Origin of the sequence: Myroides odoratimimus (assembly GCF_038039805.1) — a bacterium.
GTDB lineage: Bacteria > Bacteroidota > Bacteroidia > Flavobacteriales > Flavobacteriaceae > Flavobacterium > Flavobacterium odoratimimum_B.
The window spans coordinates 1-115,343 of record NZ_JBBPHK010000006.1 but is presented as its reverse complement, the minus strand read 5'-3'; the positions used below and the strand labels follow the sequence as shown (position 1 = coordinate 115,343).

95 protein-coding genes (1 of these 95 running past the window's edge) are annotated in these 115,343 nt (G+C 34.5%); 62 read left to right on the top strand and 33 right to left on the bottom strand.

Annotation, left to right across the window (positions count from 1 at the left end; all coding sequences use genetic code 11):
- The 6 genes from AABL85_RS07200 to dgt all read left to right on the top strand — a co-directional run.
- On the top strand, positions 1-918 hold the 3' portion of the coding sequence (locus tag AABL85_RS07200; RefSeq protein ID WP_286413441.1) for a ribonucleotide-diphosphate reductase subunit beta. 60 nt of this gene lie to the left of the window's left edge; 918 of the gene's 978 nt are visible here — the last part of the coding sequence; the start codon falls outside the window, past its left edge; the stop codon is at positions 916-918.
- 29 nt (positions 919-947) lie between these two features.
- Positions 948-3,341 (top strand): ribonucleoside-diphosphate reductase subunit alpha, encoded by a 2,394-nt coding sequence (locus tag AABL85_RS07195; RefSeq protein WP_341309638.1) that lies wholly within the window; start codon positions 948-950, stop codon positions 3,339-3,341.
- A gap of 128 nt (positions 3,342-3,469) precedes the next feature.
- Positions 3,470-3,694, top strand: a complete 225-nt coding sequence (locus AABL85_RS07190; protein ID WP_286413443.1) for a hypothetical protein — start codon at positions 3,470-3,472, stop codon at positions 3,692-3,694.
- 125 nt (positions 3,695-3,819) lie between these two features.
- A complete protein-coding gene (locus tag AABL85_RS07185) occupies positions 3,820-4,899 on the top strand; it encodes a hypothetical protein (protein WP_341309637.1) in 1,080 nt (359 codons plus the stop codon).
- Between the two features lie 138 nt (positions 4,900-5,037).
- The gene (locus AABL85_RS07180; RefSeq protein ID WP_286413445.1) at positions 5,038-5,754 is read left to right on the top strand and encodes an AAA family ATPase; all 717 of its coding nucleotides are present in this window, start codon (positions 5,038-5,040) and stop codon (positions 5,752-5,754) included.
- Positions 5,755-5,768: 14 nt separating this feature from the next.
- A complete protein-coding gene (gene dgt, locus AABL85_RS07175) occupies positions 5,769-7,115 on the top strand; it encodes a dGTP triphosphohydrolase (RefSeq protein WP_341309636.1) in 1,347 nt (448 codons plus the stop codon).
- A gap of 89 nt (positions 7,116-7,204) precedes the next feature.
- Here the strand turns inward: dgt and AABL85_RS07170 are convergent, their stop codons facing one another.
- The 3 genes from AABL85_RS07170 to rplU form a co-directional block, all read right to left on the bottom strand.
- A complete protein-coding gene (locus AABL85_RS07170; protein WP_341309635.1) occupies positions 7,205-8,227 on the bottom strand; it encodes a hypothetical protein in 1,023 nt (340 codons plus the stop codon).
- Positions 8,228-8,554: 327 nt separating this feature from the next.
- Entirely contained in the window at positions 8,555-8,815 is a 261-nt protein-coding gene (rpmA, locus tag AABL85_RS07165) for a 50S ribosomal protein L27 (protein WP_006257409.1), read from the bottom strand.
- 24 nt (positions 8,816-8,839) lie between these two features.
- Positions 8,840-9,202 carry a 50S ribosomal protein L21 gene (rplU, locus tag AABL85_RS07160; protein WP_006257408.1) on the bottom strand — a complete coding sequence of 121 codons (363 nt, stop codon included), beginning with the start codon at positions 9,200-9,202 and terminating at the stop codon, positions 8,840-8,842.
- 369 nt (positions 9,203-9,571) lie between these two features.
- Between rplU and AABL85_RS07155 the strand changes: the two genes are divergently transcribed.
- The 3 genes from AABL85_RS07155 to AABL85_RS07145 all read left to right on the top strand — a co-directional run bounded on the left by AABL85_RS07155 (position 9,572) and on the right by AABL85_RS07145 (position 13,420).
- Positions 9,572-10,891, top strand: a complete 1,320-nt coding sequence (locus AABL85_RS07155; RefSeq protein ID WP_286436773.1) for a M16 family metallopeptidase — start codon at positions 9,572-9,574, stop codon at positions 10,889-10,891.
- A gap of 19 nt (positions 10,892-10,910) precedes the next feature.
- The gene (locus tag AABL85_RS07150) at positions 10,911-12,962 is read left to right on the top strand and encodes a pitrilysin family protein (protein ID WP_341309634.1); all 2,052 of its coding nucleotides are present in this window, start codon (positions 10,911-10,913) and stop codon (positions 12,960-12,962) included.
- 95 nt (positions 12,963-13,057) lie between these two features.
- On the top strand, positions 13,058-13,420 hold the full coding sequence (locus AABL85_RS07145; protein WP_286413450.1) for a heavy-metal-associated domain-containing protein: 363 nt from the start codon (positions 13,058-13,060) through the stop codon (positions 13,418-13,420).
- Positions 13,421-13,706: 286 nt separating this feature from the next.
- Here the strand turns inward: AABL85_RS07145 and gldD are convergent, their stop codons facing one another.
- Genes gldD through mutY form a run of 3 tightly spaced genes read right to left on the bottom strand, consistent with a single transcriptional unit; the run spans position 13,707 to position 15,844 of the window.
- Positions 13,707-14,297, bottom strand: a complete 591-nt coding sequence (gldD, locus tag AABL85_RS07140) for a gliding motility lipoprotein GldD (RefSeq protein WP_341309633.1) — start codon at positions 14,295-14,297, stop codon at positions 13,707-13,709.
- 28 nt (positions 14,298-14,325) lie between these two features.
- Positions 14,326-14,769: a single-stranded DNA-binding protein gene (locus tag AABL85_RS07135; RefSeq protein WP_286413452.1), complete on the bottom strand. Its 444-nt coding sequence runs from the start codon at positions 14,767-14,769 to the stop codon at positions 14,326-14,328.
- Between the two features lie 4 nt (positions 14,770-14,773).
- Complete coding sequence (gene mutY, locus AABL85_RS07130; protein ID WP_341309632.1) at positions 14,774-15,844, bottom strand: A/G-specific adenine glycosylase; 1,071 nt, start codon at positions 15,842-15,844, stop codon at positions 14,774-14,776.
- A gap of 117 nt (positions 15,845-15,961) precedes the next feature.
- On the opposite strand from mutY, the gene AABL85_RS07125 reads away from it, so the two are divergent.
- The gene (locus tag AABL85_RS07125; protein ID WP_006257401.1) at positions 15,962-16,258 is read left to right on the top strand and encodes an HU family DNA-binding protein; all 297 of its coding nucleotides are present in this window, start codon (positions 15,962-15,964) and stop codon (positions 16,256-16,258) included.
- A gap of 288 nt (positions 16,259-16,546) precedes the next feature.
- A complete protein-coding gene (locus AABL85_RS07120; protein WP_286413454.1) occupies positions 16,547-18,103 on the top strand; it encodes a ribonuclease E/G in 1,557 nt (518 codons plus the stop codon).
- A 555-nt stretch (positions 18,104-18,658) separates the two neighbouring features.
- Here AABL85_RS07120 and pbpC read toward each other — a convergent pair.
- The 3 genes from pbpC to AABL85_RS07105 are packed head-to-tail and all read right to left on the bottom strand — an operon-like array spanning position 18,659 to position 27,089.
- Positions 18,659-21,037, bottom strand: coding sequence for a penicillin-binding protein 1C (gene pbpC, locus AABL85_RS07115; protein ID WP_341309631.1), 2,379 nt, complete (start codon positions 21,035-21,037; stop codon positions 18,659-18,661).
- A 59-nt stretch (positions 21,038-21,096) separates the two neighbouring features.
- Positions 21,097-26,628, bottom strand: coding sequence for an alpha-2-macroglobulin family protein (locus AABL85_RS07110; protein WP_341309630.1), 5,532 nt, complete (start codon positions 26,626-26,628; stop codon positions 21,097-21,099).
- A 17-nt stretch (positions 26,629-26,645) separates the two neighbouring features.
- Positions 26,646-27,089, bottom strand: coding sequence for a nucleoside deaminase (locus tag AABL85_RS07105; RefSeq protein WP_286413457.1), 444 nt, complete (start codon positions 27,087-27,089; stop codon positions 26,646-26,648).
- 72 nt (positions 27,090-27,161) lie between these two features.
- On the opposite strand from AABL85_RS07105, the gene AABL85_RS07100 reads away from it, so the two are divergent.
- From AABL85_RS07100 to AABL85_RS07090, 3 genes are read left to right on the top strand one after another with little or no spacing between them, the layout of a single operon-like run.
- Entirely contained in the window at positions 27,162-28,928 is a 1,767-nt protein-coding gene (locus AABL85_RS07100; protein ID WP_341309629.1) for a 1-deoxy-D-xylulose-5-phosphate synthase, read from the top strand.
- 3 nt (positions 28,929-28,931) lie between these two features.
- Positions 28,932-30,134, top strand: a complete 1,203-nt coding sequence (locus AABL85_RS07095) for a DUF3078 domain-containing protein (protein WP_286436766.1) — start codon at positions 28,932-28,934, stop codon at positions 30,132-30,134.
- A gap of 12 nt (positions 30,135-30,146) precedes the next feature.
- A complete protein-coding gene (locus tag AABL85_RS07090; RefSeq protein ID WP_341309628.1) occupies positions 30,147-30,854 on the top strand; it encodes a porin family protein in 708 nt (235 codons plus the stop codon).
- Here AABL85_RS07090 and AABL85_RS07085 read toward each other — a convergent pair.
- The 7 genes from AABL85_RS07085 to AABL85_RS07055 form a co-directional block, all read right to left on the bottom strand.
- Complete coding sequence (locus AABL85_RS07085; RefSeq protein ID WP_286436764.1) at positions 30,842-31,246, bottom strand: phosphatase PAP2 family protein; 405 nt, start codon at positions 31,244-31,246, stop codon at positions 30,842-30,844. The two genes, AABL85_RS07090 and AABL85_RS07085, sit on opposite strands and share 13 nt — an antisense overlap.
- A 223-nt stretch (positions 31,247-31,469) precedes the next feature.
- Positions 31,470-32,924 carry an RNA polymerase factor sigma-54 gene (gene rpoN / locus AABL85_RS07080; RefSeq protein WP_341309627.1) on the bottom strand — a complete coding sequence of 485 codons (1,455 nt, stop codon included), beginning with the start codon at positions 32,922-32,924 and terminating at the stop codon, positions 31,470-31,472.
- A gap of 114 nt (positions 32,925-33,038) precedes the next feature.
- Positions 33,039-34,472, bottom strand: a complete 1,434-nt coding sequence (gene asnS, locus AABL85_RS07075) for an asparagine--tRNA ligase (RefSeq protein ID WP_286413463.1) — start codon at positions 34,470-34,472, stop codon at positions 33,039-33,041.
- Positions 34,473-34,731: 259 nt separating this feature from the next.
- Positions 34,732-35,829 (bottom strand): Glu/Leu/Phe/Val dehydrogenase dimerization domain-containing protein, encoded by a 1,098-nt coding sequence (locus AABL85_RS07070; RefSeq protein ID WP_341309626.1) that lies wholly within the window; start codon positions 35,827-35,829, stop codon positions 34,732-34,734.
- A gap of 160 nt (positions 35,830-35,989) precedes the next feature.
- Complete coding sequence (frr, locus tag AABL85_RS07065; RefSeq protein WP_286413465.1) at positions 35,990-36,553, bottom strand: ribosome recycling factor; 564 nt, start codon at positions 36,551-36,553, stop codon at positions 35,990-35,992.
- A 9-nt stretch (positions 36,554-36,562) separates the two neighbouring features.
- Positions 36,563-37,282, bottom strand: coding sequence for a UMP kinase (pyrH, locus tag AABL85_RS07060; RefSeq protein ID WP_006262791.1), 720 nt, complete (start codon positions 37,280-37,282; stop codon positions 36,563-36,565).
- A 45-nt stretch (positions 37,283-37,327) separates the two neighbouring features.
- Positions 37,328-38,125 (bottom strand): patatin-like phospholipase family protein, encoded by a 798-nt coding sequence (locus tag AABL85_RS07055; protein WP_286413466.1) that lies wholly within the window; start codon positions 38,123-38,125, stop codon positions 37,328-37,330.
- Between the two features lie 193 nt (positions 38,126-38,318).
- Between AABL85_RS07055 and AABL85_RS07050 the strand changes: the two genes are divergently transcribed.
- The gene (locus tag AABL85_RS07050) at positions 38,319-38,918 is read left to right on the top strand and encodes a thioredoxin family protein (protein ID WP_286413467.1); all 600 of its coding nucleotides are present in this window, start codon (positions 38,319-38,321) and stop codon (positions 38,916-38,918) included.
- A 125-nt stretch (positions 38,919-39,043) separates the two neighbouring features.
- Here AABL85_RS07050 and AABL85_RS07045 read toward each other — a convergent pair whose 3' ends face one another.
- The gene (locus AABL85_RS07045; RefSeq protein ID WP_286413468.1) at positions 39,044-39,667 is read right to left on the bottom strand and encodes a YiiX/YebB-like N1pC/P60 family cysteine hydrolase; all 624 of its coding nucleotides are present in this window, start codon (positions 39,665-39,667) and stop codon (positions 39,044-39,046) included.
- A gap of 311 nt (positions 39,668-39,978) precedes the next feature.
- Between AABL85_RS07045 and AABL85_RS07040 the strand changes: the two genes are divergently transcribed.
- On the top strand, positions 39,979-40,347 hold the full coding sequence (locus tag AABL85_RS07040) for a hypothetical protein (RefSeq protein ID WP_341309625.1): 369 nt from the start codon (positions 39,979-39,981) through the stop codon (positions 40,345-40,347).
- Positions 40,348-40,423: 76 nt separating this feature from the next.
- Here the strand turns inward: AABL85_RS07040 and AABL85_RS07035 are convergent, their stop codons facing one another.
- The 5 genes from AABL85_RS07035 to AABL85_RS07015 form a co-directional block, all read right to left on the bottom strand.
- Complete coding sequence (locus AABL85_RS07035; RefSeq protein ID WP_341309624.1) at positions 40,424-41,449, bottom strand: DUF6266 family protein; 1,026 nt, start codon at positions 41,447-41,449, stop codon at positions 40,424-40,426.
- A gap of 794 nt (positions 41,450-42,243) precedes the next feature.
- On the bottom strand, positions 42,244-42,960 hold the full coding sequence (gene truB / locus AABL85_RS07030; protein ID WP_286413471.1) for a tRNA pseudouridine(55) synthase TruB: 717 nt from the start codon (positions 42,958-42,960) through the stop codon (positions 42,244-42,246).
- A 2-nt stretch (positions 42,961-42,962) separates the two neighbouring features.
- Positions 42,963-43,769, bottom strand: a complete 807-nt coding sequence (locus tag AABL85_RS07025) for an undecaprenyl-diphosphate phosphatase (RefSeq protein ID WP_286413472.1) — start codon at positions 43,767-43,769, stop codon at positions 42,963-42,965.
- A 14-nt stretch (positions 43,770-43,783) separates the two neighbouring features.
- Positions 43,784-44,026, bottom strand: a complete 243-nt coding sequence (locus AABL85_RS07020; protein WP_286413473.1) for a DUF3098 domain-containing protein — start codon at positions 44,024-44,026, stop codon at positions 43,784-43,786.
- A gap of 2 nt (positions 44,027-44,028) precedes the next feature.
- Positions 44,029-44,910, bottom strand: coding sequence for a cell division protein FtsX (locus AABL85_RS07015; RefSeq protein ID WP_341309623.1), 882 nt, complete (start codon positions 44,908-44,910; stop codon positions 44,029-44,031).
- Between the two features lie 244 nt (positions 44,911-45,154).
- Here AABL85_RS07015 and leuS point away from each other — a divergent pair, with 244 nt between their 5' ends.
- Positions 45,155-47,968: a leucine--tRNA ligase gene (gene leuS / locus AABL85_RS07010; protein WP_286413475.1), complete on the top strand. Its 2,814-nt coding sequence runs from the start codon at positions 45,155-45,157 to the stop codon at positions 47,966-47,968.
- Positions 47,969-48,135: 167 nt separating this feature from the next.
- On the opposite strand, the gene AABL85_RS07005 is transcribed toward leuS, so the two are convergent.
- Complete coding sequence (locus tag AABL85_RS07005; RefSeq protein ID WP_341309622.1) at positions 48,136-48,516, bottom strand: SPOR domain-containing protein; 381 nt, start codon at positions 48,514-48,516, stop codon at positions 48,136-48,138.
- Between the two features lie 217 nt (positions 48,517-48,733).
- On the opposite strand from AABL85_RS07005, the gene AABL85_RS07000 reads away from it, so the two are divergent.
- The 27 genes from AABL85_RS07000 (at position 48,734) to tsaB (ending at position 83,646) form a co-directional block, all read left to right on the top strand.
- Positions 48,734-50,008, top strand: coding sequence for a cytochrome c3 family protein (locus AABL85_RS07000; RefSeq protein WP_286413477.1), 1,275 nt, complete (start codon positions 48,734-48,736; stop codon positions 50,006-50,008).
- 34 nt (positions 50,009-50,042) lie between these two features.
- Positions 50,043-53,096 carry a TAT-variant-translocated molybdopterin oxidoreductase gene (locus AABL85_RS06995; RefSeq protein WP_341309621.1) on the top strand — a complete coding sequence of 1,018 codons (3,054 nt, stop codon included), beginning with the start codon at positions 50,043-50,045 and terminating at the stop codon, positions 53,094-53,096.
- A 38-nt stretch (positions 53,097-53,134) separates the two neighbouring features.
- Positions 53,135-54,544 (top strand): NrfD/PsrC family molybdoenzyme membrane anchor subunit, encoded by a 1,410-nt coding sequence (gene nrfD, locus AABL85_RS06990; RefSeq protein WP_006257363.1) that lies wholly within the window; start codon positions 53,135-53,137, stop codon positions 54,542-54,544.
- 6 nt (positions 54,545-54,550) lie between these two features.
- Positions 54,551-55,078 carry a DUF3341 domain-containing protein gene (locus AABL85_RS06985; RefSeq protein WP_006257362.1) on the top strand — a complete coding sequence of 176 codons (528 nt, stop codon included), beginning with the start codon at positions 54,551-54,553 and terminating at the stop codon, positions 55,076-55,078.
- Between the two features lies 1 nt (position 55,079).
- Positions 55,080-55,628, top strand: coding sequence for a c-type cytochrome (locus tag AABL85_RS06980; RefSeq protein WP_286413479.1), 549 nt, complete (start codon positions 55,080-55,082; stop codon positions 55,626-55,628).
- Between the two features lie 31 nt (positions 55,629-55,659).
- Positions 55,660-56,973 carry a hypothetical protein gene (locus AABL85_RS06975; RefSeq protein ID WP_006257360.1) on the top strand — a complete coding sequence of 438 codons (1,314 nt, stop codon included), beginning with the start codon at positions 55,660-55,662 and terminating at the stop codon, positions 56,971-56,973.
- A 17-nt stretch (positions 56,974-56,990) separates the two neighbouring features.
- A complete protein-coding gene (locus tag AABL85_RS06970) occupies positions 56,991-58,157 on the top strand; it encodes a cytochrome c oxidase subunit II (protein ID WP_041888878.1) in 1,167 nt (388 codons plus the stop codon).
- 29 nt (positions 58,158-58,186) lie between these two features.
- Positions 58,187-59,989, top strand: a complete 1,803-nt coding sequence (locus AABL85_RS06965; RefSeq protein WP_006257358.1) for a cytochrome c oxidase subunit I — start codon at positions 58,187-58,189, stop codon at positions 59,987-59,989.
- A 90-nt stretch (positions 59,990-60,079) separates the two neighbouring features.
- The gene (gene ruvB, locus AABL85_RS06960; RefSeq protein ID WP_341309620.1) at positions 60,080-61,108 is read left to right on the top strand and encodes a Holliday junction branch migration DNA helicase RuvB; all 1,029 of its coding nucleotides are present in this window, start codon (positions 60,080-60,082) and stop codon (positions 61,106-61,108) included.
- Positions 61,109-61,127: 19 nt separating this feature from the next.
- Positions 61,128-62,054 carry a tRNA epoxyqueuosine(34) reductase QueG gene (gene queG / locus AABL85_RS06955; protein WP_341309619.1) on the top strand — a complete coding sequence of 309 codons (927 nt, stop codon included), beginning with the start codon at positions 61,128-61,130 and terminating at the stop codon, positions 62,052-62,054.
- A 64-nt stretch (positions 62,055-62,118) separates the two neighbouring features.
- The gene (locus AABL85_RS06950; RefSeq protein ID WP_286436752.1) at positions 62,119-64,398 is read left to right on the top strand and encodes an NADP-dependent malic enzyme; all 2,280 of its coding nucleotides are present in this window, start codon (positions 62,119-62,121) and stop codon (positions 64,396-64,398) included.
- Between the two features lie 95 nt (positions 64,399-64,493).
- A complete protein-coding gene (ruvA, locus tag AABL85_RS06945; RefSeq protein WP_006257354.1) occupies positions 64,494-65,075 on the top strand; it encodes a Holliday junction branch migration protein RuvA in 582 nt (193 codons plus the stop codon).
- Positions 65,076-65,078: 3 nt separating this feature from the next.
- Positions 65,079-72,578, top strand: coding sequence for a cell surface protein SprA (sprA, locus tag AABL85_RS06940; protein WP_341309618.1), 7,500 nt, complete (start codon positions 65,079-65,081; stop codon positions 72,576-72,578).
- 57 nt (positions 72,579-72,635) lie between these two features.
- Complete coding sequence (gcvH, locus tag AABL85_RS06935; RefSeq protein ID WP_006257352.1) at positions 72,636-73,016, top strand: glycine cleavage system protein GcvH; 381 nt, start codon at positions 72,636-72,638, stop codon at positions 73,014-73,016.
- Entirely contained in the window at positions 73,006-73,386 is a 381-nt protein-coding gene (locus AABL85_RS06930; protein ID WP_286413489.1) for a VanZ family protein, read from the top strand. Before gcvH ends, AABL85_RS06930 begins: the two co-directional genes overlap by 11 nt.
- Positions 73,387-73,443: 57 nt before the next feature.
- Entirely contained in the window at positions 73,444-74,190 is a 747-nt protein-coding gene (gene deoC / locus AABL85_RS06925; protein WP_286413490.1) for a deoxyribose-phosphate aldolase, read from the top strand.
- 940 nt (positions 74,191-75,130) lie between these two features.
- Positions 75,131-76,045, top strand: coding sequence for a heme o synthase (cyoE, locus tag AABL85_RS06920; RefSeq protein ID WP_341309617.1), 915 nt, complete (start codon positions 75,131-75,133; stop codon positions 76,043-76,045).
- Between the two features lie 6 nt (positions 76,046-76,051).
- Positions 76,052-76,633 carry a cytochrome c oxidase subunit 3 gene (locus AABL85_RS06915; protein WP_341309616.1) on the top strand — a complete coding sequence of 194 codons (582 nt, stop codon included), beginning with the start codon at positions 76,052-76,054 and terminating at the stop codon, positions 76,631-76,633.
- 44 nt (positions 76,634-76,677) lie between these two features.
- On the top strand, positions 76,678-77,658 hold the full coding sequence (locus AABL85_RS06910) for a cytochrome c oxidase subunit 3 (protein ID WP_286413492.1): 981 nt from the start codon (positions 76,678-76,680) through the stop codon (positions 77,656-77,658).
- An 18-nt stretch (positions 77,659-77,676) separates the two neighbouring features.
- Entirely contained in the window at positions 77,677-78,033 is a 357-nt protein-coding gene (locus AABL85_RS06905; protein WP_341309615.1) for a cytochrome C oxidase subunit IV family protein, read from the top strand.
- 116 nt (positions 78,034-78,149) lie between these two features.
- Positions 78,150-78,770, top strand: coding sequence for a hypothetical protein (locus AABL85_RS06900; protein ID WP_286413561.1), 621 nt, complete (start codon positions 78,150-78,152; stop codon positions 78,768-78,770).
- A 1-nt stretch (position 78,771) separates the two neighbouring features.
- On the top strand, positions 78,772-79,395 hold the full coding sequence (locus AABL85_RS06895) for an SCO family protein (RefSeq protein ID WP_286413494.1): 624 nt from the start codon (positions 78,772-78,774) through the stop codon (positions 79,393-79,395).
- A gap of 10 nt (positions 79,396-79,405) precedes the next feature.
- Positions 79,406-79,945: a DUF420 domain-containing protein gene (locus AABL85_RS06890; RefSeq protein ID WP_341309614.1), complete on the top strand. Its 540-nt coding sequence runs from the start codon at positions 79,406-79,408 to the stop codon at positions 79,943-79,945.
- 12 nt (positions 79,946-79,957) lie between these two features.
- A complete protein-coding gene (locus AABL85_RS06885) occupies positions 79,958-80,191 on the top strand; it encodes a hypothetical protein (protein WP_286436749.1) in 234 nt (77 codons plus the stop codon).
- A gap of 86 nt (positions 80,192-80,277) precedes the next feature.
- Positions 80,278-81,717, top strand: coding sequence for a TolC family protein (locus AABL85_RS06880; RefSeq protein WP_341309652.1), 1,440 nt, complete (start codon positions 80,278-80,280; stop codon positions 81,715-81,717).
- A gap of 4 nt (positions 81,718-81,721) precedes the next feature.
- Positions 81,722-82,972: an efflux RND transporter periplasmic adaptor subunit gene (locus AABL85_RS06875; protein WP_341309613.1), complete on the top strand. Its 1,251-nt coding sequence runs from the start codon at positions 81,722-81,724 to the stop codon at positions 82,970-82,972.
- Positions 82,973-82,974: 2 nt separating this feature from the next.
- Positions 82,975-83,646 (top strand): tRNA (adenosine(37)-N6)-threonylcarbamoyltransferase complex dimerization subunit type 1 TsaB, encoded by a 672-nt coding sequence (tsaB, locus tag AABL85_RS06870; protein ID WP_286413499.1) that lies wholly within the window; start codon positions 82,975-82,977, stop codon positions 83,644-83,646.
- A gap of 64 nt (positions 83,647-83,710) precedes the next feature.
- Here the strand turns inward: tsaB and AABL85_RS06865 are convergent, their stop codons facing one another.
- Together AABL85_RS06865 and AABL85_RS06860 are read right to left on the bottom strand one after the other, a co-directional pair.
- Complete coding sequence (locus AABL85_RS06865) at positions 83,711-84,478, bottom strand: mechanosensitive ion channel family protein (RefSeq protein WP_041888905.1); 768 nt, start codon at positions 84,476-84,478, stop codon at positions 83,711-83,713.
- 3 nt (positions 84,479-84,481) lie between these two features.
- Positions 84,482-86,485: a thioredoxin domain-containing protein gene (locus AABL85_RS06860; RefSeq protein WP_341309612.1), complete on the bottom strand. Its 2,004-nt coding sequence runs from the start codon at positions 86,483-86,485 to the stop codon at positions 84,482-84,484.
- Between the two features lie 153 nt (positions 86,486-86,638).
- On the opposite strand from AABL85_RS06860, the gene AABL85_RS06855 reads away from it, so the two are divergent.
- A complete protein-coding gene (locus AABL85_RS06855; RefSeq protein ID WP_286413501.1) occupies positions 86,639-88,918 on the top strand; it encodes an inorganic phosphate transporter in 2,280 nt (759 codons plus the stop codon).
- Between the two features lie 175 nt (positions 88,919-89,093).
- On the opposite strand, the gene AABL85_RS06850 is transcribed toward AABL85_RS06855, so the two are convergent.
- Positions 89,094-89,993: a NifU family protein gene (locus AABL85_RS06850; protein ID WP_006257335.1), complete on the bottom strand. Its 900-nt coding sequence runs from the start codon at positions 89,991-89,993 to the stop codon at positions 89,094-89,096.
- Between the two features lie 114 nt (positions 89,994-90,107).
- Here AABL85_RS06850 and AABL85_RS06845 point away from each other — a divergent pair, with 114 nt between their 5' ends.
- From AABL85_RS06845 to AABL85_RS06835, 3 genes are read left to right on the top strand one after another with little or no spacing between them, the layout of a single operon-like run.
- Positions 90,108-92,732, top strand: coding sequence for a T9SS type B sorting domain-containing protein (locus tag AABL85_RS06845; protein WP_341309611.1), 2,625 nt, complete (start codon positions 90,108-90,110; stop codon positions 92,730-92,732).
- Positions 92,733-92,739: 7 nt separating this feature from the next.
- A complete protein-coding gene (locus AABL85_RS06840) occupies positions 92,740-93,744 on the top strand; it encodes a PorP/SprF family type IX secretion system membrane protein (protein ID WP_006257333.1) in 1,005 nt (334 codons plus the stop codon).
- Between the two features lie 49 nt (positions 93,745-93,793).
- A complete protein-coding gene (locus AABL85_RS06835; protein ID WP_006257332.1) occupies positions 93,794-94,303 on the top strand; it encodes a gamma carbonic anhydrase family protein in 510 nt (169 codons plus the stop codon).
- A 419-nt stretch (positions 94,304-94,722) separates the two neighbouring features.
- Here the strand turns inward: AABL85_RS06835 and AABL85_RS06830 are convergent, their stop codons facing one another.
- Positions 94,723-95,493 (bottom strand): alpha/beta fold hydrolase, encoded by a 771-nt coding sequence (locus AABL85_RS06830; protein ID WP_341309610.1) that lies wholly within the window; start codon positions 95,491-95,493, stop codon positions 94,723-94,725.
- Positions 95,493-96,206, bottom strand: coding sequence for a pyridoxine 5'-phosphate synthase (locus AABL85_RS06825; RefSeq protein ID WP_341309609.1), 714 nt, complete (start codon positions 96,204-96,206; stop codon positions 95,493-95,495). Before AABL85_RS06825 ends, AABL85_RS06830 begins: the two co-directional genes overlap by 1 nt.
- Before the next feature lie 94 nt (positions 96,207-96,300).
- On the opposite strand from AABL85_RS06825, the gene AABL85_RS06820 reads away from it, so the two are divergent.
- The 14 genes from AABL85_RS06820 (at position 96,301) to clpX (ending at position 111,850) form a co-directional block, all read left to right on the top strand.
- Positions 96,301-96,969 (top strand): CBS domain-containing protein, encoded by a 669-nt coding sequence (locus AABL85_RS06820; protein ID WP_041888918.1) that lies wholly within the window; start codon positions 96,301-96,303, stop codon positions 96,967-96,969.
- 1 nt (position 96,970) lies between these two features.
- Positions 96,971-97,858, top strand: coding sequence for an NAD kinase (locus AABL85_RS06815; protein WP_286413506.1), 888 nt, complete (start codon positions 96,971-96,973; stop codon positions 97,856-97,858).
- Positions 97,859-97,996: 138 nt separating this feature from the next.
- A complete protein-coding gene (locus tag AABL85_RS06810; RefSeq protein ID WP_286436739.1) occupies positions 97,997-98,710 on the top strand; it encodes a DUF6089 family protein in 714 nt (237 codons plus the stop codon).
- Positions 98,711-99,451, top strand: a complete 741-nt coding sequence (locus AABL85_RS06805) for an isoprenyl transferase (RefSeq protein ID WP_286413508.1) — start codon at positions 98,711-98,713, stop codon at positions 99,449-99,451.
- Positions 99,452-99,463: 12 nt separating this feature from the next.
- Positions 99,464-102,130, top strand: a complete 2,667-nt coding sequence (locus AABL85_RS06800; protein ID WP_286413509.1) for a BamA/OMP85 family outer membrane protein — start codon at positions 99,464-99,466, stop codon at positions 102,128-102,130.
- Between the two features lie 31 nt (positions 102,131-102,161).
- Positions 102,162-103,439, top strand: coding sequence for an OmpH family outer membrane protein (locus tag AABL85_RS06795; protein WP_341309608.1), 1,278 nt, complete (start codon positions 102,162-102,164; stop codon positions 103,437-103,439).
- A 17-nt stretch (positions 103,440-103,456) separates the two neighbouring features.
- Entirely contained in the window at positions 103,457-103,972 is a 516-nt protein-coding gene (locus AABL85_RS06790; protein WP_006257321.1) for an OmpH family outer membrane protein, read from the top strand.
- 69 nt (positions 103,973-104,041) lie between these two features.
- A complete protein-coding gene (gene murI, locus AABL85_RS06785; RefSeq protein WP_341309607.1) occupies positions 104,042-104,821 on the top strand; it encodes a glutamate racemase in 780 nt (259 codons plus the stop codon).
- Positions 104,822-105,142: 321 nt separating this feature from the next.
- Positions 105,143-106,396, top strand: a complete 1,254-nt coding sequence (locus tag AABL85_RS06780; protein WP_341309606.1) for an OmpP1/FadL family transporter — start codon at positions 105,143-105,145, stop codon at positions 106,394-106,396.
- 18 nt (positions 106,397-106,414) lie between these two features.
- Positions 106,415-108,043 carry a hypothetical protein gene (locus AABL85_RS06775; protein WP_341309605.1) on the top strand — a complete coding sequence of 543 codons (1,629 nt, stop codon included), beginning with the start codon at positions 106,415-106,417 and terminating at the stop codon, positions 108,041-108,043.
- Positions 108,044-108,075: 32 nt separating this feature from the next.
- Positions 108,076-108,432 carry a phage holin family protein gene (locus tag AABL85_RS06770; RefSeq protein ID WP_006257317.1) on the top strand — a complete coding sequence of 119 codons (357 nt, stop codon included), beginning with the start codon at positions 108,076-108,078 and terminating at the stop codon, positions 108,430-108,432.
- 97 nt (positions 108,433-108,529) lie between these two features.
- Positions 108,530-109,852: a trigger factor gene (tig, locus tag AABL85_RS06765; protein WP_341309604.1), complete on the top strand. Its 1,323-nt coding sequence runs from the start codon at positions 108,530-108,532 to the stop codon at positions 109,850-109,852.
- 93 nt (positions 109,853-109,945) lie between these two features.
- Positions 109,946-110,605 (top strand): ATP-dependent Clp endopeptidase proteolytic subunit ClpP, encoded by a 660-nt coding sequence (gene clpP / locus AABL85_RS06760; RefSeq protein WP_006257315.1) that lies wholly within the window; start codon positions 109,946-109,948, stop codon positions 110,603-110,605.
- 3 nt (positions 110,606-110,608) lie between these two features.
- The gene (clpX, locus tag AABL85_RS06755) at positions 110,609-111,850 is read left to right on the top strand and encodes an ATP-dependent Clp protease ATP-binding subunit ClpX (RefSeq protein ID WP_006257314.1); all 1,242 of its coding nucleotides are present in this window, start codon (positions 110,609-110,611) and stop codon (positions 111,848-111,850) included.
- Positions 111,851-111,881: 31 nt separating this feature from the next.
- Here clpX and AABL85_RS06750 read toward each other — a convergent pair whose 3' ends face one another.
- The 5 genes from AABL85_RS06750 to AABL85_RS06730 form a co-directional block, all read right to left on the bottom strand.
- Entirely contained in the window at positions 111,882-112,220 is a 339-nt protein-coding gene (locus AABL85_RS06750; RefSeq protein WP_286413515.1) for a hypothetical protein, read from the bottom strand.
- A gap of 144 nt (positions 112,221-112,364) precedes the next feature.
- Entirely contained in the window at positions 112,365-113,036 is a 672-nt protein-coding gene (locus AABL85_RS06745) for a response regulator (RefSeq protein WP_286413516.1), read from the bottom strand.
- A complete protein-coding gene (locus tag AABL85_RS06740) occupies positions 113,029-114,771 on the bottom strand; it encodes a histidine kinase (RefSeq protein ID WP_341309603.1) in 1,743 nt (580 codons plus the stop codon). The genes AABL85_RS06745 and AABL85_RS06740 overlap by 8 nt, the downstream gene beginning before the upstream one ends.
- Before the next feature lie 33 nt (positions 114,772-114,804).
- Positions 114,805-114,960: a hypothetical protein gene (locus tag AABL85_RS06735; RefSeq protein ID WP_286436731.1), complete on the bottom strand. Its 156-nt coding sequence runs from the start codon at positions 114,958-114,960 to the stop codon at positions 114,805-114,807.
- 119 nt (positions 114,961-115,079) lie between these two features.
- Positions 115,080-115,343, bottom strand: a 264-nt coding sequence (locus AABL85_RS06730; RefSeq protein ID WP_341309602.1) for a hypothetical protein, incomplete at its 5' end; no start/stop codon positions are given.

Here is a 115,343-nt window from a genome sequence, read left to right as displayed (position 1 = left end):
AAACATCATGATATTTGGGATTGGTATAAGAAGATGGAAGCTAGCTTTTGGACAGCAGAAGAGATTGATTTACATCAAGATTTATCTGATTGGAACAATAAGCTAAATGAAGATGAACGTTATTTTATCAAGCATATCCTTGCTTTTTTCGCTGCTTCTGATGGTATTGTAAACGAAAACCTAGCAGAGAATTTTGTAAATGAAGTGCAATACGCTGAGGCAAAGTTCTTCTATGGATTCCAGATAATGATGGAGAACATCCACAGTGAGACTTATTCTCTGCTTATCGATACGTATGTGAAGAATGAGGAAGAAAAAGATAAGTTGTTTAGAGCTATTGAGGTGTTCCCTGCTATTATGAAAAAGGCAGAATGGGCACTGAAGTGGATAGAGTCTGACTCATTTGCAGAGCGTTTAATCGCTTTTGCTGCTGTAGAAGGTATCTTCTTCTCAGGAGCGTTCTGTTCGATCTTCTGGTTAAAGAAAAGAGGGCTTATGCCTGGTCTTACTTTCTCAAATGAATTAATATCTAGAGATGAGGGAGTACACTGTGACTTCGCAGTACACTTACATAACCATCACTTGATTAATAAAGTTCCTAAAGAACGTATTAGAGAGATTTTAGTAGATGCTTTAAATATAGAGAGAGAATTCATTACAGAGTCTCTACCTGTTAGCTTGATCGGTATGAATGCTACTTTAATGACTCAATATTTAGAGTTCGTCACAGATAGATTGTTAGTAGAATTAGGATGTGAGAAAGAATATAATGTAGGAAACCCTTTTGACTTTATGGATATGATCTCTTTACAAGGGAAGACAAATTTCTTCGAAAAGCGTGTGTCTGAATACCAAAAGGCAGGAGTGATTTCTAAAGAAGAAGGAGGTAATAAGATTAGCTTCGACGCAGATTTTTAATTGTTAACTTAAAAAAGGAAAAAGAGTAGATGTACGTAATAAAAAGAGATGGAAGAAGAGAGCCTGTAAGTTTTGACAAGATTACAGACCGAATTAGAATATTGTGTTATGAGCTAAATGAGTTTGTAGATCCGGTAAAGGTAGCGATGAGAGTTATCGAAGGATTATATGATGGAGTAGCTACTTCTGAGTTAGATAATCTAGCAGCAGAGACAGCGGCTTCTATGACGGTTACACATCCAGACTATGCACTGTTAGCAGCTAGAATAGCTGTGTCTAACTTACATAAGAATACAAAAAAAGTCTTCTCGGAAACAGTAGAAGATTTATATAGATATGTCAATCCTCGTACTGGACAGGAAGCTCCACTTATAGCTGATGATGTGTATGAGGTGATAAAAAAGCACAGTGAGAGATTAGATTCTACTATTATCTATCAACGTGATTTTAACTATGATTATTTTGGTTTTAAGACTTTAGAGCGATCGTATTTATTGCGTTTGAACGGTAAGATTGTAGAGCGTCCTCAGCATATGCTGATGCGTGTGGCAGTGGGGATACACTTAGATGATATTGATTCTGTTATAGAGACATACGAACTGATGTCTAAGAAGTATTTTACACACGCTACACCGACGTTATTCAATTCTGGAACACCTAAACCTCAGATGTCTTCTTGTTTCTTATTGACGATGAAAGATGATAGTATTGAGGGAATATACGATACACTAAAGCAAACAGCTAAGATTTCTCAATCAGCTGGTGGTATAGGTCTTTCTATTCACAATGTACGTGCAACAGGATCTTATATCAGAGGGACGAATGGGACTTCTAATGGTATTGTGCCTATGCTGCGTGTATATAATGATACCGCTAGATATGTAGACCAAGGTGGAGGTAAGCGCAAAGGTAGCTTTGCTATTTACCTAGAGCCATGGCACGCAGATGTATTTGACTTTATCGAATTGAGAAAGAACCACGGTAAAGAAGAAATGCGTGCGCGTGATTTGTTCCTTGCTTTATGGATCAATGATTTATTCATGCAACGTGTAGAAGCTGATGATAAATGGACTCTAATGTGTCCTAATGAATGTCCAGGTCTATGTGATGTTTATGGAGAAGAGTTTGAGCAACTTTATCTGAAGTATGAGAATGAGGGTAAAGGACGCCGTACTATAAAAGCAAGAGAGTTATGGGAGGCTGTATTAGAAGCTCAAATAGAGACAGGTACACCTTATATGTTATATAAAGATGCTGCTAATGCAAAGTCAAATCAGAAGAACCTAGGTGTAATTAGATCATCTAATTTATGTACTGAGATTATGGAGTACACTTCTCTTGATGAAGTAGCAGTATGTAATCTAGCGTCTATCTCATTGCCAATGTTTGTAGAGGATGGTCAATTTAATCATCAGTTTTTATTTGATGTAACGAAGCGTATTACGCGTAACTTGAATCGTGTAATCGATAGAAACTACTATCCTGTAGAAGAGGCGTATAATTCTAATATGCGTCATAGACCTGTAGGGCTTGGAGTACAAGGATTAGCAGATGCATTTATCATGATGAGAATGCCATTTACTAGTCCAGAAGCAAAGCAATTGAATCAAGAGATATTCGAAACGATATACTTCGCTGCTTTAACTGCCTCTATGGAGATGGCTAAAGAAGAAGGAGCTTATTCTACATTTGAAGGCTCGCCTATTTCTAAAGGAGAGTTCCAGTACAATATGTGGGGTGTGAAAGATGAAGAATTAAGTGGAAGATGGGATTGGGCTTCTTTGAGAAAAGAAGTGATGGCTAATGGAGTGAGAAACTCTTTACTATTAGCTCCAATGCCTACAGCATCTACTTCTCAAATCTTAGGAAATAATGAGGCATTCGAACCTTATACATCGAATATTTATACTAGACGTGTGTTATCAGGTGAGTTTATTGTTGTTAATAAACATTTATTGAAAGACCTTGTAGAGTTAGGGCTTTGGAATGAAGATTTAAAACAAGAGATCATGCGTGCGAATGGTTCTATTCAGCATATTGATTTTATACCTGCTGATATTAGAGAATTGTATAAAACAGTATGGGAACTTAGTATGAAAGATATCATTGATATGTCTCGTCAACGCGGATATTTTATCGATCAGTCTCAATCTCTAAACTTGTTTATGGAAGGAGCAAACTATGCTAAGTTAACTTCTATGCACTTCTATGCTTGGAAGTCAGGCTTAAAGACAGGAATGTATTACTTGCGTACGAAGTCTGCTGTAGATGCGATTAAGTTTACTTTAAATAACGAGAAGAAAGTTAATCCAAATGCAATAGAAGAAGTAGAGCAGGTGTCTGTAGAAGACTATCAAGCGATGTTGAGAAGAGCAAAAGAAGCTTCTATGAATGATGAAGATTGTGAAATGTGTGGTTCTTAATTGAATATAAAGCACTATAAAATATAAAGGTAGCCTCATTATGGCTACCTTTTTTTGTTGTTCAATTCTCTTAAGTTGATAAATTGACAATTAGTATTGTATCTTTGCACCATTAACAATTATATACTATGTCTAAAGAAACTAAAAAAGGTATTTTTAAAGGAGAGATAGAGAAAGATGCTAAAGGGAATTATTTCTGTGGGCCTTATTTATTAGATTACCAATATACAGAAGCAAACTTCAAAGTAGGTGATGTGATCAGCATTAAGAAAGCTATTGCTAACCCTAGTAATATGAGTAGAGAAGACTACCCAATGAAGTCAATGAAGTTCTTCTTAGCAGGTGAAGAATAAGATTATAGAGACGGAGTTATACCAGAGCTATAGATAAGAATAGGTAAGGAGTGATGAATAGTCACTCCTTTTTTTGTTTATGTTCTGTAAGATAATCGTTATATTTACTGTTAAAGAAATAAGCTATGAGAAAGATATTCTCTATTGTAGGAGGATTGTTATTATTGGGTATTGGTGTTTTTGTGTATCAGAATTATTATCAGAAGAACAACTACCCTTCTAAACCTAAAGTTGTAAAAAATAGTAATCGTATCCGTACTATAATAGATGAAAAAGATATAGGATTAGATATATATTATCTAATCAAACAAGATAATGGAGAAGATATAAGAGTAGATCATGTATATTATTATGATGTCGTCGCTCCTGATTATTCTAGTGAGAATTATATTCGTTTTACAGATAAAAACAGAGAGTTAGTAGGTCTATATAATGATAAAGGACAAGTAGTTATAGAACCTGTATATTCAGGGTTAACCAAAGTGCATAACGGTATGCTATATGCTCTAAAAGGTGCTGTAAAAGATAATATAGGAAGGAATGGTGATAGACATAATGTACTTCTAGGAGGAGATACCTATCTTTTAAATACAAAAGGAGAGGTATTAATCGAAGATATGCTAGAACCTTATATTGATTTAGATATGTTTAGCTTAAAAATTACTGACGAACCTCTGGAAGATAGTTATTACGTTAGCTTAAAGGGGGTAAATGGTAAGTATTATAACTTCGTTCAATTAGAAAAGTATTTACAGCATTTCACAGAACAGGTATTCTTACCAAGTACAGAAGGAAGTAGATGGGAGAAATATTTATCAGATAACCTGAAAGTGAACTTAGAAATAGATAATGATAATATAGGAGATTATGTAATCATCGATAAAAAAGAGTTGTTAGAAGATAAGAAAGAACTAATAACTCAAGCATTTGACTTAATTAGAACGGGGGATAATTGTCGTTATCACATAGATTATTATATAGAAGATGGGGTGATAACTGATGATACAGAAATTACATCTGAGCAAGACAGAAAATTATATTTAGATGAAGAAGGCAAATGGAGAAGTGCTGAGTTTCCTGTGTTTAGTGTAAATATAAAGGAAGTTAAAGGTAAACAGACGAGATCTAATCACTTTGATTTCTATAGAAATAAAGAAGGCGGAATGACTCTTTATCAGATTACTATTCGCGCTCATTATTTCTAATCGAGGAAGAATGGTTTTATTTAGGGGGTTAGTTGTGAATATACTAAAATGTTCTTTTTTTCTCTTTTCTGGAGGAGTTAATCGAGGAATATAAGCAGTATATTTGTGGATTAACACACAACAAATTTATTGTTTAATATGAGTTCTTTATATTATATAGATCGCACTAAGATTTCTTTAGACGATGTCATGTTTAATGACAACGTAAAAGCTGAGATTACTCAATTTTTAAAAGAGTATAAATACCGTGATATACTGATGAAGTATAATCTTCCTGTTAGTAATAAGATATTGCTTTATGGTAAGACAGGATGTGGTAAGACAATGACAGCTAAGGCTATTGCTAAGCATTTAGATAAGAAACTTATCATTGTTAATCTTGCTACTATTGTTTCTTCTAAGTTGGGAGAGACGGCTAAGAATATTGAGAGTTTGTTTAAAGAAATTCAATACGAGAGTTCTGTGCTATTCTTTGATGAGTTTGATTCATTAGGTCAGATTAGAGATTATGACAATAAGGATAACAGTGAGATGAAACGTGTAGTGAATGCTATCTTACAGTTGATAGATAATTTACCGCAAAAGTCTATTCTTATGGCAGCTACGAATCAGATACACATGATTGATGAGGCTTTAGTAAGACGCTTTGAGTTACAGTTAGAATATACGGCTCCGAATAAAGAGGCTCTTGACTTCTATTACGATAAGTTACTTAACGAATATCCAGAAGAATATAGATCATTAACGAGGATATATGAGGTGTCTTATGCAGAGGCAAAAAATCATGTATTCAAAACAGTAAAAGATAATATTATAAACAGCCAATTATTGTTAGAGGCTGATCAAAATAACTAGTTGAACATTTGCTTATGATGAAATGGGAAAAGTTACTATCACTAAAGAAGTATGGTGACACTTTTGTTAGAAATAGATTAGATGAGCTAGAGACTCGTATAGGGTTTGAGGTGGACTATGATAGAATCATCTTTTCATCACCATTTAGAAGTTTACAAGATAAAACACAAGTAATCCCTCTGTCTAAGACGAACTTTGTTCACACTAGATTGACACATAGTTTAGAAGTATCTGTGGTAGGGCGTTCATTAGGACGAATAGTAGGTTCTAGTCTTTTAAATAAATATACTTATTTAGCAGAAGAATACGGATATACAGTAAATGACTTCGGTGCTATAGTAGCAGCTGCTTCATTGGCACACGACATCGGTAATCCTCCATTTGGACACTCAGGTGAACGTGCGATAGGTGATTTCTTTAAACGAGGACTAGGAGCTAAGTATAGAGATCAGGTAACAGATAAGGAATGGCAAGACTTGATTGACTTTGAAGGTAATGCAAATGGTTTTGCTATACTGACGAAGAGCCGCCCAGGTATGGCAGGTGGCTTGAGAATTTCTTACGCTACTCTAGGAGCCTTTATGAAGTATCCTAAAGAGAGTTTGCCTAAGAAATTAACTAGAGATATATCAGATAAGAAATATGGTTTCTTTCAAGAGGATAAAGAGGCATTTATTGATGTAGCGAACGAGTTAGGTCTTATATCTAAGAATGATCGTGCTGAAGCAGCATATTTTAGACACCCTTTGGCTTTCTTGGTTGAAGCAGCAGATGATATATGTTATACTATTACTGACTTTGAAGATGGTATTAATCTTGGATGGATACCAGAAGAGCACGCTCTAGAGTTTCTAATCAAGATTGTTCAGAATAGTATTAATTCACAGACTTATGCTCAGTTAACTTCTAAAGAGGATAGGGTAAGTTATTTAAGAGCATTAGCGATAGGGAGTTTGATACAGGATGTATGTAGAGTATTCTTAGAGAATGAAGAGAAAATACTAGCAGGTGAATATCCTTATGCCTTAACGGAGAAGTGTAGTTATATCGCTCAGATGAAAGATATTCTTTCTGTGAGTATTAATAAAGTATACCAGAGCCGTGAAGTGATAGAAAAGGAAATAGTAGGGTATAAGGTGATCAATGCTTTGCTAGAAGCGTTTACTTCTGCTGTAAATAATGTCTATTATGGAGAAGAGAGTCAGTATGATCTATTGATTATGTCTCTATTACCAGACAAGTATAGAATAGAGAGTGATAGTGTGTATATACGCTTAATGAATATATGTCACTTTATCTCTATGCTGACTGACGGTAAGGCTTTAGAGTTATATAATATGATAAAGGGAAACGATAGATAAGATTATATCATTTATAATAATATCAAAAAGAGGTAATAGTATTAGAACTATTACCTCTTTTTTTAGCTTAAAATTTCAGTGAAATTAAATTACTCTCTTGTAGTAGGTATCCAAAGATGTGCGTATTTTGACATTCCATCTTTAGGAATGAATACTTTGTTCGCTTCTGGAGCTTTAATTAATTTAGCTTCTTCTAAAGTTTTTCCTATAACATAACTTCCTTTTAAGTTAGCGAAGGCTGTATTGTTTGTTCCTTTATCTTTAGTATATGTTGTGAAATTAGCTTTTATTTCTTCTTGACTAGCAAATTCTTTTTCAGCTTGTTGTTTTGGTGTTAATCCATCCTTGTCAGCCTTATAAGTTGCACGTGCGATATCTACATTATCATCCTTAATATTTTTAAGCTGAATAACGTAGTAAAAATCTTTTACTTTTTCATCCTTACCTTGAAGTAAGATCTTATTCGTGTTCTTGTTATGAGAAATAACCGTCATATCATAATCTCCATTGAAGTTTACTACGTCATTTGAGAAATTATAATAGTAGGTGAATGTTCCTTGAGGAGTAGTAGCAGAGAATACATATTTACCATTTACAGGTAAGGCAATAGGTTCTACTACAGTACCTTTTGTCAAAGGTAACCATCCGAATTGACCCGCATCGTGATCTACTACAATATCTTTAGCAGGATAAGCAGCTTTTATTGCTTCGTTTTCATTCTTAGCAGTTAGATCCATGTTAAACATGAATTCACTATTATCATCTTTTATATCTCTAAAAAAGAATGCTTTATATTCGTTTTGTTTGTTTTTAGCAACTGTTTTTAGTACACCTTCTTTATTTTTGTATGTTGTTATAACATCAAATATATCATCGTCTTGACCACTACCAGCCATCCCTGACATTTTCATAGTAATCGTTTTTTTCTGAAATTCAAATGGAATAGGGTTGCCTGCATGATTGAAAGAATATTCTCCAATTACAGGAGATTCTTTACTTACTTCTACTTGATCTTTGACTTCTGGTCTGATGATTTCATTATCATCACTAGAACAACTCGTCAACAAAAATGCAGTAATTGCAAATAACGAAAGTACTTTTTTAATCTTCATTTTTAATAAGTTAGATTGTTTAATTATTTAGAACAAATGTAAATAAAATATCTAAACCCACAATAACTATTTTTATTTTGTCTAAATAATTAATAGTAAATACTGATTTGTAGGTATTTGTGTTGTTTCTGTGAGTTAATGTTTATTGTAGTTAATCTAAATAAAGTAGATGGACTAAGGAGCTTTATTTAGCTTTTTTTGAAGAACAAAGAAAGTAAGGGATATGATACTAGACTAAAGTGCACAAAAAAAGGCGCTATAATTAATTATAGCGCCTTCTCTATGTTTTCTATTTATTTGTATTAAACAAATAAATAAGTTTGATTCTTAAGCTTCAAATGGTAAAATAGAAACGTAAGACTTGTTGTCTTTTTTCTTTTGGAATTTAACAACACCGTCAACTTTTGCATGTAAAGTATGATCTTTCCCCATGTAAACGTTTTCACCAGCATTGTGCTTAGAACCTCTTTGTCTAACGATGATATTTCCAGCGATAGCTGCTTGACCACCATAAATCTTAACGCCTAAACGTTTCGATTCTGATTCTCTACCATTCTTAGAACTACCTACACCTTTTTTGTGTGCCATGACGTTTTAAATTTAGTTTGTTAATTACTCAGCTGCTTCAGCAGTTTCTTTTTTAGTTGCTTTCTTTTTAGCTCCTCCTGCATTGATTCCCTCAATAACAATTTGAGTTAAAGCTTGTCTGTGTCCGTTTTTCTTTTTGTAACCTTTTCTTCTTTTCTTTTTGAAAACGATTACTTTGTCACCTTGTAGGTGTTGTAAAACTTTAGCTTCCACAGAAGCACCTTCTATAGCTGGGGCGCCTAGAGTGATGTTGTTGTTATCATCAACTAAAAGAACTTTGTCAAAAGTAACTTTTGATCCTTCTTCAGTTGCTAAACGGTGTACATACACTTTTTGGTCTTTGCTAACTTTGAATTGTTGCCCTGCTATCTCTACGATTGCGTACATAACAAAAAATTAAAATGTTTATTAAGGGTGCAAATATACATTTAATTTCTTATTTACAAAAGTTTTACAGCTCCCATTTATAATATTTTTTATTTCTATTTTGGTGTAAATGAGTTAGTTCTGATATACTTTATTATCTTATAAAGTTTGTTTAAGGCGGATTGTGATAGATCATTAGTAGTGGATATCAACTTTTGATAACGATATTGCGGGGTGTATAGGTCTTGCTTATAACTGACGTAGATTGTCATTTTTATATATTACCTGAGTGTTTATTTAATAAAGTTTGAAAATTTTTTAGAAATAGTGTAACATAATTTAAAAAGTTGCTACTTATTAGTTTATAACCTAATTTCAAAATATTGTAGAATGAAAAAATCTTTATTGGTTCTAGGCTCTTTATTCTTCGGAATATCTGCCTTAGCTCAAAAAGTGGAATTCGAGCAGTACACTTTAGATAACGGATTACACGTGATCTTACATCAAGACAAATCAGCTCCTGTAGTAGTGACATCAGTGATGTACCACGTAGGGGCTAAAGATGAAAATCCGGATAGAACAGGATTTGCTCACTTCTTTGAACACTTACTATTTGAAGGGACGAAGAATATTGAGCGCGGTGAGTGGTTTAAGATAGTAACTGCTAATGGTGGTAATAATAATGCTAACACTTCTGATGACCGTACTTACTATTATGAAGTATTCCCTTCTAATAATCTGGAGCTAGGGCTTTGGATGGAATCAGAGCGTCTAATGCACCCTATCATTAATCAGATAGGAGTAACTACTCAGAATGAAGTGGTAAAAGAAGAAAAAAGGCTTCGTGTAGATAATCAACCTTATGGACAATTATTCTCAGAAGTGAAAAAAAATCTATTTGTTAAGCATCCTTATCGTTGGGCACCTATCGGTTCTATGGAACATCTAGATGCGGCTACTCTTGAGGAGTTCTTAGCTTTTAATAAGAAGTTTTACTTGCCTAATAATGCTGTTTTAGTTGTGGCAGGTGATTTTGAGAAAGATCAAGCGAAAACATGGATTAAACAATATTTCGGACCTATACCTAAGGGTACTCCTGTGGTTAAAAACAAGTTTGAAGAAGATCCTATTACAAAAGAAATTCATGCTGAGTTTCAGGATCCGAATATTCAACTTCCAATGTTAGTAGAAGCATATCGTACGCCATCTATGAAGACTCGTGATGCACGTGTATTAGATATGATTTCGTCTATTTTATCTGGTGGAAAAAGTTCTAGATTGTATAAAAAAGTAGTTGATCAAAAGAAAATGGCTTTAGAAATGGCCTCTTTTAGCTTTAGTCAAGAAGACTACGGTATCTATTTTATTTACGGTATTCCGATGCAAGGTTTTACTTCTGCTGATTTAATTAAAGAGATTGATGAAGAAATAGAGAAATTACAGACTGAGTTAATTTCAGAGCGTGACTTCCAAAAACTTCAAAATGTTTTCGAAAAACAATATGTTGATTCTAACTCTAATGTAGAAGGATTAGCTGAGAATCTAGCTTCTTACTACCTATTGTATGGTGATGTTAATCTAATTAATACTAATATAGATATTTATAGAAGTATCACTAGAGAGGAGATTCGCGATGTAGCTAAAAAATACCTGAATAAAAATCAAAGGTTAATTTTGGATTATATCCCTACAAAGAAAGCTAATAACTAATTTTAACTGTAGACTAGAAATGAAAAAAATATATATTTATGCTGCAAGTGTAGTGTTTGCTTTAGCAGCTTTAGAAGTACAAGCTCAAGATAGAAAACAGCCTGTACCAGGACCAGCTCCTGTAGTACATGTAGGACAGCCGACCTCTTTTGTACTAAAGAACGGTATGAAGGTAATGGTTGTTCAGAATACGAAATTACCTAGAGTATCTTATACATTGAGTATTGATAATCCACTAGTCTATGATGGAGATAAAGCGGGAGTAGCTACTATCTTATCAGAGATGTTAGGGAATGAGACTAAGAAGATGAATAAAGATCAGTTCTTAGAAGAAATTGACTTCTTAGGGGCTAGAATTAATTTTCATACAGGAGGTGCTTCAGCGAATGGATTGTCTAAACACAATGAGACTATTCTAAATTTATTAGCAGATGGAGTAATCAACTCTGTATTGACACAAGAAGAATTTGACAAGGCTAAGGCAAAAGCTATTGAAGGAGTAAAGTCAGGTGAGAACAGTGTGACTAATATCGCATATAGGGTAGAAGACGCATTATTATACGGAAAGAATACTCCAGTGGGAGAATTCGAAACAGAGAAGACATTAAACAATGTAACTTTTGCTGATGTACAAGCGTACTTTAAGAAGTATTACTCACCTGAGAATGCTTACTTAGTTGTGGTAGGAGATATTGATTATAAAAAGACAGAGAAATCTATCAAAGGACTTTTTGAGGCTTGGAATAAGTCGAATACACAGTATAAAGATGTTGTCTATAAAGGAAACGTTAGTGCTACAGAGATTAACTTCGTAGATATGCCTAATGCTGTTCAATCAGAAATAGCATTAGTGAACGAGGTGGAATTAAAGATGACTGACAAGGATTATTTTGCTGTTATTCTGGCTAACCAAATTCTTGGAGGTGGAGGAGAAGGCCGTCTTTTCTTAAACTTGCGTGAAGCTCATGGATGGACATATGGAGCGTATTCTTCTATAAGTACAGCTCGTAAATACCCAGGTAAATTCAGAGCTACAGCTGCAGTGCGTAACGTTGTTACAGATAGTGCAGTAACAGAGTTTATAAAAGAGATAGATCTTATCCGTACGACTCCTGTAAAAGAAGATGAACTGAAGTTAGCCAAAGCTAAATATGTAGGGAACTTCGTGATGGAAATCCAGAAACCTGCTACTGTAGCTAGATATGCTCTTAATAAGGAATTGTTTAAACTACCAGCAGACTTTTATGAGAACTACATTAAGAATATCAATGCTGTAACAATAGCAGATGTACAGAAGGCAGCTCAGAAGTATTTTCTTAAGGATAATATGCGCATCGTTATCGTAGGTAAAGGTAGTGACGTATTACCAGGGTTAGAGAAATTAGGTTACCCGATTAAGTACTATACTAAAGAGGCTGATGAAGCTAGTAAGCCAGCTGACAAAAAAGAATTGTCTAAAGATGTTACAGTTGCTAGTGTTGTAGATAAGTACATTAACGCTATCGGTGGAGCGAAGAAATTATCTGAGGTAAAATCTCTTGTAATCATTAGTGAAGCTGAAGTACAAGGTATGAAGCTAGAGTCAGTTACTAAACTAAAAGAGGGATACTTATTATCTGAACAAAAGATGATGGGGAATACTGTTTCTAAACAAGTAGTGAATCCTCAAGGTGCATACATCGTAGCTCAAGGACAAAAAATGGAGATGAAAGGTGAAGAGTTAAAAGCATTACAGTCAGAGGCAACACCTTTCCCAGAGTTGAAATTAAAGAGTAATAACGATGCTTCTATCGCTGGAGTAGAAGTAGTGAATGGTAAACAAGCTGTAGGTATCAAATCTGGAAAAGTAGTAACATACTATGATCTAGAGACAGGACTGAAGGTATCATCTGTGGCTACGCAAGAGCAAGGTGGGCAAGTGATGAATATCGTAACTACATACGAAGATTATAAAGAGGTAAAAGGAATTAAAATACCTTTTAAGAATGTAATGAATGTAGGTATAGAGATCATAAACAAGATCTCTGATGTTAAAATCAATGAAGGAGTTACTGATGAAGATTTTAAATAATTGATTATCTAAATAATAGAATTGAAAAAGCAACTGATTTGTCAGTTGCTTTTTTTATTTTTGTATCATTAAGAATGTAATTTTTAAAAATCACTATGATGAAAATAGTAAAGTCAATAGGCTTCATGATGTTAGGAGCTATATTATTAGTATCGTGTAAGAATGAAGAGAAGACAGCTGATGTGTCTGTATCTACTGCATCTACAGAAGTAGCTGGTAATGTGGAGCACACTACATTTAAGATCGATGGGATGACATGTGAGATAGGATGTGCGAAGCTTATAGAGAGTAAGTTAGCAGGGCTAGATGGTGTGAAGGTAGCTAAGGTAGACTTTGATACTAAGACTGCAGAGATAGACTATGATGAATCTAAGCAGAGTGTAGAATCATTAGTAGGTACTGTAGAGAAGATCGCTAATGGGATCTATAAAGTAGAGAGTGTTAGTGCTACTAAATAATAAATACAATATAAAAGTAGAGGTACTGTCCATCTGTTTAAATATTTGATATAAAGCGAGTGTGTTGATACATACTCGCTTTTTGTATTAGTTTCGTTTGATTTAAGTCCGTTGTGAGTCCGTTATGAGTCTGTACCGACTCCGTTATTTTAAGTGTTTTAACGGAGTAGTGATGTACCTGTGATGTAGGTACTCAATTGCCATAACGAAGAAGAATCCTATAAAAGCAAAATGGAACTAATCTATAAAGATTAGCTCCATCGGAATATAAAAATCGAGATGTATTCTATTTAATAGTAGGTTTATTTGCTTCCTGTTTACCAGTCCACTTAAGCGTCTCCAGTAGTGTTCTCATATCTTTCTTTACATATTCTGTAGCGGGTAAGATAGAGTCATAATTTGGTTTAGCATAGAAGTATAGAGAGGCTACTATAAAGTTTCTTACACTGTCTGTAGCGTAGAATTGTACATTCGTAGCAGCATTTCCTTGTACATCATAGAGCATTCCATATACCCTGTCATCAGAGTTGATATAAGGTTGTTCTATAATTTCGTCTGCCTTTACGAAGTGCTCATAAGTAAGCTTCTGAGCGTCTTTTAGCAGCAGATTTAAGTTGTTTTCTATAGGTTTATAGTTGATAAAGATGGTAGCCTTCATCTGTGGGTAATGTATCTCTAGCGAGTTCTTTTTAGTCTCTTTAATCGTAGACCATTGATTCTGACTAAACTCAAAACCATTTTCGTTTTGATAAGTCTTGTATTCCTGATTTGGATAGTCTAGAGCTAAGAAAGCATTTGGCTTAGGAGTAGTATCCTCTTTGCATGCAGCGAAGAAGACTACAGATAATAGTAAAGTGCTTATATATTGTAATTTCATCTTTCTTATTTCGATTAAGGTAACCTACTTAAAACGGCAAATTGTCATTATTAGTCTCTTTAGGGATATTAAAATTATCTACAGCCTCTTTTTTTTCATCTTCAAAAGATGTTTTTTGTCTGTAGTCATTTTCTTTTTTGGTATCTAAGAACATGAACTCTGTTACCATTATCTCTACTGTCTGTCTGTTCACACCGTCTTCCCCTTGCCATTGGCGAGTACGTATTCTTCCTTCTACATAGATGCGATCTCCTTTAGATAGATATTTCTCACATACTTCAGCAGCTTTGTTTTTGACTACTAGATTATGCCATTCTGTAGAAGTGTATTTTTCTCCAGAGGTTTTATTGACATAAACTTCGTTAGTAGCAATCGGAAAACGACCTATACAATTACCATTTTCGAAGTAATGCATCTTGACATTATCACCTAGGTGGCCTATTAATGTAACTTTGTTAAGGGTACCGTTCATAATGTTAGGATATTAGTGTTTTTAAATCTAAGGATGTAATAAAGTTATGAATTACAATCGGAAAACCAAATTTATTTAAATCCTTCCAACGTGTTTGTACAGAGGGTGTTGCTTCTATCTGTACACACCAGAACTTGATGTGTAACTTCTGATGTGATAGCTGGTGTGTGATAATGTCCGTCGTTAGTTCTTTTATCTCCTTTATATATAAGGTGTCATATCGCTCTCTCAGTGCAGAGTTTATGTCTTCTACGTGATGAGTGAAGCTGTCAAATACTGGAAATTGGTATAGCTGTTGCCAGATGTCCTTAGCAGTACGTTGTTCTATATGGGTATTGCCATCTTTATCTATAAGAATGATAAAGTCTAAATACCGTTTTTTTACCTTTACCTTACTTAGTTTGATAGGCAGTACAGCCACCTGATTAGTCTGATAGGCTACACACTCTTTAATAAAAGGACATGATGGACAGTCTGGACTCTTCGGAGTGCATTGTATAGCGCCGAAGTCCATTATCGCTTGATTAAAGGTTGCAGGGTCATGCTGAGGAATAAGAGTAGCCGCTAGTGCTTGAAATTCTTTTTTAGTAGTATTGGTAGAGATATCCGAGGTGATACCGTATACACGTGATAATACTCTAAATACATTGCCGTCTACTACAGGTACTACTTCATCATAAGCGATAGATGCTATGGCTGCTGCAGTATATTCTCCTACTCCTTTTAGTGTAAGTAGTTCTTTATAGTTGGTCGGAAACACTCCATTTAGCTCATAGGCTACTTTTTTTGCTGTTGCATGAAGGTTTCTAGCTCTGCTGTAATACCCCAGTCCTTGCCATAAGCGCATTACATCATCTTCGGGTGCATCAGCTAAATCTTTTACAGTAGGATAGCTGGTTAAAAAGGCATCAAAATAAGGCAATCCTTGCGCTACTCGCGTTTGTTGCAGTATTATTTCTGATAACCAAATGGCGTAAGGGTTTTTAGTTTCTCTCCAAGGTAAAAAGCGTTTGTTTTCTAAGTACCAAGTAATGAGTTTATTAGAAAAAATCATTGTAAAAAGTATTGAACGCAAACTTAAAACTTTATATATTTAAATTTTAATCAATTAAGGTTGAATTATTGGGATATAAATTAATATATTTGCACACTCTAAAAATATCAGACAACAACAAAATAATTTATATCTAAAATGACGAAAGCAGACATTGTAGCTAAAATTTCAGAAAAATTAGGGCTTGAGAAAGGTGAAGTACAGGCAACAGTAGAATCTTTTATGGAAGAAGTAAAAGGATCTTTAGAAGCTGGTGAAAATGTTTATTTAAGAGGTTTCGGTAGTTTTATTATTAAAACTAGAGCTGAGAAAACAGGAAGAAACATCTCTAAAAACACGACTATCAGAATCCCTGCACACAATATCCCAGCATTCAAACCAGCTAAGGTGTTTGTAGAAGGCGTAAAGTCAAACACAGAAGTAAAAGTAAAATAATTTATTAATCTCTAAATTACACACATTATGCCAAGTGGTAAAAAAAGAAAAAGACATAAGGTAGCGACGCACAAACGTAAAAAAAGAGCGAGAGCTAACCGTCACAAAAAGAAAAAGTAGTTTAAAACTACTTTTTTCTTTTAGTAGAAAAAAGATACTGAAAAAACTTGCCTTGCAAAAGGTAAGTTTTCCAGATAGAAATATCTGTATTAATGTTTAATCCATCTATACAAACTCATTTGGTCTATTAGACATCGTAATGGATGAGTATGGATAAAAATGTACAGTGTGAATAAAGAGCTAATTATTAGGTCGAATTCTGATACAGTAGATTTTGCCTTATTAAAAGATGGAAAACTAATTGAACTACACAGAGAGAGAGAAGAGAGTGAGGATGATGGTTTTCAAGTGGGTGATATTTTTATCGCTAAAATTAGAAAACCTGTAGCAGGACTTAATGCTGCATTCGTTCACGTAGGATTTGAGAAGGATGCTTTCTTGCATTATCACGATCTAGGTCCTAATCTTCGAACTTTGCTGAAGTTCACTAAACTTGTAAGCGGAGGTAAATTAAAAGATTACTCCTTAAAAAACTTTCCTTTTGAGGAAGAAATTGATAAAGATGGCGTGGTTAGTGATGTATTAAGTGCTAATCAGTCTTTATTAGTTCAGATTGTTAAAGAACCAATTTCTACTAAAGGACCTCGTATTAGTTCTGAACTTTCTATAGCAGGACGTTATGTAGTCTTAGTTCCTTTCTCTAATAGAATCTCTATTTCTCAAAAGATAGAATCTAAAGAAGAAAAAGAGCGTTTAAAGAAACTTCTTCAAACAATCAAACCAAAGGGGTTTGGAGTAATAGTACGTACGGTAGCAGAGGGAATGAAGGTGGCAGAGATCGAAAAAGATCTACAGAACCTAATGACTCGCTGGAACAATATGTGCAAAAAATTAAGCGTAGCTCATCATCCTTCTAAAGTATTAGGAGAGGTTAATAAAGCGTCGTCTATTCTTAGAGATGTGTTTAATGATACTTTCACGGGTATCATGACTGATGATGAAGATATGTATTACCAAACGAAAGACTATTTGCAAGAGATAGCTCCTTCGAAAGTTTCTATTGTGAAGCACTATCAATCATTAGAAGTTCCGATTTTCGAAAAATATAATATCGAACGTCAGATTAAGACTTCTTTTGGTAGAACAGTTTCTATGAGTAAGGGAGCTTATTTAATCATAGAGCATACTGAGGCGTTGCACGTCATAGATGTAAACAGTGGAAACCGCTCAAACAAAGCTCAGTCTCAAGAAGATACTGCCCTTGAAGTTAATCTTATCGCTGCTGCTGAGATAGCTAGACAGCTTAGATTAAGAGATATGGGAGGGATTATCGTAGTAGATTTTATTGACATGGGGAATCCAGAGAATAGAAAGACACTATACGATTTCTTAAAAGAAGAAATGAGTGATGATAAAGCAAAGCATAAGATCTTGCCTCCTAGTAAATTTGGATTAATTCAAATCACTAGACAACGTGTTAGACCTGAAGTTAATATTGAAACGAGAGAAGAAGATCCTAATGAGCATGGTGAAATCGAAGCTCCTATTCTTGTTATTGACAAAATAAAGGCTGACCTAGAAAATATTATTTCGAAAGATAAATCGAAAAAAATTATCTTAAATACGCACCCATTTGTGGCTGCTTATTTGACTAAAGGAATTCCATCTATTAGAGCTAAGTGGTACTTAGAGTTTAAAAAATGGGTTAAAGTAATTCCACGTGACGCTTACACGTATCTAGAATACCATTTCTTAGATGATAAAGGAAATGAACTTTCAGAATAACAAAAAAACCACTAGTCAGAGATTAGTGGTTTTTTTGTTTCTTACCTTTTGATAGCATTCTTGCCTTTTAATAATCAAATAATCCTTTCTTAAAAAGTTGATTTAAAACTACATAAAGCGAGTCTTTGTCTTTTTTAGCACGGTGTTATACTCTTAGGGTATTATTTTTTTAAATAATGAACTTTGGGAATGTGTATAGCGATATGATAACTTTAGGGCTATTATATTTATCCTTAGTGGTTTATTTGTGGTGTTTTCTATCTTATTATTTGCTTTTTATAATTTATTCAATACTCAAAAAAGTAATTTAGCAAGTGTAAGAGAGCATTGTTTTGTATGTCAGCCTTGAGTATTATAATTAGTTTTTTGATAGGATACTTAGTTGTATGATCTTGTTTGGAAATGAGTACTCATTTTAAATAAATGATATGGAATGAGGTAATTAGATATGTATTGGCTGAAATAATTGAATCAAGAAGATAAGTAAAAGAAGAAGAGGAGAAGTTGTTTTTGAGTGCAATTGAGGAATAGAGGAGCTGTTATAGCTCCTCTGTTTTATTTAGGACTGCTGAGTGCTAATGTGATTTGAATGGTTTTTGTATTTCCATCAGCATCTACTATGGTTAGGTAGTGTGTGCCTGGATCGGCCTTTATAGCCTGTTCATGAAATAAGGAGGTCTCGCCTAAATACTCTTCATCTAGGTACCAGTACAGTGTTTTGGCAGGGTTACTAGTGGCTACTTTAGCTATAAAAGGCTGTATATTAGAATAAAAGTCTTTCGTCAGATAGATTAGATCATTGTGCTTAGGATAGATAAACTCTGTCGTATTCTGTGCGTTATAATCTATACAGTCTGGTCTATAAGGAGGTAGATCCTTATAATCACTGTGATGACGCTTATAGAAGTGTGCCATAGTAGGAGGTAAGATGAACCAAGGCTGATTAATGATATTATCAATGGGTTCGCACATACTATTGACTTGAAAGCTCATCGACTGATCTAAGTGAACAAGTTTGTGATAAGGGCATAGTTCTGTCTTTTTAGCACGATAGGGTACTAGCTCTGTTCTCTTGTCACAATATGGACTAGCGAGGTAGCCAGATTGAGTACAGACTTCTATCTCTTCCATATCATTCAATGGTTGTTCAAACCAACTCGCACGTGGTAACAAATTAAATACGTCAAATAGTATAGGACCAGCCATACGCACTCCACTTATGGATGGACGTCCTTCTCCTGAGGCATTCCCTACCCATATACCTACTACGTATTTTTTATTAACACCGACAGCCCATGCATCTCTACCTCCAAAGCTTGTACCTGTCTTCCAGGCTATTTTAAGAGAAGAGTCGTAGTATCTCCATGCTTCATCTCCTTCTGGTCGATTGACTTGTGTAAGTGCTTTAAAAGTACTGTAAATAGCTCCTGCACCAAGATGAGCTTTCTCTTTGCTATCCTGTCCAAAGTCAAGGTTAACTTCTTTGTTCCAATTTAAGTCTTGTATCTCGTTATTTCTATATTGACCTTTGGATTTATTATAATAGTTAAGGGTAGAGGCTAGTCCTGTATATGCTTTAGTAATTTCCCATAGGTTGCTCTCAGCTCCTCCTAATATTAGGGATAGTCCGTAGTGATTTGGATGTTTAGAAATGGACTTGAAGCCTAAGTTTTGCAATTGATTATAGAATCTGTAGATACCGTATTTCTGAAGCATTAATACAAAAGGAATATTTAGTGATCTAAATAAGGCTTCGTCTGCTGATACTGCTCCTTCATAAGAGCTATTAAAATTCTCAGGTTTATAACCCGATATCACTACTGGTATGTCTGCAGCTAATGTTTTTGGTAGGAGTTCTGCATCATCTAGCATACTCGCGTACAAGAAGGGTTTAATGATACTCGCTGTACTGCGCTGTGCATGGATGATGTCTACATCCTTTTTATGCTGTACAGTAGTAGGGGTATTTCCTACATAGCTGATGATATTACGTGTTTCTACATCTATGATGATAACAGCCATATTATAGATTTCGGTTTGACTATAATTAAAATAATACCCCTTCACGATATCATTGACACGTTGTTGAATATTATAGTCTATCGTGGTATGATTTCTCTCTTGGCTATTCGTCTTAGCTACATACTGTAATAGGTGAGGTGCTATCTGTGGTAACTCATGAGGCTTCTGTGGAAGAGGCTCTTCTAATGCTAGTAGATAGGTACTTTCATCAAAAGCACCTTTGTCTAGTAGCTTTTTAAGTAAGGCATTTCTTTTTTTTAGTAATGTTTCTTGATTCTTGCCTGGATATATAAGACTTGGAGCGTTAGGTAGTACTGCTAATGTAGCACTCTCTGCCCAAGATAACTGTTCTGGTGTTGTCCCAAAATAACGCCAAGCCGCTACTTCTATACCTACCACATTACCACCAAAAGGAGCATGAGAGGCGTATAGGCTTAATATTCTATCTTTGCTATACTTAAACTCTAGACGAGTAGCTTGTATGGCTTCAATAAGTTTCTCTGAATAGCTTCTTTTCTTACCATCTCTAGATAAACGAATAGTCTGCTGTGTAAGTGTACTTCCTCCTCTGACTACCTTGTCAGATTTAAGATTAGCTCTAAAGGCTTTTATCATTGAAACAGGGTTAACTCCCCAGTGATAGTAAAAATAGTCGTCTTCGAAGGCAATAATGCACTCCTTGAACTTATGGGGTACAGAGTCTACTTCAGGAAAACGCCATTGTCCATCTGTCGCTATCTGTGCACCGAGAAGCTTATTATCACTACTTTCTATTACAGTAGAATAGGGTTTGGTAAACAATTCGCTAGGCAGTGAAAAGTAATAGAGAACTAAGAGAATAAAAGTGATGATAGTCGTCACTTTTCTCTTTAAAGACCATGTTTTCCAATTAAAGTTAGTTTTCAGTTTCATATAAAATAAAAATACAGGGAATTTTGTTTCCCTGTATTTATTTAATGATTGTCAATATATTATTTTACTACTTCTATCCATTGTCCGGCTGTACGACATCTGTATGAATTGTCATACATCGCTTCTGCATAGACTCCTGGCATATAATATTTACCTAAGTAGGATGCATTTAACACTACTCTTAAGGTCTTCGTCTCTCTTGGATTAAGACTAAAGTAGAAGTTAGAACGGTCATCTCTGATATCTGTATGTTGTACAGGATTACTCACTCCACCAGCATCTGTGTATCTCAGATTTACTATCTCCCATCCAGAAGGAACAATCTGTGTTAGTGCTACATTATCAATGCTGTTTACAGAAGTATTTGTGATCGTAATATATGCTGAAAACTCTGTACCTTGACTCAATTGAGTTGGGTTAATCACTTGTTGACTTGCATCTCTAAATGAGGTGCGAATACTGATATTACTTTCGTCTGTTAATTCTTTTCCCACCGGAAGGATACCACTATAAGCCACACGAGCATAGACAGTAGAAGTATTCTTATTGACTAAGCTAACTTCATTAGTAGAAGATATCGTTTTAAAGTCATACTCATACATATTGTTTTTTGTCGTAGCATTTGTAGTCGTTCCGTTATTGGTGAAGTCTACATTGATACCTTCTTTTGATTTATTGTTTTTCATATAAGCGGAGATCACGTTTAGTCCGAATGCTGTACTCTGTGTACTCATCCAAGTGTTAGAACCTAATCTTTTTGCCAATGTATTAGCGTATTCATGCATTAACTTGTTATTCGATTTAGTCAAAATAAGTGTTTCTAATGCCATGGCTAATCTTCTCTCATAAGAACCATAATAGTAATACTGAGATTGATTATTCTCTATAATAGGTGAGCTTGCGATTAGTTTATTAGCAGCTTCTTTTTGACCAGCTAAAGCATAGGCTGCTGCAAGACGTAACTTCGTATCAGCAGAGATGCCTGTAGTCTCTCTTAGCCTATTCATAGAAGCTAAATCAGCATTGCCAGCTAGTGCTAGTGTGTATAGTCTATAAGCCTGTGCAATATCATTGTGATAACGACTGCTGTATGACCATGATCTTACTGCTTTTTGTTGATAAGCGATTGCATTAGCTTTACTTCCAATAGGTAATGCATATCCTCTCTTCTCAGCTTCGATTAAGAAATGCAAGATGTATGAAGTAGTCCAGTCATCTGCATAAGAATCACTGCTCCAGTATCTAAAGCTACCATCTGCCATCTGACGTTGAGCTAATGTCTTTAACCCTTCATTGATATTGCGTTGTAGACTTTCTTTTTTGCTCTTACTTACATAAACTAAGTCTTCTAAGAAGATCTGAGGGAATACTCCAGAAGTCACCTGCTCACTACATCCATGAGGATATTTAATCAAGAAGTTTAATCTAGACGTTAGATTTATTCCTGGGAAAGTAGATAATTCTAGAGTAGCTTTATTACTACCTGACACTCCAAACTTCTCCCATTCGATTTTATTTGTACTGTTCGGTTCTAGCACAATATCTTCTGTCTTGACAGTGATAGGATTGGGGTTTAGAACATCTAACTCTACTACATAAGTAGCTCTCTCTTTTCCTGATATAGCTTCTATTTCTATCTTAGAAATACCTGTTTTTTGTTGTACTTCTAGGTCACAGTACACTACTTTTTCGTCAGGTTCACTGAATGTTATTTCCTGTGTAGCATTATTCTGAATCTTAAACTTGTCATCTGTTTTTACTTTTACAGTAACATTTTTCACATGATTTTCCATAGCGAATACTGTGATAGGGAGTGTTACTTTCTCTCCTGGTACAGCTCTTCTAGGAAGAGAACCTAATATCATAAGAGGGTTGTTTACTTTGACAGTTTTCTCTACACTTCCGTAAGCTTTATTAGTTACGTTAGAAGCCACTACCATTGTACGAACTGAACCTATGTATTTAGGAAGTTTTACTTTATGACTTCCTGTTTTACCTCCATCAAGAACGAATGGTCCTAAGTGGATAACGACAGGTTTAAATCTATTTGCTTTCTTCACTTGACCAGCTCCAAGGTCTTCATCTCCCCCTATGCTGAATACTTGATTAATAGCCCCACCATAAGCTCCAATAACATTGTCATAAATGTCCCAAGTGCGCACACCTAAGGCAGTTTTGCTATAGAAGTTATCCCATGGATTAGGAGTCTTAAAACGAGTTAGGTCTAGTAAGCCATCTTCTACTATCGCTATAGTATAAGTCATTTTTTGACCTGCTTTTTCTTTTACTTGAACAGTGAATTCTTGCTCAGGTTTTAGTTTGTCAGGCATAGTTAGAACAGGCTCTAACTTAGTCTTTTTATTGTATACATTGATAGGAGCTACTCCATACATACGTATAGGCGAATTGTTTAGAGTAGAGGCATGAGGTTGTATAGCAGATACATTGATATATACATTAGGTGACATCGCTTCTGTAGTAGCGATTTCGAATGTAGTTTCTCCTTTTTGAGTTTTCATCCAATGTGTCTCTAATACAGTAGATCCATTCTCTATAGAGATTAATGCTCTACCACCTTCACTAGAAGGGAAAGATAACTTTATCTTCTCTCCTGTATTATAATCTTTTTTATCTGTAGCAAGAGCTAGTACTGTAGCTTCTTTTCCTTGTGAATGTTTGGTTTTACCAGACCAATATGGGTAATCTACATATACCACTGACGAAGCAATATGTTTACCATATTTGTCACGCGCTACAATCTCATAAGTACCCCAGTCTTGTTCTGGAATAGTCAGAGACATAGTAGCTGTACCATTAGAAGATGTAGTGTAATCTACAGCATCTTTATACACAGAATAGTAGTCTGAACTACTGTAACTAGAAGCTCCGTTGTTATTAGAACTCCACCACCAATATCCTTTTTTTCTATAAACAGTTACGTTGATATCATGAGACTTAGGAGCCCCTTGAGCATTCACAGTAACAAAAGAGAATTTAAGAGGTTCGTCTGTTTGATAATAACCGTATTTATTAGCGTCAGGTGCCTTTATCCCTACATAGGTATTGTATGGAGAGATAGTAGCTGTAGATACATCAGTAGATACATCACCTCCATTTTCATATACCTTAGAAGTGAAGATAGCTTTTAGCATTCCTGTGTTTTCAGGTATATTATTTAGATTAACAGAAAATGAAAAGTCTCCTTCAAAATCAGTTGATCCTGAGAAAGCATTTATCTCTTGCGCCCCATAAGAGTTCAAGCTGTTGTTAAAAGAGTATGCTTTATAGTTAGAGAAGGTTGTTATTTGTGGAAGTAACTTTAGGGTTACTTCTGCTTTTAAGTTTTTAGCAACACTTCCTTGTAGCCATTGTACGTTATAATCTATTTTAGCGCTGTTGCTATTGCTATTGCTATAAACAGTTTTGCCTTCGATTGTATTTTTAATTTTTAAACGATTAGGTTTTATCGTTTCAATTTTAATCTGTTTGTAGAATTTAGCTCCTCCTACACTTACAACTGCCTGCCAATTCCCTGTAAGAGATTCAGGGTTTGTTTTTAAAACATAAGCGTAGTGATTATTAGCATTCTTTTTCTGTACTATTTGGTCAACTACTTTGCCATAAGGATCAGAGAAAGTTAATTTGACAGGGTGATTAGAAGGTAGAGGATTAGCTAGATCATCAAGAATGAAATCTAGGTAAATGTTATCTCCTGGTCTCCATACGCCTCTTTCGGTATAGATATATCCATTTATACCTTTTTGTAGTGTAGTACCATCTACATCATAGTTACTCATAGATAGAGAGTTTGCCTCATCTATCTTTACATAAGTTGTATTTCTATCATCTTTTATAATAGCAAAGGCAGGTTTCTTTTTCTCTAAATTAACAGTAAGTATACCGTTAGTGTCTGTCTTCGCAGAAGTAATTAATTGTTGTCTATACGTATAGAATTCTACTGTAGCTGCTGCAACAGGATCTGTTGTAATTAGATTTGTAACAATAGTTGTATAGATGTTATTATTACCACCTTTTATGATTACACCTAAGTCAGTAGCTAATACATTAGTAGCTGCTTTTTCGTGATAGTAATAGTAAGATTTTGAACAAGGGTCATCTTTCTCACTCCAGTCATAGTAATAGTAGTAATCATCATCATAATACTCGTCGTCTTGATTTAGTTCCTCATCTGTATCTTCTTCTATATCCTCATCTGTAGTCTCGCTGTCTTGACTATCAGCACATCCATATAGCGAGTATGAGCGGTCAAATGAGAACTCCACTCTGTATATCGCTCCTGGATCAGGACTAATAAGAGTAGATAAGTCTAAAGCATAAGTATTGTACTGCATTAATGCTTTAGGATTCGCATTCGTCAGTTTAATTGTAGTTTTTGCGATAGGGTCAGCTACTCTATTAAGGCTGTATTTCCCATCTATATTATTTTCTTGTAAGAATTGAAGAATATTGTTTTCGTATATTTTGAAAACTTTTACATCTACAGCTTTTAGTGTGGTAGCTCTAAAGTTTATTTTTAAGTTTTCTGAGCTAGGTAGTATTGTACCACTGTTGATTAGTTGTACATCAGGTTTAGGGGTACCGAAGTTTAGCTCCACTACTTCTGTAGTAAGGGTTTTATTTCCTTTGTTATCTTCGATACCTGAGCTTATTCTAATGTTTATTTTGTCTTGTAACGGTTTGTCTGCAAATACTTTTAATACATTCCCATCTGTAGAGAAGGTAAGTTTAGCATCGCTATTCTCTAAGTCTATTAAACCATTAAAGTCTTGATTTTTCTTAAGAGGGTTCGAAAAGTTAATCCAAAAAGCCTGTGCATCATCAGCTACAGGTTCAACCTTAAAGTGATCAAAGTAATTCTGTTGAGGTACGGTGTGTACTTCAGTGCTTTTAGCAGCATTATTTATAGGTTTACCATTGATAACGATATCAATTGATGATTCTGAAGGATTTCTCTTAATCTTATTGATTGTGAACTTAAATTCTTTAGCTTCTGTTTTATCATCACTATCAAATTTTAGATCTAAGTTCTTTTTTTCTTGTACTGCAGTTAGTACTTTTCTTGCATCAGCAGTAGTTAACCAGTCACTTGTAGTCAGTACACCATTAAGAACATACTCTTTATCAGATACACTCTGAAGGTCTAATAACTGTGTATGGAATGTCTGAGGTACGGTCATTACCATAAACGAGAAGTTCTTTAGGGCATCTTCTGTCTCTGTAACTTTGTCTAAATGAAAAGTAATATTATATCTCTGATCTTGTTTTAATCGTTCAGATGGGATAAAACGGATTACATCTGTAGGTAAGTACACAACTTTTCCTTTTACAGCTGGAGTGATTGTAAATAGGTCGCTGTCCAACTCTTCATTAGGAGTCCAGTTTTTCCAGTTTTTAGGAATACTGATATCGATAGGATCTTTAGTGGAGATCACACCTGCCGTAAAAGCAAGTATATATTCACTAAAAAGCTTAGGATTGGATAAATTGACATTTAAATCCCCATTCTTTTTACAAGACTGGAGCGCTATAAAAGCACAGCAGATGAGGATAAGTAGGTTTCTGAATTTCATAGTTATAAGCAATTTTTTTATTTTCTTTTATTTTCAAAAAACGATTTCATTAAAGCCGTACATTCTTGTTCAAGAACACCATAGACTACCTCGGTCTTTGGGTGGAGTTGTCCTCCTATGGCTTTATATCCTCTTTTTTCATCTGATGCACCATAAACAACTTTGGTTATTTGACTCCAATAAAGAGCTCCTGCACACATCTGACAGGGTTCTAAAGTTACGAATAAAGTACAGTTTTTCAAATATTTAGCATTTAAGTAATTGGCAGCAGAAGAGATTGCTTGTATTTCTGCATGGGCAGTTACATCGTGTAGTAGTTCTGTCAAATTATGACTTTTCGCTATAATTTGGTTGTTAGCTACTACAATTGCCCCTACGGGAATCTCTCCTTTGTCATATGCTTCTTTTGCTTCATTTAGAGCAATACGCATAAAATATTCATCTGTGAAAAATGTATCCATTCTTTTGTGTTAACATAAATGCAAAGTCAAAAGTAAAAACAAAATTGTAATTTTGTTTTTATTTTATTTAGAATGTCTAAAAACTTACTTGAACATATTAACACTCCGGCTGACTTAAAGAATCTTTCATTTGAAGAATTGAAAGGATTAGCTGTGGAGTTGAGAGAATTTATTATTGATATAGTTGCTAGTAAAGAAGGGCATCTAGGAGCAAGCTTAGGAGTTGTAGAACTAACGATTGCACTACATTATGTATTTGATACTCCTATTGATAATTTGGTATGGGATGTTGGACATCAAGCTTATGGACATAAACTACTTACTGGTAGACAACAAGTATTTCACACCAATAGACAAAAAGGTGGTATTAGTGGATTTCCTCTAAGAGAAGAGAGTATTTATGATGCTTTCGGAGTTGGGCACTCTTCTACTGCTATTTCTGCTATCTTAGGTATGGCTATAGCAGCTAAGCTAAAAGGGGAAGAAGATAGATTCCATATTGCAGTAGTGGGAGATGCCTCTATTGCGTCAGGGATGGCTTTTGAAGGATTGAATCATGCAGGGGTGACAGATACTAATATGCTAGTGGTGCTTAATGATAATGCTATAGGTATAGATCCTAGCGTAGGAGCATTAAAAGATTATTTGACAGCTGTGAAGGAAGGAAGGAATCCAAGAGTGAATAATATGATCAAATCTCTAAACTTTGACTATCACGGACCAATAGATGGACATGATTTACCTAGATTAATAAAAGAACTAGAGAGATTAAAAAATATTAAAGGACCTAAGTTTCTACATGTTATTACAACTAAAGGAAAAGGATTAAAACAGGCTGAAGAAGATCAAGTAAAATATCATGCACCAGGCAAGTTTAATAAAGATACAGGAGAACTAATTCCTAGAAAGGAGAGTGAATTTCCTTCTAAATTCCAAGATGTTTTTGGGTTAACTTTAGTTGAGCTTGCTGATGCAAACGAGAAGATTGTAGGGATTACTCCTGCGATGCCTACTGGTAGTTCGTTAAAGTTTATGATGGATGCTTATCCAGATAGAGCAATAGATGTAGGGATAGCTGAACAACATGCAGTGACATTAGCTGCTGGTATGGCCACTGAAGGACTTATTCCTTTCTGTGCCATATATTCCACTTTCTTACAACGTGCTTATGATCAGGTTATTCACGATGTGGCTTTACAGAACCTTCCTGTGATATTCTGTTTGGATAGAGCTGGATTAGTTGGTGAGGATGGAGCAACACACCAAGGTGTGTATGATATTGCTTATCTGAACTGTATCCCTAATATGATTATCGCAGCTCCTTTAAATGAATTAGAGTTGCGCAATTTATTATATACAGCTCAGTTAGGTCTAAATCAACCGATAGCAATACGCTATCCTAGAGGAAAAGGTGTTATTGAATATTCTTGGAAATTGCCATTTGAGAAAATTAATATAGGAAGTGTCTCTCAAATCAAAAAAGGAGATAAATTTGCATTTATCTCTACAGGAACTATTGGTAATAATGTAGTTAAGGCGATGGATATTTGTAATAGTGCTGCTTGGTCACATTATCATTTTATATTTGTAAAACCATTAAATGAGGAGATCTTACATCGTATTTGTCAAGAACACGAGAAGATAGTGACAATAGAGGACGGAACTGTTATTGGTGGTTTTGGTAGTATAGTGAGTCAATTTGTTACTGCGTATTATCCTCATATAGAGGTTGAAGTGTTAGGGGTGAAAGATACATTTATAGAGCACGCTACTGTGTTAGAACAGCAGCAATTATGTGGAATAGATACAGAAAGTTTAGTTGCAAAAATAAAGAATTAAGTTTTGGGAAAGATTAAGAGCGGTTTACTTGGTTTAGTTGTGTTAACGAGTTGTTTACAAACGTATGGACAAGAAATAACAGAAAGAAGTAATCAACTAGAAAATAAGAGTGTTCAAGATGTAAAGAAAGATACTTTACGCATAGATGAAAATCCATATAATCCACTGATGGGGGTTATACCTTATAAGGATTATAGTGGAGGAACGATACTATACGATAAAAACAATAGGGAAGAGCCTTTCTTAAAGCCTGCAGTGTACGTAGAGAGAAAGAAACCTAAAGTGAATAAAATAAAGACGAATTATAATCCTAATATAGATTTAAGTCTTTTGCCTATTAACAATGAGATAATTGGCTATTGGGAAAAAGAGAATCGCTTTGGATTAGATTTTAATCAGATCGCTTTTGTCAATTGGAGTGCTGGTGGGGATAACTCTATTTCAGGGCTTTTAAAAGGAGAGTTTGGGCGTAAGTATATTAAGGGGCGTTTATTGTGGGAAAATACTTTAAATATGAGGTATGGACTAAATAAGCAATCAGGAAGAGAATCTCGTAAGACAGATGATGTATTAGAGTTAAACTCTGCGTTTGGGTATAAATCTTCTGCAATTTCTGATTGGTATTATGTAGCGAAGTTAAACTTCAAGACACAGTTTACGAACGGATATAATTACCCAGATACTGATAATCCTGTATCGGCTTGGTTTGCTCCTGCATACTTATTTGTCGGGGTAGGAGCTGAGTATGTAGATCCTAAAACAGAGATGAAGTATTATATTTCACCATTAACTTATAAATCAACTTTCGTTTTAGACCAAACATTAGCAGATCAAGGAGCATTCGGTGTGACTAAAGCAGAGAAAGATGACCTAGGTAATATTATTAGACGTGGATCTAAATATAAAGCAGAGATAGGTTTTTTATTGAGCAGTGAGTGGAAGAAAGAAATATTTAAAAACATGTTTTATCAACATAAACTTACGTTGTATAGCGATTATTTAAACAACTTTGGCAATGTGAATATCATGTTTGAAATGAAGTTGGATCTTAAGGTTAATGATTATGTACGTGCTAATGTAGGAACTTATATGATTTATGATGATAATGTTAAGAATAAAGTGATGAGAGACGGTGTACAGGTTATAGAAGGACCTAAAATGCAGTTTAAACAAACTTTAGGAGTAGGGTTAACTTACGCGTTTTAATTCTAAGAAGCTATGAGAAAATTACTAGTTATAGGTATTGTGTTGTTGAGCAGTTTTATCGCTCATGGACAAGAATACGTTGAGTCAAATGAAAATATAAATGAGACTGTTCAAGACTCTTTGAGAACTGTAGATTTTAAATACAGAGAAGATCAGTTTTACTTTGGTGTCACACATACTTTAATGCAAGATAAACCTGCTGGTTTTTCTCCTAGCTCAGTATCTATTGGATTGAATGGAGGGTTCTTGAGAGACTTTCCTATCAATAAATCTAGAACTGTGGCTATAGCACCTGGAGTGGGATATTCTTACCTGAACTTGAGAGGGAACCTTGGAATTACACCAGAGAATGAACATGTTATTTTAGGTTCATATAAGAAAAGTAGCTTGTCATTGCATGCTATTGACTTCCCGATTGAGCTACGCTGGAGAAATTCTACACCTTATAGTCATAAATTTTGGCGTATTTATTTAGGTTTTAAAGCTAGTTATGTTTTTGGAGATCGTACCAAAACGACTACAGGAGATTATTCTGCTACTTATAAAGGAGATCCTAATGTGAATAAGTGGTTATACGGAGTATATCTATCAGCAGGGTTTAATACCTGGAATGTTTATATGTATTACGGTCTAAATAATGTATACAAAGATGAGGTATTGAAGTGGGATTCTAATAAGCTAAGACTCTTAAATGTAGGAGTCATGTTCTACATCTTATAGTTTATAAGTAGATATATAAGTGTAGGTATAATCCCAATACAAAAGCCTTGGATAATTTCTTTAGATGTATGTGCTCTAAGTAGTAATCTAGAACAAGCAACTATCCCAATTAAAAAGACGAAAAGAATTACTCCTATAATATTGGGTTGTTGTAATTCTACTAATATGTGGATATAGAACATAAAGCTAGTGACTAATGTAGTGATATGTACACTAGACTTTTGTTTTAATAACGCAAATACTAATAATAGAAGGTAGCTATTCATCAATCCCCAAATGTATAAGCGTATAGTATAAGCGCTATTGTTATATAGAATATAGTCTTTTAGTACAAACAGTAAAACAATATTGATGATAAAAGGGATGATACGCTCTTTTCTTGAGCTGACCATAACTGAAGTGTTGACTAGTTTAAGTGACCGCAACAAAAAGTAAATACATATAGGTAATAGGCAGGTTGTAATTAAAACTTGCCCTAATATAATTGACATTTCTACTGAAGAAAAATAGAAATGTGCTAACGAAAAATACAATAAAGTCGTTAAAAAAGGGACTGTTATTGGATGAAAAATAGAAGAGAATAATTTCGCTGTTTTTTTCATTTAACAATCAGTATTAAATACGTTTGCGCATTCTAGCTACAGGAATGTCTAATTGCTCTCTATATTTAGCTACTGTACGTCTAGCGATAGGGTATCCTTTGTCTTTAAGTAGCTCTGCTAGTTTATCATCTGGATAAGGCTTTTTCTTATCCTCTTCATTAATAATATTTTCTAATATTTTTTTAATCTCTAGTGTAGATACTTCTTCACCTTGGTCATTAACCATTGCTTCAGAGAAGAAGTTTTTGATTAGTTTTGTACCATAAGGTGTATCTACATATTTACTATTAGCTACCCTAGACACAGTAGAAATATCTAGGCCTACTAAATCGGCAATGTCTTTTAAGATCATTGGTTTTAGTTTGGTCTCATCTCCTGTCAGAAAGTATTCTTCCTGATACTCTACTATAGCATGCATTGTCACAAATAAGGTTTCTTGACGCTGTTTTATTGCATCTATAAACCATTTAGCACCATCTAGTTTTTGTTTGATAAACTGCACTGCATCTTTTTGCGCACTAGAAGATTTTGCAGATTCCTTATACGACTGTAGCATCTCTTGGTAATCTTTAGAGATGTGAAGTTCAGGCGCATTTCTACCATTTAATAAAAGCTCAAGTTCACCTTCATTAATTTTTATTGTAAAGTCTGGTACTACGTGTTCTACAGTACGTTCATTACCTATGTATGCTCCTCCTGGCTTAGGATTTAGCTTTTCTATTTCGTCAATAGCATTTCTAAGTTTTTCTTTTGAAACACCATATTTCTGTAATAATTTATCGTAGTGTTTTTTTGTAAAAGCGTCAAATTGATCCGCTATAATCTCTGTAGCTAAATCTACAGCGCCAGATTGCGTCTTGTGTTTTAACTGTAATAGAAGACACTCTTGCAAGTCTCTAGCACCTACACCTGCAGGGTCTAGTTCTTGTACGATTAGTAATATTCTCTCTACAGTTTCTTCATCAGTATAGATACCTTGAGTGAATGCTAAGTCATCTACTAGGTCCTGTGTCTCACGTCTTAAGTATCCCATGTCGTCAATACTTCCTACTAAGAACTCTGCAATCTTTCTGTCACCTTCACTTAACATAAAGGTATTTAGTTGATTTAACAGGTCTTGATGGAATGATTCATGTGCGATGATAGGCATTTCGTATTCGTCATCATCTTTACTGTAGTTATTTGCTTGTAATTTATAGTCAGGTGTTTCGTCATCACTTAGGTATTCATCTATATTGATATCCTCTGCTTCTATGCGTTCATTATCATAATCTTCAAAGTCATTGTCAAATTCATCCACATCTGTAGACTCGTTTTCTTTACCAGTCTCTAGAGCAGGATTCTCAATTAGCTCTTCCTTCAGTCTTTGTTCAAAAGCTAAAGTAGGCAATTGTATTAACTTCATCAACTGGATTTGTTGAGGAGATAATTTTTGAGATAATTTGAGTTGTAAACTTTGTTTAAGCATTCTTTTGTGAATATTAATTACAAATAAAAAAAATGTTTACTTTAAAACATATTCTTTTTCAAATTTAATGAAAATATGTGATAAAGTAAACACTTTTATAAAGGTCTTATTATATTAAAACTCTGCGTTCTGCGGTGTTCTAGGGAAAGGAATCACGTCTCTAATATTCGTCATTCCTGTCGCAAATAATACAAGACGTTCAAAACCAAGTCCAAATCCACTGTGAGGAGCTGTTCCGAATTTTCTTGTATCTAGGTACCACCAAAGCTCTTCTTTGTCAATTCCCATTTTTTCTATTTTCTCTAATAGTACATCATAGCGTTCTTCTCTTTGAGAACCACCTACGATCTCTCCAATACCAGGGAATAGGATATCCATTGCTCTTACTGTTTTTCCATCTTCGTTCATTCTCATATAGAATGCTTTGATTTCAGCAGGATAATCAAATAAAATTACCGGACATTTAAAGTGTTTTTCTACTAAGTAACGCTCATGCTCACTTTGTAAATCTGCACCCCATCCATCGATGATATATTTAAACTTCTTGTTTTTATTAGGCTTACAGTTTCTTAAGATATCTACAGCCTCAGTATAGCTAACACGTTTAAAGTTGTTATCTACTACGAAACGAAGTTTTTCTAATAGTGTCATTTCGCTGCGTTCAGCTTGAGGTTTTGTTTTTTCCTCATCTTGTAAACGCTTGTCTAAGAATGCTAAGTCATCAGCACATTTATCTAGTACGTAGTTGATTACATATTTGATAAAGTCTTCTGCTAAGTCCATGTTGTCGTCTAAGTTGTTAAACGCAACTTCTGGCTCGATCATCCAGAACTCTGCTAAGTGACGAGATGTGTTTGAGTTCTCAGCACGGAACGTTGGTCCGAATGTATATACTGAACCTAATGCCATAGCATAAGTCTCAGCTTCTAGTTGTCCTGATACAGTTAAGTTAGTAGTCTTTCCAAAGAAATCTTGTGAGAAGTCTATTTTTCCTTCTTCTGTACGCGGTAGATTATTTAAGTCTAAGTTTGTTACTCTGAACATTTCTCCTGCTCCTTCTGCATCAGATCCTGTAATGATAGGTGCATTGAAATAGAAGAATCCATTCTCTTGGAAATATTTATGCACTGCATAAGATAAAACACTACGCACTCTCATAATAGCTCCAAATACATTTGTACGGATTCTCAAGTGAGCATTTTCACGTAAGAATTCTAGAGAGTGTTTCTTAGGTTGTATCGGATACTCTTCTGGATTAGCTTCTCCGTACACTTTAAGATTTTCAACTTGTATTTCTACAGTTTGACCAGCCCCTTGGCTCTCTACTAATGTTCCTCTAACTGAGATTGCAGCTCCTGTGTGAATCTTTTTTAACAACTCTGCTGGGAACTTATCTAAATCAACAACACATTGAATATTGTTAATCGTAGATCCATCATTCAAGGCGATAAATTGGTTGTTTCTAAACGTTTTTACCCATCCTTTTGCTTTAACTTCATGGAGTAGACCTTTGCCTGCCAGTAGATCGTTAATTTTCGTATGTTTCATCGTGATTTATAATTTTAATAATCAGTGTCTTATTTAGACAATTTCAAATACTTGCAAAAATAGTAAAATATTGTGTATTATGGAATAAAGAAATTGCTATAATACGGTAATAATTACATGAGAATAAAGAATAGGCTAATTAGAAAGAAAGAATGGAAGTACTCTAATTGTTGGGAATAGTAGAGAACTGGGCGATAGTGGTAGAAGAGAAGGGGGATACAAAACAAAAGCAGCCTATTTGTAGACTGCTTTTAAACCATTATTTAGCGTTTTTCTTTTTGTTGATTCTGTCTTCTGCTTTTTTCATAGCGGCTTGTTGAGAAGTTATCTTGTGTTCTTTAGCATAATTAAGTACTTCTAAAGTGGTGTTGTAGATGTTTTCAGTGCGTTTTAAAGCTTCATCTAGCCCATAGTGAACTATCTCACCAAAAACATTAATAATTCCTCCTGCGTTGATTAAAAAGTCGGGAGCATAGACAATTCCTCGTTCTTGTAGTCTTTTGCCGTGTATAGCTTCTACTGCTAATTGATTGTTAGCTGCTCCTGCTATTACTTTTGCTTTGATTTTTTCGATAGTATCATCATTGATAGTCGCTCCTAAAGCACAAGGAGAATAGATATCTACATCTTCTGAGTATAGGTCTGTACCAGTAAATATCTTAGCATTATATTTTTTTGCTACTTCACTAACTCTCTCTTCATTGATATCTGTGATTGTAACTATGGCTCCACTGGCAGTTAAGTGTTTTACTAATGTCTCGCCGACATTCCCTATTCCTTGTACCAGCACTTTTTTACCTTCTAAGTTATCAGACCCAAATTGATAATGTGCCGCCGCTTTTAATCCCATAAATACTCCATATGCAGTTACAGGCGAAGGGTTGCCTGATCCTCCTAGACTTTCTGATATACCAGTCACATGAGGTGTGATAGAGTGGATTAGATCCATATCTGCAGTGGTAGTACCTACGTCTTCAGCTGTGATATATCTACCACTAAGAGAGTTGACATAATGGGCAAAAGCTTTGATGAGTTCTGGACTTTTATCCTTTTTAGAATCACCCATGATTACAGCTTTACCCCCTCCTAAGTCTAGTCCGGAGATAGCAGATTTATAAGTCATCCCTCTAGAGAGGCGTAGTACATCATTTAGCGCTTCCCATTCTGATGTGTAGTTCCACATTCTTGTTCCACCGAGTGCAGGACCTAGTGTAGTATTGTGTATACCTATGATTGCCTTTAATCCAGATTCTTTATCGTGACAGAACATAATTTGCTCATGATTGTCAAAGGATATTTGTCCAAATACTGGAGATATCTTTTTAAGCTCTTCTGGTGAATAGATTGTTGTATTCATAATCAATGAATTTTAGGGTTAGTTATCTATAAAGATAAGTAAAAAAGCATTGATTATGAGTGTGGTATGTTCTGTTTTTGATAGAAATAGAGATATCGCAATAGCAATTCCCTAATCAGAAAGTATATGATAAAAAAAAATCCGCACACTTGCGGATTTTTTAAACTTTCATGATTTCTGCTTCTTTTGCTGCAAGAATATCATCTATTTTTTTTACGTAACCATCAGTTAACTTCTGAACTCTCTCTTCAGCATCTTTACAGATATCTTCAGATGTTCCGTTTTTCTCTTCTTTTTTGATATCGTTATTTGCATCTTTACGAGCATTTCTGATACCTACTTTAGCATCATCCGCTTCAGATTTAGCTTGTTTAGCTAAATCTTTACGTCTTTCCTCTGTTAATGCAGGGATATTGATGATAATGTTGTCTCCGTTATTCATTGGATTTAAACCTAGATTAGCGATCATAATTGCTTTTTCGATAGGTTGTAACATGTTTTTCTCCCATGGAGTAACAGTTAATGTACGTGCATCAGCTGCATTTACATTTGCTACTTGAGATAGTGGAGTTTGTGAACCGTAGTAGTCTACGAATACTGCTCCTAACATCTGTGGAGATGCTTTTCCAGCGCGGATGTTTAATAATGTTTTTTCTAAGTGAGCTACAGTATTGTCCATAGACTCTTTGGCAGCGTCGATTATTAAATTGATTTCTTCTGTCATAACTATAGATTAATTAACGTTTACGGATACAGTAGTTCCTACTGAATCTTCTCCTTGGCAAACTTTTAATAAATTATCTTGTTTATTCATATCGAATACTACGATTGGTAATTCATTTTCTCTACTTAGAGTAAATGCTGTAGTATCCATTACATTTAGTCCTTTTGTTAAACAATCGCTGAAAGAGATTTTTTCAAATTTAACTGCTGTTGGATCTTTTTCTGGATCAGCTGTATAAACACCATCCACTCTTGTTCCTTTTAAGATTACATCAGCATTAATCTCTACTCCTCTTAATACAGCAGCTGTATCAGTAGTGAAGTAAGGGTTACCTGTACCAGCACCGAAGATTACGATTCTTCCTTTTTCTAAGTGGCGAACAGCTCTTCTTTTGATATAAGGTTCTGCTACAGCCTCTATTTTTAAGGCAGTCTGTAATCTAGTTAACATTCCAGCAGCTTCTAATGCTCCTTGTAATGCCATACCATTGATAATGGTAGCAAGCATTCCCATGTAGTCACCTTGTACTCGGTCCATTCCTACATTTGCTCCAGCAACGCCTCTAAAAATATTTCCTCCACCTATTACAATCGCAATTTCAACACCTAAATCGTGAACTTTTTTTACTTCAGCAGCATACTCTGCTAATTTCTTAGGATCAATACCATATTGTTGATCTCCCATTAAGGCTTCTCCACTTAATTTTAGTAGAATTCTTTTGTACTTCATTGAAAGATATTTTTAAAGTTTTGCAAATATAAAGATTATATGCTTCTATGGAATAGCTTTTTTAAAAATATGTTGATTCTCTTCGAATGTCTGTTTTGCCGTTTGATATCCTAAGTCATAAATCTCATCCATTTTCTTCTTACTACGCTCAAAGGTAGAGTAGAGCGTTAGCTCTTTGGGTTCTATAAGCCAGTCACATAGTTTGCCTAACTTAGCGTTGTTTATCGTAGTCATCAGCTCATATGCTCTGAATGTCACTGATCGTATAGATGTTAGACTATCAGCAGTTACTTGTTGTATTGGCGTTACATTGCTCCCGATGATGTAATCGCATTTACCTTTTAGTAATTCGATTGGAAAGTTGTTGATAATCCCTCCGTCACTATATATTTTATTGCCAATTTGATATGGTGAAAATACACCAGGGAATGCACTAGATGCTAGGATTGCATCTACTATCTTTGTCTTTTTATTAAATACGTGCAATTTGCCACTGACGATATCAGTAGCGTTGATGTATACAGGTATGTCTAAGTCACCAATGGTCAGGTCACTAAACACTTTATTCAAATATTTGTCAAAAGCGTTTACATCCATTAACCCTGCTTTTTTTAAAGTAAAGTGTTGCCAGTTAAAGATATTAACAGACTTAAAGAACATCAATATTTCTTTTGGTTCTATGCCTCTTGCGTATAATGAAGATACTATAGAACCAGCACTAGTACCTGCTAGATAGTTTGGTTTGATCTGTTGTTCGTCTAAGAACTGTAATACTCCTGCATGGGCTATACCTTTATAACCACCACCTGATAGCACTAATCCGATTTTGGTTTTATGTATCATAATTTTAATGTTTAAGCACGTCTAAAATGATCTATATCTATCAGAATATACATTATCTTAAGCTATTAACGATCTAAGCATGTCTTTTAGGCGCTAAATTTGCTTGGACAATTTATCTCCCTGACTTTTGTCATCATTTTATTTGCTGTAAAAGGTTTATCTTTGGTAATAACAAACAATAAAAGTACACAAAATGATAAACATTGATTCAAAATACATTGACAAAAGTTTTAGTTATACTGAATTTAGACAATTTGTTACTGATGCATTGACTAATGATAAAGCTTCTTTAGAACTTAGCGATGATTATTTAGCTTATGCAGAGTTGAACGAAGCTAGGCTACATCGTTTAGACAAGACGATGAAAGTAGAAGAAGAAGTCGCTGCTAAATTGGCAAATCTGAAGAAAAAGTACACTTGGATAGTGATAACAGAATGTTGGTGTGGTGATGCAGCTCAGATAGTTCCTATCCTAAATAAGATGGCTGAAGTAGCTCCTAACATTGAGATGAGATTAGTACTAAGAGATAAAAACCTAGAGCTAATGGATGCTTTCTTAACGAATGGAGGTAGAGCTATCCCAAAGTTGATCATCGTAGAACAAGATACACTTAATGTATTAGGACACTGGGGACCAAGACCTGCCTTAGGACAAAAAGTAGTGACAGATTATAAAGCTGCTCATGGTGTAGTAGACGAAGCAGGTAAGGTAGAACTACAGAAGTGGTACACTAAAGATAAAGGACATGAAGTACAAAAAGAAGTAATAGAGTTAATGACTTCTTTTGAATAATAACTAAAAAACGCTCTTTCAGACTTGTGAAAGAGCGTTTTTTAGTTATTATAAATAGATGATTTACAGTCTCACTAAAGTAATCTGTAGTCAATAGAGTAATGGTTTCAGCACTGTGAGTAAAACTATCTAACGATAGGTCCTATGATGTTTAGTCTCGGATCTAATGACATTCCTGCTGGATTACAGCCAGGCGCCCCTTCAGGTATAGTTTGTCCTAATTTTTCAAAGTATGTTGCCCATACAGGGAATGTTTCTTTAGTGTATTTTGATTTATACGTCATTGGGTATAGGTAGAAGAAACTCTTATTCTTATTAGATACTTTAAAGGCTTCATATATAAGCTCTGAACAATAGTATTTACCATTAGCATATAGATAATTATCATCATAAGGAACACCTACTTGCTTTATAGCAAATTCTTTTGCTGCAGGAATTAGTTTGGTCAACTTACCTTTTAGACGGCCTATGTACATAGGCTCTTTTGTTTTGTTTAGAAAGTCCTCCATTGGCGTAATACATACCTCAGGCCAAGTCGCTTCTATGACTTGTAGACTGCCTTCGTGTTCTATAACCATTCCCATGTGGTTAAAATTTAAATCATTATAACCAAAAGTTACTTCGTTTATAGCATCACATAAAGGACCACAATCTATATTTTGGAAGATAAGGTCACCTTCTTGGTATTCTGTTTTTTGTCCCCAAGATAGTTGTGTTATGAAAACAAATAGAAAAAGTATATTACGCATAAGTTATTTTTTAGTCCAAAATAAACTGTAAAGATGAGCAGCAGTAGTAATTGATAATAGAAATCTACAGTAGCTATATCATCACGCTAATATCATATAAGAGGTGATGATAGAATGGTAGAATACAATTAATTCAGCTATTTTATCTATCGCTTATTTTGGTTTTAGGCAAAGATAGGAGGAACATTACTGATTTTCAAATCGTTTTAGCTATTAGTATAGGTGGTTTACTCATAAAAAGTCATGCTTTACTTATTTGTGGTGGGGGGAGTGTATTAGTATGTCTATTTTCGTGTTTAGAAAAAAATGTTATGTCGTTGATTTTAAATAGAAAAAAGAAGGTTTTATCTATATTAGGTCTTTTGCTTTTAGTAGGATGTAATAAAACTAAGGAGGAGCCAAAAGGAATTGAAGATTATCAAGAGTTAGATAAAATGGAATATAAACATCCAGAGAAAGAAAGTGAATTGTCATTCTTTTTCGTGGAAGGTATGGATCGTGAAGGCTTGCATTATACAGGTGAAGTAAAGCTAAAAGGAGATGTCGGTGCAGGGTATATAGCGAGCGATAGTTTAGGTGTTAGATTCTATATAGAGATAGAGCGCTCTCAGGAGGGAGGACTCTTAGGTATGGATACAAATGGCAATGTTTATCAACTTGCTTTTAAGAGGGAAGAATAAAAGACATGATGGTTTGGTTGTGTATTTAGTACACCATGAGTATTGAAAATAAAAATAAGCCATTATGCTTATTCATTCACTCTCTCTGTTCCTCCTCAGCCTTCAGTGCTTCTAAGATGGAGCGCGCTTCATAGATTACACCTTCATGCGCATTATCACTAGAAGGCGAAGATTCTCTAGACTTTATTTCTTTTATGATTTTCTTTCTGACTTGACGGATGAGTCCAGGTGGTAATTCTTTTTTAGTTTCGGATTCTTCTTCCATAAGTGGGATAGGAGGTGATGATTCACTTACACTATCTGTTATAGATACAAGTGTTCCCCTGTTCTCAGTTCCCTCGTTTTCTGTTCTCCCGTTATCCGTTTCCCCATTCCCCGTAGGTCTGTTCCCCATTTCCTCGTTCCTAGTTTCACCGTTCCCAGTTTCCCCGTTACCTGTTTTCTGTTCTCCATTTTCTGCTTCTAAGGTCCCGCGAAAGCAACTTGTGCTATGTACACTACTGTCTTCTGCTTTCCACATACTCCATAGATAAACTTTCCCTTGTTGCCATCCATTAGGTAAACTGAAGTGAGCATATCTGTCTTTGCGTTGTCCGATAGTAGGGATACTAATGAATTTGTCTAGTTCTTCGTGATACGCCATGATCGTCAGTGCGTCTGTATCGAGCGTCAGGGGATTGATCAGATGATTATCCCATTGCACTTTTAGCTTTCCAGTTTTGAGCATGCTTATTTTTTTAATCACAGCAGGAGCGAGGGTTCCGATAGAGAGCAGCACCTTGTCTATTTGTATGTATTGTTCCTCTTCATGCATTGTGATGCCCTGCTTCATCAGCCTAGAAATCATTTGTTCTTTTCCCGACATCCATTTCTCCCCATTATACACCGCAGGGCAATGCGCATTGACAAAATCCTTGAACTTACTAGCAAAGGTAGATACCAGGCTCATCTTGTCCCATTGTTTTAACTGCTTCTCAGTTGCTTTCTTACTTGATTTTAGCGGCTTAGCGCGGAGTATATTTCTCCCTCTCCACAGTACACCCACTACGGTTCCTACCTTTCCTACTACAGCACCTAATATTCCTTCTTTGATTTCTGCCATGATTTCTTTGTTTTTTGGTTATTCCAAGGTATAAAATACTGATACATGATTATTTAACTGTTCAAACAATCGATAAAAAAGATCATCCTAGCACACATCACACTTCAGAAAAATAAGAACATGAAATGAAGAATATCAAAGCGAATGATTTCGTCTTGTAGAGAACTTATTTTGACTGCTGTATGACCGTATTAAGTTTTCATGAAAGAAGAATAGAAGAAGTATAAAAGAACTATTCTTGGGCAAAAGTTACTTTAAACCCGTTATAGTCCTAGTATAGTCCTATAATTGTCCAAGGAAAGGCTGTTATACTGCAGTTTTGTTGACGTTATCAAAAGGTTGGTGTGATTTTGGGTTTTATTAAACAGTTGATATGTAGTTTTTTATGAAATTATGTAACTAAAAAAGTTTTGAAAAAAATAACTCTTTATAAGGCGTTACTCCTCTTCAAGGTGTAATAGGGGATGGAAATAAGAGAAATGAGAGTAGGAGACTTGTTTTTTGGGGTGTAATCAGAGTGAAAATAGAAAAAAGTGTTTTTAAATTTTGGGTAATTCTGTGAGGGTAGTGTAAGTCACGGATTATAAATCCGCGACAACGAGTGTGTATGATAAGATTCTTCGTAGGTTCAGTATGACATCGGATGAGGAGTAGTGTAAGTCACGGATTATAAATCTGCGACAACGAGATAGACTGTGATTGATATAGTAAGCTACGCGATATCACGATATCACGAATTACTTCACAGTTCACAGAAAAATAAAAAAGCCACAAGATATCTTGTAGCTTTTTGATTATATATTGTCAGCGATTGCTTTTAATACTTGTTCTTCGAACTCTTCTGGAGTGATGGCGTTGATGACATCGAAGTCTCCGATTTTGGTTCTGCGCAGGGCGCTTAGGTGTGCTCCAGAGTTTACTTTGTTTCCAAAGTCATAAGCTAGAGAGCGGATATAAGTTCCTTTAGAACACACGACTCTAAAATCAACATTAGGAAGAGCTGTCTGTGTTAATTCAAACTCTTCTATGGTGATAGGTCTAGTCGCTATCTCTACTTCTTCTCCTTTGCGAGCGTGTTCATACAGGCGTTTGCCATCTTTCTTAAGCGCAGAGAAGATAGGAGGACGTTGTTCTGTAGTTCCCATAAAGGATAGTCTTGCCTCTTCTAACAGTGCTTCTGTGATATGCTCTGTAGGGAAGGTCTGGTCTATCTCTGTCTCTAAGTCATAAGATGGAGTAGTTCCTCCTAGTGTGATTGTCCCAGTATATTCTTTTATTTGTCCTTGTAATTCACTGATTTGTTTTGTGGATTTACCTGTACAGATGATAAGAAGTCCTGAGGCTAAAGGATCTAAAGTTCCTGCATGACCTACTTTAATCTTTTTTAAGTCAAAGTGTTTTTTTAATAGCCATTTAATTTTGTTTACTGCTTGGAATGACGACCAGTGCAGCGGTTTGTCTATTAATAGTATTTGCCCACTCTGAAAGGCTTCAGTATTGTATTGTATCATTCTTATTTAAGATATCCGAAGTATAATAATAGTATAGCTCCAGCTATAATTCTGTAGTATCCCCAAGGTTTAAAACCGTATTTTTTAATGATGCCGATAAAGAATTTAATAGCGATAATCGATACGATAAAGGCAAGTACATTTCCTAATAAGAATAATTTCATATTATCAGGATTGTCTAGAAGTATCTCATATCCTATTCTTCCTGATTCATATTTCTTAAGTACAATAGAGTACACAGTCACAGCAGCCATAGTAGGTACTGCTAAGAAGAATGAGAACTCTGCAGCTACTTGTCTAGAAAGCCCTTGTTGCATACCTCCAATGATAGATGCAGCAGAACGGCTCGTACCTGGCATCATCGCAAGACACTGCCAAAACCCGATAGTAACAGCTTGTCTAACAGTAATGTCTTCTTCACGTACGGTCTTAGGGTTCTTAAAGTACTTGTCTATAAAGATTAATACAAAACCACCAATAATCAACATAATCGCGATGTAGATAGTCTCTCCTAATACCTTGTCAATAGCTTCGTCAAATAATTTTCCTAATACTAAAGCAGGGATAACTGCTAAGACTAGTTTTTTATAGAAGTTCAGTTTACTAAAGTCAAAGAACTTTCTCCAGTATAGAGCCACTACGGCTAGGATAGCTCCAAACTGTATAGCTGTTTGAAATAATTTTACGAATTCGTCTTCTTGAATACCATAAGCAGAACTTACGAATATCATATGCGCAGTAGAAGATACTGGTAGATACTCTGTTAACCCTTCTACTATGGCTAGGAGGATAGCTTGTATTAAATCCATTTAATGTAGTTATATTATTTATTGTCTTTTTTAAATATTGCATAAATAGCTACTCCTATTCCGATAAAGAATACTGTAGGAGCTAGATGTATGCGTCTAAAGCTATAGATGTCTTCATTAAACTCTGTAGGAACATCGTTAGTAGCACCCGCCATTAAGAAAAAACTAAGTGCAATTAAAGCTATACTTACCAGTAGTATAATATAGTTCTTCTTAGTGAAAAGAAGCACATTCTGGTTTTGATCTTGATCTTTCATATTTAATAAAGTTCGTCTGATTTTAGGTTTAAGAATCTTTGTGTAGCAAAGAATGTACTGATGCTAGTGATAATCCCTCCTAAGATTAATATTCCACATGATACGATCACTAGAGGCATATAATCTTCTTTTGGGTTGATATTTAGATCAGGTAGTTTGCTGTCAGCATAGAATGTAAGCGCAGTGATAGCTATGATGGCTAGTATAGAGCCTATTAGTCCTAGCTTCATACTATGTCTGATAAATGGGCGTCTGATGAAACGCTTTGTAGCTCCTACCATTTGCATGGTCTTAATGGTAAAACGGCTAGAGAAAATTAATAGTCGTAGAGAGCTATTGATTAATAGCATAGATATAATCGTAAGGAAGGCTGCTATAATAAGCACCCACTTCGTGATCTTATCTACGTTCTCATTGACTAGATCTACTAGTTGTTTGTCATATTTTATATCGCTTATCGCTGTGTTAGCATTGAATTCTTTAAGGATAATATCTATACTGTCATTCACGACATATTCTCCTTTTAAGTGAATGTCGTAAGAGTCTTGTAAAGGGTTGAATCCTAAGTAATCAACGAAATCTTCACCTAAGGTCTCTTGGTGTTCTTTAGCAGCATCTTCTTTAGAGACGAAGCGATGCTCTTTTATATAGGTGTGCTTTTCTAACTTCCTACCAAATTTTTCTATGACTGCTTTAGAAGTGTTTTTCTCAAAGAATATAGTCATAGGTATATTCTCTCTAAAGTTGTCAGAGATTTTTTTAGAATTAATAACGAATAGACTTAGCGATCCTAATAAGAATAGAACCAAGAAAATACTAAGTATAACTGAAAAATAAGACGAAATTAGTTTTCGCTTTTGATATTTTTCATAAGAGCTAGCCATATATCAAATTTTAAGTGCGTAAAAATAACAAACAAAAATGTTTTTATTGAGACAATAACGATTAAAGTTTTCTAATTGTTATAAATATAGTTTATTTTTGCCTGAATTGACGGTTTTTTTTGTCAAACTTAGAATGGTGTTAGAAAATAGGATTTGACTTCTTAGAAATTCAAATTAGTATTCTGCGTTATTATAGTGTGATTGAAGAACTAACCAAAGTATAAAAATTGATATATATAATAGTATGAAGTATTATCCAAACGAAATTGAAGCTAAATGGCAGAAATTTTGGAAAGAAAACCAAACTTTCAAAACAGAGAATAATGTTGACAAGCCTAAGTATTACGTATTAGATATGTTCCCTTACCCATCTGGAGCAGGATTACATGTGGGGCACCCACTCGGATACATAGCTTCGGATATTTTTACTCGTTATAAACGTCAAAAAGGTTTTAATGTTCTTCATCCTCAAGGATATGATAGCTTCGGGTTGCCAGCTGAGCAATATGCTATCCAGACAGGACAACACCCTGCTGTGACTACAGAAGTAAATATAGATCGTTATAGAGAACAGTTAGATAAAATTGGTTTTTCATTTGACTGGAGTAGAGAGGTGCGTACTTCTAATGCGGACTATTATAAACATACACAATGGATCTTTATCCAATTGTTCAATTCGTGGTATAATAAAGTAAGCGATAAAGCGGAGTCTATCGATACATTAGTGACTATCTTCGAAAAAGAAGGAAATGCAAATGTGCAAGCTGTATCTGAGGATGCTATCGAGATCTTTAGCGCTGATCAGTGGAATGCGTTCTCAGCTGATGAAAAAGAGCAAATTCTACTAAAATATAGAATGACTTACTTAGCCGAGACAGAAGTAAACTGGTGTCCTGCTCTAGGAACTGTATTAGCGAATGATGAGATAAAAGATGGTCTGTCTGAAAGAGGTGGGCATCCAGTGGTTAGAAAAAAAATGAAACAATGGAGTATGCGTATCTCTGCTTATGCTGAACGTCTACTTCAAGGGTTAGAAGATATTGACTGGACTGAGAGTATTAAAGAAAGTCAAAGAAACTGGATCGGAAAGTCTGTAGGGGCATCTGTAGTATTTAACTTAAAAGAAAGTGATGATACGATAGAAGTGTTCACTACTAGACCTGATACTATCTTTGGAGTTAGTTTTATGACTCTTGCTCCAGAGCACGATTTAGTAAGAAAAATCACTACAGCAGAACAAAAGGCAGCTGTAGAAGCTTATATAGATGCTACTTCTAAGAGAAGTGAGCGCGACCGTATGGCAGATGTGAAGACTATCTCAGGAGTATTTACAGGAGCGTATGCTGAACATCCTTTTACAAAAGAACCGATAGAAATATGGATCGGAGATTACGTGTTAGCAGGTTATGGAACTGGAGCTGTAATGGCTGTTCCTGCTGGTGATACAAGAGATTATGCTTTTGCAAAACACTTCGGTATTACAATCAAGAATATCTTTGATCAAGATATTTCAGAGGAGGCATATGCAGAGAAAGAAGGTTTCTTGTTAATCGAGTCTGATTTCTTAAATGGATTAGGGTTTAAAGATGCGACTCTTAAGGCTATCGAAGCACTAGAGAAAATAGGACAAGGAAAGGGGAAAACAAACTACCGTTTGCGCGATGCTGTATTTTCACGTCAGCGTTATTGGGGTGAGCCATTCCCAGTGTACTATGTAAATAATCTTCCTAAGATGATTGACAAAAAATACTTGCCTATCGTTCTTCCTGAAGTAGAAAAGTATTTGCCAACAGAAGATGGTCAACCACCTTTAGGAAATGCAACTGTATGGGCGTGGGATACTGCTAATAATAAAGTAGTAGAAAACGACAAGATAGACGGGGTAACGGTATTTCCACTAGAGTTAAATACAATGCCTGGTTGGGCTGGTTCTTCTTGGTACTGGATGCGTTATATGGATCCTCAGAATACAGAAGAAATCGCCTCTCCTGAAGCATTAGCTTATTGGCAAAATGTAGATTTATATATAGGAGGAAGTGAGCACGCTACTGGACACTTATTATATAGTCGTTTCTGGAATAAATTCTTAAAGGATATAGGGGTGGCTCCAACGGAAGAACCTTTCAAGAAGTTGATTAATCAAGGAATGATTTTAGGTACTTCTGCTTTTGTTTATAGAATAGAAGGAACGAATACGTTTATATCTAAAGATATGATTAAGGATGAAAAGGTTCAACAGCTATATGCTTATGTTGGATTAGTTAATTCATCATCTGAATTAGATACAGAAGGGTTTAAAGCATGGAGACCAGACTATGCAAATGCAGAGTTTGTCTTGAATGCTAGTGGTAAATATATCGTAGGACACGAGGTGGAAAAGATGTCTAAGTCTTATTTCAACGTGGTGAATCCTGATGATATCTGTGATGAATATGGAGCGGATACACTGCGTCTATACGAAATGTTCTTAGGGCCATTAGAGCAAGCTAAACCATGGAATACGGCTGGTATATCTGGTGTGGCAGGTTTCTTAAAGAAATTGTGGAGACTATATGCAGATGATAATGGTGTGATCGTGACCAATGATGAGCCAACGGCAGAGATGTATAAGTCACTTCACAAAACAATCAAGAAAGTGACTGAGGATATAGAGAACTTCTCTTTTAATACTTCAGTTTCACAGTTTATGATATGTGTGAATGAATTGTCACAGCTAAAATGTAATCACAGAGCTATTTTAGAGCCATTAGCAATAGTGGTTTCTCCTTATGCTCCGCATATTGCAGAAGAGTTGTGGTCTATGCTAGGACATACTACATCTGTAACGTATGCTGAGTTCCCAGAATTCAACGCATCGTATTTAGTAGAGAGTGCAAAAGAGTATCCTGTGTCGTTTAATGGAAAAATGAGATTTAAGATTGAGTTGCCATTAGACTTAACAGAAGAAGAGATTAAAGCAATCATCTTAGCAGACGAAAGAACAGTAGCTCAACTTCAAGGTAGAGAGCCTAAGAAGGTAATTATTGTTCCAGGTAAGATTATTAACTTGGTTGGATAAATTACAGTATGATTGTAAGTCTTATAAATGTACTTATTATCACAAATAAATACAGAAAGCCTCAACATCGATGTTGAGGCTTTTTCTTTTTAGAGGTTATGTTATATTTATTTATAAAAAAAGGGTTATTAGTTTTAGCTAATAACCCTTCGTATATAAGGTTTGAATTATTTACCTGGACGCAAGAGAAGAGAGTGTTCAAAGTCTTTTTGAATAGCTCTAAGATTGCGTTCTCCTTCTAATCTAGTTTTATAATTTCCTACTAAAACTTTGTAAGAAGGATTAGTATAAATTATCGTAGCATTAACATCAGGATACAATCTTCTGAAGCTGTTTAGGGCAGCTCTAGCTTCTGTATTTTTGCCGAAAAATATCTGTATTTTGTATTTATCGTTTACAGTTGTCGACGTATTTATGTTTTTCTTCTTATTTAGTAGTTCTTTTATGGCTGAGGGTTCATTTAATGTGGTTTTAGATGATTGAGCTATAATTACGTGATTAGTAAATAGAACTAGAATTAAGACAAGAAAATTTCTTAAAAATCTCATAATGAATAATGTTTAAGGCAAATTTACAAATTATCTTGATAATGAGGTAATCGTACGTTATTTAGAACGCATATAAATTGTATTTTAAGCATGGTAAAGGTTTTAAGAGTAACTCATAAATTGTATTTTTGTCGGAGTTTGTAAATAAGGTGTATAAGATAGCGGTCTAATTGGCTGTTAAATAAGACCAAGTTTAGTTGAAAATCATTTTATAACTATGAAAAAAGTGGGTAACCATAATTCGTTTTCAAAGATTTTATTCTTTTGTTTAGCGTTAATGCTATCGTTTACTACAATTTCGTTTGCTCAAGATGCAGCAAAAGGTAAGGAATTGTTTAACTCTAACTGTGCGGCTTGTCACAAGTTGGATGGAACTTCTACTGGACCAGCTCTTCGTGGAGTAGTTGAACGACATGATGTAGCTTGGCTACACAAGTGGATTAAAAGTAGTTCTTCATTGATTAAATCTGGAGATGCTGCTGCTGTTAAATTATTTAACGACTGGAATAAGGTTGTTATGAATGACTTCCCTGGATTGTCAGACGAAGACATTGATAATATCTTAGCTTATACTTCAGAAGAGAAAGCTGCTCCAGCGCCTGTAGCTGGTGCTCAAGGTGGAGCTGCTGGGCAATCTAACAATGACGGTGTTTCTAATATTATTGTATTAGGAGCTTTAGTTGTTGTATTGATGCTTCTAGTAACTATGCTATTCTTCGTTAAGAGAGTATTAAACAAAGTAGTAGAGGTTAATGGATTAACTCCTGAAGTACGTAAATCAATTCCATTGTGTACAGCATTCGTTAAAAATAAATTTTTAGTGATTGTTTCTGTTATCGTATTAGTGTTATTCGGATCATACTTCGCGTATGGATGGATGATGCAAGTAGGTGTTGACCAAGGGTATGAGCCAGTACAACCAATTCACTTCTCTCACAAGATTCACGCTGGAGATAACGGTATTGACTGTAAATACTGTCACTCTGCTGCAAGATCTAGTAAAACTTCGGGTATTCCATCATTGAACGTTTGTATGAACTGTCATGAGAATATCAATGAGTTTACAGGTGAAGCTGGAAAAGACTACGGTAAGTACACTCCAGAATTCTATACTGCAGAGATTCAAAAATTATATGATGCAGTAGGATGGGATCCTGCAACAAACAAATATACTGGAAAAGAAAAACCAGTTAAGTGGGTTAGAATTCACAATCTTCCTGACTTCGCATACTACAACCACTCTCAACACGTAAATGTTGCAGGTTTAGAATGTCAAACTTGTCACGGACCAGTTGAAGAAATGGAAATTATGAGACAACACTCTCCATTAACAATGGGATGGTGTATTGACTGTCACAGAAAAACTGACGTTAAGTTAGAGAGCAATGAGTACTACGCTAAAATTCACAAAGAATTATCAGAGAAGTACGGAGTTGAGAAATTGACTGTAGCTCAAATGGGAGGTTTAGAGTGTGGTAAATGTCACTATTAATAAATTAAGAATAAGAAGCTAATATATATATACAATGGCATCAAACAAAAAATACTGGAAAAGTGTTGAGGAGCTGAATGAAAATAGTTCTATTGTTGAGTCGCTAAGAAACAATGAGTTTGTTGAAGAAATTCCTACTGATGAGTTTCTTGGAGATCAAAGTAAATTGTCTTCTTCATCAACTACTCGTCGAGACTTTTTGAAATATGTAGGTTTTTCTACTGCAGCAGCAACTTTAGCTGCATGTGAGGGGCCTGTTGTGAAATCTATTCCGTATGTAGTACAGCCAGAAGAGATTATTCCTGGTGTTGCAGATTATTATGCAACGACTATTGCTGATGGATTTGACTTTGTAAACGTTCTAATCAAAACTCGTGAAGGGCGTCCAATCAAAGTTGATAATAACAGACTAGCTAATGCTTACTCAGGAGCTAACGCTCGTGTGAACGCATCAGTTTTATCAATGTATGATAGCCTTCGTTTGAAAGGTTCTAAAATCGGTGGTAAAAGTGCTTCATGGGATGAAGTAGATGCAAAAGTTAGAGCAAGTTTACAAGATGCAAAAGCAAATGGAGGAAACGTTGTATTGTTAACAAATACAATGGCAAGTCCATCTACTGATAAAATTATAGCAGAGTTTATCGCTGCTAACCCAACAGCTAAACACGTTGTATATGATGCTGTATCTTCATCTGCTGCTGCAGATGCTTATGAGAAAGCTTATGGTGTTCGTGGATTAGCAGATTACGATTTTGGTGCTGCTGATGTGATCGTTTCTATTGGTGCTGATATCTTAGGAGATTGGCAAGGTGGAGGATACGATTCGGCTTATGCTCAAAAACGTATTCCTAAAAATGGAAAAATGTCTAAGCATATCCAAATGGAGGCAAATATGTCTTTATCAGGAGCTAATGCTGACGTGAGAATTCCATTAACTGTAGCTAACCAAAAAGCTGCTTTAGTTAAGTTATATAATGCTATCGTAGGAGGAAGTGCTTCTGCTCCAGCTGTAGATAAGTACGAAGATGCTATTAAAAAAGCAGCTAGTCAACTTAAATCTGCTGGAAATAAAGGAGTTGTTGTAACAGGTCTTGATGATGTAAATGCTCAATTATTAGTGTTTGCAATTAACGAGGCGTTACAATCAGAAGCTTTCTTACCAGAGCAAACAAAATATGTTAGACAAGGTAATGCTACTCAAGTAGGACAATTAGTAAAAGATATGAACGCTGGTAAAGTTCACACGTTGATTATGTCAGGTGTTAACCCAGTGTATACTTTAGCTGATTCTGCTGCTTTCGTAGAAGGATTGAAAAAAGTAAAAACTTCAGTTTCTTTCTCATTGAAAGAAGATGAAACAGCTTTACTTTCTACTGTTGCTGCTGCAGCTCCACACTACTTAGAGTCTTGGGGAGATGTAATGATCAGAAAAGGTCACTATTCTGTAACTCAACCTACAATCCGTCCATTATTTGATACTAGACAATTACAAGATTCATTATTATTATGGTCAGGAAGCAATACTGCTTACTATGACTATGTTAAGAATGTAGGTAAGTCTTATGTAACTGATAAAACTTGGAATCAATTAGTACACGATGGTTTTGCTGTTGTTGGAACAAACTCTAAAGTAAGTGCTTCTGCTGATTTCTCAGCTGCTGCATCTGCATTAGCTTCTGCTAAGAAAGTAGATGGTTTAGAGTTAGTATTCTATACTAAAACTGGTATGGGAGATGGACAACAAGCTAATAACCCTTGGTTACAAGAGTTCCCAGACCCTATCACTCGTGTATCTTGGGATAACTACGTAACTGTAGCTCAAGCTGATGCTGAGTCATTAGGAATCAAAAACTACCACGTTGCTAATGGTGGTCTTAATGGTAGCTATGTAACTATCGAAGCTAACGGTGTTAAATTAGAAAAAGTGCCAGCTCTTATCCAACCAGGACAAGCAAAAGGTACTATCGGTTTAGCATTCGGTTACGGTAGAAAGGCTGCATTAAAAGAAGAAATGCAAGTAGGTGTTAATGCTTACACATTATACAAAGACTGTAATGGAGTACAAGGTGCTGCTATTACTCAAGTAGGTGGTGATCACGAGTTCGCTTGTGTTCAGTTACAAAACACTTTAATGAGTAGAGGTGATATCTTAAAAGATACTACATTAGAGATCTTCAATACAAAAGATGCTGAAGACTGGAATATTAAACCTGTGGTTTCTTACGATCACCAGACTGTACAAGCTTCTACTATTGATATTTGGGAATCATTTGATAGATCAGTTGGACATCACTTCAACTTATCAATTGATTTAAATGCATGTACTGGATGTGGTGCTTGTGTTATCTCTTGTCACGCTGAAAATAACGTACCTGTAGTAGGTAAGTCAGAAGTAAGAAGAAGTAGAGATATGCACTGGTTACGTATCGACAGATACTACTCTTCAGAAGATACATTCGCAGGAGATATCGAGAAAAAAGTTAATGCAAGTGGATTCGGAGAATACCGTGAAGTGTTCCAAGAATTAGAACATCCAGCTGAAAACCCACAAGTGGCTTTCCAACCAGTAATGTGTCAACACTGTAACCACGCTCCATGTGAGACTGTGTGTCCAGTAGCTGCTACATCACATGGTCGTCAAGGACAAAACCATATGGCTTATAACCGTTGTGTTGGTACAAGATACTGTGCAAACAACTGTCCTTATAAAGTTAGACGTTTCAACTGGTTCTTATATTCTCAGAACGATGCTTTCGATTACAACATGAATGATGATTTAGGACGTATGGTATTAAACCCAGACGTAGTAGTTCGTTCAAGAGGGGTAATGGAGAAATGTTCATTATGTATCCAAATGACTCAATCTACAATCTTAAAAGCTAAGAATGAAGGAAGAGCAATTCGTCCAAATGAATTTGAAACTGCATGTTCTGCAGCATGTTCAAGTGGAGCGATGGTATTTGGAGATGTAAATGATAAAGAGTCAGAAATTACTAAATTAGCTGAGTCAGATAGAGCTTACCATTTATTAGAGCACATTGGAACAAAACCAAATGTATTCTATCACGTTAAGGTTAGAAATATCTAGTTAAAAGAATTATTAATTAAAGAAACATATAAAGGATTATGTCGTCACATTACGAAGCACCCATTAGAAAACCTTTAGTTATTGGTGAGAAATCATATCACGATATAACTGTGGATGTGGCTAGACCTGTAGAAGGGAGAGCGAATAAACTATGGTGGAGAGTTTTTACTTTAGCTTTATTAGCGTTTCTATGGGGAGTAGGTTGTATGGCTTACACTGTAGGTACAGGTATAGGAACTTGGGGATTAAATAAAACCATTGGATGGGCTTGGGATATTACCAATTTCGTTTGGTGGGTAGGTATCGGTCACGCTGGTACGTTAATTTCTGCAGTATTATTATTATTTAGACAAAAATGGAGAATGGCGATTAACCGTTCTGCTGAGGCAATGACAATTTTCTCAGTAGTTCAGGCTGGTTTATTCCCTATCATTCACATGGGACGTCCATGGTTAGCATACTGGGTATTGCCTATTCCTAACCAATTCGGATCGTTATGGGTTAACTTTAACTCTCCATTATTATGGGACGTATTCGCGATTTCTACGTATTTATCAGTATCATTAGTTTTCTGGTGGACTGGTTTATTACCTGACTTCGCTATGTTACGTGATAGAGCTATTACGCCATTTACAAAAAGAATATATTCAATCTTATCATTTGGTTGGTCAGGTCGTGCAAAAGACTGGCAACGTTTTGAGGAAGTTTCATTAGTATTAGCTGGTTTAGCTACTCCTCTTGTACTTTCTGTACACACGATTGTATCTTTTGACTTTGCTACTTCAGTTATTCCTGGATGGCACACTACAATCTTACCTCCATATTTCGTAGCAGGAGCTATCTTCTCTGGATTCGCAATGGTAAATACCCTGCTTATCATCATGAGAAAAGTTTCTAACTTAGAAGATTATATTACAGTACAACATATTGAATTAATGAACATTATTGTAATGATCACTGGTTCTATCGTTGGTGTAGCATATATTACTGAGTTATGGGTTGCTTGGTATTCAGGAGTAGAGTATGAACAATACGCATTCTTAAACCGTGCAACAGGACCTTACTGGTGGTCTTACTGGTTAATGATGACTTGTAACGTAATTTCTCCACAGGTAATGTGGTTCAAGAAAATTAGAACTAATATCTTAGCATCGTTTGTTATCTCTTTAGTAGTAAACGTGGGGATGTGGTTTGAGCGTTTCGTAATTATCGTTACATCATTACACAGAGATTATTTACCATCTTCATGGACAATGTTCCAACCTACATTCGTAGATGCTGGTATTTACATCGGTACAATAGGTTTCTTCTTTGTATTATTCTTATTATATTCAAGAAGTTTCCCTGTAATTGCACAAGCAGAGGTAAAAACAATCTTGAAATCTTCAGGAGAGTTTTACAAAAAAGAAAGAGACAGCAAAGAGAATCATCAATCTTTAAATCATTAATATATTATGAGTAATAAAGTAATTCACGCACTATACAACGATGATGATGTGTTGTTACATGCTGTAAAAGAAACACGAGATGCTCATCATCATATTGAAGAAATCTATACACCATTCCCAGTACACGGTCTAGACAAGGCTATGGGATTAAAACCTACAAGATTAGCTATCTGTGCTTTCTTATATGGTTTGGTAGGACTTTCTTTCGGTACATTCATGATGTATTATATTATGATTGTAGATTGGCCACAAGATATTGGAGGTAAACCAAGTTTTAGCTTCATTCAGAATATGCCATCATTCGTTCCAATTATGTTTGAGATGACTGTATTATTTGCAGCTCACTTAATGGTTCTTACTTTCTTTATGAGAAGTAAATTATGGCCTTTCAAGAAAGCTGAAAATCCTGATGTAAGAACTACAGATGATCACTTCTTAATGGAAGTAGCTTTGAAAACTGATGAAGCAGCAGCGATTGAGTTCTTCAAACAAACGGGAGCAGTTGAAGTTAAAGTAATTGAAAAGCAATTGTAGAATGAAAACGATATATAAAATAGTAGCTTTAGTAGGGGTATCAGTTTTGACTACTTCTTGTTTTAATAAAGAACGTGCAAACTATCAATTTATGCCAAATATGTACGAGTCAGCTGCATATGAGACATATTCTGAAGTTCCTACTACAGTTTTTAAAAATGGTAAAGAAGGTCAGTTACCTGCTGAAGGATCTATACCACGCGGATTTTCACCTGAGGAGTATGAGAATACTCCAGAAGGTTTAGCAATGGCTAGATTAAATCAAAAATCACCATTATCTGCAGAGGAGAAAGATTTAGAAAAAGGTAAAGAGTTATATACAATTTACTGCTCAGTTTGTCACGGAGGAGCTGGGGATGGAAAAGGTAATTTAGTGAAAAAAGAAAAATTCTTAGGGGTTCCTAACTATAAAGATAGAGAGCTAACTGAAGGAGGAATATACCACGTAATTACTTATGGTTTGAATTCAATGGGATCTCATGCTAACCAATTAACTCAACATGAACGTTGGTTAGTTACAGATTACGTATTAAAATTGAAATCAGAATAATAAATTGTAAAACTTATTTGAAAGTTTAGATATGTACACATTTTCAAAAAATTTGAAGACTTTTGCAATCGTCCTTATGGTTCTAGGACTTGTAGGGATTGCATATGGTTTCTTCAGTGCCCCTAAGACAACTGCTGAAGTAGAGCAGATCTTAACTGAGCAAGCTCATCATGATGGTGGTGAGCATCATGTATCTGCTGCAGACCATTCTGTGTCTGACGCTGATCATGCTGAACATCAAAAACATTTAGAACATGTTCTTGGTCAAATGCAAAACAAACCTTGGACTGCGTTATATGTAGCTTGTATTTTCGTTATGCTAGTAGCAGTTGGTATTCTAACTTTTTATGCTATTAACAATGCTGCTAGTGCTGGATGGTCTCCGGTATTATTCAGAGTAATGGAAGGATTATCAGCTTATGTATTGCCAGGATCAGTTATATTCTTTGTGATTTTATTAATTTCTGTATTGGGAGGGAACCATTTGTTTATTTGGGCTGACCAAGCAGTAGTTGATGCAGATCCAATTATTCAAGGGAAAGCTGGATACTTAAATGTACCTTTCTTCTTGATTAGAACAGTTATCTATTTAGCTGGATGGAACTTTTATAGAATTTATGCTCGTAAACAATCTTTAGCTTTAGATGAGAGTGGTGATCAAACTTACTACAAAAAGATATTTAAAGCTTCAGCTGCTTTCTTAGTATTCTTTATCGTTACTGAGTCTATGGCATCTTGGGATTGGATTATGTCGATTGATACTCACTGGTATAGTACATTATTCGGATGGTATGTATTCGCTAGTTTCTTTGTAACAGCTATTACAACTATCGCTTTTGTTACTCTTTATTTAAAGAACAAAGGATACTTAGAATATGTTAATACTAGTCATATTCACGATTTAGCTAAATTTATGTTTGGATTAAGTATATTCTGGACTTATCTTTGGTTCTCTCAATTCATGTTACAGTGGTATTCTAATATTCCAGAGGAGGTTACTTACTTCATCTTTAGAATTCAAGAATATAACTTACCATTCTTCGGAATGTTAGTATTGAATTTCTTATTGCCATTATTATTATTAATCAATACAGATTTCAAACGTTTAACTTGGATTGTTGTAATGGCAGGATCTTGTATCATCGTAGGTCACTATATTGACTTCTTTATGATGATCTCTCCTGGTACAGTTGGAGGTTCTTGGTTTATTGGTGTTTCTGAGATAGCTTCACTTATTTTCTTCATTGGATTATTTATCTATGTTGGATTTAGTGCAATTGCTAAAGCGCCATTATTAGCTAAGAATAACCCATTGATTGAAGAGAGTAAACATTTTCACTATTAATATTTAAAAATAAACAAATGACAAGTTTATTAATATTAGCTGCGGTTGTATTGTTAGGAGTTGCTGTATGGCAACTGACGAAAATATTTGATTTGACTCAAGTAGGTTCTCATCCTGATGATATTTCTACAGAGATCGCTAATGAGAAGGATAATAACATCAATGGTTATTTGACTTTCGCTTTCTTAGGATTCATCTATATCTTCACTATCTTCTGTTTAGTAGAGTATGGAAGTTTTCCTTTGATGGATAACCCTGCGTCAGAGCATGGAAAAGAGGTTGACAATTTAATGTGGATCTCAATGGGATTAATTGGAGTTGTTCAAATTTTTACTCAGTTCTTATTACACTACTTTGCATTCAAAGGACGTGGAATAAACGGTAGAAAAGCTCGTTTCTATTCAGATAATGATAAATTAGAAGCTCTTTGGACAATTATCCCTGTAATTACATTATCAGGTTTAATTCTTTATGGATTATTTGCTTGGAATGATATTATGTTTGTAGATGAAGAAGAAGACGTTCTTATTGTTGAAGTATATGCTAAACAATTCGGATGGGATGTTCGTTACTCTGGAACAGATAACACTTTAGGTAAAGCTAACGTTCGTTTTATAGAAGGTATCAATTTAGTAGGGGTAGACATGTCTGACCCGAATGCTGCTGATGATAAAATGGCAAAAGAATTACACTTGCCAAAAGGTAAAAAAGTAGTATTGAAGTTCCGTTCGCAAGACGTACTTCACTCAGCTTACTTACCTCACTTTAGAGCACAAATGAACTGTGTTCCTGGTATGGTTACTCAGTTTGCTTTCGTTCCTACTGTTACTACAGCAGAAATGAGAGAACGTGAGGCGATTGTGAAAAAAGTTAGTAATATTAACGATATTAGAGCTGAAAGAAGCCAAGAGTTAATCGCTAAAGGAGAAGAGGCATTAGAACCTTATTCATTTGATTATTTAATTTTATGTAATAAGATTTGTGGAGCTTCTCACTACAATATGCAAATGAAAGTTGTTGTAGAGACTCCTGAAGAATTCGAATCTTGGTTGAAAGAACTACCTACATTGAAAGAGCAAGTTGCTGCTGAAAAAGCTAGTAACGCACCTGCTCCAGCAGTAGAGGAAGTTCCTGCAGCAGTTGAAGAAGTTGAAACTGAAGCTATCGCTCAAGTAGGAAAATAAAACTCACATATTAAAATCAATCTATAACTATGTCAGTAGAAGGACACGAAAACAATCACGATCACTCACATGATCATGATCATCACGATAAAGGGAACTTCTTTACTAAATATGTGTTTAGTTTAGACCACAAGATGATTGCTAAGCAATACTTGATTACAGGTATTATTATGGGAATCATCGGGATTGGAATGTCTCTGTTATTTAGAATGCAAATTGCTTGGCCAGAAGAATCTTTTACAGTATTCAAATGGTTCTTAGGTGATAAAATGGCTCCTGATGGAGTTATGAAAAATGATGCTTATCTTGCCCTAGTAACGATGCACGGTACCATAATGGTATTCTTCGTTTTAACTGCTGGATTAAGTGGTACGTTCTCGAACTTACTTATTCCATTGCAGATTGGAGCACGTGATATGGCTTCAGGATTCTTAAATATGTTATCTTATTGGTTATTCTTTATTTCTGCAGTATTAATGATTATTTCATTATTCGTAGAAGGTGGACCAGCATCTTCTGGATGGACAGTATATCCTCCGTTGAGTGCATTACCACAAGCTATACCTGGTTCAGGAATGGGAATGACATTATGGTTAGTATCTATGGCAATCTTTATCGCATCTTCTTTAATGGGATCGTTAAACTATGTTGCTACAGTAATTAACTTAAGAACTAAAGGAATGTCTATGACAAGATTACCATTAACAGTGTGGGCTTTATTTACTACAGCTATTATCGGTATCGTATCATTCCCAGTTTTATTATCTGCAGCTTTATTATTGTTATTCGATAGAAGTTTTGGAACATCATTCTTCTTATCAGATATTTATTTAGCTGGAGAGGTATTACATTACCAAGGAGGTTCTCCTGTATTATATGAGCACTTATTCTGGTTCTTAGGTCACCCTGAGGTATATATCGTAATTTTACCAGCGATGGGTATTACGTCAGAAATTATTGCTTGTAACGCTCGTAAGCCAATTTTTGGTTACCGTGCGATGATTGCTTCTATTTTAGGTATTGCTTTCTTATCAACAATTGTATGGGGACACCACATGTTCGTATCTGGTATGAACCCATTCTTAGGATCTGTATTTACATTTACTACGTTATTGATTGCAATTCCTTCAGCAGTAAAAGCATTCAACTATATCACTACAATTTGGAGTGGTAATATCCAAATGAACCCTGCAATGTTATTCTGTATTGGATTCGTATCTACGTTTATTACAGGAGGTTTAACAGGGATTATTTTAGGAGATTCAACATTAGATATCAACGTTCACGATACATATTTCGTTATTGCTCACTTCCACTTAGTAATGGGTATTTCTGCTCTTTATGGAATGTTTGCTGGTATCTACCACTGGTTCCCTAAAATGTTTGGACGTATGATGAATAAAAACTTAGGTTATATCCACTTCTGGGTAACTGCAGTTTGTGCTTACGGAGTATTCTTCCCAATGCACTTCATCGGATTAGCTGGTTTACCACGTCGTTATTATTCAAATACTGCATTCCCATTATTTGATGAGTTCTACGATGTAAACGTGTTAATTACAGTATTCGCTTTAGTTGGATCTGCTTTCCAATTAGTGTTCTTATGGAACTTCTTCTATAGTATTTTCTATGGTAAGAAAGCTACTCAGAACCCATGGAGAAGTAACTCTCTTGAGTGGACTACACCAGTTGAACATATTCATGGTAACTGGCCTGGAGAATTACCAGTTGTTTACAGATGGCCTTATGACTATAGTAAACCTGGATTACCAGAAGATTACGCTCCTCAAAACATGCCATTCGTTGCAGGTGAAGAGGAATTACATCACTAAGATTATATTTCTTATAGATATTAAAAAGTCATCCGAAAGGATGACTTTTTTTGTTAGTGTAGACTCTGATATTTGGATTATATTTGTACTATGAATGAGAATTTAAACCCAACTAATAAGCACTTTTCTTCTGATGAATTAGATGTTGAGAAGAAGTTACGCCCGCTGTCATTTGATGATTTTGCTGGGCAAGATCAGGTATTAGAGAATTTAAAGATTTTCGTTGAAGCTGCTAATCAAAGGGGAGAAGCTTTAGATCACACTTTGTTTCATGGACCTCCAGGACTTGGTAAGACTACATTAGCTAATATTTTGGCTAATGAACTTGATGTGGGAATTAAGATTACTTCTGGACCAGTTTTAGATAAACCTGGTGATTTAGCAGGGTTATTAACTAATCTTGAAGAACGAGATGTTTTATTCATTGATGAGATTCATCGTTTAAGTCCTATTGTAGAAGAGTATTTGTATTCTGCCATGGAAGACTTTAAGATCGATATTATGATAGAGTCTGGTCCGAATGCACGTACAGTTCAGATTCATTTAAATCCTTTTACATTAGTAGGAGCGACTACTCGTTCTGGACTGTTAACGTCACCAATGAGAGCTCGTTTTGGTATTCAAAGTCGTCTTCAATATTACAATAAAGAATTATTAGCGACTATCATAGAACGTAGTGCTTCTATCTTGGGAGTCCATATTGACTTGGAAGCAGCTATAGAAATTGCTGGTAGAAGTAGAGGGACACCTCGTATTGCAAACGCATTGTTGAGACGTGTGCGAGATTTTGCTCAGATAAAGGGAAATGGTGATATTGATATCGAGATTTCAAAATATGCTTTGAATTCATTAAATGTAGATTCTTTTGGATTAGATGAGATGGATAATAAGATTTTGAGTACGATTATTGATAAGTTTAAAGGTGGACCTGTAGGATTATCTACGTTAGCGACTGCTGTTTCTGAGAATGGTGAAACAATAGAGGAAGTTTATGAGCCTTATTTAATTCAAGAAGGTTTTATTGTACGTACTCCTAGAGGACGTGAGGTGACTGATAAAGCTTATAAACACTTAGGTAGAGAAAGAATTCTTCCACAAGGTGGACTTTTTGATATGTAGAGAGCATACAAGCGATTAAATGATTGAAAATAAAAGTATATATTCTACTATTATAAAAGCCGAGGCCAAACGCCTTGGCTTTTCGTCTTGTGGTATTTCTAAGGCAGATTTTTTAGAGAAGGAAGCACCTCGTTTAGAGCAGTGGTTAAATAAGCAGATGCATGGGCAGATGTCTTATATGGAAAATCATTTTGATAAGCGTTTAGATCCAAGATTACTTGTTGAAGGAGCAAAAAGTGTGGTATCATTAACTTTAAACTATTATCCAGAAGAGAGACAGATTAATGACACTTATAAAATATCAAAGTATGCTTATGGCGAGGATTATCACCACGTGATAAAAGATAAGTTAAAGGAGCTATTGTATTTTATAGAAAGTGAAATAGGTGCCGTTGATGGACGTGTGTTTGTCGATTCAGCTCCTGTGTTAGATAAAGCTTGGGCTGCTAAATCTGGATTGGGATGGGTAGGCAAGAACAACAATTTGATTAACAGAAAAAGTGGTTCTTTCTTTTTTATTGCTGAATTAATAATTGATTTAGAGCTAGAGGAAGATGGGCCTACTACTGATCATTGTGGAACTTGTACTAAGTGTATAGATGCTTGTCCAACAGAGGCTATAGAGAGTCCTTATATCGTTAATGGGAGTAAATGTATTTCCTATCTAACTATAGAATTGAAAGATGATATACCGAGTGAATTTAGCGGTAAATTAGATAATTGGATGTTTGGATGTGATGTTTGTCAAGATGTTTGTCCGTGGAATCGCTTTGCTTCACCACATAAAGAACAGAGATTTATTCCTAATACTGCGTTAATTGAGTACTCAAAGCGTGAATGGAAAGAACTAACGAAGGAGACTTTTAATGAAATTTTTAAAAAATCTGCAATTAAAAGAACGAAATACGAAGGCTTGTTGAGAAATATGCAATTTTTAGGGGAGTGAATTTCGTAAATCCGAATTATATTACAAAAAGGTTATCTTTGTTCATCACGTTAAATGTAAATATATGAATAAAGATAGTTTACGTAGAGAAGCACTTAAATACCATGCTGAACCAACGCCTGGTAAAATTCAAGTTGTTCCTACGAAGAAGTATTCATCACAAAGAGACTTAGCCTTAGCATATTCACCAGGTGTAGCAGAGCCTTGTCTGGAAATTGCAAGCGATGTAAATAATGTATATAAATACACAGCAAAAGGTAATTTAGTTGCTGTTATCTCTAATGGTACTGCAGTACTTGGACTTGGAGATATCGGGGCTGAAGCTTCTAAACCAGTAATGGAAGGGAAAGGATTGCTGTTTAAGATTTTTGCAGATATTGATGTTTTTGATATTGAGGTAGATACTACTGATGTAGATAAATTTATTGAAACTGTGAAGAATATTTCTCCAACTTTTGGAGGAATTAACTTAGAAGATATCAAAGCTCCAGAGTCTTTTGAAATAGAAAGAAGGCTGAAAGAAGAATTAGATATTCCAGTAATGCACGATGACCAACATGGTACAGCTATTATCTCAGCAGCAGCGTTGCTAAATGCAGTAGAGTTAGCAGGTAAGAAGATGGAAGAAATCACGATGGTGGTTTCTGGTGCTGGTTCAGCGGCTATTGCATGTGCTAAATTATATGTTGCTTTTGGTGTTAAACAAGAGAATATTAAAATGTTTAACAGTAAAGGTGTTTTAAAGAAAGACGATACGCGTATTTCAGATTTACAAAGAGAGTTTGCTATTGATAACGATATCTCTTTAGCAGATGCTTTAAAAGGAACTGATGTGTTTATTGGGTTGTCTACTGCGGATGTTTTAAAACCTGAAATGCTTTTAGGTATGGCAGATAATCCAATCGTTTTTGCGATGGCTAATCCAAGACCTGAAATCGACTATAACCTTGCAACTTCTACACGTAAGGATGTGATTATGGCTACAGGTCGTTCTGATTTCCCTAACCAAGTTAATAATGTATTAGGTTTCCCTTATATTTTTAGAGGAGCCTTAGATGTACGTGCTACTAAAATTAACGAAGAAATGAAGATGGCTGCTGTAGTGGCTTTAGCTAAGTTAGCTAAAGAACCAGTGCCTGAACAAGTAAATATTGCTTACGGAGAAACTAAGTTTACTTTCGGTAGAGAGTATATTATTCCTAAGCCATTTGACCCAAGACTTATATCTGTTGTTCCTCCTGCAGTTGCAAAAGCAGCTATGGAAAGTGGAATAGCACTTGCTCCAATTACAGATTGGGAAGAGTATAAATCTTCTTTAGAAGAAAGAATGGGATCAGATAATAAATTAGTACGTATGTTAATCAACCGTGCTAAGACTGAACCTAAACGCGTAGTGTATGCTGAAGCAGATCATTTGGATGTATTAAAGGCTGCTCAGATTGCTTATGAAGAAGGTATGGTGACTCCAATTTTATTAGGAGATAAAGAAACTATTCAAGAGCTTAAGAAAGAAATAGAGTTCAATGATGATGTAGAAATTATTGATCCTAAGTCTGACGAACAAAAAGAGAGAAGAGCTGCTTTTGCTAATGCTTATTGGCAAACTAGAAAGCGCAAAGGAGTTACTCTATATGATGCAGGTAAATTGATGCTAGAAAGAAATTACTTTGCATCTATGTTAGTGAATGAAGGGCAGGCTGATGCTATGTTGACAGGATATTCTCGTAGTTACCCTAATGTAGTAAAACCAATCTTAGAATTAATACCTCGTGCACAGGGAGTTAGTAGAGTAGCTACAACGAACTTAATGATGACAAAGAGAGGACCAATGTTCTTAGCAGATACTGCTATTAATCCTGATCCTACTGCAGAAGATTTAGCTAAAATAGCTGTGATGACAGAGAAGACTGTACGTATGTTCGGTATGGAACCTGTTGTTGCAATGTTATCATATGCTAACTTTGGATCTGCACCTAATGCTTCTCCAACAAAAATGAAAGAGGCAGTTAGCATCTTACATGAGCAACATCCTGAGATGGTTGTAGATGGTGAGATTCAAATCGACTTCGCTTTAAATAGTGAAATGTTGAAGAAGAAATTCCCTTTCTCTAAATTAGTAGATAAGAAAGTGAATACTCTTATTTTCCCTAACCTAGATTCTGCTAACATCACTTATAAAATGTTGAAAGAATTGAATAAAGCGACATCTATTGGTCCTATTATTTTAGGTTTAGATAAAGCAGTTCACGTATTCCAACTAGGTGCTAGTGTTGATGAGATGGTTAATATGACAGCTGTAGCTGTAGTAGATGCTCAAGTACGTGAGAATCGCAAAAAGAAATAATATACTGGTACTCTGAATAGTAGTTGTGCGATTAGTTATTTGTTAGTAAATAGTTAATATTTATTGTTATTTTTGAAGTAAAATTCGATATAATAATGATAGCACATATTCAAGGACGCCTAGTAGAAAAAACAGCCACAGAAGTGGTAATAGATTGCGGGGGAGTAGGATATCTTATCCATATTTCCCTGCATACTTTTTCTCAAATTGGTTCCTCAGAAAATTTGAGATTATATACTTACTTGCAAATAAAAGAAGACGGACATACTCTGTTCGGTTTTATAGATAAGATAGAACGTGAATTATTTAAACTATTGATATCAGTATCGGGTATTGGTGGTAATACTGCACGTAATATGCTTTCATCTATTGCTCCTAAAGAGCTTCTACAAGCTATTGCTTCTGCTGATGTAAAAACAATCCAATCTGTTAAAGGAATTGGTGCTAAGACTGCTCAGCGTGTTATACTTGACTTACAAGAAAAGGTAATAAAATTGTATAATATTGATGAAGTTTCTCCTGTTATTAACAATACAAATGCAGATGAAGCGTTATCAGCTTTAGAGGTATTAGGTTTTGTGCGTAAATCAGCTGAGAAAGTTGTTGATAAGATTATGAAACAAACACCTGATGCATCTGTTGAATTCATCATTAAGCAAGCTTTAAAAAATTTATAAATTTTGAGGGGGCAATTTCCTATATCAAAGTCAATTTTTTTTTGGCTAATTGTTCTTTTTTTGAGTGTACAAGGAATGTATGCTCAAGATCCAGATGAACAAGTAGCTGATAGTCTACAAACTCAATATGATATTGGGAAAATTGTCATACCTGATCCTAATCTTATTAAGGAAGCATATTCCTATGATCCTTTAACGGATAGCTATTATTTTACTAAAACTTTTGACGGTTTTAATGTAAACTACCCTCTTGTACTAACACGTAAAGAGTTTGAGGAACTAATAATGCGAGCTGAATTGCGTAAGTATTTTCAGCAGCGCTTCAATGTAATGCATGGACGTGAGGAGAACGAAGAGATTAAGCGTGATATGTTACCACGTTATTACGTAAATTCGAAGTTGTTCAGTACTATTTTTGGATCGAATACCATCGATGTGAAGCCTACAGGGTCTGTAGAGTTTGATATGGGAGTTCGCTATAGCAAGCAAGATAATCCTGTAGTGTCTACACGCAATCGTAAGAATATGGCGTTTGATTTTAATCAACGCATTAGTATGGGATTACAAGGAATGGTAGGTACTAGACTAGCGGTGAATATTAATTATGATACGCAGGCTACTTTTGACTTTCAGAATATGATGAAATTATCTTTCGCACCAGATGAAGATGATATCGTACGTAAAGTAGAAGTAGGTAATGTAAGTATGCCTATTAGTGGTTCGTTAGTTAGAGGAGCACAGAGTTTATTTGGGGTAAAGACAGAATTACAGTTTGGTAGAACGACTATTACAGGAGTGTTCTCAGAGCAGAAGTCTCAGACGACTTCTATTCGCGCTGATGGAGCAGGTACTTTAGAAGAGTTTGAATTAGATGCATTAGATTATGATGAAGATAGACACTTCTTTTTATCTCATTATTTTAGAAATAACTATGATGAGGCTTTAGAGAAATATCCGTTTATCAAAAGTAGAGTACGTATCACTCGTGTAGAAGTATGGATAACGAATCGATATGGGCGTGTTAATCAAACAGGTAATAATGCACGTAATATTATAGCTATACAGGATTTAGGAGAAGGACAGAATAAATTAGGTAGACCTAATACAGATGTTGTTTCTAAGGCAGAGCCTAATTTCTTTACTATTAATGGAGTACCTAATGCATACCCTGATAATGCGAATAACCAATATGACCCAGGAAATATTGGTAGTAATTATTTAAATTCATCTATTCGATTAAATACATCAGGTACAAGTGGATTTACTGTACCTGTACAAGAAGGAAGAGATTTTGTACGTTTAGAGGGAGCGCGTAAGTTAAGTGCCAGTGAGTTCACATTCCATCCTCAGTTAGGATACATATCATTACAACAAAAACTTTCTAATGACGAAGTGCTTGCTGTAGCGTTCCAATACTCTATTGGTGATAAGATATATCAAGTGGGTGAGTTTGGTACTGATGGAGGGATGACTGTATTGCCTCCTGGTGTAGATGAGACAAATCCAGATGTGCCACAGAGTCAATCGCTTATTCTGAAATTATTAAAAAGTAATTTTACTTTAGTAGGACAGCCAGTGTGGAAACTGATGATGAAGAATATCTATCAGATTCCGAATGCGATGTATATCTCACAAGATAAGTTTAGATTTAATATTCTTTATACAGATCCAAGTCCACTGAATTATATTAGTTCTGTAGATGGAAAACCGTTGCCTCCAGATGTAGAGCGCACACCGTTATTAAAAGTATTCCATTTAGACCGATTGAATTATACGAATGATCCTCAGCAAGGAGGAGATGGTTTCTTTGACTTCTTGCCTAATGGAGGAATGCAAAATACGTTCGATCCTACTAATGCAGGTAATATGAATAATGGTTATGGTAATAATAACAATGGTGGCTATGGTGGTAATGGAGGATATGGAGGTAATAGTGGCGGCTTTGGAAACAATGGTGGTTTTGGAAATAATGGTGGATACGGCAATAACGGAGGCTATGGCAACAGTGGAGGGTATGGAAATAATAATAACCAATACAACAGTAATACATTTGACGGGATTACGATAGACCCAATGTATGGTCGTATTATTTTTACGACTGTTGAGCCTTTTGGAGAACATTTATTTAAAAAGCTTTCGGCTAATCAGTTAAGTGAAGATTATAACGAATCTAGTTCATATAATAAAAACCAATCGAAATATGTCTTTAGAAGTATGTATCGTACTACTAAAGCAGAAGCTCTACGAAACCAAAATGAGAAGAATAAGTTCCAGTTAAAGGGGAAATTCTCTAGTTCAATGGGAGAAGGCATTCCTATCGGATCATTTAATGTAGCTCCGGGATCAGTTATTGTTAGAGCAGCAGGTAGGGTATTAGTAGAAGGAGTTGATTATACAGTCGATTATAGTAGAGGGCGTGTGATGATATTAGATCCAGGTTTAAAGGCATCTAATACACCTATCGAGGTCTCTGTTGAGAATAATACGATGTTTGGTCAGCAGACTAAACGCTTCTTTGGAATGCACGTAGAACATAAGTTTAGCAAAGACTTTATATTAGGAGGTACATTCTTACAGATGTCAGAGCGTCCATTCACTCATAAATCGAGTTATGGCCAAGAAGCTGTGAATAATACTATTTGGGGATTGAATGCTCAGTATTCTACTGAGGTACCTTTCTTAACTAGAATGGTTAATAAGCTACCTAATATAGATACAGATGTAGAGTCTAGAGTTTCGTTTAGAGGAGAATTTGCTTATTTAAAACCAGGTTCATCTAAATTAGATCAGATGAATGGTGAAGCGACTTCTTATATTGATGATTTTGAGGGAATGCAATCTGTTATTGACGTTAAGTCACCTCTTTCATGGAAGTTGTCGAGTGTACCAGTAGGATTCCATGGATTGAATGAACTAGATAGTGATAGAGATAAGATGGATGTAGTTTTGCCAGCATATTCTCTAGAGGATGGGTATAGAAGATCTAAGATGTCATGGTATTCGATCGATCCAACGTTCTATGTAGGAAGCAAACCAGATGGGGTAAGTGAGTATGATCTATCATCTAATAGAACACGTAGAATTTACAGTGAGGAGCTATTCCCTGACAAAGATATTGCTTATGGAGAGAGTCGTGTGATTAATACACTTGACTTGACTTATTATCCAGAGGAGAGAGGACCTTATAACTTTAATAAGAGCTACCTAACGAACCCTCGCTCTTTAACACCTAGAAAAAACTGGGCAGGTATTATGCGTGGTTTGACAACTACGAACTTTGAACAAGCGAATATTGAGTTTGTAGAGTTTTGGGTAATGGATCCTTATGTTGGAAAAAATGGTGATGCACTAACTGCTCAGAATACTGGAGAGCTTAGATTAAACTTAGGTTTTATTAGTGAAGATATTTTAAGAGATGGACATAAGCAGTATGAGAATGGACTACCTGATACAGGTGCTAATGCTGTTACAACGATTAATACGGTTTGGGGAAAAGTACCTTCAGCTCCTTCATTAGTTTATGCATTTGATAACAATGCAGAGAATAGAAGGTTACAAGATGTTGGGCTTGATGGTTTAAATGATGAGGAAGAAAGAGCTTTCTTTAAAGATTTTGCTGGATTTAGTGATCCTGCAGCAGATAACTTTGTACATTATTTAGATGCTCAAGGTGGGATACTAGAGCGTTATAGAGATTATAATGGTTTAGAAAATAATAGTCCAGCTGGTGGAGGTAGAGCAGGTAATAATCAACCTGATACGGAAGATATCGATGGTGATAATACCATGAATACTATTGACGCTTATTATGAGTATAAGGTTAACGTGAAACCTAATACCATAGTAGGAGACAAATATGTTACAGATGTTAGAGAAACTAAAGTACAGTTACCTGATGGATCTGTATCTGATGTAAGATGGATTCAGTACAAAATCCCGATTGACACTAAAGGAAAAAAAGTAGGAGCTATAGAAGATACGAGATCAATGAAGTTTATGAGAATGTATCTTACAGGTTTCGAAAAACAAGTAACGCTTCGATTTGGAACTTTGAACTTGGTTCGATCGGATTGGAAGCGATATGACAGAAACCTTATGGAAAATACTTCAGGGAATATTGAAGAAAAATATCCTAATACAGGAATAGATGTGTCTTCTGTGAATCTAACAGATAATTATGATCGTAAACCTATTCCTTATGTAACTCCTCCTGGGGTAAGAAGAGAACAGGTTTATATGAACAACACCTTGATTAATCAGAATGAACAATCACTTTCATTAAAGATTTATCCAAAAGATCAAAATGCCTCTCCTTTAGGTTTAATGCCAAATGATGCTAGAGGGGTATTTAAGAACTTTAATGTAGATATGCGTCAGTATAAAAAACTGAGAATGTTTATCCACGGAGAGTCTTTAGAAGGCGGAGCATCGAGACGTTTACAAGATTATGAGATGGCGGCATTCATCCGTATAGGTAGTGATGTTATTGAGAACTTCTATGAAGTAGAAATCCCATTAAAAATAACAAATGGTGGAGAGACTAATCCAGATGCGATTTGGCCAGAAGAGAATGAACTAAATCTTCCTATAGACTTACTTGCGAAGTTAAAAGTGATGAAGATGGGAGAAGTATCTCGTCCTGGTTTTGACAGTTCTAAGATATTTTATGTGAATGAAGAGGAGTTAAATCCAAGCGCTGGGGATAAACCTAATAAAGTAAGACTAGGGATAAAAGGAAATCCAAACTTTGGAAAAGTAAGGATGATGATGATAGGGATACGTAATATCTCACCAGGAGCAGAAGCCCTATCAGGAGAGTTCTGGTTCGATGAACTACGTATGTCTGATATGGATAATAAAGGAGGATGGGCTGCTACAGCTACTATTGATGCTAATATAGCAGACTTTGCTAATATCTCTTTGACGGGGATGAAGTCTACTATTGGTTTTGGTGGCTTAGAGCAAGGGCCTCAAGATCGCAGTCGTGAAGATAGAAAGTCGTACAGTGTCATGACAAATGTAAACTTAGGACAACTATTACCTAAACGCTGGGGAATCACACTGCCATTTAACTATGCTATTAGCGAAGAGTTTATTACACCTGAGTACGACCCAATGAATCCAGATTTAAAATTGAGTTATATTAAATCTGGAGCGAAGACATCGGCAGAAGCAGAAGAAGCAGAGAAGAGAGCGATGGACTATACTAAGCGTAAGAGTATAAACTTTATTGGTGTTAATAAACAGAGAGGCCCAGAACAGAAGAATCGTATTTATGATATAGAGAATATCACTGTATCTCACTCATATAATGAGGTAAGACACCATGATTTTGAAATAGAGTCCATGTTAGAACAGCAGGTGAGATCATCACTTGATTATACTTATGCTTTCGAAACGAAATCAGTAGAACCATTTAAAAATATCGGTTTTATGAAAGGACAATATTGGGGGCTACTTAGAGATTTTAACTTTAATTATGTACCTACTAATATATCTTTTAGCTCTAATATTATGCGTCAGTATAATAGACAAGAGTTTAGACTAATAGATGTAGAAGGGATAGGTTTAGATCCATTGTATAGAAGAAATTATTTCTTCAATTATAATTTTGGATTCAATTTTGACTTGACTAAATCTCTTCGATTAAGCTATATCGGAGGTAGTAATAATATCGTTCGAAACTATTATGATAGTGTAAATGGAATCGTAGATAATACGAATACGATATGGGATGATTACTTTAATATTGGTGAGCCTAATCAGTTTACACAACAGTTAACGGTGAATTATGAATTGCCATTTAGTAAGATTCCAGTATTGTCTTTTATCCGTTCTAATTATGCTTATACAGGTAGTTTTAACTGGCAACGTGCATCAGATGCTTATTCTAATATTGACATAGACGGTATTAATTATTCTTTGGGGAACACGATTCAGAATGCGAGAACACAACGTCTGAATACTACTTTAGGTATGGAGACTTTGTATCGTTATTTAGGATTAGTAAAGAGCTCCGATCGCAAAAGGACTCCTTCTAAGGCAAAGAAAGCAACTATCGTTCCTGGGCAGAAAGTAGTACAAGCGAAAGAAGTTACTAAGAAAAAAGACAACAAGGAGAAGGGAGAACCTTCTGCATTTGGTACAGCTACGAAGGATTTATTAATAGGAGTATTAACTTCTGTAAAGAATATTCAGATTAATTATTCAGAGAATAGTGGTACGATGTTACCTGGTTTCTTACCTACCGTAGGTTTCTTTGGTACATCTAAACCTGACTTAGGATTCGTGTTTGGTAACCAAGCGGACATTAGATATGATGCTGCTCGCAAAGGGTATTTAACAGATTACCCAGAGATGAATCAACCTTATACTACGATTAGTAATAAGACACTTAATTTGAATGCTTCAGTTTCTTTAATACCTGATTTGACTATTGATCTGTATGCTGAGCGTATGAAGTCTGATAACTATTCAGAACAATTCGTAGTGCAGAATGGGGAGTATATGGGACAAGCGCCTTATAGCTATGGTAACTTTAGTATGTCTACTGTGATGATAGGTACGGCATTTTCTAGTAGTGATTTAATGAGTTCGGCTACTTTTGACAGAATGTTGGATAATCGTATTATCGTAGCAAATAGATTAGCTGTAGAACGCGGCATTGATATTACTAATCCTGCTAATCTAGATAGAGAAGGATTCCCGATTGGATATAGCAAAGGAAGTCAGTCTGTTTTATTACCGTCTTTTGTGGCAGCGTATACCGGTAAGGATGCAAATAAGGTGTCGACAGGATTGTTTAAAGGAATACCTTTACCAAACTGGAACTTGAAATATAGAGGATTAATGAAAATAGGATGGTTTAAAGATAACTTCAAAAACTTCTCTATTAACCATGGCTATAGAGCATCTTATACATTGGGGTCTTATAGTTATAATACAGACTATTATAAAGCTCCGAATGAGGTAAATAAATTTGGTAATTATCCTAGTAAATATGTAGTAAACAATGCTACATTATTTGAACAGTTTAATCCTTTAATTCGCTTCGATGTAGAGACAAAATCTTCGATAAGAATGTCTTTAGAGATGAGAAAAGATAGAATGCTTTCTTTGAGTTTTGACAATAATTTATTGACAGAGACTAACGGGAATGACTTTGTATTAGGATTAGGGTATCGCGTGAAAGACGTAGGATTTAACTCGATGTACGCTAACAATGGAATGGGAGGAAGAATCGCTAGTGATATTAATATTAAGGCAGATTTCACGTTGACAAAGAGGGAGACCGTAGTTCGTTATTTAGATTACGGAAATAGTCAGACAGGGGGAGGACAAGATATGTGGTCGTTGAGACTGACAGCAGATTATATGTTGAGTAAGAATCTTACAGCTATCTTCTTCTATGATCACTCATTCTCTAAAGCGGTAATTTCGACTATGTATCCGATCACTAATATTCGAGCAGGTTTTACAATGCGATATAATTTTGGAAATTAACGGATATTGGTTCCACATTATGTAATAATATTATACATTTGCTAAAAACTTATTATAATGAATATACCAGCTAATTTAAAGTACACTAAAGATCACGAGTGGGTAGCTATCGAAGGAGATGTTGCTACAATTGGAATTACTGACTTCGCTCAGAGAGAACTTGGAGACATCGTTTATGTAGAAGTTGAGACATTGGATCAAACTTTAGATAGAGATGAAGTTTTCGGAACTGTAGAAGCAGTAAAAACCGTTTCTGACTTATTCTTACCATTGTCAGGAGAGGTGATTGAGTTTAACGAAGGTTTAGATACTGAACCAGAGTTAGTAAATACTGATCCTTACGGAGCAGGATGGATGATTAAAGTAAAAGTGTCTAATATGGATGAAGTATCATCTTTATTATCAGATGCACAATATAAAGAATTGATTGGGGCGTAAAACTTTTTTTGTATTAGGAATACTATGGACAGGTCTTGTATTAGCAGGTTGCCTGTTGGATAGTGATACTATTGCAAAAGCACCAAGATTTGATATCCCATATAAAGACAAAGTAGCACATTTTACTTTTTATTTTGTATTTTCCATAATTTGGTTTGTATATTTAGTGAAAAGTAAGCCAAATAGGTCTAGAATTTGGGTAAGTATTCTTATCTTTACTATTGCTAGTTTAATGGGAGCCACTGTAGAATTATTACAGTATTACTTCACTTCTTCAAGAAGTGCAGAATGGGCTGACGAATTAGCAAACTGTCTAGGTAGTTTATTTGGGGTATTACTATGTTTGACTCTTTTTAAAAGAAAGAAATAAGATTTAAAAATGACCCCATTACAGGGTCATTTTTTTTGTTTTAAATATATTTAGATTATGAGAGACTTAAGGGAATTTATGGATTCTACTTATTTAAAATTAGCTGATCAAGCTGGTTTAACTGAAGTAGAAAATAATCAAGTTGTAGCTGATTTAATTCAAGAAGCAATTGATGAGAAATTTAAATTAGCAATGATTCGCCCTGACCAAGTGAAGATGGGACGAAAAATGGTGGATGCTGCTAATTCAAAAGTAGCGATCGGTACAGTAATAGATTTTCCAGAAGGGAACCGCGGTCTAGAGGCGAAGTTAGCTGAAGCTAAACAAGCCATTGCTGATGGGGTAGATGAGATTGACTATGTAGTGGATTATACTGCTTTCCAAAAAGGAGAAGTAGAACAAGTAAAAAAAGAAGTAGCGGAGTGTACTAAGCTAGGTCTTGATGCTGGTAAAGTAGTGAAGTGGATTATAGAGACTGCTGCTTTGACAGATAATCAAATTGTACAGTTGACAGCATTGATTAAAAATGTAGTGTTAGCGAAGTTCAATGAGAAAGATTATGATAAAGTGTTTGTGAAATCTTCAACAGGGTTTTATAAGACAGAAGGTGGTAAACCTAATGGTGCTACACTAGAAGCAATGGTTTTAATGTTAGAGAACGCTGGACCTCTACCTGTAAAAGCTTCTGGAGGAGTACGTGATAAAGACTTCGCGATCAAACTAATTGATTTAGGAGTGAAACGTCTAGGTACTTCTTCTGCTAAGATCATTGTTGACGGATCAGGTACAGTAGATAATTACTAAGATTATATTTTAGTTCTATATAAGAGCATCTAGTTTAGATGCTCTTTTTTTGTGCCTTGTTTGGAGATGTTTTTTTGTGGTTTTATGACGTTTTATCACAAGTATTAGATAAGTGCATTGAATGTTTAGATAGGCTTTTAAACGTGGCGTTTTAAATCAGAAATAATGAAGAGAGGTATAATATCGCACCTGCAGACAGAATCATTTTTGGTAAGATGAGATAGTTCTGGGATAATGATAGGGTAGTGATCGCATTAAAACTAGCCAAAAATATGCGAGCAGTATGCTATCACTATGCGACCACTATGCGATCACTGCTAATACGGAAGTTTTAAGTATTTGTATATAAGTGTGTTACTTATTTTTGAGTGTGATGTTTATTTATACCATTTTGTGGTAGGTGTAGTCTGTATGTTTTTGAATGGATAATAGCGTTGTGCAGGGTATTAATGTTGAAGTGAATAGTGTTGTATGTTTTCTAAAAAGGTGTTTCGTTATTAGAATTAGTTTGATCGGATGGTTTCATTCTATTTTATTGTAATTGAATAACTGTAATGCTTTGTATAATTTTTATTTCTAAGTCAGAAATGTGATCATAGGATTGTGTTTCTATATTTTAGTGTCGAAGTCTAGAAAAGGAGGCGGGAACGAGTTGTATTATTTTGGTTGTGAATTGGGTTAATTTGACTTAGAAGTTGTTGGTATAAGTGTAAGAATTGTTAAAAAATATATTAAATTCATTTTATTAGTCATAGCAATCTTAGTTGTTTGTGATTATCATCAATGTTTCTTTTGTGAAAGTGCTGATTTATTTGAATGTTTTTTTTTTAGGACACTAAAGACTGAGGATATTTAAAAAAAGGTTATATTAAAGGCTGTAACGTTTGTTTTTAGGTATTGTTTTAAAAATTGAACTATATTTGCACATCATTAAAAACAAATGAAAACAGCTTTGAATTTATCGTCTGAAAAAAATACGTCAACTTCTGTGTTGACGGAGTTTAAAGAAATGACTAAAATGGGGTTGGCGCTCAGCGTAGTTTTTTCTACCATAGCTGGTTACTTTTTAGCTATACCTGATTTAGGAAGTATTGACATTCTTACAGTAGCGGCTCTTGCTATAGGTGGATACTGTATGGTGGGTGCTTCTAATGTATTTAATCAAATTATAGAGAGAGATCTAGATGCGAAGATGACAAGAACTATGAATCGTCCTATCGCGTCAGGAAGAGTTAAGCCTAGTGCAGCTTTTATTTTAGCATGTACGCTTACCGTATTAGGTATTGCTATTCTTTATATAGTAAATCCTAAGACAGCCATGTTTGGTGCTATCTCTATCTTTTTGTACACGAGTGTATATACACCGTTAAAGACTATTACCCCTCTATCGGTTTTTGTAGGAGCTTTTCCGGGTGCTATTCCTTTTATGTTAGGATGGGTAGCGGCTACTAATAACTTTGGTATAGAGGCAGGAACATTATTTATTATTCAGTTTTTCTGGCAGTTCCCACACTTCTGGGCTATAGGATGGTTCTTATACGACGACTATAAAAAGGGAGGCTTTTCTATGTTACCAACAGGTGAGAAGGATTCTAAGACTGCGATACAGATTATCTTATACACAATCTGGTTAATCATTGCATCTGTATTCCCAGTATTTGGAGTTACAGGTAGATTATACCTTACGCCGATCTCAGCAGTACTAGTGTTATTAGCAGGCTTATGGATGTTATGGGCAGGAATAAAACTATATAAGAAAAGAACAGATAAGGCAGCACGTTCACTGATGTTAGTGAGTGTGACATATATTTCGTTAATACAGATAATCTATATACTTGATAAAATTTTAAGATAACAATAAATGGATATAACAGCTCAAGAACAATACGAAAGAAAAGGGAAGGCGTTAAAAGTAATGATGCTTTTCGGTATAGGTAGTATAATGATGGTCTTCGCTGGTCTAACGAGTGCTTATGTAGTAAGTAAGTCACGTCCAGACTGGTTAGCAGAGTTTCAATTGCCAAATTCTTTTTTATATAGTACCTTAGCCATTGCGATAAGTAGCGTTACTATGCACTTAGCATATAAGGCTATAAAACAAAATGATCGCAATAAAACGACTACTTATCTAGTTTCTACTTTGATATTAGGATTGTTATTCGTTTTTTTGCAGTTCAAAGGCTTTAATGAGGTAATATCTATGGGATATTTCTTCACTGGAAGTGAGAGTACGATTACTACATCATTTTTATATGTGATCGTGATTGTGCACATTGTTCACTTAGCTGGAGGGGTTTTATCACTATTGTATGTAATTTATAATCATTTTAAACAAAAGTATAATTCACAGCAATATATTGGAATTGAATTGTGTGCATGGTTTTGGCACTTTTTGGATTTATTGTGGATTTATTTGTTTTTATTTTTTACATTCTTTAAATAAAAAAAATAAACTAAATTTGAAAACTTTATAACTAACAACATTTTATGGGAGCGACAGTTACTACAGCAGCTACTAAAGAAACTACTTGGGGTGGAGGAAATGAGCCTCTTAAAGTAAGCTATGGTAAAATGATGATGTGGTATTTCATATTATCAGATTCATTAACTTTTTGTGGATTCCTTGTAGGATACGGGTTTACTCGTTACAAATTCATGGATACTTGGCCGATTGCGGACGAAGTATTTAATCACTTTCCATTTTTGCACGGTGTAGATGCGCCGATGTTCTATGTGGCATTGATGACTTTTATTTTAATTTTCTCTTCAGTTACTATGGTATTAGCTGTAGATGCTGGACATCAAATGAAAAAGAATAAAGTAGCAGTGTACATGTTCTTAACGATCATAGGAGGATTAGTATTCTTAGGATCACAAGCATGGGAGTGGAAAAACTTTATTAACGGAACTTACGGAGCAGTAGAGACTCGTGGAGGATCTATCTTACAGTTCGTAGGAGAAGATGGTAAGCAGATAGCATTAGGAGATTTTGCAAAAGTAGATCCAAACAGAGATGAAGCTACTTTGACAAGAGCTAAAGCTACTTGGTTTGTAAAAGGAGCTAACGCACCTACATATTCTTTAGCTGAAGTAAAAGCAGGTTTTGAAGCTAATCCTAATGTAAGAATTAGAACTCAATTAACTACAGATGCTAAGCACAAAGAAATTTTAACTAGAGAGCAATCAGTTAAACGTTTAGAAGATGCTGTATTAGTAGTAGAAGGAGCGAACTTAATCCGCAATGAGTACGGACATAAAGTATTTGCTGATTTCTTCTTCTTTATTACTGGATTCCACGGATTCCACGTATTTACAGGGATTTTAATTAATGTAGTAATATTCTTCAACGTACTATTAGGAACTTACCAAAGAAGAGGTTCTTACGAAATGGTTGAAAAAGGAGGATTGTACTGGCACTTTGTGGATTTAGTATGGGTGTTCGTATTTACATTCTTCTATTTAGTTTAATTTTTAAAATAAAGTAAAATGGCAGCAGAAGGAGCACATCATTCAAATACAAAGAGAATATGGACAGTATTCGTAATCATGTCTATCGTTACTCTAGTAGAGGTTATTTTAGGTATTATTAAACCAGATTCTCTACACCACGTACATATTTTTGGATTAAGTTTATTAAACTACATCTTCATTATCTTAACGATTGTTAAGGCATACTACATTATGTGGGCATTTATGCACTTAGAGCAAGAGAAATCTGCATTCAGATGGTCTGTAGCAGGAGTTCTTACATTCTTATGTGTGTATTTAATCACTTTAGTGTTGATCGAGGGGAATTACATCTTTGATGTATTCCAGAACTCACCATATAAGTGGATATTTTAATAACATATTATTATATATTTTAAAGGCGGTTTATTGACCGCCTTTTTTTATTTTTGTTAGTTAGTCAACATTGTGTAAAAATGAAAAAATATTTAATTCTAACGTTGCTGTTTGTGATGCCTATCTGTGCATACTTATTCTTTGCAACAGGTGTTAATCAATTTAAGCGTTTGCCTATAATTACTGAAGGTGTTCAGGATTTTCCGAAAGGAACGTCGTCCTTGAATAAGATGCCTTCTTTAGACGGTAAGATTACAGTTCTAGGTTTTCCTGGAGCGCACTTATTCCGAGATCGTGGTGATGCTTTTAATTTAAATCAAAAGATATATAAACGATATAAAGATTTTGAAGATTTTCAATTAGTGATGGTTCTTCCTTATGGAAGTGAAGAGGCAGCTCAGAAAGTAGTAGATGAGTTGAGTCCAATCTCAGATATGTCTAATTGGAATTATTTATTCTTAAAGCCAGAAGAGATACAAGAGTTCTTTAATTCATTAGGGTTAGTTGGTAAGTTAGATAGTGATCTAGCGAGTAGCAATGTGTATCTAGTGGATAAAGATAGAAATGTACGTGGGCGTAAAGGAGAGAATAAAATAGGGAATTATGAATACAAGGAGGGTTACTCAACGATATCAGCAGCAGAGTTAAATAATGATATGATGGATGATGTAAAAGTACTTTTAGCTGAGTATCGACTAGCTTTAAAAAAATATAAACGAATTAATACAAACGAATAATATGAAAGACAAGTCGTATATCTGGATCTCACTTATTGTTTTAATATTTGGAATTTGGGCTGTGCCTAAGATTATTAAAAAGTTTGAGAAAGCTGATTTAGAGATTATAGGTACAGCACCTAAATTTGAATTAGTGGATCACAATAATAAAACGATTACCAATGATAACTATAAAGGGAAAGTATACTTAGTAGAATTCTTCTTTGCAAACTGTCCTACTATCTGTCCTATTATGAATGCGAATATGTTGAAAATACAAGATACATTCTATGGGAAGTTAGATTTTGGTATCGCTTCTATTACGATAGATCCTACCCGTGATACTGTAGAAGCTCTACATGCACATGCTGAAGGACTAGGTGTGAAGAACCCTTATTGGCACATGATGACTGGGGATGCTAAGTACATTTATGATTTGGCAAAAAAGTTTAATTTATACACTGGAGTTAATCCTGATGCACCAGGTGGTTTTGAACATTCAGGACTGTTTGCCTTAGTAGATAAAGAAGGGAATATTCGCTCTCGTAAAGATGAGCACGGTAATCCTGTAGTTTATTACGATGGGACAAGTGATGAAGGTGTAGCTTGGCTAAAAGAGGATATAAAAGCATTATTAGAAGAATAATATTATTAAAATGGAAAACAATATTGAAAAAAAGTACAATAAGTGGATATGGGTACTTTCTATCGTTATACCTGTGGTAGTAGCCATTCTATTTGGAGTTAATCTACAGAAACTAGGATATGATGTAAAACCATTATCATTTTTACCTCCAATCTATGCTAGTATTAATGGGCTTACAGCAGTATTATTAGTATGGGCAGTAATGGCTATTAAAAAAGGGAATAAGCAATTGCATGAGCGTTTAATCAAACTGTGTATTGCATGTTCGGTAGCGTTCTTAGCGATGTATGTGGCTTATCACATGACTTCGATAGAAACTAAGTTCGGTGGAGAAGGAATTATACGTCCTATCTATTTCTTTATTTTGATTACGCATATCTTATTGTCTATTATCATTATTCCTTTTGTATTATTCACATTTGTACGTGGTATATCAGGATCTTATGAGAGACATAAGAAGTTAGCTCGTATTACTTATCCTATGTGGTTGTACGTAGCTGTAACAGGAGTTATCGTTTACTTGATGATTTCGCCTTATTATATTAACTAATACAATTAAGTAATGATGAAAAAGTTAGTTTGGGGTATACTCTTTTCTGTGTTTTTCTTTTCAGGAGAAGCTTTTGCTCAGTGCGCGATGTGTCGTGCTACGTTAGAGACAGAAGACGGAGGAGTGAAAGCAGAGGCTGTTAATGACGGAATAGTTTATCTAATGATGTTTCCGTATTTGCTAGTTGCTTTTGCTATGTATTTTAGTTACAGAATATATAAAAACAAAAAAAGTACAAAATCATAACAGAAAACCGCTAATAGTAGCGGTTTTTTTTATTACTTTATACTTGAGTTATAAATATTTATAAATTTCTGATGAGTATATTGAGTATGATAAATCGCTACCTCCTAAAAGGAGCTTGTATAATGTTGTGTTTATATTGTTCTTTTGCTAAGGGACAAGAGCGTACTCTATGGTCATTAGAGAAGTGTATCGACTATGCAATAGAGAATAACATTCGTATTAAACAATATGAGTTAGATGAGCAGAGTGCTATGATTAATAAAGACATCGCTATAGGTAGCTTTATGCCTAATGTCAATCTAACAGGAAACCATTCGTGGACTATTGCAGATCAGCCAGATCAGTTAACAGGAGCTCTGGGAAGTAAAACTATTCAAGCTACTACAGTAGGGCTTGGGGTAAATGTGGACTTGTACAGTGGACTGAAGAAACAGAATATGCTTGTGAAAGCTCGTTTATCAGAGTTAGCTTCTCAATATAAGCTGCAAAAGATGAAGGAAGATATTGCGTTAAATGTGATTAATTCCTATTTGCAAATCTTGTTTAATAAAGAGTTGGTAAAGACTAATCAAACACAATTAGAATACGACAAGAGTCAACAAGAACGTACACAAGAGTTAGTAAACGAAGGTGTTGTACCTGCAGGTGATTTATTAGAAGCTAAAGCTACTGTAGCTATAGATACACAGCGCTTAATTATTTCACAGAATGAGTTAGTGATGGCTCGTCTAAACTTAGCTCAATTGCTTCAAATAAGGTCTTATGAGTCTTTTGATATCGTAGATACAGACTATGAAGTGTCAGAGTCGAGTATGCTTAGTTATAGCCCTCAGGATATTACGGATAGAGCTACTGAGGTATTGACAGATATTAAAACAGCAGAGACGAATGTGCTGATGGCAGAAAAGGATGTAAGTATAGCTAAGTCTGCTTATAGCCCTACTCTACAAGCATTTTATAATCTAGGTACAAATATTAATTACCAAGATCGATTAGTGGGGAATCGCCTATTAGAGTCTACTTCTGAAGTGGGGTATGTAGAAGGTTCTAATCAGCGTGTATTGAGACAGAATAGTATGGCTGTATACGGTGGACCTAATTCCTTTTTTAATCAATTTAGTGATAACTTTAATTCTAATTTTGGTTTAAGTCTAACGATACCTATTTTTAATGGATTCTCTACTCGAAATAATGTAAAGTTAAGAAAGCTTAGCCTTCAGCAGATAGAGAATGAAAGAGAGGTGATCGCATTGAATTTAGAACAGCTCGTATTTAAGGCCTATACAGATACAGAGAGTGCTTATCAGAAGTACGAGGCTAGTAATGCAAGTCTTGAAGCAAGAAAGTTGTCTCTAGAGTACTCAAAAGAGCGCTATTCTGTAGGCTTAATTAATATCTTTGAATTAAATCAAAATCAGACTTTATTTGTGACAGCACAGTCAGATTTATTAAAGTCTAAATATGAATACATTTTTAAAACCAAGATACTAGAGTACTATTTTGGTATTCCACTTTTTAAAAATTAGAGAGATGAAGAAAAAATACATCGCAATAGTTGGTATTGCTATAATCGCTACTCTAGTGATCAGTAAATTTGTCTTCGGTAAAGAGGAAGACCGCACTCAAGTAGAGATACTAGAATTAGAAAAAACTAATATCATCGAGACTGTATCAGGTACAGGAAAGATACAACCTGAAATAGAGATTAAAATATCTTCGGAAGTATCTGGAGAAATCATAAATTTGCCAATCAAAGAGGGACAGGTTGTTAATAAGGGAGATCTCTTGGTAGTGATTAATCCTGACTTATATACTTCTGCTATGGAGAGGGTAGAAGCGATGTTGGCTACAAGTAAAGCTGGATTATCACAAGCAGAAGCTCAGCTAAAAGAGGCTAAGTCTAATTATGATCGAAATAGTAGACTATATGATAAGGGGGTGATCTCGCGTTCTGAATGGGATCTTGTAGTACGAACATATGAGGTGGCTAAAGCAGCTCAGTCTTCGGCTTTCTATAACGTAGAGAGCTCTAAGGCTGCACTAGCAGAGTCTAGAGCAAATCTTCTTCGAACTACTATTTATGCGCCTGCTTATGGTACAATCTCTAGAGTGAATGTAGAGTTGGGAGAGCGAGTGTTAGGTACGCAGCAGATGGCAGGTACGGAGATATTAAGAGTAGCTAATCTTAGTGGTATGGAGGTAGAAGTAGATATTAATGAAAATGATATCGTAAAAGTGAAGTTAGGTGATGAGACAAGAATTAATGTAGATGCCTATCTAAAAAAAGAATTTAGAGGTGTAGTGACTAGTATCTCTAATTCTGCTTCTAATCAGACTGTATCTGCTGATCAGGTAACCACATTTAAAGTTAAGATTAAAATCTTAGCAGAATCATACGAAGACTTGGTAAAGAAGGATATAGAGAATTATTCTCCATTTAGGCCTGGTATGACAGCTGCAGTAGATATTATTACAGATGTAAAGAATGATATTTTTGCTGTACCTATTAGTGCTGTGGTCATGAAAACACCAACAGATACGATAGTAAATAAAACAGAAGGGAAGAAAATATTCGATAAAGAGCTTATGAGAGAAGCTGTATTCGTTAACGATGGAGGTACTGCTAAACTTAAGTTTGTAAAAACAGGAATAAAGGACGATACGAATATTCAGATTATAGAAGGGCTTAGTGCTAAGGATGTGATTATAACAGGACCATATTCGACTGTAAGTAGGATTCTTCAGCATGGAGCTAAAGTAGAAGTAGAAAGTAAAAAATAATAATGATAACGATTTTATCTATTGAGACAGCTACTAAGAACTGTTCTGTCTCATTATCAGTGAGTGGAGAGGTTATAGCATGTAAGGAAATAGCGGAAGAGAATTTCTCTCATGCTGAAAAATTGCATGTTTTTGTAGAAGAGATATTAAAAGAGAATAATAAGACTTTAAAAGATCTTTCGGCTATAGCAATTAGTCAAGGACCTGGATCATATACAGGCTTGCGCATTGGAGTATCTTCTGTGAAGGGATTGTGCTACGGACTGTCTATTCCTTTGATTGCTTTAGATACCTTAGAAATATTAGCAAGACAGGTAGAGGTGACAGAAGGGCTTATCGTACCAATGCTAGATGCTAGACGTATGGAAGTGTTCTCAGCAGTCTTTGATAAAGAGTATAATAAACGAAGTGAAATAGAAGCAATTGTTATTGATGAGAATGCTTTTAGTAGCTATAAGGGAACACTATTACATTTAATAGGTGATGGAGCGATGAAGTGTAAAGAAACATTAGGTACGGAAGGTTTTATGTACTATCCGGAGATAACGTATCCTTCAGCAAATGAAATGGGAGTGATGGCTTATGATAAGTATATAAAAGAAGAATTTGTAGATGTGGCTTACTTTGAGCCATTCTATCTTAAAGACTTTGTCCTAATTCAAAAGAAGAAATAAATAATACTAAATAAGGGCTAACAATCTATAAATTGTTAGCCCTTATTTATTGAATGATTATCTATTATAGCGCATCACTTATTTCTCTCGCCTTTAAGAGTACATAAGATGTGGCAACTGTAAAGTTATCATTCTCTACCCATATTTGTACGGTATATGTAATCTTAGTATCTAATAGCTCTTTGATTAATATTCGAGGTCTTGGTTGTGAAAGTACTTTGTCATAAGAGTCTAATTCCTCTTGTAGTTTTTCTATAAAGAGTGTTGTGTTTTTTAGTAGTGTTGTTTGCACTGCTATTTCGGCTCTTCTAAGGTTGTTCTGAGTGATGTTTTTGATTTTACCATTAGAGAGCACACCGTTTGGGATATACACTATATTGTTTTGATAGGTAAGTATCTGAGTAGAGAAGATGTGTATGGTAAGAACTTTACCTGTTTCTCCTTGCGCTTCTATAATATCCCCTATCCTAAATGGTTTAAACAATATAATTAATACACCTCCAGCGAAGTTACTTAAGGACCCTTGTAATGAAAGTCCAATGGCTAAACTCATCGCACCAATAATCGCTACGAAAGAACTAGTCTGTATCCCAAGCTTTGAGGCGATGATTACAAATAAGAGTATTCGCATGCCCCAAATTAATACATCTAGAATAAAGCTAGAAAAAGTAGGATCTATATTCTTTTTTAAGAATATTTTTTTTGCTAGTCTCTGTAAGAAACGAATGACCCATAATCCTATGCCTAAGATAATAAGTGAAGTCACTATCTCTGGTATATAGGTAATAATATCTTCAATATATCTAGATAATAAAGTATCTAATTTTTGCATATTCTATAAAATATAATTGTCTATCAGTGTATGATCTGTATCAGGTGCTAAACACGCTCTCTCTATACAAATATAATGTAAAGTCTCTTCTTTAGGAGTATATTTAGTAAGGTATGGGATAGCTGATGGCGAAGACACTGAAAGTACAGAAGCTCTAGTTAAGACTTTTTTTCTTGTATTAAGATTGTGTTGAAGTGCATTGGCACCTACCCATGTTAATTCTAGAGGTTGTTCTATATATAATTGCAGTAATAACCAATGTGAGTATGCTGAAGGATAATCGACATTAGAAAGTACAGTATTCATCATATTCGTTGCTAAATCGATATAATAGTCATTCTCATATAATAAACCTAGCTTGAATAAGTTTATGGCCATAATGGCGTTAGAAGAAGGAATGACATTATCTTCTGTTTCTATCGCTGGTGTGATAGTATCTTCTTGATTGTGCTTGCTAAAATAGAAGAACTTACTCTCGTGATCTAAGAAGTGGTCTAAAGAGTAGTCTATAAGATTTTTAGCTTCTGTGATGTATTGTTGTTCTTCCGTGTGTTCAAAAAGATAGATTAACCCTTGTATATAAAAGGCGTAATCATCTAAGAATGCTTCTATCTTGGCATTTCCATCTTTATATGTACGCAATAGTCCACGCTCTTCACACCATAGGTTATTATGGATGAACAGGTGCAATTGTTTAGCTTGCTCTAAATAAGCTATGTTTTGAGTAGCTGTGTACGCATCTAATAATCCTGTGATGTACATAGCATTCCACGATGTAAGTGTTTTATCATCTAAGCGAGGTTTAGGTCTATTGGCTCTATACTGTCTTAGAACTGTTTCCCATTGCTGCTTTTTACTTTCTAGGTCTTCAAGAGAGATGTTATTCTCGTTAGCGATATCTATTAATTCACGTGTTTGGATTAATACATATTGGTTGTTCTCCCAATGTCCAAAAGAATTGATATTAAATACAGTACTGAATAAAGGAAAATCTTGTTGGACTAATTCTTTTAATTCTTCTATGGTCCAAACATAGAAAGCACCTTCTTCTAGCTGGTTATGACTGTCTATGCTGTCTGCATCTAGTGCTGAATAATACCCTCCTTCACCATTAGCCCAATTGTTGGTAATAAAATTAATTGTCTTGTCAATAACTTCTTTGTAGAGATTATTGCGAGTGCGTTTATACCCATCAGCATATACAGATAACAGTTGTGCATTGTCATAAAGCATTTTTTCAAAGTGAGGAATATGCCATTTATAATCGACAGAATATCTCGAGAAGCCTCCTTCTACTGTATCAAATAGACCTCCCCATACCATTCTAGTCAACGTAAGGTCTATATAGTCTAATAAGTGTTGATCTTGGTGTAGTACACCTTTTTTTTGTAAGTATAATAAATTAGTAGGCATCATGAACTTAGGCGCTCGTGTGTATCCCCCATATTCCCAGTCAAAACTCTTTTTCCAATTCTCAAGTACAAGTTCAGTATTGAATCTAGATTCTTCTTGTGCTATAGGTGCTTGGCTAAGAATAGAAATCCCTTCTTGTAGTTGTGTTGCGAAATCTAGTACAGTACCACGTTTTTCTTTGTACAATTGATGTAACTGTGATAAGGAATCTATCCAATTTTGTCTTTTAAAATAAGTTCCTCCCCAAATTGGTCTACCGTCAGGTAAACAAACAACATTTAAAGGCCATCCTCCTTGTTTAGTCATGATCTGAATCGCTTTCATATAAAAGTTATCTAGATGAGGAAGCTCTTCACGATCGACTTTGATAGCGATAAAATGTTTGTTCATTAGATCCGCTACCTCTTGATTTTCAAAACTTTCTTTCTCCATAACATGACACCAGTGACAAGTCGAGTATCCTATGCTAATAACAAGAAGCTTATCTTCCTGCTCAGCTAGTGTTAAAGTTTCCTTATTCCATGCTTTCCAGTGAATAGGATTGTTTGCATGTTGTAATAAATAAGGGCTTGATTCTAAGTGTAATAAATTCATGATGAGATTTTGATATTGTTGTTGCTTAACAAAAGTAGTCAAATGTATTTTAACTATAAAAAGAAGCGATGGGATTAATAACGTTAAGTTAACATAGGAGTAAATAATTATAATCAATTTTGCAGCACACTTAATTTAAATATAATTTATAAAATGGAACAGATTTTTATTGTAATGCTTATAGCCCTTGGGGTATTAGCTATTATCGATTTAACTGTTGGAGTGAGTAATGATGCTGTGAACTTCCTGAATTCAGCTTTGGGTTCAAAAGCCGTTACTTTTAAGACAATTATGATTGTAGCTTCACTAGGTATTTTAGTAGGAGCCATATTCTCAGGTGGGATGATGGAGATAGCCCGAAGTGGTATATTCGTACCTAGTATGTTCTCCTTTAATGATGTGATGGTCATCTTCCTCGCGGTGATGATTACCGATGTACTACTTCTAGATGTGTTTAACTCTTTAGGGTTGCCAACATCTACTACAGTATCTATTGTTTTTGAATTATTAGGTTCTGCAGTGTGTCTTGCTGTAATCAAAATCGTAGCTAATAATGATAGCTGGTCTATGTTACCAGATTATATCAATACGGAGAAGGCCACCGAGATTGTAGTCAGTATATTGCTGTCAGTGATACTTTCATTTACGTTAGGTACTTTAGTACAATACGTTTCTAGATTAATCTTCACCTTCCAGGTGGAACAAAAGTTGAAATACTTCGGAGCGATATTCGGAGGGGTAGCCATTACTGCTATTACTTTCTTTATCTTGGTAAAAGGATTAAAAGGTGCAAGTTTTATTACAAAAGAAACTAGTAACTGGATTGGAGATAATCAGTTAACTATTATAGGAATTAGTTTAGTATTCTGGACTATATTCTCTCAATTACTGATGAGTATCTTTAAGTTAAATATACTTAGAGTAATCATCGTTATCGGAACATTTGCATTAGCATTAGCGTTCGCTGGTAATGACTTAGTGAACTTTATAGGTGTGCCTATTGCAGCTTTCCAATCATTTGAGTTCTTTATGGCATCAGGTCAGTCTCCAGATACTTATATGATGAATAAGTTAGCAGAAGAGAGTGTAGTCGCTCCTTTCTATTTCTTAGCCATCGCAGGTATTATCATGGTGTATACTTTATGGACATCTAAGAAAGCGAAGAATGTAATCGAGACAGAAATGAGCTTGGCAAGACAAGATACAGGAAGTACAGAGGAGAAATTCTCACCTAATATTCTGTCTAAGGTTATCGTTAGAGGTATGGTGTTAATCGGTATGGGAGTGAATTACTTCTTGCCAAAATCACTACAGCTTAAAATGGATAAGCGCTTTGAGATTCCTAAGAAACCAAAGAATAGAACTTTAAAGGATGAGCCAGCATTCGATATGGTGCGTGCTTCAGTGAACCTTATTGTAGCAAGTATTTTGATCTCTATAGGTACTTCTATGAAATTACCACTATCAACTACTTATGTGACTTTTATGGTGGCTATGGGTACGTCATTTGCGGATAGAGCATGGGATAGAGACTCAGCTGTGTATCGTGTAGCAGGGGTGTTTAATGTTATAGGTGGTTGGTTCGTAACTGCTATTGTAGCATTTATTGCTTCTTTTGTTATCGCATATGTATTAAAGGTAGGAGAGATCTACGCTCTAGTAGGGATGTTAATTCTAGTGGGAATTTTATTATACAGAAGTAATAAAATGTATAATAAGAAGACAAAAGAAAAAGCGGATAGTGAGGCGAGGTTAGATAGCGTTGATATTATGACTATTCAAGGAGTAGCTTCAGAAAGCTCTTCTCAAATAGCTAATGTGATTACAAGAGCGAATGAATTATATACTTCTGTAATAGATGGTGTAGCTCTACAAGAATTGACAGAATTAAAGAAAAGCAGAAAGCAGCTTAAGAAGCTAGAGAAAGAAGTGGATAACTTACGTGGTAATGTGTACTTCTTTATTAAAAATCTAGATGAAACTTCTGTAGAAGCAAGTAAATTCTATGTATTGACATTAGGGTATCTACAAGATATGATTAAGTCGATTAATTTTATTGCCCAGAATAGTTATACACATATTGACAATAACCATAAGAAACTGAAGTTTAATCAAATTAGAGATTTAAAACTAATTGATAAAAAACTTCAAATATTATTCGATAAAGTAATCGTATTATTTACAGAGGAGAAATTCTCTGAGATAGAAGAAATCCTACAGGAAAAAGACGACTTAATCGCTACTGTAGATAAGTTAATCCAAAAACAAATCATTCGTATACGTACGACAGAGACAAGTCCTAAAAATAGTAAGTTATACTTCTCTATTTTATTTGAGACTGATGATCTAATCAAGTCTACAATTGGATTGTTAGAATTGTTTCGAGATTTCGAAATTGACGTTAAGAGGAAGTCATTCAAAAGAATGAGCTAATCTATATTTAATTTAAGTGAAGAAATGAGGTTGTCTAGGCAACCTCATTTTGTTTTTAAGGTATTTAGGGGTGTAATGAAGTAGATTTATGATTTTCTATCTTCTACTCAGATAATAAGGCATAAAAAAAGGTAGCATTATAAATGCTACCTTTTTCTTTATATCTAGTTGTTTACTATCCGTTATAAGCTTCTACAATGATTTTCTCATCGTTAAGCATATGTCTTAGCATTCCTTCTATACCATTCTTTAAAGTGAATGTAGAAGAAGGACATCCGCTACATGCTCCTTGTAAAAGTACATGTACAATATTAGACTCTTGATCATATTTTTGGAAAGCGATATTACCACCATCAGCTTGTACAGCAGGTTTTACGTTTTCTTCAAGGATATTAATGATGCGTTGAGACTTTTCATCTAAAGAGTCAAAGTGTTCGTCAGCTGCCGCTTCAATTGCTTTAACATCATGAATTAGAGATTCGTCTACTGCTAGATTACCATTTTCTAAGAACTCTTTGATAAAGGCACGAGTAACTTGTACTAATTGATCCCATTCGAAAGAGTCGTATTTAGAAATAGAAACATAGTTCTCATCAATGAATACTTCTTTAACGAAAGATTGTTTAAAAAGCTCTTTAGCAAGAGGAGAAGCACTAGCTTCATCTATATTTTTAAACTCTACACCTTTTTTTGTTAATAATTTATTAGCAACGAATTTAATTACTGAAGGATTTGGAGTTGATTCAGCGTAAATAGTAATTGGTTGCTTTTTTATTTCTTTTTTAGAATCTATTAAGATTTTCTTACCTTTAGCCAAGAATAGTTCTATCTGATCTGCAACGGTTTCTTTTACGTCATCCCATTCGACAATTGAAAATTTTTCGATGGCGATAAAATTATTTGAGATATAAACCGTTTTAACAAAAGGAAGATAGAATAATTCCTTCGCTAAAGGTGATTCTGCAGTCTCATCAATATTTTTGAACTCGTGGTTTTCGCCCTTAGCTATAAAATCTGGTAAAACAAATTTTATAATTGTTGGGTTTGACGTATTTTGAATTTGTATTTTTGACATGTTAATTTAGTTTTTTTCAAAATTAGCAAAGAAAAATGCTAAGCGTCACGAAGATAAGATTTTTAAACAATTAATTAACATTAGTAAGCACTAACAATTTAATATAGCGATAAAATGGGCAAAAGAATGTGGCTTTCATTATTTGTACTTTCAGGAGTTCTGTCAGTAGGAGCTGTAGCTGGAGGTATAAACCCTTTTGAATATCTAGGTAATAGAGAGATAGTTGAGGTATATAATGACCAAGATGAGCCAAAACCTGAGGTGAAAGTTGGGAAACCTCATGATATAGAACAGGCTCTTCCAAAGAATAGCGCATCAGGGAATTTTAGAGTATTCTTAGGTGAGGCAATAAAAAACAAAACAACTGGATTAGTTGTAGATGCTGAAGGAAATGCTATTGTTCCTGAAGGATATATCTATAGTTTTCACAATACTCAAGATGAAGCTAATCGCAATACTAATAAGCAAAAAGAAATTCTTTATGTAGATAAGTTTAATCCTTCTACAGCACCATTGACTAGGTTTCTTAGAGTGCAATCTGTAGTAGATGCTACTAAAGTAACAGTTAGCCCTTTTTTAATTAAAGTGAAACCAGAAGAAGGAGTTACATTAAATGATAGGGTTACAGGACGTCCTGATCAGTATCAAAATGCAGGTGAAAATGGTAATGCAACTTTTAAACTAAAAGAGGATAAAAACCAGTTGTATTATGGTAATTCTAATACAGAACTTTTCAAAGTAGATGGTGCTAGTAGAACTAAGTTAACAGATGCTGAGATTGATGAGTTTACAACCAATAAGAATCAATTAATCGAAGCTAAGATAGTACTAGACGGAGAAACAGCTACTCGTCAGTTCACACTTTATGTAGAGAAGCTAAAGGTGAGTGGCGTTAACCCAGTATTAGAATCTGTAGAGACAAGAAAAGATGATACAAATAGATATGGTAATTACGACTTGAAAAAGACAATACCTGCTTTATTAGCTGCTGGAGAAAATCCAGATTATTATACGATTACTTTTCACAAGACTGCTTATGATGCTCAGAAAAATGAGAATCCAATAGATATCTCTAAGCCTTATGAAGGAGCACATGGGACAGATGCTACTACACGTATTTCTTATAAGTTAGCTAAATCAGCTAGTCCTATTGTTTCAACAAGTCAGAAAGTAGTGTTTAAAGTGATTGATAAACCAATTATTCCAGCTCTTCAGAATGTTTCTTATTGTGATAGTAAGATTGCTTCATACAGTTTGACTATAGATGGGCAAACTAAAGTGATAGCTGATGGACGTACTATAGCTACAGATGAAGAACAAGCAGCAGAAGGATTTGACCCTAAGGGGAAATATTCTATAGGATATTTTAATTCAGAGGAAGATGCAATTGCGAATACAAATAAGATAGTAGGAGTAGAGATAACAGTGAAGTTAAATGAAGCACGTAAGATATGGACTCGTTTAACGAATCTAGAAGACAAGAATTTTAATACTGCATTTTTCTATGCATCTTTAGGATACGATAATTTAGAGACAGCAAATGTATCAACTCAAGTTTTTCCTTACTGTCAAGTAGAAAATATTAGTGGGGAATCTACTATCAATCTTAGAAAAGATGAGAATACAGTGATGGGAAAAAGTTCTTTTGTAAATACACCTGATTTAAATCCTACTGATAAAATAACAACTGTTTATTACGAAAATGAAGATGATGCAAAAGCTGATGCAAACCGTATGCCTGAGAGTAAAGTAACGGCTTACCCTATTAAGATGGGGGAAGTAAAAGGACCAATCTATACTAGAGTGATCATGACAGAAGGTTTCGATTGTAAGGCTGATAATTACTCTTCTTTTAAAGTTTCTCTTGGGGTAGAATTAGCTATAGATTATTTTCCTAAAGAAAGTACTCAACAATTATGTATTAATACAGAGACGAATGAAATAGCTCCTGTGGTGCTAAGTGTGGAGAATAAAGATGTAAAAGGTAGACCTATCGTTATAACATGGCAATATGAAGTAAGTCGAGAGAATGGTTGGATAATATACAAGACAGTACCTGGAAGTGGGAACCAAACATCTATTCAGATAGATAAGCCAGGTAATTATAGAGCATTAGCTAGCTATGCTACCTCTCCTTATCCAGGGGTACAATCTTGTCCAGCAGAGACTATGGTATGGACAGTAAAAGCGCCACCAGTAGCTGTAGTGGAAGGAGTAGATGCAACAGGAATGTTAAACAGTATGGAGATAGATGAAAAAGGAGAAACGATGGTACGCTTAGGTGTATTGGATGGAGGAACAAGTCCTATTACAGATGGTTATGATTTTGCTATTGACAATAGTGCATTTCAGCCTTCAAGTCAGTTTTATAATATACCAATCGGAGAACATATTGCTTATGCAAGAAATAGAATAACAGGATGTTCTACATCAGTTAAATTCTCAGTGTTTGGTTATCCTAAGTATTTTACTCCTAATGGAGATGGATATAATGATACATGGAATATACCAGGTCTAAAAGGACACAATGAGGCGCGTATTTATATCTATGATCGTTCTGGTAGATTATTAAAACAGTTAAGTCCACATACAGAAGGATGGGATGGAACATGGAATGGAAAACCGATGCCGTCTACAGATTATTGGTTCACTGTGGAGTTTGTGAATGATTTTAAAGCTCCGAATGATATGAATGGACGTAAGGTAAGTTATAAAGGACACTTTTCTTTAAAAAGATAATTAAGTTATGAATATAATAAAGAAGCGCTATTTAGCTATAGCATTATTGATTTCTCAAATTGGTTTTGCACAAGAAGGACTAACGGTAAATTCTGAATATTTAGCAGATAACTATTATCTTTTACATCCTGCTATGGCAGGTATTAAGAATAGTACGAATGTTAGATTGACTGTAAGACAACAGTGGAGTGGTGTAGATGATGCTCCTCGTCTTATGACGATGAATGCAAGTACTCGTCTAACTGATCAATCAGCTATCGGAATTATCGGATTTAATGATAAGAATGGTTATCACTCTCAGACTGGTTTTAAAGCGACGTATGCTCACCATATTACCTTTAGTGAATCACGTTATGATTTAAACCAATTGTCATTTGGATTGAGTGCGGGTTTTGCTCAGACGAAGTTAGATGAAAGTGAGTTTGGAGGATTTGATCCTAATGTAGCAGGAGGACTAGAATTAAAAGATTCTTATTTTTCAGTTGATTTTGGTGCTGCTTATCACTATCAAAATTTCTTCTCTATGTTTACAGTGAAGAATGCAGTAACAAGTTCTAGTAAATTATACTCGGATACAGAGAGCAATAACTTTAGAAAATATATTTTAGGTGCAGGGTATGCATTTGGAAATACGAGATATGGAACAGGTTGGATTTATGAACCATCTATATTAGCTCAGTATACTGAAGAACGCGAGGACTTCGCTCTAGATGTTAATATGAAGGTTTATAGACAGTTTGATTTTGGTAAGATTTGGGCTGGTGCGTCTTTTAGATCTAATTTTAATGGGACAGACTATTTTGAGAATGGAAAATCTAAAACACAACGCTATCAGTATATTTCTCCAATGTTAGGAGGAAACTATAAGAATGTTAGTTTCGCATACTCTTATACTAAGTTGATGGGAGATCTTACTTTCGGTGATGGTGCTTTCCATCAGTTTACAGTAGGATTTAATATATTTCCGAAACGTACGAGTTTAGAGTGTAATTGTCCGACAGCAAAAGATTAAATAATAAAAAAATCCCGATATTTATCGGGATTTTTTATTGCTATATATTATGATTATAAAAGAAATAAGAGGAAAATATCCTCAAATACCTGAGGACTGCTACGTGGCAGAGAATGCAACTATAGTAGGTGACGTTACATTCGGAGAGAAGTGTAGTGTATGGTTTAATGCTGTTATTCGCGGTGATGTGAACTCTATTACGATAGGAGATAAGGTGAACATACAAGATGGAGCTATCGTGCATTGTACCTATTTAAAGCACCCAACTGTGATTGGTAATAATGTTTCTATAGGGCATAATGCCATGGTACATGGATGTACGATACATGATAATGTGTTAATCGGTATGGGAGCTATTGTAATGGATAATTGTGTCGTACACAGCAATACAATAATTGCAGCTGGTGCTGTTGTCACTCAGAATACGGTAGTAGAGGCAGGTTCTATATATGCTGGTATGCCAGCTAAAAAGGTAAAAGATATAAGTGCATCAGACTTTGGAGGTGAGGTAGAGCGTATAGCAGATAATTATGTGATGTATTCTAGCTGGTATAAATGATTAATTAAGAATTTTGTACAATTAATATGCAAGCTGGAGGTACCATAAATAACGTTGGGAGTATAAGTACGAGAAGTAGTTTTTTTAAACAAAATAAGTAGTATATTGCAGTGTATTAACTAAATAGTACTGTTTATGAAAAGTGAATATTCTAGATTTGAAATTTTTTGTTATCTATTTTGTGCGCTAACGATATTTACTTTCTTTGTCTATCATGTGTCTTATTCAATAGGTAAATTTGTAGCGTTTGATTTATAAATAATATACTCTAAGTCTACAAAAAAACATTATTGAGGATAAGTCAATACGGCATACATTGTAATGAAGAACCAATGTTTTTTAGAACTACATTTTATATATTAATAAAGGTCTAATACTTCATATGTATTAGACCTTTATTATAAATGATATTTTTGTGTTTATCCTAGGAACTCTTTAACGATATCGAAGAACATTTGTGGGTTCTCTGCATGTAACCAATGTCCGGTATTTGGAATCGTTTTGATAATTGCATTAGGGAAGTGTTCTTGGATAAGAACTTCATCTTTTTCTTGTATGTACTTAGAGTTTCCTCCTCTAATGAATAGCGTATTTCCTGTGTATTCAGCACCTTCTTCTACGCCTTCACCTACTACATCTTCATTTTGATTAAAAGCATTGAGATTGAATCTGAAACCTAGTTGTCCTGGTTCTACCCAGTATAAACTTTTTAATAAGAAAAGTCGTGTGCCGATTTCGGGAATATGAGAAGCGATGATTTCTTCTACTTCTTTTCGACTTGGTTTAGTAGAAAAGTCTACAGCGTTAAGCGCTGCTAATATATCCTGATGATGTGGGGCGTAGCTGCGCGGTGAAATATCTGCTACAATTAGTTTTTCTACTTTAGCTGGGTAACGAGTGGCTAACTTCATCGCTACTTTTCCTCCCATAGAGTGTCCTAATATGATAGCATCACATATAGCGTGATGATCCATATAACGAACTATATCCTCAACCATAAAGTCATAAGACCAATCGTTAGAATGAAAACTGCGACCATGATTTCTAAGATCTAATAGGTGTACTTCGTAACCTATTTCAGCCATTTGTTTACCAAAAGTATTCCAGTTGTCAGACATTCCCATGTAACCGTGCATGACAATTAAAGGGATACCTTCGCCTTCTATTTTAGAGTATAATATATCTGCCATTATTGTAATTTTCTGATATACATATTCACTACATTCTCTAATCCTAAGTAAAGAGATTCTGAAATTAAAGCATGACCAATAGAAACCTCTAGTAGGTTCGGAATATTGTTCTTAAAGAACTCAATATTCTCAAGACTTAAATCGTGCCCTGCATTAATTCCTAATCCAAGTTGGTTCGCTAATTCAGCAGCTTTAGTATAAGGTATTATAGCGTTTTCATTTCCTTTAGCATATTCAGCAGCAAAGTTTTCAGTATATAACTCAATGCGATCAGCACCTACAGTTTTAGCACCTTCTACCATTTCTAATACTGGATCTACGAAAATAGAAGTACGGATATTGCGAGATTTACATTCTTGAATTACTTCTTGTAAAAATGCTTTGTGCTTAATAGTATCCCATCCCGCATTAGAAGTAAGTGCGTCTACAGCATCAGGAACTAATGTTACTTGGGTAGGTTTGCATTCATATACTAAGTTTAAGAAGTTATCCATAGGGTTACCTTCTATATTATATTCAGTGTAGACTACGTCTACTAAATCACGTGCATCTTGATAACGAATATGTCTTTCGTCAGGTCTAGGGTGTATAGTTACTCCCTGAGCTCCGAATTTTTGTACATCTTTGGCTACTTGCAATAAATTAGGAACATCTCCTCCTCTTGAGTTTCTTAGAGTAGCAATTTTGTTGATATTAACAGATAGCTTAGTCATAAAATTAAGTTTTAAAGACAAAAATACAAACTATAATTAACGTCTATTGTTTTATTTTTGATTATTTTGCACTTCTAAATAATAACCTTGAATTATGTTATCTCCTGACTTCTTTCTACTAACAGATTATCCTATCTGTAAATTGAATACGCTTATTAAAGATATTCTGCCTTATCTAGAAAAAAGTAACTATTCTCATCTTCCTGTGGTGAATAAAGATGATATCTGGATTGGTAATATCAATACAGAGGATATTTATACAGCTGATATCGATAGCACTATTCAGGATGTTATGTATGATTTAGATAAGTTCTATCTTTTAGAATCTTCTAATTTGAATCCTTTTGATTTTTTTGATTTGTTTAGTCAGTGTGATACGAATACAATTCCGCTATTAGATGAAGAGGGAAAAATAAAAGGAATATATTCTAAAGAATATTTGTTAAATGAATGGAGTAAAACAATGTTTTTTGATGAAAAGGGCACTACTTTTGTCATCGAAAAAGGACATTTAGATTATAGCTTCTCAGAAATAACACAAATAGTAGAAGGTAATAATGCTAAAATGATAGGTCTATTACTATTGTCTAATAATAATCATAATACTCAACTATTAGTTAAAACTAATAGTATCAATACAAAGGTTATTCTAGATGACCTAAGACGTTATGGTTATGAGATAGTTAGTACACTTTCAGAAGATACGCATATTAATGATCTAAAGGAAAGAACAGAATACCTTAATAAATATCTAAACATATAATATGAAGTTTGCGATTTATGGACAGACTGCCAAACCTATAGTACAAAATATAGTACGTAGGTTATTTAACTTATTTCAAAAATACGAGAACACAGAAGTAGTGTTTGAAGAAAAGTTTTACAGTCTATTGAATGAACAAGATATTCTTGATAAAGAATACCAAACGTTTGGAACGAATAATCCATTGACTAGTGAAGTGGATTTTTTTATTAGCGTGGGAGGTGATGGAACAATGTTGCGTGCCGCTAATTTTATTAAAAACACGAATATCCCAATTGTGGGAATTAATGCAGGAAGATTAGGTTTTTTAGCTAATGTACAACACGATAATTTAGAGGAGCATATTCCTTTATTGTTTGAAAGTAAGTTTAAGAGGTCAAAAAGATCTTTGTTGAGCTTAAATTGTTTACCTGAAGAAAATAATGCTTTTGATATTCAGTATGCCTTAAACGAGGTGACTGTATCAAGGAAGAATACAACTTCCATGATTACAGTAGAAACTTATTTAGATGATGAGTTTTTAGCTACTTATTGGGCAGATGGGTTGATTATATCTACTCCTTCAGGATCTACAGGATACTCTCTAAGCTGTGGTGGGCCAATAATAGAACCTGAAACAGGTTGTTTTGTATTAACTCCATTGGCACCACATAATTTAAATGTGAGACCGTTGGTTATCCGAGATAATTTAACAATTAAGTTAAAAGTAAGTTCTAGAGAGAAGCAGTTCTTAGTGTCACTTGATACAACTACAAAAGCTGTGGATAATGATACAGAATTAATTATTACTAAAGCTCCCTTTACGGTAGATTTAGTAGAGTTCCCTACTCAGAGCTTTATTAAGACATTGAGAAATAAATTACTGTGGGGAGAGGATAAGAGAAATTAAAAAAGTCAATAAACTATATACTTTTTAAGGGTTTTCTACGTTTAGAACAAAATAGCTTAACCTCATTTGGTCAATCCATGAGAAAAAATTAGATTTTGAAAGGTCTATATTACTATATTTGTAAATTATTTTAACAGAATGAATAAAATTCTTATATCTCTATTACTGATACTTACAACAGTTATAGCTAAAGCTCAGATTCACGAATTCGGTGTAGGGCTTGGGGGTTCTAATTATGTAGGAGATATTGGTTCTACTCAATATATAGCACCAAAGGATATGGGGTATAATGTGTTTTATCGTTGGAATAGAAGTCCTAGGCACTCGTTTAGAATTAGTTATTCGCACCATAAAATAGGAGGTGATGATGCTAAGTCTGATATGGGAAGCCGAAAAGAAAGAGGATATAGTTTTACTAATACTATTCAACAATTGTCAGTTGGAATTGAATTCAATTTTTTTGAATTTGATTTACATCAGGAAAATTTTGGTTTTACACCTTATCTTTTTGTTGGAGTATCAGGTATAAGATATAATGATATTTACTTTAGACCCAGCACCCCTATTGAAGGGTTTGAGTCAACAAGTGTGGATTTAGTAAAAGGAGAAAAGAAAAATTCAATGGCTATACCTTTTGCAGGTGGGTTAAAATTAAGACTTACTCCTAAGATAAATCTGAATGCTGAAGTAGCTGCACATTATACTTTCACTAATAATTTAGATGGAAGTAGTCCTACAGACGCAAATAAAAAGTCTTATGGCTTTGGTAAAAACGGAAATGATTGGTTTTTTTACTCAGGTATATCGATAAGTTATACTTTTGGAAATAACCCATGTTATTGTGCAGATTAAATGAATTTGAAAGAACAGATTAACACAGACAATTTACCTAATCACTTAGCCATCATTATGGATGGTAACGGTAGATGGGCAAAACAAAAAGGATTTCTAAGAACGCTAGGCCATGAGAATGGTGTTAAGTCCGTGCGTACTACTATTAGCACATGCGTTAAGTTAGGAATTAAGCATTTAACTTTATATGCATTTTCTACTGAGAATTGGAATCGTCCCAAATTGGAAGTAGAGATGTTAATGAAATTATTAGTGAAGTCACTAAAAAAGGAACTCCCTACTTTTACAAAGAATAATATTAAACTTAATGCTATAGGTGATTTATCTTTATTACCAGAGAAAGTACAAGCTCAATTAAGAGATGTATTAGAACAGACTAAAGACAATACTCAAATGACTTTAACATTGGCATTGAGCTATGGTTCTAGAGCTGAACTAATAAAAGCTGTAAAAGAAATTTCATTTAAAGTTAAAAATAACTTAATTTCGGAGGCTGATATAGATGAATCAGTTATAAATAATCATCTTTACACGAGTGATCTACCTGATGTTGACCTATTAGTTAGAACAAGTGGAGAGCAACGAATAAGTAACTTTTTGTTATGGCAAATCGCTTATTCTGAGCTTTATTTTACAGAGGTACTTTGGCCGGATTTTACGGAAGAGGAACTCTATAAAGCCCTTCTTACTTATCAAAATAGAGAAAGAAGGTTTGGAAAAACAAGTGAACAAATAAAATAAAAAACGAATCTAATGTTTCAAAAAGGTACATCTCTTTTTGCACTGTTTATTGCTGGTTTAGTATACTCTCATGTGCATGCACAGGACAGTATAAAAGTCCCTTCTTTCGAAGCTCCTAAAATCTATACTTTAGGAAATATAACAGTGACAGGAAAATATAGCTTAAACCCACAAACGATAGTTACTTTTACAGGGCTTTCTAAAGGCCAAAAAATAGCTGTGCCTGGAGAAGAGCTTTCGCATGCTCTTACAAAGTTATGGAAGGTTGGTTCATTTACTGATATTAACTTCTACGAAACATCTGTTGTAAATGACACTATTAATTTAGAACTTACTTTAAATGAATTACCTCGTTTAAAAAGTGTAAAGATTAAAGGTTTTAAAAAGGCAAAGTCTGAAGCTCTTATTAAAGAAGCTAAACTGAACAGAGGTAAAATTGTTAATGACAACTTTCTATCTACTACTAAGTATTTCTTATTAAATAAGTATAAGAAGGATGGTTACTACAATACAAAGGTAACTTTAAATACTATTCCAGCTGATTCGACAGGCCGAACAGTAGAACTATTAGTTGGAATAGATAAAGGGAAAAAAGTTCGTATAGAAGAGATAGCTTTTAGTGGTAATACACAGTTAAGCGATAAGAAATTGAAAAAAGCAATGAAGGAGACTAAGCAACGTAGTCCTTTTAATCCTTTGCGTATTTTCAAGCCTTCTAAGTTTATCAAAGCTAAATATGAAGAGGATTTAGATAAACTTGTTAGTAAATATAAAGAGAATGGTTATAGAGATGCTCGTATAATTGCTGATACAACAAGCTATAATCCTGAAACAAATAGAATCAGTATAAATATTGATGTTACTGAAGGTAATAAATATTACTTCGGAGACATTCGTTTTATTGGTAACACCGTTTATACTAATAGTCAACTAAAGCAAGTATTAGGTATTGAGAAAGGTGATGTTTATAATGGAGTCTTGCTTGATAAACGTATAGATGATAAAACTGATCCCGATGGATATTATATATCAAATGTGTATCAGAATAATGGATATTTATTCTCTAACGTTAACCCAGTTGAGGTTAGAACTGCAAATGATACAATCGATTTCGAGGTAAGAATTGTGGAAGGACCTATCGCAAGGTTTAATAATATTACTGTTTCTGGTAATGATAACACACACGATCACGTAGTTCATAGAGATATAAGAACTCGTCCAGGTGAGATATGGAGTAAATCGTTAGTGATGGAAACAATTCGTAGACTTGGAGGGTTAAATATTTTTGATGCACAAGCAATTATTCCAGATGTAAAAAATGCTGATCCAAATTCTGGAACAGTTGATATCGACTGGCAAGTAACTGAAAAAGGATCGAGTCAGGTTGAATTACAAGGAGGATACGGTGGTGGAGGATTCATCGGTACATTAGGACTGTCGTTTAATAACTTTTCATTGAGAAATATATTTAATAAGAAGTCTTATAAACCATTCCCAATGGGAGACGGACAGTCTTTATCACTACGTCTACAAGGAAGTACTTACTATCAAACATATAGTATAAGTTTCTCTGAGCCATGGTTTGGAGGGCGTAAACCTATTAACTTCTTTGGTACAGTAGCGTACAGTACACAGAATCTTTATGATTATGTAAATCGTCGTACAGATAGAAGTAGAGGATTTGATATTACAACATTACAATTTGGTATAGCTAAACAATTAAGTGTGCCAGATGATAACTTTGTATTATCTCATACTTTGAGTTTCCAATATTATAATATGAAAAATTATAATACAGGATTATTTACATTCGGAGATGGAGATTCTCGTAACTTAGCTTATCAGATTGAATTAAGACGTGATAATCGTGGTAATGACCCGATTTTCCCAACGTTTGGTTCTTTCTTTAGTGTAAGTGGTAAGTTTACTGCTCCATATTCGTTGTTTAACAATGTAGATTATAAAAACCTTGGTGATCAGCAAGAATATAAATTAAGAGCAAAAGCAGGTGCAATAGATCCAGTAACTGGAGCGACTATCCCTGTAGGAACTTATTTAGATTCTAGCTATAGACCAGTTAATAATTGGGAAGATGCTACAGCAGATGTAGCTAAAGTGGATCAAAAGAAATTTAATTGGTTAGAATACTACAAATTAAAATTCAAAGGAGATTGGTATACAACTATCTATGATAAATTAGTAGTTCGTGCACTTGGAGAGTTTGGATATATGGGAGCTTACAACAATAATAGAGGTGTTGTTCCATTTGAAAGGTTCTATGTAGGAGGTGATGGATTAGCGAATTATTCATTAGATGGTCGTGAGGTAATTCAGTTAAGAGGATACCAAAATCAGACATTAACACCATATAATGATAGAGGAGAACAAATCGGAGGTACTATTTATAATAAATTTTCGTTAGAATTACGTTACCCTATTACATTAAAGCCAAGTGCATCAGTTTATGTGTTGACTTTCGCAGAAGCAGGGAACTCATTTGCATCATTTAAAGACTATAGTCCGTTTGAATTAAAACGTTCTGCTGGTTTTGGTGTTCGTGTGTTTATGCCGATGTTTGGATTGTTAGGTATTGACTTTGGATATGGATTCGATTCTGTGCCAGGTACTACTCAGAAGAGTGGATTTCAAACACACTTTATTCTTGGGCAATCGTTTTAATGTACTAGTTACATCATAAACTTGATTTAGAATGAAAACGTATTTAACTTTATTATTTAGTATTTTTGGATTAGTATCAGTAGTGGCTCAAGGTGGTAGTGCTCGTGTAGCCTACATTGATATGGAGTACATCTTAAGTCAGACACCAGAGTATCTACAGGCTACTAGTCAATTAGATGAAAGAGCAAATACGTGGAAAGGAGATGTTGATAAAAAGAAGGCTGAGATTAAAAAATTAAAAAATAATCTAGCAGCTGAACGAATTTTATTAACCAGAGAGTTGATAGAAGAGAAAGAAGAAGAAATCGCTATATTAGAGGATGAGCTTTTTCAATATCAACAAAAGAGATTTGGTACGTCAGGTGATTTGATTACACAAAAAATCATGTTAGCTAAACCAATACAAGATCAGGTTTTTGCTGTAGTGGAAGATATTGCAGAGGCTCGTAAATTTGATTACGTTCTAGATAAAAATTCTGAGGCTACTATGGTAATTGCTACAAAAAAACACGATATTAGCGACTTAGTTTTACGTAGACTTGCTACAGCTCGTAGAAAGCAAGGAATGACTAAGTCGGAAGCACAAGCAGTAGAAGAAGAAGAGCAGAAAGAGGATGCAATGTCTCTAAGACAGAGTAGACGTGAAGAGCAACAGAGACGCAAGGAAGAAGCTGAGCGCATCATGCGAATTGAGGAAAAGAAGAGAAAAGAAGAGCTAGCAAACGATGTTAATTATCAGAGAGAGCAAGAACTTCAGAGAAGAAAAGAGGAACAAATTAAGGAGCAGATAGAGAAGCAAGAGAAACTGAAACAAGAAAAAGCGGAGAAAATTGAAGCTCAGAAGCAGTTAATCGAAGAGCGTAAACAGCAAGCAGAAGATAAGCGTTTGCAAAATGAGAAAAATAGAGAAAAAGCTACTCAAGAACGATTAAAAATGATGGAGGAGCAACAAGCTGAATCTGATAGACGTAAAGCAGAAAGAGATAGACTGATACAAGAAGAGTTAGAGAGAAGAAAGCAACAAGCTTTAGATCAACAGTCTAAAAAATCTTCTGTAGATATAGAAAAATTACAAGAAGAACGCAGAGTAGCTCAAGAAAAAAGAGAAGCAGAACAAAAACGCAAGCAAGAAGAAGCGTTGAAAAGGCGACAAGAGCTGATAGATGAGTCTCTACGTAAGCAAGAAGAGCGAAGACAGCGTATCTTAAAAGAGCAAGAAGATAGAAAGTTACTAATCTTGCAGAAGCAAGAAGAGGCGAGAAAGAAAGCTGAAGAAGCTAATAAAAAGTTGAATAACAATAAAATATAAATCAAAAATCGAGAAAGATGAGAAAAATGAAATCTTTATTAATTGCAGCTACAATGTTTTTCGGAGTTAGTACTACAGCGGTAATGGCTCAATCTAAAGTAGCACATATCGACGTAAGAGCTTTAATGACAGAATTACCAGCGATGAAAAATGCTAATGCTGAATTAAAGAAAATAGGTGAAGGATACGAGAAAGAAATTTCTACAATGATGTCTACTTACCAAACTAAGATTCAACAATACCAAGCAGAAGCTGCTACCGCAGGAGATGCTAAAAATGAAGAAAGAGCTAAAGAAATCGATGAATTACAACAAAGAATTCAACAGTTTCAAACAACAGCTCAACAAGATTACGGTAAGAAAGAGTTAGAGTTAACTCAACCTATCGTAGAAAAAGCTTTAGCGGCTATCCAGAAAGTAGGAAAATCTAAAGGATTTGACTATGTATTAGATTCTTCTAATGGTTCTGGAGTTTTATTAGCGGGAGGAGCAGACCTTTTAGCTGATGTAAAAAAAGAATTAGGAGCTAATTAATTTTAGTTTAATTAAATAATCATAATCAAAACCGCTCTTGTTAAAGAGTGGTTTTTTTTATATTTGTATATGACTAAGAACAACCCTATAGGTTTATTTGACTCTGGAATAGGAGGAACAACTATCTGGCAAGAGATTAATCTCTTAATGCCAAACGAAGATACTATCTTTATAGGTGATCAGCTTTATGCTCCTTATGGAATCAAAACAAAACAAGAAATAATAGATTTATCTCTTAAAAATGTTGAGTATTTAGTCTCTTTGAATTGTAAGATTGTAGTTGTAGCATGTAATACAGCAACGACTAATGCAATAAGTGAGATAAGAGCTAGGTGTCATATTCCTATTATCGGAATTGAGCCAGCTATTAAACCAGCTACTATCTTAACGAAGACTTCTAAAATAGGTATATTGGCTACTAAAGGAACGATTACAAGTGACTTCTTTACTTCTAAGGTCAAGATGTATCCTGATATAGAGATCATTGAGCAAATAGGATATAATTTAGTTAACTTGATAGAGAATGGAAGGATTCATTCTCAGGAGATGAAGGATTTACTTCGTTCTTATTTAGAACCTATGGTAGAAAAAGGAATAGATACTCTAGTTTTAGGTTGTACTCATTATCCTTATCTTATACCTATTATAGAAACGATTATTCCAAAAGAAATAAAGATTATTGATTCTGGAAGAGCAGTTGCTAAACAAACAAAAAAAATATTAGAAGACTTGGATTTACTTACTACTAAAGAAAGTAGAGGTGTTAATTATTTTTTTAGTAATACAGATGTGTCTATCCTTAAAGAATTTGTTCCTTCTAATGGAATAGTGGAGTATAGAAAATTTTAGTCTAAGTAGATTAAGAAATATTGTAAAAAGAGATATACCGAGTGTATGTCTCTTTTTTATTGGTTGTTTTTGTTGTTAGATAATTGTCTGTTTAATAAAAATGTAATATGTTCTTAATTTTTAAATAAATGTGCTGTTAATGTATGCATGCATAATTCTTTTAATTTGTTAATTGTATTATATTAAAATGAGTTTATTTGAGTTATATTTTAATAATAATTAAAAAGTAAAAATATGAATGTTAAAAATAGACTTAAATATTTGTAAAACTAATAGAACTGTATATATTTGAAATAAACGAATTATAAATAACAGTTTATTATGATAAGAAAAATATTATCACTGTCTCTACTTACTTTGATATCTACATCAGCCTTTGCTGGGGGGTATAGAGTTGCAATGCAAGGAAATAAACAACTTGCAATGGGACATACGGGAGTAGCAGTCATAAGTAGTGGTGCGGAATCTTTATTCTTTAACCCTGCTGCATCTGTTTATTTGGAAGATAAGTTTAATTTTTCAGGAGGTGTTAGCGTTTTAGTCGCTGATACTAAATTTCAGAATAAAACTTATGGATGGGAGAATGAAACTCGTAATCCAGGAACACCATTCTATGCATATGGTACGTATAAGGCTACTGATTGGATGACAGTTGGTTTAGCTATCTACTCACCATACGGTAGTAAAGTAGAATGGGATAAAGATTGGCAAGGTTCACACTTAGTAAACAATATTGATTTAAAGGCAATCTATTTTCAACCAACTGTAGCTATTAAAGTTAGTAAACACTTTAGTTTTGGAGGAGGTCCTATTTTTGTAAATGGTGGAGTTACATTTAATAAAAACTTGTCTCGTAGTATGACTGATGAGCAAGGGAATAGAACGAATGTAACAGTAGAAGCTAAAAATGTTACTGCTTGGGGATGGACAGCTGGATATATGGTGAATGTAGATGATCATCTAAGATTAGGATTAAACTATCGTTCTAAAATTGTTATGGATGAGAAGAGCGGTAAGTCTAAATTCGCTGATGTACCAGGATATGGTCAAGGATTGTTTAAAAATGGAAAAATTAAAGCACAGATGCCTTTGCCAGCAGAATTGGCAGTAGGAGCATCTTATACTTGGAATAAGTGGTTATTTGCTTTTGATTATAATAGAACATTTTGGAATGCATATAAAGCATTAGAAATTGAGTTTGTAGACAACCCTGCAATTGGAACATCTGTAAATCCTCGTAATTATAAAGACTCAAGTACTTATCGTTTAGGATTACAGTATACAATGAATGATCAGTTAACACTTAGAGCTGGTTGGTATTATGACGAAAGCCCTGTACAAGAGGGATATTTTGCCCCAGAAACGCCACGTAATGATTCTCGCGCCTATACAGGAGGATTTAGTTATAAGTTTAAGAATGGTATAGCAATAGATATGTCATTGACTTATTTACACTTTAGTGATACAAATAGTTCTTATGACTATTTTATGGAAGATGGTCAGAATGTGTCTTTTGGAGGGACTTATAAGTCTTCTGTAATTAGTGGTGGTCTAGGAGTAAGCTATAGTTTTTAATTTAATTAGGAAGAAATCATGAAAAAAAGATATTTATTATTATTACCTGCCATTGCTTTATTAGCAGCATGTGAACCTTCGATTAAAGACGAGATTAATTCAGGAACATATTATGCAGGAGAAGCTGACTTTAGTTCATACGTAGCTGTTGGAAACTCTCTTACTTCTGGGTTTATGGATGGAACTGTTTTTAAATCAGGACAGAAGAACTCATTTCCTAATATATTGGCAACACAATTTAAAGTAGTAGGAGGTGGAGAGTTCACTCAACCATCATTTGAAGATGATATTAATGATGTAGGAGGTTTATTGTTTGGAGGGCAAGCGAATCCAGGCTTTCCAACAAGAATGATTGTTAATATGATGCCTGGAGCTGATGGACAAGCTATAGGGCCTCAGAATATTGATAGAGCAGTAACTATAGAAGCGACTAAGCAACAGAAAAAAGCATATCACAATGCTGGTGTACCTGGTGCTAAGACTTTCCATTTAATAGCACCTGGATATGGTAATCCATCGGGATTATTAACCACTCCTGCTACCGCTAACCCATACTTTGTACGCACGGCTACAGCGGATAATGCGACAGTATTAGGTGATGCGATGAGTCTGAAGCCAACATTCTTTACGAACTGGATTGGGGCTAATGATGTATTAGCATATGCTACTTCAGGAGGAGAAGGTGTGGATCAAAATAAAGCGGGAGGACTTAATCCTGCTATGTATGGTTCAAATGATATTACTCATGTAGGAGTATTTAAACAAGTGTATGAACAAATCACGATTACCTTAACTTCTCAAGGTGCAAAAGGTGTGGTAGCTACTGTTCCTGATGTGACAGCGATTCCATTTTTTACGACAGTACCTTATAATCCATTGTCTCCTAAACTTATTGGTGAAGGGAATATAGATCAACTAAATAGTCTAATTGGATTATTAAAACAAATTTTAGCAAAAGGGGGACAAGGGGATAGACTTCAGTTGATATCTAAAACTTCAGCTAATCCACTTTTAATTCAAGATAAAACTTTGGCAGATATGTCTGCTTTATTAGAAGGAGGGTTAACACAAGTAGTTGGAGCAGGTTTATTTCCTATAAAATTAACACCTGAGCAAATCAAGTTTATTGCAATGTCTTATGGGCAAGCTAGACATGCTACTGCAAAAGATTTAATGCTGTTAACAAGTAAGGCACAGATTGGAGCTTCATTACCTCAGTCAACAGGTAACCCTACAATGGATGCTATGCTGAAAAAAGGAGTTAGTTTCCCTATTAGTGATTCTTTTGTACTTAACCCTACAGAACAAGCAAATATCAAAGAAGCTACAGTTCAATTTAATAGTATTATTAAAGCAACAGCTGCTAGTAAAGGATTAGCTGTAGCTGATATGAATGATATCTTAAATAAAGCAGTTTCTGGGCTTAGAGTAGAAGATGGTCAAATCTATACAGCTAATTATTTCCAAGGAATGGGGAATTTAAATACGGTTATGTTCTCATTAGATGGAGTACATTTAAATGGAAGAGGATATGCATTTATAGCTTCAGAGATTTTAAGATCTATTAATAAACATTATAAGGCTAGTATACCATTAGTTAATCCTGCTGTATACCCTGGGCCAACATTAATGGTTGGTAATAAGTAAAATTCTTTTTAATTTTAAACAAAAAATTAAATATGGGATTTATCATTAGATTATTAATTACTACTGGTTTAGTTGTTTTATTGGCAAATATATTACCAGGAGTTTTTGTAGAGAGTTTTACTACTGGACTATGGGTGGCGGTAGCGTTAGGGATATTAAATATGTTTTTAAGGCCTATTTTAGTGTTTATGACATTACCTGCGACTATTGTTACTATGGGATTGTTCTTACTTGTAATTAATGCAGTTATCATACAGTTAGCAGCCTATTTTGTTAATGGTTTCACAGTAAGTGGATTTTGGACTGCATTACTATTTAGTGTTGTCTTGACATTTTGTCAATCTGTAGTAAATGGGTTTCTACAAAAAGATGAGCCTAGAAGAGGATAAAAAAATTAATAGTTGAAATACAATTACTTAAAAAGTTGTTTGGGTTGTAAAAATAATATATTTTTGCAACCCAATTTTATATGTAAATACATCAAAAATGAATATTACAAGAAATAATGTAGATGCTCTTAATGCAATCGTAACTATTGAGCTTGCAAAAGAAGATTACCAAGGTAATGTAGATAACGTTTTATCTAACTACAAAAAGAACGCAAACGTTCCTGGATTTAGAAAAGGTGCAGTTCCAATGAGTTTAATCGTAAAACAATATGGTAAAGCTGTATTGTTCGAAGAAGTAAACAAAATTTTGCAAGAAAAATTAAGTAACTATCTTGTAGAAGAAAAATTAGATATTTTAGGAAATCCATTACCAGTAGCTAATGATATTAACTGGGATGCAGATGTATTAAAATTTGATTTTGAATTAGGATTAGCTCCTGAGTTCTCTTTAGACTTAGAAGGTAAAAATAAAATCAAGAAGTTCAAAGTTGTAGCTGATGACGCTATGCTTGACGAGCAAGTTGAGTTTATTCAAAAACAATACGGAAAAATGATCTCTAAAGAGATAGTAGAAGAGACATCAGAAATGGTAGGTTCTTTTGTTAACGAAGAAGAGGGAATCAACAATGAAGTTAAAATTGCTGTAAGCGATATCAGAACTAAAACTAACCAAAAGAAATTTATAGGTAAAAAAGTAGGTGACCAAGTTACTGTAAGTACTAAAGGTTTATTCGAAGATGACCATAAATTAATGGAAGTTTTAGCTGTTGATCACGATAAAGTTCATGGATTAGAAATTGATGTAGTATTTACTATCAACGAAATCAATGAAACAGAGAAAGCTGAATTAAACCAAGAGTTATTCGATAAATTGTTTGGAGAAGGAGTTGTTACTTCTGTTGAGCAATTAAAAGAAAAAATCAAAGAAGATGCTGAAAAGCAATTTGCTAGTCAAGCAGATCAAAAATTCTTAAATGATGTTTACGAGCATTTATTAGAGAATACTTCATTTGAATTACCAGCTGCTTTCTTAACTAAATGGTTAATGGATGCAGGTGAGACTCCAATGACTGCTGAAGAGGCTGCTGCTGAGTACACAAAATCAGAAAAAGGTTTACGTTACCAATTAGTAGAAGGTAAAGTAATGTCTCAATATGACTTACAATTAAACTTCGAAGAAATTAAAGAATATACTACTAAGTTGATTAAAGACCAAATGGCTCAGTTTGGACAAATGGATCCTGAAGCTAAAGTAGTTGAAGATATTGTTGCTAGAGTAATGACTAACCAAGATGAAGTTAGACGTATTTCTGAGCAAGTTATGAATGAAAAAGTGTTAGCTTTATTTAACGATAAAGTAAAAGCTGAAGTAAAAGAAGTATCTTACAAAGATTTCGTTAAGGAAATGTACGGAGAATAATATCCGGAAAAAAATAAGTATATTTGAGCGTCTTTCTGTTAAAGAGAGGCGCTTATTTTTTTATATAGTATTTAAAATAAATTGAAGAAGAATATGGATTTTGGTAAAGAGTTTCAAAAATTTGCTACAAAGCACCAAGGAATAAATAGTATGTACTACGATAAAATCGTTAGTAGTATGACTCCTTACATCATAGAAGAAAGACAGATGAACGTTGCTTCTATGGATGTGTTCTCACGTTTAATGATGGATAGAATCATCTTCATGGGAACAGCTATTGATGATTATGTAGCGAATATTATACAGGCGCAGTTATTATTCTTAGAAAGTGTAGATAACGAGAAGGACATTAGTATCTATGTGAACTCTCCTGGAGGAGGTGTTTATGCTGGATTAGGTATCTATGATACTATGCAGTTAATCAAACCTGATGTAGCAACGATTTGTACAGGTATGGCAGCATCAATGGGAGCTGTATTATTATGTGCTGGAGCTGCAGGAAAACGTTCTGCATTACCACATTCACGAGTGATGATTCACCAACCATTAGGAGGAGCACAAGGACAAGCTTCTGATATCGAAATTACAGCACGTGAGATATTAAAATTAAAAGATGAATTATACGAAATCATCTCTAAGCACTCTGGACAATCTATGGAGAAAGTACATCATGATAGTGATCGTGACTACTGGATGATTGCACAAGAGGCTAAAGAATATGGAATGATTGATGAGGTTTTAATTAGAAAATAATTTATGGCTAAAGAAGAAATGTCATGTTCATTCTGTGGACGTGCTAAATCTGATACAAATATTCTAATTGCTGGTATAGATGCTCATATTTGTGATCGTTGTGTAGAGCAAGCTTATGGTATAGTATTAGAAGAACAACAGTCAAAACATTTAAGTGATTTGTCAAGTGATTTATTACTTAAGAAACCAATGGAAATAAGAGCGTTCTTAGATGAGTATGTCATAGGGCAAGATCAAACTAAGAAAGTAATGTCTGTAGCTGTTTATAATCACTATAAACGTCTTCTACAAGAAATGAATGGAGATGATCAAGATATCGAAATTGAAAAGAGTAATATCTTGATGGTAGGACAGACAGGTACAGGTAAAACATTAGTGGCAAAAACAATTGCTAGAATGTTGAATGTACCATTAGCTATCGTAGATGCGACAGTATTAACAGAGGCTGGTTATGTAGGAGAAGACGTAGAAGGTATTCTTACTAAACTTTTACAAGCTGCAGATTACGATGTAGAAAAAGCAGAGCGTGGTATCATCTTTATAGATGAGATAGATAAAATCGCGCGTAAGAGTGATAACCCATCGATAACACGTGATGTGTCAGGAGAAGGAGTTCAGCAGGCTTTATTAAAGCTTCTAGAAGGAAGTATAGTAAATGTACCACCTAAAGGAGGAAGAAAGCATCCAGATCAGAAGTTTATAGAAGTAAACACAAAGAACATTCTATTCGTAGCAGGAGGAGCTTTTGACGGAATTGAAAGACTTATTTCTAAACGATTAAATATGCAAGCTGTAGGATATAAGTCTACAGTAGAAGGAGATCAAGTTGATCGTACTAACTTAATGCAGTATATTATTCCTAAGGATATTAAGGACTATGGATTAATTCCTGAGATTATTGGAAGGTTACCTGTATTAACGCATATGGATCCATTAGATAAGACGACATTGCGTGCAATTCTTACGGAACCTAAAAATGCTCTAATAAAACAATATGAAAAGCTATTCGAAATGGATGGTATTAAGTTCTCTATTACTGATGAGGCTTTAGATTATATTGTAGATAAAGCACTAGAGTATAAGTTAGGAGCTAGAGGGTTGAGATCGTTATGTGAAGCTATTCTAACAGACGCTATGTATGAGTTACCTAGCCAAGATGGAGTAAAAGAGTTAAATGTAGATAAAGACTACACGGCTCAGGCATTAAATAAAAATTTATTGCAACGATTAGAAGTTGCATCATAATAAAAAAGCAGGAAAGATCTTCCTGCTTTTTTTATTGAGTAAATTGTTTTCTCAATTTCATATATTTCTTAAGTTGGTTGGATGTTATTCTGTTCTGATTAATTAAAAGATTTAATTTATTATCTAATACATTAATATCTAACATGAGATCAGAGTATCTTTTTAAGGCATCTTTATTACCATATAACGCTTTTGGGTATATTTCTGAGTAGATAGAAGCATGTTGACTGTAAATAGTAAGTATAGAGTCTATTTCTACTTGGTAAGCTTTATCTTCTTCTGTAGGCTCCATTACTGTATATCGCCCTTCATTACAACCAGAAAAAAGAAGAAAGAAAGAGATAACTAATAGATAAACATATTTTTGCATAATACAGCATGATTTATGGAAGGTAAAAGTACTGGCTATAAATGACAGTGTTTTACGGAAAACCTCATTTAGTGAATATTTATGTCAAAAAGATAGATGAGTATTAGAGTTTACTGTAGTATTTGGTTAATGGAGAATCTGGGTTTAAATGATTCCCATATCTTTTACAATACCAATAAGGTGTGTCGTGTTTTTAGCATTAAAAGAAACTCTTAAACGGCTAATTCTCTTTTCGATACTACTTGTACTTGCTATTGATAAATTATCTTCTTTAAACTTATGACTCATTTCACTTTGAGAATACCCTTCTGCTAGTAGACGGAGAATAGTTAAATCTTCCTCTTGTAGTACTAGTGTGACAGGATTGTCTTTTACATCCTTGATATCTGGTGATAGATAAGGTTTTTCCTCTTGTTGGATATAGGTGATAGCTGCTAGTAATTCTTTAATACTATTTCTCCCTTTGCTGATATAAGCATTGACTTTTAAATCATCTATTAATTCACTTACTTCTATAAATCTGTTTTCTATAGAATAGACAATGACTTTAAGATTGTCATCTTGTTCACGTATTAATTTGATTAAGTCTGCTCCTCCCTTTAGTTTAGTTTCTCTATAGTCTTCTTGAAAAGACAAGTCAGAGATAATTAAATCAAACGGAGAGTTATTGTTCTTAGCACCTTGAATTTTTAGCCAAGCATCATCACAGTATTTAGTACTGTATACTTCGACCTGTGGAATGTTGTCACTTAAGGCTTGTACAATACCAATATTGATACTATCATAATCCTCGACAACTAATATCTTTTTAAACATAATTTTTTTTCGGTAATTGGATATTATACTTTACACCCAGTTTATTAGTTGAATCAAATATAAATGTTCCTCCAATATTAGTAATACGGTTTTCCACATTTGAAAGCCCATTTTTTGATTTAATATCCTCCTGTATGATTCCTACGCCGTTATCAGAATAGAATATTTTAAAGTATTTTTTATCTTCATTGAATTTGAATACTACTATAGTAGCCATACTATGTTTCTTCATATTGACTAATAATTCTTGTATTACTCGATAGATGGTTATCTTTTGATTCGTATCAAGTAGAGAAAAATCAAAATTGTCAAGCCCTGAGATGATAATCTGGCAGTTAGCAGTAGTGTATTCATTGAATAAATTAGTCAAATGCGTAACAAAGGTTTCATCCGTTGCAATAGAGCTATGTTGCAGAGAAATATTTCTTGCTTTTTTATAGATAGACTCCAGATCAGATAGTAAATGATTCTTTGTTTCTGGAGTTTCAAGGTTAAAGTTCTGTGTATACGTTAATGCATTGAATACATCATTCGCTAATTCGTCGTGTATCTTTTTAGCAATTTTAGTTTCTGTTAAGTAAGACTGTTGAATCTTATCTAGTCTATGATGATGTTTTATTCTTCTGTAAATAAAAGATGTAATCACTCCACCTGCCAATAAACAAAGAAGGCTTATATAAAGAGCATTTTTACTTCTAGCAGATACTAGTTCACTGTGTTGTAAATCAAGTTTTAGCTTAATGTTCTCTTGTTCATGTTGTTCAAAGTCATAACGTATTTTAGCGAATTGGTTCTTCGCTTGCTGAGTCTCCGTAGCGATTTCTTTAGAAAGGTCTATATAATCTGCATAATACTTAGAGGGACTGTCTGTACTAGACTTGATGAGGTATTCAAGAGCTTGTAGTTTGTCTTTTTTATTTTTATTAGTTGTAGTGATTTCATAAGCCTTTAAGGCATAGTCATGTGCAGAGTGATAATCTTTATTTAAGGTATAATATTCTGCTAGGTTGATATAGCTTCTATAGATGTCATTTTGATTGATATCGTTTAGTCTTATAGCTAAGGCTTCTTCAAGTTCTTTTAACCCTTGTGATTTGTCTTGTAAGTAAAGGGCTTTTCCTAGGTTATTAAGGACTCGTGCTTGCTCTAAGGGCATTTCTTTAAATACATTAGAAGAAAGAATGCTTTGTAGAATATCAATTGCTTTAGTGTATTCTTTTAAACTAATATAATTAGAAGCTATATTGTTGTTTATTATATCTTTATCTATATTTTCAGGTATTAATTTTAATGCATATTTGTATGTTTTTATTGCTGTTAAATTATCATCTAGATTAGTATAACAATGTGCTAAAGTATTATAAATATAAATGACAAAAGGTTTATTGTCTTTATTAACTTTAGGAAGTTCCTTAATGATTAATTCTTGTGCACTATTGGAGTCGCCAATAATTAAATAAATTGTAGCTATACGTAGATTGTTGTAAGTAATACTTTCTTCTGATTTGTAAATTTTTTTAAAATAAAAGTTAGATTTTAAAAAAAAACTAAAAGCACTATCTAATTGATTTTTATTATATAAGCTATCTGCATGACCTTGATATCTATAAGCTAATTCTGATTCTTTTTCATTAGTGGAATTAGCTGGTTTTGTTAAGCACGAACAAAAAGATAACAGTAGAAGTGTTGTCAAAAGAAAATTCGAAGAATAGAAAGTGTGTAGGTGTCTTTTCATTCTTCGAATTTAGTAATTTTCTAAATAGGTCAACTACTTTGATGTAGGTCTTTTAATAGGAGTTAGTCCCCAATCATCTTTTTCCATCTCTTGATCTACTCCATTTACTTTAACCTCTTTCTTCATTTGAAGTTGGTTGTCATCTTTATCACAGCTTACCATTGATAATGTGATTACGCCTAATAGCATTACTGCTTGTACTGTTTTTCTTATAAGATTAATATAAAATAAGATAGTAAAGTTACACTATTAAAAAATAAAAAAGGTTTAAGGAATAGTTTTATTCCTTAAACCTTTTCATTTAGGGACTATTTTTTAATAGGTGGTTTGATGGTAGTATTACCTAAATCATTATTGTCTACTTGTTCATTTGTGTTTTTTGCATTTTTTGGAGGTTTGATAGTAGTATTACCTAAATCATTATTGTCCTCTTGTTCATTCATTACTTTTCTTATAGGAGGTTTAATAGTAGTATTACCTAAATCATTATTGTCCATCTCTTGATCCACTCCATTTGCTTTAACCTCTTTCTTCATTTGAAGTTGGTTGTCATCTTTATCACAGCTTACCAT

What these genes read in the sequence shown, in the direction of transcription:
- dgt (WP_341309636.1), top strand. Translation starts at nt 5,769, where the DNA reads ATGATGAAATGGGAAAAGTTACTATCACTAAAGAAGTATGGTGACACT.
- gcvH (WP_006257352.1), top strand. Translation starts at nt 72,636, where the DNA reads ATGAATATACCAGCTAATTTAAAGTACACTAAAGATCACGAGTGGGTA.
- tig (WP_341309604.1), top strand. Translation starts at nt 108,530, where the DNA reads ATGAATATTACAAGAAATAATGTAGATGCTCTTAATGCAATCGTAACT.
- AABL85_RS07195 (WP_341309638.1), top strand. Translation starts at nt 948, where the DNA reads ATGTACGTAATAAAAAGAGATGGAAGAAGAGAGCCTGTAAGTTTTGAC.
- AABL85_RS07145 (WP_286413450.1), top strand. Translation starts at nt 13,058, where the DNA reads ATGATGAAAATAGTAAAGTCAATAGGCTTCATGATGTTAGGAGCTATA.
- AABL85_RS06880 (WP_341309652.1), top strand. Translation starts at nt 80,278, where the DNA reads ATGATAAATCGCTACCTCCTAAAAGGAGCTTGTATAATGTTGTGTTTA.
- AABL85_RS06795 (WP_341309608.1), top strand. Translation starts at nt 102,162, where the DNA reads ATGAAAACGTATTTAACTTTATTATTTAGTATTTTTGGATTAGTATCA.
- deoC (WP_286413490.1), top strand. Translation starts at nt 73,444, where the DNA reads ATGAGAGACTTAAGGGAATTTATGGATTCTACTTATTTAAAATTAGCT.
- AABL85_RS06775 (WP_341309605.1), top strand. Translation starts at nt 106,415, where the DNA reads ATGAAAAAAAGATATTTATTATTATTACCTGCCATTGCTTTATTAGCA.
- AABL85_RS06865 (WP_041888905.1), bottom strand. Translation starts at nt 84,478, where the DNA reads ATGCAAAAATTAGATACTTTATTATCTAGATATATTGAAGATATTATT.
- pbpC (WP_341309631.1), bottom strand. Translation starts at nt 21,037, where the DNA reads ATGAAACTGAAAACTAACTTTAATTGGAAAACATGGTCTTTAAAGAGA.
- AABL85_RS06885 (WP_286436749.1), top strand. Translation starts at nt 79,958, where the DNA reads ATGATGAAAAAGTTAGTTTGGGGTATACTCTTTTCTGTGTTTTTCTTT.
- AABL85_RS06830 (WP_341309610.1), bottom strand. Translation starts at nt 95,493, where the DNA reads ATGGCAGATATATTATACTCTAAAATAGAAGGCGAAGGTATCCCTTTA.
- AABL85_RS07110 (WP_341309630.1), bottom strand. Translation starts at nt 26,628, where the DNA reads ATGAAATTCAGAAACCTACTTATCCTCATCTGCTGTGCTTTTATAGCG.
- AABL85_RS06740 (WP_341309603.1), bottom strand. Translation starts at nt 114,771, where the DNA reads ATGAAAAGACACCTACACACTTTCTATTCTTCGAATTTTCTTTTGACA.
- queG (WP_341309619.1), top strand. Translation starts at nt 61,128, where the DNA reads ATGATTGAAAATAAAAGTATATATTCTACTATTATAAAAGCCGAGGCC.
- AABL85_RS07050 (WP_286413467.1), top strand. Translation starts at nt 38,319, where the DNA reads ATGATAAACATTGATTCAAAATACATTGACAAAAGTTTTAGTTATACT.
- AABL85_RS06855 (WP_286413501.1), top strand. Translation starts at nt 86,639, where the DNA reads ATGGAACAGATTTTTATTGTAATGCTTATAGCCCTTGGGGTATTAGCT.
- AABL85_RS06850 (WP_006257335.1), bottom strand. Translation starts at nt 89,993, where the DNA reads ATGTCAAAAATACAAATTCAAAATACGTCAAACCCAACAATTATAAAA.
- clpP (WP_006257315.1), top strand. Translation starts at nt 109,946, where the DNA reads ATGGATTTTGGTAAAGAGTTTCAAAAATTTGCTACAAAGCACCAAGGA.
- gldD (WP_341309633.1), bottom strand. Translation starts at nt 14,297, where the DNA reads ATGAAATTACAATATATAAGCACTTTACTATTATCTGTAGTCTTCTTC.
- AABL85_RS06915 (WP_341309616.1), top strand. Translation starts at nt 76,052, where the DNA reads ATGGATATAACAGCTCAAGAACAATACGAAAGAAAAGGGAAGGCGTTA.
- truB (WP_286413471.1), bottom strand. Translation starts at nt 42,960, where the DNA reads ATGATACAATACAATACTGAAGCCTTTCAGAGTGGGCAAATACTATTA.
- AABL85_RS06780 (WP_341309606.1), top strand. Translation starts at nt 105,143, where the DNA reads ATGATAAGAAAAATATTATCACTGTCTCTACTTACTTTGATATCTACA.
- AABL85_RS06815 (WP_286413506.1), top strand. Translation starts at nt 96,971, where the DNA reads ATGAAGTTTGCGATTTATGGACAGACTGCCAAACCTATAGTACAAAAT.
- AABL85_RS07025 (WP_286413472.1), bottom strand. Translation starts at nt 43,769, where the DNA reads ATGGATTTAATACAAGCTATCCTCCTAGCCATAGTAGAAGGGTTAACA.
- AABL85_RS06825 (WP_341309609.1), bottom strand. Translation starts at nt 96,206, where the DNA reads ATGACTAAGCTATCTGTTAATATCAACAAAATTGCTACTCTAAGAAAC.
- ruvA (WP_006257354.1), top strand. Translation starts at nt 64,494, where the DNA reads ATGATAGCACATATTCAAGGACGCCTAGTAGAAAAAACAGCCACAGAA.
- AABL85_RS06950 (WP_286436752.1), top strand. Translation starts at nt 62,119, where the DNA reads ATGAATAAAGATAGTTTACGTAGAGAAGCACTTAAATACCATGCTGAA.
- AABL85_RS06735 (WP_286436731.1), bottom strand. Translation starts at nt 114,960, where the DNA reads ATGCTATTAGGCGTAATCACATTATCAATGGTAAGCTGTGATAAAGAT.
- AABL85_RS07185 (WP_341309637.1), top strand. Translation starts at nt 3,820, where the DNA reads ATGAGAAAGATATTCTCTATTGTAGGAGGATTGTTATTATTGGGTATT.
- AABL85_RS07035 (WP_341309624.1), bottom strand. Translation starts at nt 41,449, where the DNA reads ATGGCAGAAATCAAAGAAGGAATATTAGGTGCTGTAGTAGGAAAGGTA.
- AABL85_RS07000 (WP_286413477.1), top strand. Translation starts at nt 48,734, where the DNA reads ATGAAAAAAGTGGGTAACCATAATTCGTTTTCAAAGATTTTATTCTTT.
- frr (WP_286413465.1), bottom strand. Translation starts at nt 36,553, where the DNA reads ATGACAGAAGAAATCAATTTAATAATCGACGCTGCCAAAGAGTCTATG.
- AABL85_RS06970 (WP_041888878.1), top strand. Translation starts at nt 56,991, where the DNA reads ATGACAAGTTTATTAATATTAGCTGCGGTTGTATTGTTAGGAGTTGCT.
- AABL85_RS06770 (WP_006257317.1), top strand. Translation starts at nt 108,076, where the DNA reads ATGGGATTTATCATTAGATTATTAATTACTACTGGTTTAGTTGTTTTA.
- AABL85_RS06745 (WP_286413516.1), bottom strand. Translation starts at nt 113,036, where the DNA reads ATGTTTAAAAAGATATTAGTTGTCGAGGATTATGATAGTATCAATATT.
- clpX (WP_006257314.1), top strand. Translation starts at nt 110,609, where the DNA reads ATGGCTAAAGAAGAAATGTCATGTTCATTCTGTGGACGTGCTAAATCT.
- AABL85_RS07155 (WP_286436773.1), top strand. Translation starts at nt 9,572, where the DNA reads ATGAAAAAATCTTTATTGGTTCTAGGCTCTTTATTCTTCGGAATATCT.
- AABL85_RS07045 (WP_286413468.1), bottom strand. Translation starts at nt 39,667, where the DNA reads ATGCGTAATATACTTTTTCTATTTGTTTTCATAACACAACTATCTTGG.
- rpoN (WP_341309627.1), bottom strand. Translation starts at nt 32,924, where the DNA reads ATGCTTAAACAAAGTTTACAACTCAAATTATCTCAAAAATTATCTCCT.
- nrfD (WP_006257363.1), top strand. Translation starts at nt 53,135, where the DNA reads ATGTCGTCACATTACGAAGCACCCATTAGAAAACCTTTAGTTATTGGT.
- murI (WP_341309607.1), top strand. Translation starts at nt 104,042, where the DNA reads ATGACTAAGAACAACCCTATAGGTTTATTTGACTCTGGAATAGGAGGA.
- AABL85_RS06820 (WP_041888918.1), top strand. Translation starts at nt 96,301, where the DNA reads ATGTTATCTCCTGACTTCTTTCTACTAACAGATTATCCTATCTGTAAA.
- AABL85_RS06800 (WP_286413509.1), top strand. Translation starts at nt 99,464, where the DNA reads ATGTTTCAAAAAGGTACATCTCTTTTTGCACTGTTTATTGCTGGTTTA.
- rplU (WP_006257408.1), bottom strand. Translation starts at nt 9,202, where the DNA reads ATGTACGCAATCGTAGAGATAGCAGGGCAACAATTCAAAGTTAGCAAA.
- AABL85_RS07135 (WP_286413452.1), bottom strand. Translation starts at nt 14,769, where the DNA reads ATGAACGGTACCCTTAACAAAGTTACATTAATAGGCCACCTAGGTGAT.
- tsaB (WP_286413499.1), top strand. Translation starts at nt 82,975, where the DNA reads ATGATAACGATTTTATCTATTGAGACAGCTACTAAGAACTGTTCTGTC.
- AABL85_RS06835 (WP_006257332.1), top strand. Translation starts at nt 93,794, where the DNA reads ATGATTATAAAAGAAATAAGAGGAAAATATCCTCAAATACCTGAGGAC.
- AABL85_RS06840 (WP_006257333.1), top strand. Translation starts at nt 92,740, where the DNA reads ATGAATATAATAAAGAAGCGCTATTTAGCTATAGCATTATTGATTTCT.
- AABL85_RS06965 (WP_006257358.1), top strand. Translation starts at nt 58,187, where the DNA reads ATGTCAGTAGAAGGACACGAAAACAATCACGATCACTCACATGATCAT.
- AABL85_RS06805 (WP_286413508.1), top strand. Translation starts at nt 98,711, where the DNA reads ATGAATTTGAAAGAACAGATTAACACAGACAATTTACCTAATCACTTA.
- AABL85_RS06875 (WP_341309613.1), top strand. Translation starts at nt 81,722, where the DNA reads ATGAAGAAAAAATACATCGCAATAGTTGGTATTGCTATAATCGCTACT.
- AABL85_RS06790 (WP_006257321.1), top strand. Translation starts at nt 103,457, where the DNA reads ATGAGAAAAATGAAATCTTTATTAATTGCAGCTACAATGTTTTTCGGA.
- AABL85_RS06905 (WP_341309615.1), top strand. Translation starts at nt 77,677, where the DNA reads ATGGCAGCAGAAGGAGCACATCATTCAAATACAAAGAGAATATGGACA.
- AABL85_RS07150 (WP_341309634.1), top strand. Translation starts at nt 10,911, where the DNA reads ATGAAAAAAATATATATTTATGCTGCAAGTGTAGTGTTTGCTTTAGCA.
- AABL85_RS06895 (WP_286413494.1), top strand. Translation starts at nt 78,772, where the DNA reads ATGAAAGACAAGTCGTATATCTGGATCTCACTTATTGTTTTAATATTT.
- AABL85_RS06750 (WP_286413515.1), bottom strand. Translation starts at nt 112,220, where the DNA reads ATGCAAAAATATGTTTATCTATTAGTTATCTCTTTCTTTCTTCTTTTT.
- AABL85_RS07015 (WP_341309623.1), bottom strand. Translation starts at nt 44,910, where the DNA reads ATGGCTAGCTCTTATGAAAAATATCAAAAGCGAAAACTAATTTCGTCT.
- AABL85_RS06890 (WP_341309614.1), top strand. Translation starts at nt 79,406, where the DNA reads ATGGAAAACAATATTGAAAAAAAGTACAATAAGTGGATATGGGTACTT.
- AABL85_RS07055 (WP_286413466.1), bottom strand. Translation starts at nt 38,125, where the DNA reads ATGATACATAAAACCAAAATCGGATTAGTGCTATCAGGTGGTGGTTAT.
- AABL85_RS07100 (WP_341309629.1), top strand. Translation starts at nt 27,162, where the DNA reads ATGTCTAAAAACTTACTTGAACATATTAACACTCCGGCTGACTTAAAG.
- AABL85_RS07090 (WP_341309628.1), top strand. Translation starts at nt 30,147, where the DNA reads ATGAGAAAATTACTAGTTATAGGTATTGTGTTGTTGAGCAGTTTTATC.
- AABL85_RS07005 (WP_341309622.1), bottom strand. Translation starts at nt 48,516, where the DNA reads ATGAGATTTTTAAGAAATTTTCTTGTCTTAATTCTAGTTCTATTTACT.
- AABL85_RS07105 (WP_286413457.1), bottom strand. Translation starts at nt 27,089, where the DNA reads ATGGATACATTTTTCACAGATGAATATTTTATGCGTATTGCTCTAAAT.
- AABL85_RS06975 (WP_006257360.1), top strand. Translation starts at nt 55,660, where the DNA reads ATGTACACATTTTCAAAAAATTTGAAGACTTTTGCAATCGTCCTTATG.
- cyoE (WP_341309617.1), top strand. Translation starts at nt 75,131, where the DNA reads ATGAAAACAGCTTTGAATTTATCGTCTGAAAAAAATACGTCAACTTCT.
- AABL85_RS06810 (WP_286436739.1), top strand. Translation starts at nt 97,997, where the DNA reads ATGAATAAAATTCTTATATCTCTATTACTGATACTTACAACAGTTATA.
- ruvB (WP_341309620.1), top strand. Translation starts at nt 60,080, where the DNA reads ATGAATGAGAATTTAAACCCAACTAATAAGCACTTTTCTTCTGATGAA.
- leuS (WP_286413475.1), top strand. Translation starts at nt 45,155, where the DNA reads ATGAAGTATTATCCAAACGAAATTGAAGCTAAATGGCAGAAATTTTGG.
- AABL85_RS07040 (WP_341309625.1), top strand. Translation starts at nt 39,979, where the DNA reads ATGTCGTTGATTTTAAATAGAAAAAAGAAGGTTTTATCTATATTAGGT.
- AABL85_RS07125 (WP_006257401.1), top strand. Translation starts at nt 15,962, where the DNA reads ATGACGAAAGCAGACATTGTAGCTAAAATTTCAGAAAAATTAGGGCTT.
- AABL85_RS07180 (WP_286413445.1), top strand. Translation starts at nt 5,038, where the DNA reads ATGAGTTCTTTATATTATATAGATCGCACTAAGATTTCTTTAGACGAT.
- AABL85_RS06860 (WP_341309612.1), bottom strand. Translation starts at nt 86,485, where the DNA reads ATGAATTTATTACACTTAGAATCAAGCCCTTATTTATTACAACATGCA.
- AABL85_RS07085 (WP_286436764.1), bottom strand. Translation starts at nt 31,246, where the DNA reads ATGGTCAGCTCAAGAAAAGAGCGTATCATCCCTTTTATCATCAATATT.
- AABL85_RS06910 (WP_286413492.1), top strand. Translation starts at nt 76,678, where the DNA reads ATGGGAGCGACAGTTACTACAGCAGCTACTAAAGAAACTACTTGGGGT.
- AABL85_RS06900 (WP_286413561.1), top strand. Translation starts at nt 78,150, where the DNA reads ATGCCTATCTGTGCATACTTATTCTTTGCAACAGGTGTTAATCAATTT.
- AABL85_RS07170 (WP_341309635.1), bottom strand. Translation starts at nt 8,227, where the DNA reads ATGAAGATTAAAAAAGTACTTTCGTTATTTGCAATTACTGCATTTTTG.
- AABL85_RS06995 (WP_341309621.1), top strand. Translation starts at nt 50,043, where the DNA reads ATGGCATCAAACAAAAAATACTGGAAAAGTGTTGAGGAGCTGAATGAA.
- AABL85_RS07190 (WP_286413443.1), top strand. Translation starts at nt 3,470, where the DNA reads ATGTCTAAAGAAACTAAAAAAGGTATTTTTAAAGGAGAGATAGAGAAA.
- AABL85_RS06985 (WP_006257362.1), top strand. Translation starts at nt 54,551, where the DNA reads ATGAGTAATAAAGTAATTCACGCACTATACAACGATGATGATGTGTTG.
- pyrH (WP_006262791.1), bottom strand. Translation starts at nt 37,282, where the DNA reads ATGAAGTACAAAAGAATTCTACTAAAATTAAGTGGAGAAGCCTTAATG.
- AABL85_RS06845 (WP_341309611.1), top strand. Translation starts at nt 90,108, where the DNA reads ATGGGCAAAAGAATGTGGCTTTCATTATTTGTACTTTCAGGAGTTCTG.
- rpmA (WP_006257409.1), bottom strand. Translation starts at nt 8,815, where the DNA reads ATGGCACACAAAAAAGGTGTAGGTAGTTCTAAGAATGGTAGAGAATCA.
- AABL85_RS07070 (WP_341309626.1), bottom strand. Translation starts at nt 35,829, where the DNA reads ATGAATACAACAATCTATTCACCAGAAGAGCTTAAAAAGATATCTCCA.
- asnS (WP_286413463.1), bottom strand. Translation starts at nt 34,472, where the DNA reads ATGAAACATACGAAAATTAACGATCTACTGGCAGGCAAAGGTCTACTC.
- AABL85_RS06980 (WP_286413479.1), top strand. Translation starts at nt 55,080, where the DNA reads ATGAAAACGATATATAAAATAGTAGCTTTAGTAGGGGTATCAGTTTTG.
- AABL85_RS07020 (WP_286413473.1), bottom strand. Translation starts at nt 44,026, where the DNA reads ATGAAAGATCAAGATCAAAACCAGAATGTGCTTCTTTTCACTAAGAAG.